Source organism: Marivirga tractuosa DSM 4126 (assembly GCF_000183425.1).
Taxonomy (GTDB): Bacteria; Bacteroidota; Bacteroidia; order Cytophagales; family Cyclobacteriaceae; genus Marivirga; species Marivirga tractuosa.
Genome location: NC_014759.1, coordinates 3,572,133 through 3,687,475 on the forward strand (window position 1 = coordinate 3,572,133; position 115,343 = coordinate 3,687,475).

Genomic DNA, 115,343 nt, shown 5'->3' on the forward strand with positions numbered 1-115,343 from the left:
TCCGGCACCTGAGTAAAATAGTCCAATATGAAAGACAAAGTTTTCTGTAGCTCCCCCTTCTGAATAAATACCAGCGTTTAAACGAGGCATAAAACCTAATTCAGGATAAATACTAGGGTCATTTATTTTAGTAAATTCCATACTGGGTGAATTCAAGCCTATTTGTAATCCTACTCGGGCTATTTTACCTCGGTCAATTCCACTTTGGTTTAACGCATCATCTTGTGCAAAGACTATATTGGAAATTGCTAAAAATAAAAGAGTGATTTGTAATTGTTTTTTCATCATTAATAGTTTAAAATTTTAGGGTTGCAAACCTAATTAATTAACTTCTTTCAGGAAAAAATAAACTATTATTTTCTTATTTGCCTACAAAAAAAGCTACATTTTTTAGAATGTAGCTTTTGTAGAAAAGTATATTGAGATGGTGTCTAAACCGTCATAATCTCTTTTTCCTTATGCTCTAGAATGTCATCAATTTTTTTAGTGAAATCATTAGTTAGGGACTGCACCTTATCTTCTCCTCTTTTGACATCATCTTCAGAGATACCTTCCTTTTGCAATTGCTTTAGTTGGTCATTTGCATCCTTTCTAGCATTACGAATAGAAATTTTTCCATCCTCAGCCTCATTTTTGGCTTGCTTAGTTAAGGAAATTCTTCTTTCTTCAGTTAAAGGTGGAATATTAATTCTAACAATTTCCCCATCATTTTGAGGAGTGAAACCTAAATCACTATTGATTATAGCACGTTCTATTTCACCAATGATGTTTTTCTCCCATGGTTTAATAATGATAGATCGTGCATCTGGTGTACTGATAGAAGCAACCTGGTTAATAGGAGTGTCATTACCATAATAATCTACCATTAAACCATCAAGCATTGCAGGGGAAGCTTTACCTGCTCTAATTTTCTGCAAATTACTTTTTGTGTGCTGAATGGCTTTTTCCATTAGCTCTTTTGCCTCATCCAATACTAAATCTATTTCTTCCATTGCTTTTTATTTTTCAGAATTTATCAATGTACCAACATTTTCACCATTTATCAGGTCGTATAAGTTGCCAGCTTTATTCATGTCAAATACAATAATAGGTAAATTGTTCTCTTGACAAAGTGTAAAGGCTGTCATATCCATAACATTTAATCCTTTTTCATATACTTCTTGGAAAGTAATATTAGAATATCTAGTGGCATCTGCGTTTTTCTCAGGGTCAGAAGTATAAACTCCATCCACTCTGGTTCCTTTTAAAACAACATCTGCTTCTATTTCAATAGCTCTTAAACTTGCCGTAGAATCTGTAGTGAAATAAGGATTTCCAATCCCTGCTCCAAAAATTACAACTCTGCCTTTTTCTAAATGGCGGATTGCTCGTCTTCTAATAAAGGGTTCGCAAACTTGCTCCATATTGATGCCTGACATTAAACGAGTGAACATTCCATGGTTTTCTAATACACCTTGAACAGCCATCCCATTAATAACGGTGGCAAGCATTCCCATATAATCACCTTGCACTCTATCAATACCAGCAGCTTCAGCTTGAATTCCTCTAAAAATATTTCCTCCGCCTATTACGATAGCCACTTCAACGCCTTGGTCGTGTATTCTTTTAATTTCCTTTGCATATTGAGCTAGCCGCTTGGGGTCAATACCGTAGCCTTCATCCCCCATAAGAGCCTCACCACTTAATTTCAATAGAATACGTTTGAATTTCATAAGTTAAATTGTTGCTGTCCCTTTAAAAGTCTAATTTATATATTTTAAAAACCAATTCTATTATCTAAACTATTAGAATTGAATGATCAATTGATTTTTCTCAACACTATCGCCTTTTTTGGCTTTAATCTCAGCAATGGTTCCATCACCTGCTGCTTTTATCACATTTTCCATTTTCATGGCTTCTAATATTAATAAAGGATCTCCTTTCTTTACCTCGTCTCCTGGTGATACCATTATATCTATAATTAAACCTGGCATTGGAGCCTTAACATCATTCATCTGATTTTGATCCAAATCACTGATGCCCATTTCCTCCAAAAGTAAATCCATCTTGTCTTTTAATTCCAATTCAATGATTTTACCGTTCAATTGTAATTTGAACGTCTTACTTTCGTAGTCGATCTCTACTAAATGGGCATTGAAAGTTTGGTCGTTATAAATAATATGGAAGGACTGTTGATCAGTTTTACTTATGTCCCAATCAACTTGCTTGTCGTCTATGAAAATGCTACCGTCTTTAGTGGATAGTCGATATTCTTTTTCCGATTGACTGAATTTTATTTCGTACATAATTAAAATTTAACACGAAGATAGGAACACATATTAAATTTTACACATTTCATTTTAAAATTAGTGGGTACTGCATGGATTTTTTTTCACCTTTGGTGCTGAGAATTATACTAAATGCTTTTGCTGACCAATCAATTCAATTGGTAGGCTTCTTTTTCAAAACATTTCTCAAAATAATTTTTCTTATAAAGAACTGATTTACAAGAGATAGCAAATGCATTAAAATTAAGATTAAAAAAAAGTAATCTTTTTTGTCAGTAAAGTTTGATAAAATATAAAATCCATATAATTTTGCACTTCCTAAAACGAAAGGGATTTAGGAAATGCTTATTGAAACCAATTGGGGGAATACCAAAGCGGCCAACTGGGACGGACTGTAAATCCGTTGTCTTTCGACTTCACAGGTTCGAATCCTGTTTCCCCCACTTTGTAATCCGCAGCTTTAGCTAGGGTTTACATTTTGAATAAAATAATTACTTTTTATTAAGTAGATATTTTATCAAACAAGCGAGAGTAGCTCAGTTGGTAGAGCGGCAGCCTTCCAAGCTGCAGGTCGCGAGTTCGAACCTCGTCTCTCGCTCTAATAATACAATAGGCATTTCGGTGTAAATTAAGGCAGAACGGAAACGTCACTGCCTTTGTTAGGATGTGCCTGTAAGGGCACTGAATGATTTTAAGCCGATGTAGCTCAGGGGTAGAGTGCTTCCTTGGTAAGGAAGAGGTCGGGGGTTCAAATCCCCTCGTTGGCTCAATCAGTGTTATTGAATAAATATATTATAAATTTTAACTAAACTGAGGATTTTTCAAATATGGCTAAAGAAACCTTTGACCGTTCGAAACCACACGTGAATATCGGAACTATCGGTCACGTGGATCATGGTAAAACTACATTAACTGCAGCAATCTGTAAAGTACTATCTGATAAAGGATTTGCTGATGCAAGAGATTTCTCTTCTATTGACAACGCTCCAGAAGAGAAAGAAAGAGGTATTACAATTAACTCATCTCACGTAGAGTACGCTACAGAAAACCGTCACTATGCGCACGTTGACTGTCCAGGTCACGCGGATTATGTGAAAAATATGGTTACTGGTGCTGCTCAAATGGATGGAGCTATTCTAGTAGTAGCTGCTACAGATGGTCCAATGCCACAAACTCGTGAGCACATCCTTTTAGCTCGTCAGGTAGGTGTTCCTGCTGTTGTTGCTTTCTTAAACAAAGTAGATTTAGTTGACGATGAGGAGTTATTAGAATTAGTTGAAATGGAAGTAAGAGAATTGCTTTCTTTCTACGAATTCCCAGGTGATGATCTTCCAGTTATCCAAGGTTCTGCTTTAGGTGCTTTAGAAGGTGATGCTAAATGGGTAGGAAAAATTGACGAGTTAATGCAAGCTGTTGATGACTACATTCCATTACCAGAAAGATTAACTGACAAAGATTTCTTAATGCCAGTTGAGGATGTATTCTCTATTACTGGTCGTGGTACTGTTGCTACAGGTAGAATCGAAAGAGGTGTAATCAACTCTGGTGATCCTGTTGATTTGATCGGTATGGGAGCTGAAAACTTAAAGTCTACTGTGACTGGTGTTGAGATGTTCCGTAAAATATTAGATAGAGGTGAAGCTGGTGATAACGTTGGTCTTTTGTTAAGAGGTATTGAAAAAGCTCAGATCAAAAGAGGTATGATTATCTGTAAGCCAGGTTCTGTAACTCCACACGCTCATTTCAAAGCTGAGGTTTACGTTCTATCAAAAGATGAAGGTGGTCGTCACACTCCATTCTTCAACAAATACCGTCCACAGTTCTACTTAAGAACTACTGACGTAACGGGTGAGATCAAACTTCCTGAAAACGTAGAAATGGTTATGCCAGGTGATAACGTTACAATCGAAGTTAACTTGATCAACAAAGTTGCTTGTGAAAAAGGTTTACGTTTCGCTATCCGTGAAGGTGGTAGAACAGTAGGTGCTGGTCAGGTAACTGAAATCTTAGACTAATACTTAAGATATAGTAATAAATTAAACAATGCGCTCTCGAATTTTTCGGAGCGCATTTGTTTCTTATAAAACTTTTATCTACCTTTGCAGACCATTTTGAGTTGCATTGGTAAATACGGGTGTAGCTCAATTGGTAGAGTAGTGGTCTCCAAAACCATTGGCTGGGGGTTCGAGTCCCTCCACCCGTGCAATTTTAACACATTAATAAGATGCAGAAATTAAGTTTATTCTTAAAAGAATCGTGGTCAGAAATGCGATACAAAGTAACTTGGCCTCCTTATAGTAAACTACAAAATAGTTCTATTTTGGTATTGGTTGGAGCTTTGATTTTTGCCCTTTTAATTGGTGTTATTGATTTGGCATTTGATAATGCGATGGAATGGTTTTATAATGCATTTTAGCATTTAAGATATAATTGAGATAATGTCAGAATTTAAATGGTACGTTTTAAGAGTAATTAGTGGTCAAGAGAAAAAGATTAAATCTTATCTTGAAAACGAAATTGCTCGACAAAAAATAGAAGATTTTATTCCTCAGATTCTTATTCCTACAGAAAAGGTGTATGAGATGAGGAATGGCAAAAAGCGTGTCAGGGAAAAGAATTTCTTTCCAGGATATGTTTTTGTATCAGCTGATATTTCTCACGGAGAAGCGCATCACGTAATCACTAGTATTCCTGGAGTAATTGGTTTTCTAGGTGGACAAGGTGATGAAAAAGAGCCGGTTCCTTTAAGACAAAATGAAGTGAACCGTATACTCGGAAAGGTTGATGAAACTGAAGAAATGGATGAGAAACTGAGCACTCCTTATATAGTAGGGGAATCAGTGAAAGTGATGGATGGACCATTCAGTGGGTTTACCGGATCCGTAGAGGAGGTTTTTGAAGAAAGAAAGAAGCTAAATGTTATGGTGAAAATCTTTGGACGAAATACTCCGGTGGAATTGAATTACATGCAAGTAGAAAAAACAGAATAGCAAGATGGCTAAGGAAATAAGTGGATATCTGAAATTACAGATTAAAGGAGGGGCAGCAAATCCGTCACCTCCCGTTGGTCCTGCATTAGGTAGTAAAGGACTTAACATAATGGAGTTCTGTAAGCAATTTAATGGAAGAACTCAAGATAAGGCTGGGCAAGTATTGCCAGTGGTAATTACAATTTACAAAGACAAGTCTTTTGATTTTGTAATTAAAACTCCTCCAGCTCCGGTACTTTTATTAGATGCTTCTAAAAAGAAAAAAGGTTCTGCTGAGCCAAACCGAGTTAAGGTTGGTTCTGTAACTTGGGATCAGGTGAAAGAAATCGCTGAAACCAAGATGACTGATTTGAATGCATTTAAAATTGAATCAGCCATGCGTCAAGTTGCAGGTACTGCAAGAAGTATGGGAATTAAAGTTACAGGAACTGCTCCTTGGAAATCTTAAAAAATAGGTAAAATGGCAAAGCTTACTAAAAATCAAAAAATTGCAGCTGAGAAAGTTGACACTACTAAAGTTTATGCTTTAGATGAAGCCTCTTCTCTAGTTAAAGAAATTACAACTACCAAGTTTGATGCTTCTGTTGACCTAGACATAAGATTAGGAGTTGACCCACGTAAAGCAGATCAGATGGTTAGAGGTGTAGTTGCACTTCCACATGGAACTGGTAAAGATGTTAAGGTTTTGGCTTTAGTTACTCCTGACAAAGAACAGGAAGCTAAAGATGCTGGAGCTGATTACGTTGGATTAGACGACTACATCAAGAAAATTGAAGGTGGTTGGACAGATATTGATATTATCGTAACCATGCCTACTGTTATGGCGAAAGTAGGTAGGTTAGGTAAAGTGTTAGGCCCAAGAGGTCTAATGCCGAATCCAAAATCAGGAACTGTTACGCTTGATGTTGGAAAGGCTGTCCAGGAAGTAAAATCAGGTAAAATTGATTTTAAAGTGGACAAGTTCGGGATTATTCATGCAAGTATTGGTAAAGCTTCCTTCTCGAAAGAGAAAATTACTGAAAACGCAAATGAATTAATTCAAACTTTAGCGAAGCTAAAACCAGCTTCTTCTAAAGGTACGTATTTCATGAGCATGACCATGTCATCTACGATGAGCAAGGGAATCTCAATTGATAAAAACTCTATAGCTGGAATTTAATATGAATAAAAAAGAAAAAGGACAACTTATAGAGGAACTTACAGAGAAATTCGCGGAATTCCCGCATTTTTATCTGGCTGATGGTTCAGGAATGACTGTTTCGCAAACTAATACTTTTCGTCAATTATGTTACGAAAAGGGGCTTGAGTATAAAGTAGTGAAAAACTCTTTGATACAAAAAGCATTAGAGAAGCAAGAAGGAGATTACTCTGAGATTTTTGGAGCATTAAAAGGTTTCTCAGGAATTCTATTTTCTCCTGAAGTAGGTAATGCGCCTGCCAAGGTTATTAAAGAATTTCATAAGAAAAATAGTACAGAAAAGCCTTTATTCAAAGCTGCTGCTATAGATACAGATATTTATGTAGGTGCAGAACACTTAACGCCATTAAGCGAGCTTAAATCTAAGAAAGATATGCTTGGCGATATAGTGGGTCTATTACAATCACCTGCGAAGAATGTTATTTCTGCTTTACAGAGTGGAGGACATACTGTTTCAGGATTAGTAAAAGCGCTTGAAGAAAGAGCACAATAATTAACAAATTACTAGAACAAAATCATTAAAATTTAAATAACACAATCATGGCTGATATCAAAGCAATTGGAGATCAATTAGTAGAATTAACAGTAAAAGAAGTTAATGAACTTGCTGATTACCTAAAAGAAACACACGGTATCGAACCTGCTGCAGCAGCAGCGCCTGTAATGGCAGCTGGTGGTGCTGGCGGAGGAGACGCAGCGGAAGAAAAAACATCTTTTGATGTTGTTTTAACTTCTGCAGGTGCTGCTAAATTACAAGTTGTTAAAGCTGTTAAAGAATTGACAGGTTTAGGCTTGAAAGAAGCAAAAGAATTAGTTGACGGTGCTCCTAAAGCAGTAAAAGAAGGAGTAGCTAAAGACGAAGCAGAGGCGCTTAAAAAGCAACTTGAAGAAGCTGGAGCAGAAGTTGAATTAAAGTAATAGGTTGATCCTGAAAGGGTTAACTGATTTCTGCCCAAGAAATTAGGCCTGGTCCCCGATAATGTTTTTTCATTATCGGGGTCAGGTCTTTTCCTGTTTGTACTAATTTATGAAGCAGGATAGTGCTATTAAGCACTTTTAAGAATTACAAAAACTTTAAATATTCAGAGCCTTGGCTAATATAAATCAATCTGAAAGAATCAATTTCTCGTCAATTAAAACAGTAATTGATTACCCTGATTTCCTTGATGTTCAACTCCAATCTTTCCAGGATTTTTTCCAATTGGAAACTCCCGCTGAAAAAAGAGCTGAAGAAGGAATTTTTAAAGTATTTCAAGAAAACTTTCCAATCTCTGACTCCAGAGAGAATTTCGTTTTGGAATTTGTTGACTATCTTGTAGATCCACCAAAATATGATATTGATGGATGTATTGATAGAGGGTTAACTTATTCTGTTCCTTTGAAAGCAAAACTACGTTTGATTTGCAATGATGAGGATAATGAAGACTTTGAAACCATTGAGCAAGAGGTGTTTTTAGGGAACATCCCCTACATGACCGAAAAAGGCTCATTTATCATTAATGGGGCTGAACGTGTAATTGTTTCGCAATTGCACAGATCTCCAGGTGTTTTCTTTGCTCAAAGTAAGCACACAAACGGAACGAAATTGTATTCAGCAAGAATTATTCCTTTCAAGGGTTCTTGGATTGAATTTGCTACCGATGTGAACAATGTCATGTATGCTTACATCGACAGAAAGAAAAAATTCCCGGTAACTACTTTGTTACGTGCCATCGGTTATGGTTCTGATAAAGACATTTTAGATCTCTTCAATCTTTCCGAAGAAGTTGATGGAACTAAAGCAGCATTGAAAAAAGTGATCGGAAGAAAGCTTGCAGCTAGAGTTCTTAAAACTTGGACGGAGGATTTCGTGGATGAAGATACTGGTGAAGTGGTATCTATCGACAGAAACGAAGTGCTTTTAGAAAGAGATTCTGTTATTGAAGAAGAAGATATAGACTTAATTATAGATGCAGGTGTTAAATCCATCATTCTTCACAGAACTGATGTGAATATCACTGATTACAGCATTGTATATAATACTCTACAAAAGGATAACTCTAACTCTGAAAAAGAAGCGGTAGAACAAATTTACCGTCAATTGAGAAATACAGAGGCTCCTGATGAAGCAACAGCAAGAGAAATTATTCAAAATCTTTTCTTCTCAGAGAAAAGATATGACTTAGGTGAAGTTGGTAGATATAGAATCAATAAAAAATTAGGTTTAGATATTGATGCTGAAACTAAGGTATTGACTAAAGTGGATATCATCCACATAGTGAAATACCTTATCGGTTTGATTAACTCCAAAGCTATTGTTGATGATATCGATCACTTAAGTAATAGAAGAGTTAGAACAGTAGGGGAGCAGTTATATGCTCAGTTTGGTGTTGGTTTAGCTAGAATGGCTAGAACAATCCGTGAAAGAATGAACGTTAGAGATAATGAGGACTTTAAGCCTGTTGATTTGATCAACGCTAGAACCTTGTCTTCAGTGATTAATTCATTCTTTGGAACGAACCAGCTATCTCAGTTTATGGATCAAACGAATCCTTTATCTGAGGTAACTCACAAAAGAAGAATGTCAGCCTTAGGGCCTGGTGGTCTTTCCAGAGAGCGTGCTGGTTTTGAGGTTCGTGATGTTCATTATACGCACTACGGTAGATTATGTACTATTGAAACTCCTGAAGGTCCAAACATTGGTTTGATATCTTCATTATGTGTTCACGCCAAAGTAAACGGTATGGGATTCATTGAAACTCCATACAGAAAAGTTGAAGGTGGTAAAGTGGACATGAGTGGTAATGTACTTTATCTTACTGCCGAAGAAGAAGATGATCATAACATTGCTCAGGCAAATGCCCCTATTGATGATTCAGGTAAGTATCTTAACGATAGAGTTAAAGCTAGATTTGAAGGTGATTTCCCAGTATTAGAGCCAAAAGAGCTTTCTTACATGGATATTGCACCTAACCAAATTGTATCGGTTGCAGCTTCAATGATTCCATTCTTGGAGCATGATGATGCAAACAGGGCATTGATGGGATCAAACATGCAGCGTCAAGCAGTTCCATTATTGAGACCTGAGGCACCTATTGTAGGTACAGGTCTTGAAGGAAGAGTTGCTAGAGACTCTAGATCAATGATTGTAGCAGAAAAGGATGGAGTTGTTGTTTTTGTAGATGCTACAAAAATTGTCGTGAAATACGACATGAATGAGGAAGAGGAATTAGTTTCTTTCGAAGATGATGAGAGGGTTTATGATCTAATCAAATTTAGAAGAACTAACCAAAATACAACGATTAACCTTAGACCACTTGTTTACAAAGGGGATAAAGTTAAGAAAGGTCAAATTCTTTGTGATGGTTATGCAACTGAAAAAGGTGAATTAGCTATCGGTCGTAACATGAAAGTGGCATTTATGCCATGGCAAGGTTATAACTTTGAGGATGCGATTGTAATCTCTGAAAGGGTTGTAAGAGAAGATATATTTACTTCTATTCACATTGAAGAATTTGAATTAGAAGTTAGAGATACTAAAAGAGGAGAGGAAGAATTAACTTCTGAAATACCAAATGTTAGTGAAGAGGCTGTTAAAAATCTTGATGAAAACGGTATCATCAGAACTGGTACCGAAATCAAAGAGGGTGACATCCTAATTGGTAAAATCACTCCTAAAGGTGAAACTGATCCAACTCCAGAAGAAAAGCTACTAAGAGCAATTTTCGGTGATAAAGCTGGTGACGTAAAAGATGCTTCAATGAAAGCTTCTCCATCTTTAAGAGGTGTTGTAATTGATACCAAGCTTTTTGCTAGACATAAAAAGGATAAAGACGGAAGAGCTGATGCTAAGAAAGAAGTAGAAGTATTAGCTAAAGAATATAGCCGTCAATTATTGAAATTAAGAAATCTTAAGATCGAAAAATTAGCTACTTTGCTAGAAGGTAAAACATGTCAAGGAATCAAACACAAGTTTGGTGACGAGATCATGAGCAAAGGAGTAAAATTCACTCAGAATAACATTGAAAAGAACTTATTCCCTGAGAAGAATATCTACAGAGATGAAAGTAACTACAATGTTCCAGAAGAAGTGAATTTGATTTCTGATTTGATTTTGGATAACTGGACGAATGATGAGAACACTAATAAACTTATAGTTGATCTAGTTAGAAATTATAATAAAAGAAGAAACGAAATAGCAGGTAAATTCAAGAGGGAAAGATTCACTATTGAGGTAGGGGATGAATTGCCAGCAGGTATCGTTCAATTGGCTAAAGTTTATGTTGCTAAGAAACGTAAATTGAAAGTTGGAGATAAAATGGCGGGTCGTCACGGAAACAAAGGTGTTGTAGCCAAAATAGTTCGTGATGAAGATATGCCATTCTTGGAAGATGGAACACCAGTTGATATCGTATTGAATCCATTAGGTGTACCTTCTAGGATGAACATCGGTCAGATTTATGAAACCGTATTAGGTTGGGCAGGATTAAAATTAGGCAGAAAGTATGCTACTCCAATTTTTGATGGGGCATCTTCTGATGAGGTTTCTGCTGAATTAGCGGAAGCTGGATTGCCTGAATTTGGTAGAACACACTTATATGACGGTTTAACTGGTGATATATTTGATCAGAAAGTTACTGTAGGAGTGATTTACATGCTGAAATTAGGTCACTTAATTGATGACAAGATGCATGCACGTTCTATTGGACCATACTCATTAATTACACAGCAACCATTGGGTGGTAAAGCTCAATTTGGTGGTCAGCGTTTTGGTGAGATGGAGGTTTGGGCATTGGAGGCCTTTGGTGCTTCTCATGTTCTGCAAGAGATTCTTACAATCAAATCAGATGATGTGATTGGTAGAGCTAAAGCCTATGAAGCGATAGTTAAAGGTGAAAATATGGGTAAACCAAATATTCCAGAGTCATTCAACGTATTGGTTCACGAATTAAGAGGTTTAGCGTTAGAAATCACTTTAGACTAATTTCAATTGTTTTATCGGGGCTTTAACCGGCCCCATTTAGATACATTTATTATGGCGTTCAAAAAAAATAAAAAAATCAACACTGACTTTTCTAAAATCACCATTAGTTTGGCTTCTCCAGAATCTATTTTGGAAAGCTCTCATGGTGAAGTCACTCAGCCTGAAACCATTAATTACCGAACTTATAAGCCGGAAATGGGTGGTTTATTCTGCGAAAGAATATTTGGGCCTGTTAAAGACTGGGAATGTCATTGTGGAAAATATAAAAGAATCAGATACAAAGGCATCATTTGCGATAGGTGCGGTGTTGAAGTAACTGAGAAAAAAGTTCGTAGAGAGAGAATGGGCCATATCGAATTGGTTGTGCCTGTAGCTCATATTTGGTATTTCAAGTCTTTACCGAACAAAATCGGATATCTTTTAGGCTTACCAACCAAAAAGCTTGATCAGATCATCTATTACGAAAGATATGTAGTAATCCAGCCAGGTACTAAAGAAGAAGACGGAATAGCGTACATGGATTTCCTAACGGAAGATGAGTATTTAGATATTTTGGATAAGCTTCCTGCAGAAAATCAGAAGTTAGACGATGACGATCCAAACAAATTCATCGCCAAAATGGGTGCTGAAGCGTTGGATATGTTATTAGCTAGAATCCAACTGGATGAACTTTCTTACGAATTAAGACATCAAGCGGCTACGGATACTTCTCAACAAAGAAAAGCAGAAGCTTTAAAAAGATTGAGAGTAGTAGAAGCTTTCCGTGATGCTAGAACAAGAATTGAAAACCGTCCGGAATGGATGATTATCAGAATGGTGCCAGTTATTCCACCGGAATTGAGACCTTTAGTGCCTCTTGATGGTGGTAGATTTGCTACTTCTGACTTAAATGATTTATATAGAAGAGTTATTATCAGAAACAATCGTTTGAAACGGTTGATCGATATCAAAGCTCCTGAAGTTATCCTTAGAAATGAGAAAAGGATGTTACAGGAAGCAGTTGATTCTTTGTTTGATAACTCTAGAAAAGTAAATGCAGTAAGATCTGATGGAAACAGAGCCCTGAAATCACTTTCAGATATGCTGAAAGGGAAACAAGGTAGATTCCGTCAAAACTTATTAGGTAAAAGGGTTGATTATTCTGGTCGTTCAGTAATTGTTGTAGGACCTGAATTGAAAATGCACGAATGTGGCTTGCCTAAGAATATGGCAGCTGAGCTTTTTAAACCTTTTATTATTAGAAAATTAATCGAAAGGGGAATTGTTAAAACTGTTAAGTCTGCTAAAAAGATTGTTGACAGAAAAGACCCTGTGGTTTGGGATATTTTGGAGAACGTAATGAAAGGACATCCTGTGTTATTAAACAGGGCTCCAACACTTCACCGTTTAGGTATCCAAGCTTTCCAACCAAAATTGATTGAAGGTAAAGCAATTCAGTTACACCCATTAGCGTGTACTGCTTTTAATGCCGATTTTGATGGTGACCAAATGGCGGTTCACGTTCCACTAGGGCATGAAGCGATATTGGAAGCTTCAACTTTAATGCTTTCTTCTCATAATATATTAAATCCGGCTAACGGAGCACCTATTACTGTACCTTCACAGGATATGGTTTTGGGTCTCTATTATGTTTCTAAAGGAAGAAAATCTACCAAAGAAGAACCAGTATTAGGTGAAGGTAAGAGATTTTACAGCTCAGAAGAAGTAATTATTGCTATCAATGAGAAGCAACTTTCTAAGCACGCCAATATTAAGTTAAGAACTAAGGTTCGTGATGCGGATGGTGAATTGGAAACAAAAATTATTGATACTGTAGCCGGACGAGTAATATTTAATGAAAGTGTGCCTGAAGAGGTGGGTTACATCGATCAATTATTAACTAAGAAGAATCTTCAAGGTATAATTGCCCACGTGTATAAGCTAGCAGGATCTGCTAAAACAGCTAATTTCTTAGATAACATCAAGGAATTAGGATTTCAGATGGCTTATAAAGGTGGTCTTTCAATGGGACTTGGCGATATTATGGTTCCTGAAGTTAAAGATACTTTAGTGGAGCAAGCTAAAGAAGAGGTTGATGCAGTTTGGAATAATTACTTGATGGGTCTTATCACTGATAATGAGCGTTATAATCAGGTAATTGATATTTGGACTAGAATCAACTCTCAATTGACTAATACCTTGATGCAACAATTAGAAGAGGATAATCAAGGTTTTAATTCTATCTATATGATGATGCACTCGGGAGCCCGTGGTTCAAGAGAGCAAATTCGTCAGCTGGGTGGTATGAGAGGGTTGATGGCTAAGCCACAGAAAAACCTTGCAGGCTCAGTAGGAGGTATTATTGAAAACCCAATTTTATCTAACTTCCGTGAAGGATTAGATGTTATTGAGTACTTTATCTCTACTCACGGTGCTAGAAAAGGTCTTGCCGATACTGCACTGAAAACTGCCGATGCGGGTTACTTAACCAGAAGACTTGTTGACGTTGCACAAGATGTTGTAGTAAACGATGTTGATTGTGGAACTTTGAGAGGATTGAATGTTTCAGCATTAAAAGATAATGATGAAATAGTAGAGTCATTAGCTGAGCGTATCCTGGGTAGAGTGAGTGTGCATGATGTGTATCATCCACAAACAGAAGAATTAATAGTTTCGTCAGGTGAAACAATCACTGATGAGATTTGTGATAAAATAGATGAAGCTTTAATAGAAGAAGTTGAAATCAGATCTGTATTAACTTGTGAAACTCGTCAAGGAGTGTGTAGCAAGTGTTATGGTAGAAACTTAGCAACCTCTAAGATTGCTCAAAAAGGTGATTCAGTTGGTGTAATTGCAGCACAGTCAATTGGTGAGCCAGGTACTCAGTTAACATTGAGAACCTTCCACGTTGGGGGTACGGCCTCTAACATTGCTGTTGAAGCTACAATTAAAGCTAAAACTGCTGGTATCGTAGAATTCGAAGATTTGAGAGCAATCCAATCTACCGATGATGAAGGTGAGTCAAGAACAGTTGTAATGGGAAGATCTGGTGAAATCAAGATCATCGATCCAAAAAGCAAAAAGGTATTGATGAGTAATCACGTTCCTTACAGTGCCACACTGAAAGTTAAAGAAGGAGAAAAAGTTGATAAAGATCAGGAATTATGTTTCTGGGATCCTTATAATGCTGTAATTCTCTCTGAATTTGAAGGAGTTACTGAATTCGAAAGTATTGAAGAAGGTGTTACTTACAAAGAAGAATCTGATGAACAAACAGGACACAGAGAGAAGGTTATTATCGATACAAAAGATAAGACCAAGAACCCTGCTGTTATTGTAAATACAAAAGGTCAAGATCCTAAAACTTATAATATTCCTGTAGGTGCTCACTTGTCAGTTGACGAAGGGGCTACCATCAAACCAGGACAGATTTTGGCTAAGATTCCTCGATCAACAAGTAAATCTAAAGATATTACAGGGGGTCTTCCTCGAGTAACGGAATTATTTGAAGCAAGAAATCCTTCAAATCCAGCAGTAGTATCTGAGATTGATGGTGTTGTGACTTTTGGAGGTATCAAGAGAGGTAACAGAGAGATTTTCATTGAATCTAAGGATGGTGTTAAGAAAAGATACTTAGTTTCTCTATCTAAGCACATTCTAGTTCAAGATAATGACTTTGTAAAAGCAGGTTATGCGCTATCTGATGGTGCTACTACGCCTTCTGATATCTTGTCTATTAAAGGGCCGACTGCTGTTCAGGAGTATATTGTAAATGAAATTCAGGAAGTTTATCGATTACAAGGTGTGAAGATCAATGATAAACACATCGAAGTTATCGTTAGACAAATGATGCAGAAGGTTCAAGTGTTAGAGTCTGGTGACACCACTTTCTTGCCCAACCAAGTTGTAGACCGCTTTGTATTCAGAGAGGAAAATGATAGAGTGTTGGATATGAAAGTTGTAACCGATGCGGGTGATTCACCTAACTTGAAACCAGGTCAAATCATTTCAGCTAGAAAGTTAAGAGATGAAAATTCTACTTTGAAAAGAAAAGACTTGAAGCTTGTGAAGACAAGAGATGCTGAGCCGGCCGTTTCTAAACCAACGTTGCAAGGTATTACGCAATCATCTTTAGGAACTGAAAGCTTTATTTCAGCTGCGTCATTCCAGGAGACTACAAAAGTGCTAAGCGAAGCCTCAATTAGAGGTAAAGCAGATCATTTGAATGGTCTTAAAGAAAATGTAATTGTTGGGCACTTAATCCCTGCAGGTACTGGATTGACTGACTGGAGTGAAATGATTGTTGGCTCTAAAGATGAGCTTGATAGCATGAAGGAAAGTAAAGTAAAAGAAGAAAAGACTGAAGCTTAATTCAGTCTTTTTTAAATTATAAATCCAATAATAATGGAGGAAAAAAAAGGTAATAAGAAACAACAAAACCAAATCAATATTGAACTGCCTGATGATGTAGCGGAAGGAGTTTATGCAAATTTGGCAATGGTTGCGCACTCAAACAGTGAATTTGTGATTGACTTCATCAGGTTGATGCCTGGTGTGCCAAAAGCAAAGGTGAAATCTAGAGTTGTAGTAACTCCAGAGCATGCCAAAAGGCTGTTGAATGCTTTAAAGGACAATATTAGTAAGTATGAAAATAATTTTGGTCCAATAAAGCAGTCCGAGGAATCGCCTAAATTCCCTATGAATTTTGGTTCAAATGTTGGAGAAGCTTAAGCTTATTCCTTATAAATTAGGACTTTGTGAAAATAATTAATCAGATGTGTTTGGATAATGCATCTGATTTTTTACCTTTGCAGTCCTAAAAATCTCAAGTAGTAATAGAAGATAAAGTTATAATAAATGCCTACTATACAACAATTAGTTAAAAAGGGTAGAAAGAAATTGACTTCAAAGTCAAAATCTCCTGCTTTGGATTCTTGCCCACAAAGAAGGGGTGTATGTACTCGTGTTTATACCACCACTCCAAAAAAGCCAAACTCAGCAATGAGAAAAGTGGCTAGGGTTAGGTTGACCAATCAAAAAGAAGTGAACGCTTATATCCCAGGTGAAGGTCACAACCTTCAAGAGCATTCTATAGTGTTAATCAGGGGTGGAAGAGTGAAAGATTTGCCTGGTGTGAGATATCACATCATTAGAGGCGCATTGGATACTGCCGGTGTAAATGGGCGTACTCAAAGAAGATCAAAATATGGAGCAAAAAGACCTAAGAAATAAAGAACGATGAGGAAAGCAAAACCTAAAAAACGATATATTCTTCCAGATCCTAAATTTGGAGATACCTTAGTTACAAAATTTGTTAACTATTTAATGGTAGACGGAAAGAAAAGTATTGCCTACAGCATTTTTTATGAAGCCTTAGAAATGGCAGAAGAAAAAACAAAGGAGAATGGATTAGAAGTTTGGAAAAAAGCTTTATCTAATATTTCTCCTGCAGTTGAGGTGAAAAGTAGAAGAGTTGGTGGGGCTACATTCCAAGTACCTCTTGAAGTTCGTCCTGAAAGAAAAGTATCTCTTGGGATTAAGTGGATGATTACTTTCGCAAGAAAAAGAGGTGAAAAAACCATGACAGAACGTTTAGCTGGTGAAATCATCGCTGCTTCCAAAGGTGAAGGAGCTGCTATCAAAAAGAAAGATGATACGCACCGTATGGCTGAAGCAAATAAAGCATTTTCTCATTTTAGATTTTAATAGCTAGTATAATGGCAAGAGATCTCAGACTAACACGTAATATAGGTATCGCAGCACATATCGATGCCGGAAAAACTACTACTACTGAAAGGATTTTATACTATACAGGTGTAAGTCACAAATTAGGTGAAGTTCATGATGGTGCGGCCACTATGGACTGGATGGAGCAGGAGCAAGAAAGAGGTATCACTATTACTTCAGCTGCTACTACTGTATTCTGGCCTTATAAAGATGAAGAATATCATATTAACATTATCGATACTCCAGGTCACGTTGATTTTACTGTTGAGGTAAATAGATCTTTAAGAGTTTTAGATGGTTTAGTTTTCTTATTTAGTGCGGTTGATGGTGTTGAACCTCAATCAGAAACTAACTGGAGACTAGCAGATAATTATAATGTTTCGAGAATCGGTTTCGTAAACAAAATGGACCGTGATGGCGCTGACTTCTTAAATGTTTGTCGTCAGGTGAAGGAAATGTTAGGTACTAAAGCAGTTCCATTACAACTACCTATTGGTGCAGAAGGTAACTTCAAAGGAGTTGTCGACCTTGTAGAGATGAAGGCAGCTGTATGGAATGAAGAAGATAACGGTATGACCTGGGAAGAGGTAGAAATACCTGCTGATATGCAAGATGAGGTGAACGAATATCGTGAGCACTTACTTGAATCAGTTGCAGAGTATGACGAATCCTTAATGGAAAAATACTTTGAAGATCCAGAATCTATAAGTAAAGATGAAGTGATCGCTGCTTTAAGAGCTGCTACATTAGATTTGGCTTTTGTGCCAATGCTTTGTGGCTCTGCCTTCAAGAATAAAGGTGTTCAAACTTTATTAAACTATGTAATGGAACTTTTACCTTCTCCATTGGATAGAGATAAAATTGTAGGAACTAATCCTGATAATGACGAGCCAACATCTAGAAAGCCAACTTCAGATGATCCATTTGCAGCATTAGCATTTAAAATTGCTACAGACCCATTTGTAGGGCGTCTATGTTTCGTAAGATCGTATTCTGGTACATTGGATTCTGGTTCGTATGTTTTTAATACGAGAACCAATAAAAAAGAAAGAATTTCTAGAATCTTTCAAATGCACGCTAACAAGCAAAACCAAATTGATACACTTCATGCTGGTGATATTGCTGCAGTTGTAGGATTTAAAGATATCAAAACGGGGGATACGCTTTGTAACGAGAAACATAAAATCGTTTTAGAATCAATGGTTTTCCCTGAGCCTGTTATCGGTTACGCTATTGAGCCAAAAACTCAAGCTGATGTTGATAAAATGGGGATGGCAATCGCTAAATTAGTGGAAGAAGATCCAACTCTGCAAGTGAATACTGATGAAGAAACTGGTCAAACAATCCTTAGAGGTATGGGAGAGTTGCACTTGGATATCATCATGGATCGTTTGAAAAGAGAATTTAAAGTTGATATTAATCAAGGTGCTCCACAGGTTGCATATAAAGAAGCTATCACTAATTTGGTAGATCACAAAGAGGTTTATAAGAAGCAATCTGGTGGTAAAGGTAAATTCGCTGATATCGTATTTAAGTTATCTCCAGCTGAACCAGATGAAAAAGGTGAAATCCAACCTGGTTTACAATTTGATAATAAAATTACTGGTGGGGTAATTCCTAAGGAATTTATTCCAGCAATTCAAAAAGGATTTACTGAGGCTATGTCAAATGGTCCTTTAGCTGGATACCCAATTGAAGCAATGAAAGTGGAATTGTACCATGGTAGTTTCCACGATGTCGATTCAGATGCTTTATCTTTTGAGTTGGCAGCAAGAATTGGTTTTAAAGAGGCTGCTAAAAAGGCGGGACCTCAATTGTTAGAGCCAGTTATGAAAGTAGAAGTACTTACTCCGGAAGAATATACCGGACCTGTTACAGGTGATTTAAATAAAAGAAGAGGCTTGATGAAGGGGATGGATCCTAAAGGCGCAGCGCAAGTAATTAGAGCTGACGTTCCATTGTCTGAATTATTTGGATATGTTACTGACTTAAGAACAATTAGTTCTGGTAGAGCAACTGCATCCTTAACTTTTTCACACTATGACCCAGTTCCTCGAAATATTGCGGATGAAGTAATTGCAAAATCTAAAGGGGAGACTGTTAAATAATTAGGAATCATGAATCAGAAAATAAGAATAAAGTTAAAATCATACGATCACAATTTGGTAGACAAGTCTTCTGAGAAAATTGTGAGAGCTGTAAAAACAACAGGTGCAGTAGTGAGTGGCCCAATTCCTTTGCCTACTGAGAAAGAAATTTTTACAGTATTGCGTTCTCCTCACGTGAACAAGAAATCTCGTGAGCAATATCAACTATGTACTTTTAAGAGACTAGTAGATATTTATTCGAATAGCGCTAAAACAGTTGATGCTTTAATGAAACTTGAGCTTCCAAGTGGAGTTGATGTTGAAATAAAAGTGTAATTGTAGAATATTTAAAATTTGGAAAACCAATGGTCTGGATATCATTGGTTTTTCTTTTTTAGAATTTTGTATTTTTTAATGTTGTAAGTTTTGTAGCTTATAATATTTTACTAACTTTGCAGTCCTTTCGGGAAAAGCTACGGTAAAACCCGTTAAAAGGTTGTTAATCAAATTAATAATGTCTGGAATAATAGGAAAGAAAATCGGAATGACTAGTATCTACGGTGTCGATGGACGAAATGTCGCATGCACGGTGATAGAAGCTGGTCCTTGTGTGGTTACACAAGTAAAAAAAGAGGAAACCGATGGTTATTCTGCTATTCAATTGGGCTATGAAGAGCGCAAGGAGAAGAATACACCAAAAGCATTGCAGGGGCATTTCAAAAATGCTCAAACAACGCCTAAGAAAAAACTAGCTGAGTTTCGTGAATACGAAGGTTATGACACGTTTGTAGACAAGTTCACACTTGGTCAAACAGTAACCATTGGTGATGTTTTTGAAGAAGGTGATTATGTAGATGTTGCAGGTTCTTCAAAAGGTAAAGGATTCCAAGGTGTTGTAAAGCGTCATGGTTTCGGTGGAGTTGGTCAAGCAACTCATGGTCAGCATAATAGACAGAGAGCGCCTGGTTCAATCGGTGGTGCTTCTTATCCGGCAAGAGTATTCCCGGGTATGCGTATGGCAGGTAGAACAGGAGGGGATAGAGTTAAAAACACTAATCTAAGAGTTTTAAAACTTATCCCTGAGAAAAACTTACTATTAGTGAGTGGATCAATACCAGGTGCTAAAAATTCATTTGTAATAATAGAGAAATAAAGATGGAGCTTTCAATTTTAAAACATACAGGCGAAGACACCGGAAGAAAAGTTTCTTTATCGGATGCCATCTTTGATATAGAGCCAAATGATCACGCTATTTATTTAGACGTGAAACAGAAAATGGCTAATGCGAGACAAGGAACGCATAAATCTAAAGAGAGAGCAGAAATTTCTGGTTCAACTAGAAAAATTAAAAAGCAAAAAGGTACTGGTACAGCTCGTGCTGGTAGTATCAAATCACCAATTTTTAAAGGTGGTGGTAGAGTTTTTGGTCCAAGACCGAAAGACTACAGCTTTAAATTAAATAAAAAGTTAAAAGCTGTAGCTAGAAAATCAGCTTTAACTTATAAAGCAAAGGATCAGATGATATCTGTATTAGAAGGGTTTACTTTTAATGAGGTCAAAACCAAAAACTATACAGATATGCTGAATAAATTGTCTTTGGATTCAAAAAAGACACTTTTAGTTCTTCCAGAAGTAGATAAGAATATTGTATTGTCTGGAAGAAATATCAAAAATACGCAAGTAACTACAGTAGATTCATTAAATACATATGATGTACTTCATGCTGACCAGTTACTTTTCGTTGAAGGTTCTTTAGAGAAAATTGAAAACTTATTTAAGTAAAAGATATGAGCGTTTTAATAAAACCACTTGTTACGGAAAAAGTCTCAGCCCTCAACGAAAAAGGTAAATATGGATTTGTTGTAGATATAAATGCTAACAAAATCCAGATTAAAGCTGAGGTTGAAAAAACGTACGGTGTAAATGTAGAGAGCATCAATACTATGAAGTATTTGGGTAAGCAGAAATCTCGTTACACTAAGTCTAGGATTCTTACTGGTAGAAAGCCTAGTTTCAAAAAAGCAATTGTAACTGTAGCAGAAGGAGAGGTAATCGATTTCTACAGCGAAATTTAATGATCTGAAAAATGGCAGTTAAAAAATTAAGACCAGTTACAGCTGGACAAAGATATAGGTTAGCACCGGTTTATACCGAGTTAAGTAAAGTGGCTCCTGAAAAGTCATTGCTTGCTCCAAGTAAGAAATCTGGTGGACGAAATAATTCTGGACGAATGACTATGCGCTACTTAGGTGGTGGTCATAAGCAAAGTTTAAGGATTGTAGACTTTAAAAGGAATAAATTTAACATCCCTGCTAAAGTAGCTACTTTAGAATACGATCCAGGAAGAACGGCTTTTATTGCGTTATTGCATTATGCTGATGGTGAGAAGAGATATATCTTAGCGCCAAACGGATTGAAAGTAGGAGAAACTATTATCTCGGGTAAGGATATTGCCCCTGAGGTAGGAAATGCATTACCATTGTCTAATATACCGTTAGGTACGATCATTCATAATATTGAGATCAAACCTGGTGCTGGTGGCGCTATGTCGAGAAGTGCAGGTTCATATGCACAATTATTGGCTAGAGATGGTAAGTATGCGACATTAAAATTACCTTCTGGTGAGATGAGATTAGTATTAGCAGCTTGTATGGCAACTGTTGGTACTGTTTCAAATGCCGATCACATGATTGTGAAATTAGGTAAGGCAGGTCGTAAACGTTGGTTAGGTCGTAGACCTAGAACAAGAGCGGTTGTTATGAACCCAGTTGATCATCCAATGGGTGGTGGTGAAGGTAAGTCTTCAGGAGGTCACCCAAGATCAAGAAAAGGTTTATTGGCTAAAGGTTTAAAAACCAGAACGCCTAAGAAATATTCCAATAAATTAATTATCGGTAAAAAGAAATAATAGATGGCTAGATCGTTAAAAAAAGGACCTTATATTGACTTTCGTCTTGAGAAGAAGGTTGATACTATGAATGACTCCGGTAAGAAATCGGTTATCAAAACATGGTCAAGAAGATCTATGATTTCTCCTGATTTTGTTGGTCATACTTTTGCAGTACATAATGGAAATAAATTTATTCCTGTTTATGTAACTGAAAACATGGTTGGACACAAACTAGGCGAGTTTTCTCCCACTAGAAACTTCAGGGGTCATATAAATAAAAAAGATAAAGGTAAGAGATAATGGAAGCAATAGCTAAATTAAATAACGTACCTACTTCTCCTCGAAAAATGAGGATGGTAGTGGATCTTATCAGAGGTGAAAAAGTTAACCGTGCTTTGAATATTCTTAAGTTTGAATCTAAGCATGGAGCAGCTAGAGTAGAAAAATTATTGCTTTCTGCAATTGCCAACTGGCAACAAGCAAATCCAGAACTAGATCTTGAAGATGCTGATTTATATGTTAAATCTGTACAGGTTGATGGTGGTAGGGTCTTGAAAAGACTTAGACCTGCTCCTCAGGGTAGAGCTCATAGAATTAGAAAAAGATCAAACCACGTAACTTTGATTGTTGACAGTGCTGCGGATAGAGCGGTATTGGCTGAAACTGATAACGCTGAAAATAAATAACAATGGGACAGAAAGTTAATCCAATAGGTTTTCGATTAGGTATCGTTCGCGGTTGGGAATCCAACTGGTACGGAGGAAAAGGTTTATCTTTTTCTGACAAGTTAATAGAAGATCAAAAAATCAGAGAATATATATTAGCTCGTATTCCAAAAGGTGGAATCTCTAAAATTGTTATCGAAAGAACTTTAAAAAGAATCACTTTAACTGTACACACTGCTAGACCAGGAGTTGTGATCGGTAAAGGTGGTAGTGAAGTTGATAAATTGAAAGAGGAGCTTAAGAAGTTGACCAATAAGGATGTTCAAATCAATATATTTGAAATTAAGCGTCCAGAGTTAGATGCCAAATTAATTGGTGAGTCTATCGGTCAGCAGTTAAAAGCTAGAATATCTTACAGAAGAGCAATGAAGCAAGCAATTGCTTCAGCTATGAGAGTAGGAGCGCAAGGTATAAAGATTAAAGTTTCAGGTCGTTTAGGCGGGGCTGAAATGGCACGTACCGAAATGTATAAAGAAGGTAGAATTCCTTTGCATACATTGAGGGCAGATATCGACTATGAAACAACTCCAGCACATACAATTTATGGAACAATTGGTGTGAAAGTGTGGGTTTTCAAAGGAGAGGTTTTCGGCAAGAGAGACTTGTCGCTTAATGTTGGGGCAGGCGCACCTGGTAATAAAGGTGGTGGCCCGGCTAATAATAGAAGAAGTGAACGTCCTAAAAGAAAGCGTAAATAGGCGCTTTCTTGGTAAAAGATTTTTAGAAAATGTTACAGCCAAAAAGAACAAAATTTAGGAAAAAGCAAAAGGGTAGAGTAAAAGGAATTGCTCAGAGAGGTCATAGAATTGCCTTCGGAAGTTTTGCTTTAAAGTCACTGGAGCCGGGTTGGATTACCAGTAGACAGATAGAGGCAGCAAGGATTGCCATGACTAGAGCAATGAAAAGACAGGGTCAAGTTTGGATTCGTATTTTTCCTGACAAACCGATTACCAAAAAGCCTGCTGAAGTTAGGATGGGTAAAGGTAAAGGTGCTCCAGAATATTGGGTAGCAACCGTTAAGCCTGGAACAATCATGTTTGAAGCTGGAGGTGTATCAATGGCGGATGCCAAAGAGGCACTAAGATTAGCTGCACAGAAATTGCCAGTGAAAACCAAGTTTTCAGTAAGAAGGGATTACTCAGAAAATATAGTATCATGAAAAACGCTGATATTAAAAAATTATCCATTGACGAGCTCAATGAGAATATAAAAGTTGAAGGACAAAAACTTCACAAGTTGAAGTTTGCACACGCAATCTCTCCAATAGAGAATCCTATGCAAATAAGAGATACTCGTAAGAATATTGCTCGTTTGCAGACTGAACTAAGAAGTAAAGTACTTGCTAAATAATTGCTAAGATGGAAAGAAACCTTAGAAAGGAAAGAGTAGGGTTAGTTGTAAGTAACAAAATGGACAAGTCCATTACCGTTTCTGTAGAAAGAAAGGTTAAACACCCTATGTATGGTAAATTCGTAAAGAAAAATACCAAATTCATGGCTCATGATGAGGCTAATGATTGTACAATTGGCGATACCGTCAGAATACAAGAAACTAGACCGATGAGCAAGAATAAAAAATGGAGATTAGTAGAAATCGTAGAAAGAGCTAAATAACCATGATACAACAAGAATCAAGATTAAGTGTTGCGGATAATAGTGGTGCCAAAGAGGTATTATGTATTCGCGTATTGGGCGGTACTAAGAAAAGGTATGCTTCCATTGGTGATAAAGTGATTGTAACTGTTAAGTCTGCTCTTTCTTCAAGTAACTTGAAAAAAGGTACCGTTTCTAGAGCTGTCATCGTACGCACTAAGAAAGAGGTGAGAAGAAAAGATGGTTCTTATATTCGTTTCGAAGATAATGCAGCTGTATTATTGAACCCTAATGATGAGCCAAGAGGTACTCGTATTTTCGGGCCTGTTGCTAGAGAATTGCGTGAAAAGCAATTCATGAAAATTGTTTCTTTAGCACCTGAAGTATTATAATATTATGGAAAGGAGAAAAAATAAACAACAGAAATTTCATATCCGAAAGGGTGATACTGTTAAAGTGATCGCTGGTAACGCCAAAGGTAAAACTGGAACGGTATTGGAAATGATAGGTGAGAAAGATAGAGCTATCGTAGAAGGAGCTAATATTGTAACAAAACATAAAAAGCCTTCTGCTAATAGTCCTCAAGGTGGTATCGATAAAGTTGAAGCACCAATTCACATCAGTAACTTGATGTTGGTTGATCCTGCAACGGGCGATGCAACGAGAACTGGGCGTAAGCTTGACGAAAACGGTAAATTGCAAAGATATTCAAAAAAAACGGGGGAGGTGATCAAAAATGGCTAATCCAAGAATAAAAGATTTATACCTGGGTGAAATAATTCCCGCTTTGAAAGAGAAATTTCAATATAGCTCTGCAATGGAAGTTCCTAAGCTCACAAAAATTGTGATCAACAAAGGAATTGGAGCAGCAACTGCTGATAAAAAATTAGTGGATATAGGAGTTGAGGAATTGACTATGATAACTGGTCAAAAAGCGGTTCCTACTTATGCTAAAAATTCTATTTCGAATTTTAAGTTAAGAGAAGGGATGCCTATTGGAGCTAAAGTTACACTAAGAGGTGAGAAAATGTACGAGTTTTTGGATAGATTATTATCTGTTTCTTTACCTCGTGTACGTGACTTTCAAGGTGTGAAAGATAAAGGCTTTGACGGAAGAGGTAATTATACCCTTGGTGTTAAAGAACAAATTATTTTTCCGGAAATAAGCATTGATAAAGTTTCAACTATTTCCGGTATGGATATTACTTTTGTAACCACTGCAAAAACGGACGAAGAGAGTTTTGAATTATTAAAAGCTTTCGGAATGCCATTTGCCAGTAAAAACAATAAATAATTATGGCTAGAAAAGCAGTAATTGCCAGAGAAAAGAAAAGAGAGAGATTAGTCGCTAAGTATGCAGCCAAAAGAGCTGAGTTAAAAGCAAATGGTGACTATGAGGCTTTAGATAAATTACCAAAAAATGCATCTCCAGTAAGATTACATAACAGATGTAAATTAACTGGTCGTCCTAAGGGATATATGCGAAAATTTGGAATATCAAGGGTAACCTTCCGTGAAATGGCTTCACAAGGTAAAATACCAGGGGTAACCAAAGCAAGTTGGTGATTTTTAATATTTTATTTTTATAAACAAATTAATTTCTTAACTTTGCACGCCTGTTTCGGCAGAGCAACTAGAAATTATAATTAATTAAGAGATGGTAACTGATCCAATAGCTGATTTTCTTACAAGGGTTCGTAATGCTATAAAAGCAAATCACCGAATCGTAGAAGTACCGGCATCAAACTTGAAAAAAAGTATGACCAAAGTACTTCATGAAAAAGGTTATATCCTGAATTATAAATTCGAGGAAGATAACGGACAAGGTAATATTAAGATTGCTTTGAAATATGATCCTGAAACAAAAACTCCAGCTATTTCTAACTTGGAGAGAGTTTCAAAACCAGGGTTGAGAAAATACTCTGATTCTGAAAACTTACCGAGAGTTTTAAATGGTTTAGGTGTTGCGATTATGTCAACTTCTAAGGGAGTTATCACTGATAAAGAAGCTAGAACGCTTAAAGTTGGTGGTGAAGTATTGTGCTACGTATATTAAAGAATAGAAATGTCACGAATAGGTAAAAGTCTTATAAAACTGCCTCAAGATGTAACACTTGAAATTGCTAAGGATAACTTAGTAACAGTAAAGGGTTCTAAAGGTACTTTAACGCAGCAAGTTGATACTGCTATTTCTGTTAAAAATACTGATGGAGTAGTGCAACTAGAAAGAGCTACAGAATCTAAAAGACATAAAGCAATGCACGGTTTGTACAGAGCTTTATTGAATAATATGGTTACTGGAGTATCTGAGGGCTACAAAAAACAATTAGAACTTGTAGGGGTAGGATATAAAGCTACTGTACAGGGTAATATATTGGAGTTAAACGTAGGTTATTCTCACAGTATATTTTTAGGTTTACCTGATGAGGTAAAAGCTTCTGCAGAAACGGTTAAAGGTCAAAATCCTATCGTTACTTTAGAAAGCTTTGATAAACAATTAATTGGTCAAGTAGCTGCAAAAATCAAGTCCTTACGTACTGTTGAACCGTACAAAGGAAAAGGAATTAGGTTTGTGGGTGAACAAGTTAGACGTAAAGCAGGTAAAACTGCCGCTAAATAATATTAAAAATGGCTATTAGTAAACAAGATAGACGAGCTCGAATAAAATTAGGAATTCGTAGAAAGATTTCCGGAACTGCTGAAACACCTCGTTTGACGGTATTTAAAAGTAACCGTGCCATTTACGCACAAGTAATCGATGATTTAAAAGGTCATACTTTAGTTGCTGCAAATTCTTTAGAATTAGGTGCTAAAAGTAATGCTGACATCGATACGGCATCAAAAGTTGGTGAAACACTGGCCGAAAGAGCTAAAGATGCAGGTATCAAATCAATTGTATTTGATAGAGGTGGTTATAGATTTCATGGAAGAGTAAAAGCATTGGCTGACGGTGCTCGTAAAGGTGGCTTAAAATTCTAAAAATATGTCTCAGAGTAATATAAAATCTGTTAGAGCAAGCGAAATCGAACTGAAAGAGAAGGTAGTAGCTATTAAAAGAGTTGCTAAGGTAGTGAAAGGTGGTAGAAGATTTAGCTTCTCTGCAATCGTAGTTGTGGGAGATGGTAATGGTGTTGTTGGTTATGGATTGGGTAAAGCCAATGAGGTAACTGATGCTATTACTAAAGGAATTGATGATGCTAAAAAGAATTTGGTGAAAGTGCCTATTCTTAAAGGTACTGTTCCTCACGAACAAATTGGTAAATATAGTGGTGGTTTCGTATTGGTGAAGCCTGCATCTCCAGGTACTGGGGTGATTGCAGGTGGTGCGATGCGTGCTGTTTTCGAAAGTGCTGGTGTTCACAACGTTTTAGCAAAATCTAAAGGTTCTTCAAATCCGCACAACGTGGTAAAAGCTACTTTTGATGCGCTACTTAAGTTAAGAGATCCTTATACAGTAGCAAAGGATAGAGGAATTGCACTTTCTAATGTATTTAATGGTTAATTACGATGGCTAAGAAAATTAAAGTAACACAAACAAGAAGTGTAATAGGAAGACCAAAAGACCAAAAGTTGACAATTCAAGCTTTAGGTTTAGGTAGAATTAATAAAACTGTGACTAAAGAATCAACTCCTCAAATAGAAGGTATGTTGAGAAAAGTAGATCACTTAGTTAATGTAACTGAAGGATAAGATGAAATTACATACATTAAAACCAGCAGAAGGTTCTATTAAAGATAGAAAGCGTATTGGTAGAGGACAGGGTTCTGGAGCTGCCGGTACTGCAGGAAGAGGTCATAAAGGAGCAAAATCAAGAAGTGGTTATTCTTCAAAACAGGGTTTTGAGGGTGGTCAAATGCCATTGCAAAGAAGAGTTCCAAAATTTGGTTTCAATAACATCAATAGAGTAAGCTACAAGGCGATCAATTTAAGTGATCTTCAAACGCTTCAAGAGAAGTATAGTGTGGATACTATTGATTTAGACTTATTGAAAAGCAAAGGACTTGTTGCTAAAAATGACTTGGTTAAAATTTTAGGAAACGGAACCTTAAAGGCTAAATTGAATGTTACAGCTAATGCATTTTCTAAAACTGCGTTAGAGGCAATCGAGAAAGCTGGAGGAACTGCATCAAAAATATAATATGAATCGTTTTTTTTCTACCATAAAGAATATTTTCTCTATAGAGGAGCTTAGAGATAGAATTTTAAATACCATTGGGTTTTTAATTATTTTCCGATTAGGCTCTTTTGTGGTTTTACCAGGAGTGGATCCTTCTAAATTGTCGGGAGATGCTCAAGGTATATTCGGTCTTTTAGATACCATCTTAGGTGGAGCATTTTCAAATGCATCCATCTTTGCGTTAGGTATAATGCCTTATATTTCTGCAAGTATTGTGATCCAGTTATTAACAGTAGCGGTTCCTTACTTTCAAAAAATGCAGAAGGAAGGGGAATCTGGTAGAAAAAAGATTACTCAAATAACTAGGGTGTTGACAATCGCTATCACCTTTGTTCAAGGTGTTAGTTATGTTGCTGGAACTATTCCAAGTGAGGCAATTATGATGAGTCAAACATTTTTTACCTTCACTTCAGTAATTGTCCTTACAGCTGGTACAATCTTTTGTATGTGGTTAGGAGAGAAAATTACTGATAAAGGTATTGGAAATGGTATTTCTATGTTGATTATGATAGGGATTATTTCTCGTTTCCCTGGTTCGATCGTGGCAGAAGCTATATCTCTAGGAATGAGTGGTTTATTGTTCTTTATTTTAGAGATAGTAGCCTTGTTCTTTGTAGTTATGGTTACTGTTATGTTGGTTCAGGCTACAAGAAGAATACCAGTTCAATATGCTAAGCAGGTTGTAGGCGGAAGAGTTTATGGTGGCCAACGCCAATATATCCCATTAAAGGTGAATGCATCAGGTGTAATGCCTATTATATTTGCCCAGTCACTAATGTTCTTACCTGCTCTATTAGCAAACTTATGGGCGGATGACAGTGATACTGCTGCTTATATTGGGAATGTTTTTTCTGACTTCCAAAGCTGGCAATATAATTTAACATTTGCTTTATTAATAATAGTATTTACTTTCTTATATACGGCTATTACGATTAATCCTAGTCAAATAGCAGATGATATGAAAAGAAATGGTGGTTTCGTTCCAGGTATTAAGCCAGGGAAAGAGACTTCGGATTTTATAGATAATATTTTAACTAAAATTACTTTGCCTGGGTCAATTTACTTAGCATTGATTGCAATATTACCTGCTTTTGTTGCTAGGGCTGGAGTTGGAACTCAATTCTCTCAATTTTTTGGTGGAACATCCCTAATCATTATGGTTGGTGTTATTTTGGATACCTTACAGCAAATTGAGAGTTATTTATTGATGCGTCATTATGAAGGAATGATGAAGTCAGGTAAGGTAAAAGGTAGTTCATCACAAAGAACAGCGGTAGCTTAATTAGTAATTATGGCAAAACAAAGTTCAATAGAGCAAGATGGAACAATAACAGAAGCATTATCAAATGCAATGTTTCGTGTTGAATTAAGTAATGGTCATGAGGTGATAGCTCATATTTCCGGAAAGATGAGAATGAATTATATTAAAATTCTTCCTGGGGATAAAGTGAAGTTGGAGATGTCTCCTTATGATTTAACAAAAGGTAGAATAGTATACAGGTACAAATAAAAAGATTATGAAAGTTAAAGCTTCAATCAAAAAGAGAAGTGTTGATTGTAAAGTAGTCCGAAGAAACGGTAAGCTTTATGTGATCAACAAGAAGAATCCACGTTTCAAACAAAGACAAGGGTAATTATGGCAAGAGTTTCCGGAGTAGATATTCCTGATAATAAAAGGGGAGTTATATCATTGACCTACATTTTTGGTCTTGGTAAAAGTTCATCAGCAAAGATTTTAGAAATGGCTGGTGTTGACGCTGATAAAAAAGTAAGTGATTGGACTGATGACGAAGCAAATAGCATTAGAACAGTCATTAGTGAAAACTTCAAAACAGAAGGTGTTTTAAAATCTGAGGTTCAAATGAGCATCAAAAGGTTATTAGATATCGGATGTTACAGAGGTTTACGTCACAGAAAGGGGCTTCCATTAAGAGGGCAGAGAACTAAAAATAACTCTCGTACTCGTAAGGGAAAAAGGAAGACTATTGCAAATAAAAAGAAAGCTACTAAGTAATCATTAGATCATGGCTCAAAAGAGAAAAGATAAAGCTAAAAAAAGAGTTGTTAATGTTGAAGCTATCGGACAGGCACACATCAGAGCTTCGTTCAATAACATCATCATTTCATTAACAAACTCAACAGGTCAAGTTATTTCCTGGGCATCTGCCGGAAAAATGGGGTTTAAGGGTTCTAAGAAGAACACTCCATACGCTGGACAAGTTGCAGCTCAAAATGCTGCACAGACTGCCTATGATTTAGGTCTTAGGAAAGTTGAAGTATATGTAAAAGGACCTGGCGCAGGAAGAGATTCTGCAATCAGAACTATACAGAATACAGGTATTGAAGTAACGGTGATTAAAGATGTTACTCCATTACCACATAATGGATGTCGTCCACCTAAAAGACGTAGGGTTTAATTCATCGCTTAAGTAATTAAAGAAAATGGCTAGATATAAAGGACCAAAATCCAAAATAGCAAGAAGGTTTAACGAACCAATTTTTGGTGCAAGTAAAGCATTATCCAAAAAAGCTTATCCTCCTGGGCAACATGGCAGAGGAAGACGTAGAAAACAGTCTGAATATGCTATACAGCTTATGGAAAAGCAAAAAGCTAAATACACTTACGGTGTTTTAGAGAAGCAATTTGCTAATTTATTTGATAAAGCTTCTAGAAAGAAAGGTATTACTGGTGAGGTATTACTTCAATTATTGGAAAGCAGATTGGATAACGTAGTTTTTAGATTAGGAATTGCTCCTACTAGAAGAGCTGCTAGACAATTGGTAGGTCACAAACATATTTTGGTAAATGGTGAGATTTTAAATATCCCATCTTACCAAGTAAAAGAAAGTGATGTGATTGGTGTAAGAGAAAAATCTAAATCTCTAGAGGCTATTACTGATAGTCTTTCATCAAATACAGCATCAAAGTATTCTTGGTTAGAATTTGATAAGTCTTCAATGTCAGGGAAATTTGTAAATATTCCTCAAAGAGAAGATATTCCAGAGAATATTAATGAGCAACTAATTGTCGAGTTGTACTCAAAATAAACAGTTAATTTAAAGAAATTTTATAATATGTCCATTTTAGCATTCCAAATGCCTGAAAAGGTTGCAATGGAGAAAGCAGACGATTTTCACGGGCTTTTTACATTCAAACCATTAGAAAAAGGATATGGTGTTACAGTAGGTAATGCCCTAAGAAGAATTTTGTTATCTTCACTTGAAGGTTATGCTATAACTGGGATAAAAATTCCTGGTGTATTGCATGAGTTTTCTGCAGTTGAAGGTGTTGTGGAAGATGTTTCTGAATTAATCTTGAATCTTAAAATGGTAAGATTTAAGAAGATTGCTGAGACTGCTGACAACAAAATTAATATTTCTCTAAAAAACACTAAGGAATTCAAGGCTGGTGACATTAATAAGTTCACAACCGCTTTTGAAATCTTAAACCCAGATTTGTTGATTTGCCACATGGATGAATCAATAAATTTTGAGATAGAATTAACTATCGAAAAGGGAAGAGGATATGTTTCTTCTGAAGAAAACACATTAGTTGATCAGGTTGCAGATTATATTGCCATTGATTCTATTTTTACTCCAATTAAAAACGTTAAATACAGCGTTGAAAATACAAGGGTAGAACAAAAGACTGACTATGAGCAATTAGTTTTAGACATTGAAACTGATGGTAGTATTCATCCTGAAGTGGCTTTAAAAGGTGCTGCTAATATTTTGATCAAACACTTTATGTTGTTTTCTGACCAAAATATGGTATTGGATGCTGGCGGATCTGATGAGCCAGAAGCTGTAGATGAGGAAATGTTGCATATGCGCAAATTGCTTAAAACAGCTTTAAATGACTTAGATCTTTCCGTAAGAGCATATAATTGCTTGAAAGCTGCTGATGTTAAAACTTTAGGTGATTTAGTTGCACTTGAAATTTCTGACATGATGAAATTTAGAAATTTCGGTAAGAAATCTTTAGCTGAATTGGAGCAATTAGTAGCTGATAAAGGTTTAACCTTTGGAATGGATTTATCCAAATACAAACTTGACGAAGAATAAGGACAATGAGACACGGTAAGAAATTTAATCATTTAAGTAGAACTGCTTCCCATAGAAATGCGATGTTATCTAACATGGCAGGTTCTTTAATCCTTTCTAAAAGGATTACAACTACTGTTGCCAAAGCAAAAGCACTTAGGAAGTATGTTGAGCCTTTATTGACAAAATCAAAAGAGGATACTACTCACAATAGAAGGATTGTTTTCTCTTCTTTAAAAAATAAAGAAGTACTTAAAGAGCTTTTTGACGAAGTAGCTACTAAAATCGCTAACAGACCAGGTGGTTACACTAGAATCATCAAATTGGGATCTAGGCTAGGAGATGATGCTGAAATGGCATTAATTGAGTTAGTGGATTACAATGAGATGTTATTAGGTGGAGGAGAAGATAAAAAAGAGAAGAAGACTACCAGAAGAAGCCGTAGAGGTGGTGGTTCTAAATCTGCTTCTACTAAATCTGACAGCTCTGCTAAAGAAGCAAAAGAGACTAAGGAAGAAGCACCTAAGAAGGAAGCTAAGAAAGAGGAATCTCCTAAGACTGAAGCTAAAGGAGCAGAGGCACCTAAAGCTGCAGCAAAAAAGGAAGAAGCTCCAAAAGCAGAGAAAAAAGAAACAAAATCTGATGATAAGTCAGATGAGAAAAAGGGAGATGAATAGTCTTTCTACAGATAGATTTAATAAAAGGGATTGGATATTTATTCAATCCCTTTTTTTTTATTTATTTTTGTCTCGATTTAATTATAGCTCCTTTTCATTTTCAATTTCAGAATAAGATCTGATGAAGTATAAAAACAAAAACAAAGCAATATTACTTTTAGAAGACGGAACTGTCTTCCATGGCAAATCAATCGGTTTTTCAGGTACCAAAGGTGGTGAAATCTGTTTCAATACAGGGATGACAGGTTATCAAGAAGTGTATACTGATCCTTCTTATTATGGACAGATCATGGTGAATACCAATGCACACATTGGGAACTATGGTGTTCACCCTGATGAGTCAGAATCTGACAGTCCAAAGGTGTTTGGTGTTGTGATCAATTCGTTTTCAGATGATTACAGTAGAGGTCAAGCCGTAGATAATCTCAATAATTATCTTGTTAAGCATGAAATACCTGGGATTTGTGATGTGGATACTAGAAAAATTGTAAGACATATTCGAAACAAAGGTGCAATGAATGCCATCATTTCTTCTGAAATATTAGATATTGATGAGCTGAAGAAGGAATTAGCAAAAGTTCCTTCCATGGAAGGTCTAGAGCTTTCTTCCTATGTCACTACCAAAGAGCCTTACGAAATGGGACAGGATGATGGCATAAAACTAGCAGTGATGGACTACGGTATCAAAAGCAGTATATTAAAGCAATTGATACAGCGTGGTTTTAGATGTAAAGTTTTTCCTTCCAGCGCTTCTTTTAAAGAAACAGAGGAATGGAATCCACAAGCATACTTTTTGTCTAATGGTCCTGGTGATCCGGGGGTGATGACAGATGCTATAAATAATAGCAAGCAAATAATTGAAAGTGACAAGCCTCTGTTTGGTATTTGCCTTGGTCATCAGTTAATTGCATTGGCAAATGGGATTAAGACCTTCAAAATGCATAATGGACATAGAGGTTTGAATCAGCCAGTGTTGAATACAGAATCTGGGAGAAGTGAGATTACTTCTCAAAATCATGGGTTTAGTATCGTAACTGAAGATGTTGAAAAATCATCCTTAGTTGTAGCTACTCATTTAAATTTAAATGATAATACGGTAGAAGGACTAAGAATGAAAGATAAGAAAGTGTTTTCAGTACAATACCATCCGGAATCATCTCCAGGTCCTCATGATTCCCGATATTTATTCGACCAATTTATTTCACTAATCAACTAATAAAACTATGAGTATAATAGAGAACATTCACGCAAGACAAATATTGGATTCCAGAGGGAATCCTACAGTAGAAGTAGAAGTTTTTACGGCCAACGGTGGTTTCGGTAGAGCTGCAGTTCCTTCTGGAGCAAGTACTGGAATTCACGAAGCTGTAGAATTAAGAGATAAGGATAAGTCCATTTTCATGGGAAAAGGGGTTTTGAAAGCTGTTGATAATGTAAATGGTGCCATTGCAGAAGAATTAATCGGTTTCTCTGTGTTTGAGCAAAATCTTATCGACAAAATCATGATCGAATTAGATGGAACTGATAACAAAGCTAAGTTAGGAGCTAATGCTATTTTAGGTGTTTCTATGGCATGTGCTAAAGCAGCAGCGCAACTTTCTGGTCAGTCACTATATAGATATATTGGTGGGGTAAATGCCAACACTTTGCCGGTTCCGATGATGAATATCTTGAATGGTGGTAGTCATGCGGATAATAAAATTGATTTTCAGGAATTTATGGTGATGCCGGTTAATGCAGAGTCATTTTCTGAGGCTCTAAGAATGGGAACTACAGTATTCCATCATTTGAAAGAAGTATTGAAAAGCAAAGGCTTGTCTACCAACGTGGGTGATGAAGGTGGATTTGCACCTAATATTGAATCCAATGATCAGGCTATCGAGGTGGTTTTAACCGCTATTGAAAAAGCAGGTTTCAAACCAGGTGAGGATATCTTCATTGCTTTAGATGCGGCAGCTTCTGAATTCTATGATGAAGGCAAAAAGAAATATGTGTTTGAAAGCACTGGTGAAGAATTGACTTCTGATGAAATGGTGGCTTATTGGAAGAGATGGACAGATAAATATCCGATTCTTTCAATTGAGGACGGAATGCAAGAAGATGATTGGGAAGGTTGGGAAAAACTTACTCGTGAAATCGGTAGAACTGTCCAGTTAGTAGGAGATGATCTTTTTGTTACTAATACAAAGAGATTACAAAGAGGTATTGATGAAAAGATCGGAAATTCGATTCTGATTAAAGTAAATCAAATTGGTACCTTAACTGAAACTATTAATGCTATTAGAATGGCGGATAAAGCTTCGTATAAGAATATTATATCTCACCGTTCCGGAGAAACAGAAGATACTTTTATCGCTGATTTAGCAGTAGCAATGGGCTCAGGTCAAATTAAGACTGGTTCTGCTTCTCGTTCTGATAGAATGGCGAAATACAATCAATTATTAAGAATTGAAGAAGAATTGGGTGAAATGGCATATTTCCCTGGTATTAACTTCTAATAATACCTAATTTAAGGAAAAGGCTATTGGTGTATTCACTAATAGCCTTTTTTATTTTTAACATAGAAATTCGGCTTTTTAGGCGAAATCATTTTTTTATATTACTTTTAATGTATCAATTTCAATGAGTTTCATGGATAGGGTTCCAAAAATATTTAAGAATTTTTACTTCATAGCAGGAGCTGTTTTTCTGATTTGGATGTTGTTCATCGATGGCAATGATTTGATTTCTCAATGGAGACTTTCTTCCAAGTACAATGATTTACTTAAGGAAAAGGAATATTATCAAGAGAAAATCAAGGAAGTGGAAATGGATCGGGAAGGATTGATGAGTGATGATGAACTATTGGAAAAATTTGCCAGAGAAAGATATTTAATGAAAAAAGAATCCGAAGATCTTTTCGTTATAGTTGAAAAAGAATAACATTGAAAAAGCTCACTTTAATTCTCTCTCTTTTCACCCTATTGGCTGTTTTTTCTTGCCAAAAGTCTATTGCCCAAAAATATGTAGACGAAAGCTCTAGCTTTATGGATAGGGTATATTTTGGTGGGAATTTTGGTCTTCAATTCGGGAATTTCACTCATATAGAGGCTTCACCCATTGCGGGTTATATGATTAATGATAAGCTTTCAGCTGGCGTGGGTGTAATCTATCAATATTTTAGAATTAGGGGTAATAGCCAGGTTGGTGATTATGAAACCAATATCTATGGTGGCAAATTATTCGGCAGGTATAACTTTTCTCAACAATTATTTGGCTATACTGAATATGAGAATATCAATCTGGATGTTATTTTTAATACCCCTAATGGATATGAGTTAGGAAGAGCTTGGGTACCGGCTTTATTCGTGGGTGGCGGCTATTTCCAACCTATTGGAAACAGGGCAGGCTTTACAGTAATGGCTTTATACAATCTGTTACATTATCCTGGCCGCTCTCCTTATAATTCCCCTTTTGTTCTTCGAGTAGGCTTTACTATTTAGGTTCTTTAAACCACGAAAGGTATCTAAAAGCTACTTTTACTTTAACCACTGAGTTGCACAGAGGCTTTCACAAAGAGCACAAAAATAAAGCATGTAAAGCTGATTATTTCTTTGCAATACAATGCTTTTATTGTACCATTTTTAAAGTTTCTGATTAGTGCTTAGAAATATTCTCTAGATGTTTTTGGAAAAGTTAAGTAAGCCACTGGGTAACATTGTGGTTTAACTATGTTTCTTCGTATGTCTACATTCATTAATAAATAGAGTATTATTAATTGAGCAATTTAGTAAGACAAAGACCCATCAACAGCTTTAGCTGTTACTTTGTGCCCTTTGTGAAATTCTTACAGACTCTTTGTGGTCAAACGAAAACAGCCTTTGGCTGCTCTATTTTGATTAACTAAAGTAATAATCGAAATTTAGTTCGAATTTATCCCCAATACTCTTTAAATCCTCAACCACTGCAGGTAATAATGGAATTCCATTAGCTTTTCTCTCTGTACTAATTTCCCGTTCTGGATCTCCAGGGATTAATACTTTGTCATTTTCACTAGTTGTTTCTGATTTTCGGAATGTATCAATCCAATTATCCATATGGGATTTGAAATCCTCCGCAGGACGGAAAGCATCAATTCGCATAGCGCCTAAGAAATGACCCAATCCTTCACCTACAGGGTTTTCCTTTAAAGGCAAAAAACTAACGAAGGGTGGAGCCCAAGGCCCATAATTTGCACCAGATAGTACTGCTGAGAAGATATCTACAATTGATCCTAGAATATAACCTTTGTGGCCTGAGTGCTCTCTGGAGCCTCCTAATGGTAACATGCTGCCCCCTTTTTTCAAAGCATCTACATCGGTTGTTCCTTTTCCATCCTTATCCTGCACCCAGCCCAAAGGAGCTTTTTCATTCTTCCTTTTTAGTACTTCTAATTTGCCATTGGCAACAGTAGTTGTAGCAAAATCGGCTACATAAGGGGGCTGATTTTTAGTGGGAATGGCTATAGAAATTGGATTAGTCCCCAATAATCTTTCCTTGGAAAATGTGGGAGATACCAATGGGCTTGCATTCGTCATCGACCAACCTATCATATCTTTTTCCAATGCCATCATACTGTGGTGACCTGCTATCCCATAATGATTAGAGTTTTTGACTGATACCCAACCAGTGCCCACCTTTTCTGCTTTTTCCATGGCAATTCTCATGGCAAAAGGGGCAACTACTAATCCTAATCCTTTATCTCCATCAATGACAGCTGTGCTGGGCGTTTCATGCACGATTTTAATAGCTGGTTTAGCGTTAATTCGATCCTCTTCCCATAATCTGATATAGCCATGTAGACGGGCTACTCCGTGAGAATCAACACCACGTAAGTCAGCATTCACTAGAACTTCTGCAGCCTCCTGAGCTTCATTTGCTGGACATCCCATTTGAACGAAGACATCTTTTACGAAATCTTGTAAAGCTTTGAATTCAAATAAACTCATCAGGATAATTTTATTTCATTTGATAAGATAGCATCCAATAGTCCTTCCTTTAAAGCATAGGTGGATACTTTAATATCAATAAATTCATTGTTTTCAATCAAGAACTGTATTAAACAAACGGCCACCACTATCATATCCACGCGCATTTCAATCATGCCCGGTATAGCCATTCTTTCTTCTTTGGTTTTATGGATGATTTCGTTGAAAATGTGATCGAAATCTTCTAAAGAAATTGAAAAAGAAACATCGTCTGGTTTCGCAATTCCTTTTTCTTCGTAGTTAATGTCTATTAGGGTATCAAAAGTACCAGAGGAGCCAATCAAATGATGTGGTTGATAAATATCCATTTTCACTTTAAGCTCTTCTAATTCCTTTCTTAGAAAGTCATCAAGTTTTTCAATGTCTTTTGGTAAAATAGGATCGTGTTTGTGGAATTTATCCAACAATCTTTGAGCACCGATTTCGAAACTTTGCATCCAGAAAACCTCAATATTATTGCAAATGATAAATTCAACGCTCCCACCCCCAATATCCATGATTAAGGCAGGTTCAGACCCTATTTCTAATGCTTTTTTAACTCCCATATGGATAAATTTGGCTTCATCCATTCCAGAAATAAGGTTAATGGAAATACCTGTTGCATCATAGATTTGCTTCATGACTTCCTCTCCATTTCCAGCATTTCGCATAGCAGAAGTAGCACTTGCAAATATCTGCTCCACCTGTTCTTCATTGATTTTATCTTTGAAATAGAGCATTGTTTTTACTGCACGCTCTTCAGCGGCTTTGCTAATATTTCCTTCACTTATTCCTCCTTCACCTAGCTTTACTGCTATTTTCTCTTTGTGAATAATTTTCTCTTCCCCATCTTTAACTTCTACAATAAGTAAGTGAAAAGTATTTGTGCCTAAGTCTATAATGGCTATTTTATCCATAGTTGTGTACCTGCCTAAAAACAATGCGCAATATACTATTTAGCGGGCAATTGGCAATTGTAATATTTGTTTCACTTATTAATTCTTGCAGTTTGTTATCAAAGCTTCCATAAGCTTTAATATTATTTTAACTTTGTCCAGTCTTTTTTAAGACGCTTTTAGCGATTATCATAAGGTGTATGCGTCAACTTTTAAATTTTCTATTTACAACTACGTTTTTTTTGTTGCTTTCCGGCTGTGCATACCAAGTGCTGAAGGTGGATAAGTTTTTGGCGAAAAATGACATGGCTAAGGCTAAAAAGCGAATTGATAAGGCATTGGAAAAAGCGCCAGATAACCCCGCCAATCAATTTATGCTGGCGAAATATTACAGCCATCCAGTTTGGTCTTTTGATGCAGTGGACTCAGCTCATCTTTACATTCAGTCAGTAAGCGATACTTTTCCTAAACTCAATGATGATATCTCCGAAAAATTAGCGAAAAGAGGTTTAGACAGTGCTGAAATAAGTAAGCAAGCTATAATAATTGATAGCTTGGCATTTGAAAAAGCTGCCTCCATCCATACGGAAGAGGCTTATAACCATTATCTCAATGATTACGAATATCTGGTTTTTGAGGATCGAGCTAAAGAATTTAGAAATCAGGTGGCTTACGAAGCTGCCATTGCCCAAAACACAACCTATGCTGTAAGTGAATTTTTTAAAAAGTACCCTGACGCACCACAAGCTCAGAAAGCTAGAAATGTTTTTGAAACCCTTTATTATGAAAAGAAGACGCAGAACCAGGAGTTAAATAGTTTTAAGGAATATTTGGAGGAGCGACCTCAAACAGAGTTTGCCGAGGAAGCGGCATTTAAGCTCCTAAATATCATCAGTGCGGGTGCCAATGCTCTGGATTATCAGCAATTTATTGAGCAATATGGAGCGTTTAAGGCTTCAAAAATTGCACAATCAATTCTTGATGGCTTGAATTATGAAGAAGTGCTGCCCGAGTTATTGACTCACAAGAAAGATAGTGTTTACTATTTTTTTAATTTGGATCATGAAAAATTACTCAGTTTTCAATTTGAAAAAGTAATTCCAGATTCGTGCTTTTTTATTAGAAAACCCTTCATTTTAAGCACTGAGAAGAATACTGATTATGCCTATTTAAAATCTGGAGAGAAATTAGGTGAATTTAAGATCAACTCCATTAAGTATTTATCAACTGGCTTCTTTAAAATTGATGATTTTGGACGTGAACAACATTTAATTCATTTTAGTCTGAATGAACAGCTTCAGCAAAAAGCGCTGGATTTTTACTCATTGGATAAATTTCATTTAGCAAAAAAGGAAGAGAATGGCTGGCAACTGATTTCTGTTTTGAATGAACCGATTTTAAAACAGCCTGTGGACAGTATTTGGAAAGAGGGTGAGCTTTTCTTTTTCAAAAGTGCAGATGATATGGCAGTAGCATCATCGCTTGATATTAAAAAAGCATCTAAAAATGATTTTAAGACATTAAGTTTTCTTTATGATGATTACGAATGGATAGATGAACAATATGTGAGATTGTATTCCAATGATTTTGAGACTATTTTGGACAGGCAGACGAATGTTGTTTTCCCTTTGGAGAAGGCGAAGTTTGAATACTTTGATGATTTTTGGGTTAAAGATAAGGATGGGGAAATTAAGGTTTTGGATCGAAATAGAAATTCCTTGTTTGAGGAGGATTTGGATGGTTTTCAATTTAAATCCGGGGTTTTAGCACTTCAAAAGGATAGTCTTTGGTCAGTATTTAATAATGGGATAAAAGGATTTCCTAAATTTCAATTTGATTCTGTTAGAATATTTAATGCGTGGTTGACTTACGTACTTCAAGATTCTACTGGCAATTTGCTTTTTCAATCAGGTAAGAAAGTTCGCTTAGAGGATGACGAATCATTCAGGATTTTGAAGAATTATAATGTTGCTTTTTCAGATTTGTCAGATCAAATACGATTTGTGGAAATTTCTAATCAGCAAGGATACTTTAAGCTATATAATGGCTTTGGAAGAATAATCAAAGAAGGGGAAAAGCTTGATATCAATATTTTAACCCCTCAATTAATTCAGCTTCACCAGAATAAAAGGAAGCAATTGATTGATTCTGCTGGCAAGGAAATCGACATCAAAAAAGCCGATGCTTTTGGAGCTTATCAAAATGGTTTAATTCCCATTTTGCAAGACAAAAAGTTTGGAGCACTGATAGTGGATAGCCTAGAAATTATTCCAACACATTCACAAAGCAAATTAGAGGTATTTCTGAAAGACTCCCTCTACATTTTCAAAGAGGATAATTTATTGGGAATTAGTGATGCTTCAGCAGAAATATTATTGGAAGCTGATTTTGAAAGTATAGATTTTTTCAATGATTCCACTGCCATAGTAGAAGAGGAAGGAGAAATAGGGGTATTGAACATTTACCAAAATGAATACCTACATGAAGATTTGGACACATGGGAAAAAGTGCTGTTCGGGGAAGAGCAATTTTACCTAGTCCGAAAAGAAGCAGGTTATGGCGTGCTCAATCAATTTGGTGAGGAAATCATTCCATTTATTTTCAATGAGCTTCAAGCACACAAAAGCAAAGGTAAACTGTATTGGCTAGCAGAGCGCAGACTTTCCGAAATTAATTACATAGTACTAGCTTATTTTGATAAAAATGGGGAAGTCCTTTTCAAAGAAGGCTTGAATTTTGATGATTATTTAGAAACTGCTTGTGATTAGCTCAGCCCCCTTTCCCCCAATGGGGGAACGCACGGAATGGCTATTGTTTTTTAATTTGTCAGAGTAGCTGCTTCATCTATCGGTCAGACGGTGGCTAACCGTCAGACCGAGGGATAACATTTATTTTTTCCCCCATTGGGAATTAACAGGGGCTTTTTTTAATCTGTGATGCTATCCACTTACCCCGTTGGGGGTTAGGGGGCTTTTAATCTGAAATTCCTATCATTAGTCAGTTCAAATTTTTAATTTGCAAAAAATTATAATTTAATTTCAATGAAGAGATATTTATTCGGAGCAGTGGCTCTAATGAGTTTATATGCTTGCCAACCGCTAGAGAAGCAAGATCAAAACCTGAAAAAGCCGAAATTGGTAGTGGGAATCGTAATTGATCAATTACGCCATGATTATTTCGAGCGTTATGCTGATAATTTTGGAGAAGATGGCTTTAAGAGGTTGATTTCTGAAGGTTTTTACAATCATAACACCCATTACAACTATATTCCAACTTTCACAGGGCCTGGCCATGCTTCAGTGTATACTGGGACTACTCCGGCAACGCACGGCATCATTGCCAATAATTGGTATGATAAAAACATCAAAACTTCAGTTTATTGTGCAGAGGATACTTCTGTTTATACCATTGGCTCAACTTCAGAGGCTGGTTTAATGTCTCCACACAGAATGTTGAGTTCTACCATCACGGATGAATTGGGCTTGGCTACCAATTTCAAATCAAAAGTTGTGGGTATTTCCATAAAAGATAGAGGGTCTATTTTACCCGCAGGACATAACCCGACTGGATCTTTCTGGTACGATAAAAGCAATGGACACTTCGTGAGCAGTAGCTATTATGATCATGAAGAATTACCTAGCTGGTTGCAAGATTTTAACAACCGTAATTTGGCAGATGAATACTTAAACCAAACCTGGGAGCTTTCAATGCCTTTAGAGGAATATACCCAATCCACTGCGGATGAAATGCCTTATGAAATGAAAGTAAGAGGTAAAGAGAAGTCGATTTTCCCTTATGATCTAAAAGCATTAAGAGCAGAAAATGGTAATTTTGGCTTATTACCCAATACGGCATATGGCAATACCATTTTAGCTGATTTGGCTATTGCCACAATGGAAGGTGAGCAAATGGGACAAGACAATATAACAGATTTCTTGGCATTAAGCTTTTCTTCTACAGATTATATAGGGCATGGATTTGGTCCGCGCTCAGTGGAAGTGCAAGATACTTATATCAAATTGGATCAAGAGATAGCTCGATTATTCAAGCATTTAGATGAAAAAGTGGGTAAAGGTAATTACTTGATTTTTGTGACTTCTGACCACGGTTGTGCAGAAGTTCCTGAGTATTTGCAAGCCAATAAAATTCCGGCTGATCATTACGATGGAAAAGCTTATGTGAAAAATATTAGCAATGCTTTAAATCAAAAATTTGGCGAAGGTGACTGGATAGAAGATTTTTCCAATGAGCAGTTTTTCTTAAACCATGATTTGATTGCCGAAAAAAATGTTGAGTTAGATGCTATCAGGAGGTTTATGGTCAATGAAGCCTTAAAACTAGAGGGAGTAGCAGAGGCATATTCAGCTAGCGACATGCAAAGCACGGAATTTACAGAACATAAAGCATCAGCATTGCAAATGGGCTATAATTTTAAGCGTTCTGGTGATGTTTTATTGATATTAGAACCTGGCTGGTTTTACCAAACCCGCTCTGCCACTACTCACGGAACTGGCTATGCCTACGATACCCATGTACCATTGATTTGGTATGGCTCCGGTATCAAAAGCGGAAGATCTTATAAGAGACAAAATATAGATGACATTGCCGTAACCTTGGCTCATATTTTAGGGACTAACCTGCCAAATGGCGCAACAGGGGAGCCTATTGAAGAGGTTTTGGAATAGATATTTTTAGATTTATCTGTAAAGTTAATCGTTTAATAAACCTTTAATTAGATACTTAAAGCCTTTTAGGATGGTCTTAACCTATACTGAAAGGCTTTTTTATGGATTAGTATTGCTGTAGGTGTTAGAGATATTGATATATAAAGGTGAAATAGCCATCCTGAGTTTCAGGAATCAAAAATACTAACTCAGGAAGCTGAAAAATAACCTAGGGAGCAATAATGTTTTGCAGGAAGTGTAAATAAGAATCAGGATGGAATATTATTTTGTTGAGAATGTGGATTTAAATGTGTGGGTGCCGTCCTGAAATAAATTGAAAGCTTTGACAAAAGCGGTTTTGTAGCAAATGCTTTTAAAAATATTAGAAATCCTTTAGATTGCCAGACATAATAGATATATAGTCACCAGGGGGTGACTATATTAATTTGTTAGCGGTAATTGAAGCTACGGTTAGAACTTCAAAGACACTTAAAAGCGGTGTATAGAATGCAATGGAAAAGCAATACAAAATTAAAGATATCTACGAAAACTACTTAAAACAGAAAGACCTAAGCCGTGTTTTCACAATAACATTCTTCATATATTTATTTCTTATCCTTTTAATCATATTGAGCGGTGATTTTTCATTGAAATTCTTCTTGTTTTCTTTAATTTATTTTGTGTTAGTAGGGATTGGCCTCCTTGGAAGATATTATACCATTTCCTCTCCAGATAATACAATAATACTCCTAAAGGAAAATCATATTATTCGCAAGGGTAAAGGATTAAGAACAGTTAAAATGAATTTTGAAGACATTGCAGACTTTAGACGAGTTAAATATGGCATTATTCTGTTCGATGATAAAATATCAAGTAAACTTAAGTACCATTTCTATGGTCACGCCATTACACAAGATTCTGGAATTCTATTCATTCCCGAAACTATTGAGGGCTATGAAGAGATTAAAGAATATATAATGAATAAGATTAATTAATTTTTCGTTAAATTGATAGAAAGCATCAGAAATACGAATACCGCTAACAATGTATAAAAACCCATTTGCTCACCACCTTGTAGCCACTTGTCTGCTAAATAGCCCGTAATTTATGCTTGCTTTTCATAGCTAGCAACCAAAGATAGTGCTTTGGTCAAGTGTAGTGCTTGATTATTCTAAGATTTTGCAATTAATGAAGTATATCAGTTTGTGGAGAAAGCATAAATTACTACTTTCAGTATTTCATAGCCTAGTATAGCAACGGGTTTTATACAGGCGTTAGCATTAATTTCCAGCAGAATTAAATCATCACTTTGGAATCAAAATTCAAAACAAACCTAATAATTCTATCTAAGAAAGGATCCAAATTAGGATGCTTTTTTGCCATTGTCATTTTCGTCCCTGGGATTATTGGAATAGTTTCCCAAAACTCATTGCTAATTTTATTAGGGTTCGCTGGGATATTATTAATTGTGCTTATTCAAATTATTACCAGAAATAAACATAGTACGACAAATAATATTCAAACATCCGAATTTATCGAGTTCGACCAAGCATCTTTAACAATTTATAAAAATCAGCAAGTCAATAGATTTAATTGGACAGACATGCATGATATAGTTATAAGGATTCACGATTTTAAAGGAGAGGTATCCAGAGCTTCAGGTGAAATTTTAAATACTAGTCATGGAACCTTAAACTACATTTCTTTCAATCTCATTTCTGAAGAACATAGATATCATTTTTATTTAAAAGATTCCCAGGATAAAGAAGCCTTAATCAATTTAATTGAAAACAGTTTGAGACCAATTCTTACACAATCTAAGAGATTAAAAACATTGAATATAAGAGCTACTGATAGCTTCTATAATTAATAATGCTAACATGATATAAAACCCATTTGCTTACCACCTTGTAGAGAATTGAGTGCTAAATAGCCCGTAATTTATGCTTGCTTTTCATAGCTGGCAACCAAAGATAGTGCGCTGGGCAAGTATGGCGCTTAATTATTCCAAGCTTTTGCAATTAATGAAGTGTATCAGTTTGTGGAGAAAGCATAAATTACTACTTTCAGTATTTCATAGCCTAGTATAGCAAACGGGTTTTATACAGGCGTTAGGTTTTATTTATGAGCCAGAAATTAGAGAAAAATATCACCAAAGTATTTCATGTGGCTTTATTAGCATCCTTCCTTACTATTGCTATTCCAATAGTTTTTGCTCTTATAACTAATTACAATCAACCAACTGTAATCATCTGGTACATCGGATACGCAAACCTTTTTGTTCTATGGCCATTGATTATACTATCTCTCATTGGATCGGTTATTCTAAACTTTAAATATCATGGCTTATCTAGAGGAACCGAGAAATCCTCAGTAAGAGTAATAACTGTGATTTTGGCAGTAGCGCTAGTTTACTTAGGAACTAATGAACTTAAATTCCAAAACAACCGATTGGACGTGACCTTTAAAAACAACACATCTAAAATTATTAAGCATATTAGGTTATTTGGCAGAGGCGCGCTCACTGAACTTGATTCATTAGCGCCCAATTCTGACACAACTGTAATTTTCAGAGGTAAATCAATTCTACGGAAGATTGATAACGACTATGAAAATGAAGTAACTCTTCTTTATTACACCGATTCAACACATTTCAGACAACCAATCCTTCAAGGTTTTGGAAGATGGAGAGTATTTAACGGACCCTTTCAACTTAACTTCTATGGTCCTGATTCTGTTGAATTAAATTACTTGGAAAAATGACAAAACCTAACATCCTGTATAAATCATGGCTGTTTGTAGGTTAATGTGACTTCAGCTCTTTGTAGAAAGCCCGGCAATCCGTAGGATTGCCTTATTGGTGAGACTTAATTTAATAAGCCAATCCTGCGGATTGCCTCGGTAGTTAACGCAAATTTTTATACTTTTAATCAGCCACGAATTTATACAGGTTGGTAAGCATGGGGGCGAACGAAGAAATAAGAAATTTCGTACCTTTGAATATGGAATGGAGAAAACACATAATAGCTGATGAAACTGTACTGCCTGGGAGGCCTACTGTAAAAGGAACTTGCATATCTGTTGAGCATACGCATTGGACTCCTTACTCAAGGATGGACAGAACAACGAATTCTTGAAAATGATCCTCGAATAAATCAAGAATCACTTCAAGCTGTTTTTTCTTACATTCAGGAATGCTTAAAGGACGGACTTTTATACATTAATTCTTAAATTCACCCAACTTGAAGTATCTAGCTAATGAGAATGTGCCATTCTCCAGTTTCACCCAGGCCTACTACAGTATTTCGATAGCGTCCATTTAAATCCTAATGATTCTTAGAAGGAAATATTTAACGAAAAAAGGGTAAAGAGCTTTTAAATATTAACTCGCTAATAAAGTTACACAATCTAGCCTCGTTACATAATATGCCGGCCAGTACTATAAAAAGAGAAAACACTATTCTCTTCTTGAGTTAATTTTCGTAGTTTGTAACATGAATTGGATTCCAACTATACCTTTCATTTGCCTACTTCTCTCAAGCTCTATTGCAGATGCACAGGAAAAAGAATTAGCGGTTGATCCTGATTTGGCCAAAAATGCGGAAAAATATGAGGTAAAATATAAAGCTTATAGGGTTGGAAGTATGCCTAGGTACCGATTTGGTTCTTTCAAAGTGGTAGCAGGAAAAGCAGGATGGACACAGACTTCACGGCTTTCTAAAATATGGAGTACCGAGGTCAAATTACTTAGTGAAAATAAATCTCATTTTAACCTAGTCAATGGCCAGGGAGACACCGCACGGGTAAGCACCTTTTTTTATGTTAGCACTCAATATGAGGAAAGTATAACGCTCTTTTCATCCTCTTTTATCAATTTAGCCATTGGTGAGGACGGAAATTTTAAAGAAGAGGCGCTTTTTACGGCAAGTATATCCTTGGATTCAGTTCATGATGAATGGTTATTACGCTTGAATGCTGTCGAAAATGAATCGCAGTATATAGAAACATACAGCCTACTAACGAATGGAGTCCGCAAAATAGTCTTAAAACACATTTATACTGATTTTAAAAAAGGTTTTTTCAATGCGCCTGCCCTTGGTTATGAATTTTGGGAAGCAGGTGAGGCTATAGGAGCAGTCAAGTATTTCCCTGGTAAGATGGGCTATAATGCAGTCTGGTTAAGGAAAAAAATATCTGAAGATGAGAAATTACTTTTGGCAGCTGCTGCTACAACGATTCTATTTTTGAAAAGTACGAATGATTGATACATCAAGAGGTAGCTATGTAGCATAAGTTCATTATTGAAAAATATGATGCTTTAAAGATTACGATGGCTCAAAGGAGCTTCTAAAAGTGCGGGATCTGCATGGGGAGATTATTAGGTTTATTTATCGAATTGCACTGCAAAAATCTCCTTCCTTTTTGACCCACAGCAACAAGTAATTATGTGTTTGCTCCAGACAATTCATCATTTCTTCGTTGGTGTTTTCATCAACCAGTAATCTTTATCCACTTTCACACTTCCTTCTGCTTCCGATTTAAAGGCTCAACATAGATGGGTAAGGTAAAGAGACATCGTTTACAAAAGTTAAAGGGACATGGTTTACACTTTTTAAGCAGTAATTTGATTTAAAAATCAGATTGTTATTCCTTGGAAGATCAACAAATACTGGGTAACTATCTTAAAGCATCGGATGAATCTCGTAAAGCTATTTACTCATAAACTTAAGAGCTAAACGGATAGGCTGTTAAAACCGAATGATTAACTAGCTATTGTTCAAATTATATTGACCTACAAATAATGCACTATTTCAAATAAAACGGAATTTAGAGTATATTCGCAATTAGTCAGAAAAGAACCAATGAACCACAACCTAGAATCTATCAAAAACAGCATTTACGATAAATGTGGTTTTCAACTTTCAGATTTTAAAACCGAGAAAGAAAGCGAAGATTATGACGCTTGTGGGTTTAAATTGAATGAGTTAAATGTTATCAGTAGAAGTGCAAAATTAACACCCAAGAAAGCAGGTCAATTTGTTACTTTTTGGAAGCGATGTGGGAATGGGCCTATAGAACCTTATCATGAAACTGATCCATTTGATTTACTCGTAGTGAATGTTAAGGCTGGAGATAACTCCGGACAATTTGTTTTTCCTAAATCAGTACTAATTGAAAAAGAGATAATTTCCTCAAGCAAAAAAGGAGGTAAAAGAGCGATTCGGGTTTATCCTATTTGGGATGTAGCTAAAAGTAAACAAGCTGAACGAACTCAAAAATGGCAACTTAAATATTTTTATGAAATTGGAGAGACAGCTGACATTGAAAAGGTCAAAGGCTTATATGGTTTAAAAAACTATATCAATTCTTAAGAATTCAACGTACTGAGGTCTAGATTTAAACCTTATCAAACTGAGCAAATACTAAGTTTAAGTTTTGATTACAAGCACTCAAAAAAACATCAACTAAATGAACCAAAAGAAAATTCTACTTATAAACGGGCACCCTGATGAGGAAAGCTTCAATTTTGGCTTGTCACAAGCGTATAAAACAGGTGTGGAAAGATCAGGTGCTGAACTTCGAGAAATTAAAATTAGAGAGTTAGATTTTAATCCTAATCTGAAATTTGGATACCGAAAAAGAACTGAGCTAGAACCCGATTTATTAGAAGCTCAAATCAACTTAAAATGGGCTGATCATATAGTCTGGGTTTATCCAGTCTGGTGGGGTTCAGTCCCTGCAATTATGAAGGGCTTTCTGGATCGTGTTTTGTTGCCAGGTTTTGCATTCAAAATTAGAGAAGACTCTCTGTGGTGGGATAAGTATTTAAAAGGAAAGACATCAAGATTGATTTGTACCATGGATCAACCAGCTTGGTATTATTCAATTTATAATGGGGCTCCAAGCCATAAGGCTATGAAAAAATTGACTATGGAATTTGTAGGTGTGAGGTCAGTGAAAATAACATCAATAGGGCCTATAAAACAATCTTCTGAAAAATTCAGAGCTAAATGGCTGAGGAAAGTGGAGCAATTAGGAGAGAAAAACAAATAGTTCTACGGGTTTAAAAGTGAGGCTTAGGAAACCTATTGATTATTTCAAGGCAATGCTAAAGTTCATCTGAGTATTTAACAATTAGAATAGCAAGAGACTTGGGTTTTAGTATGTTTTATAGCAAAAAGTCTGATTTTGCTTATCTATTCCAACTTGACACACTGAAAATGAAAATCTTATAAAGCATATTTTATCGGTTCAGATTTTCTCTTATTCTTCTAAAGTCTCCTTTCATTTTAGGCATTATATTAATGTTATAATTCCAGATTTTTTAGCTAAATTAATTTCGTAAACATAAAACTAGGACTATGAAATTAGGAGCATTTTCAGTGAGTTTAGCAGTTAAAGATATTAAATTATCGAAAGCATTTTATGAGAAATTAGGTTTCTCTGTATTGAGTGGGGATTTAGAGAAGAATTATCTTATCATGAAAAATGAGGATTCTTTAATTGGCTTGTTTCAAGGCATGTTTGAAAATAATATTTTGACCTTTAATCCTGGATGGGACACTAATGGTAACGAAATTGAAAGTTATGATGATGTAAGAACAATAGAGCAAGATTTAGAAAGTAAAGGAGTTCAGTTTGACCAGAAAACCGAAGCTGGTGAAAGCGGACCTGCTCATTTTGTTATTACTGATCCGGATGGAAATACGATTTTGGTGGATCAGCATATTTGATTTTAACCATGGCATAACATAATGTCTGTTCTATATTGATTTTCTATGCTGAAATTTTGGGATGTGCTGCGTTTAGATTTTTCCTTTGCATATATTTATTCATTAAAATAGTAATCCTAACAATCTTTAAACCATGAAAGCTAAATCTGCTGAAAATTCAAGAACAACCATCACGGAATTGATGATTCCTTCTTATGCCAATTTCGGAGGTAAAATTCATGGTGGTATCCTTCTTTCTTTAATGGATAAGGTTGCATATGCAACGGCTACCAAGCATAGTGGCGCTTATTGTGTGACAGTATCAGTTGATAATGTAGATTTCCTTCAGCCAGTGGAGGTAGGGGAATTAGTTTCGATGATGGCATCAGTAAATTATGTAGGTAATTCCAGTATGGTTATTGGTATTAAAGTGATAGCAGAAAATGTGAAAACTGGCTTGGTAAAGCACACCAATACCAGTTATTTTACTATGGTGGCTAAAAATGATGATGGCGGTCTAATGACTGTTCCCTCGCTAATTTTAAATACGAAAGATGATGTGAGGCGATTTGCAGAAGCCGTTAAAAGAAAACAATTAAGAAAGGGCTATCAAGAACAAATGGAAGCAGAAAAGTCAGCTTTCACTTTTGAAAAGCAAAAGGAATTAATTTCAAATCAGCGGTGCGAAGTTCATATTAAAGAAAAAAAGTAAGCCTTTTATATTTTGAAAAGCTTACTTTTTCAGATTTGCTTGTTTATGCTTGTTTCGATTTCAACCATTCTTTGGCTTCTTCAACGGTCTTAAATGTTGCCATTTCCAAATGTCCGCCTATGTTCATGTTTAATTCTTTGGCAGACATTTCTGAAAAAGTGTTTTGAGATACTACGTGAGCGTAATATTTAAGTCCGGCTTCAATAACTTTAGGAATCAATACTGATTCAATCCAATCCATCGCTTGAGTCCACGGACCTGTTGATTTACTGTCATCATTTAACAAATACGGACATTTTGTTTTTTTAACTAAATCAGTAAAATCTAGGCCCCAGCTTTTTATGGCGTCAACATTGGCATAACCTTCCCAATCGCAAAAAATCCAATTATTCTCTTCCTGATACTCTGTCTTACATATAACTCTGTCAAGGTTGTTTTTGGTATTAAATTTCATTTCAATAAAGTAGTTTTAAAGTTTAACATAGGTTTAATTTAATATTTAAAACAAATAAACTAAAATATTAAGAACCATAAAGTTTATATTTGATTCGTTTAATACATAAGTGGTAAATTTTTTCAATTCCAACTAATTAAGAAAATACATATGAGAAAGATAATTTTAATGATTTCGGCAGTTGTTATTGGATTGATATTCTACTCCTTGTTTGAAACCGAAAATATTAATTCACTGGAAGGTAATTTCAAGGAACTGGCCTTCGAAAGAAATAAAAATAACACAGGCCCAGTTCATCGAGTATATGTATATTCCATTGAAGATACTTTGTGGTCAGAAATGAAGAAGCATGCAGATTTATTACCTCATACCAAATATGGAACCACCGAGGTTTTCTATTTTTTGGAAAATAGTGTTTCAGATTTCCAACTTACCCTTAGCATAAAAGGAGTCAATCTGGAAGCCCATCCCTACTGCATAGCTTATGCTGTTAAAGATGGTCAATCTAGATTAAAGTTCGATCAGGATCCTTTCTAAAGTTATTTAGGGTTTCAATAGAACTTTCCAGGCTTCCATTACTTTGTTTTCTTCCAGTAATTGATGAGCTATTTTATGCAAATCATCTTTATCGTTTTTATCGCATGTAACAGAGATTAAAAGCCCTTCTAATTCTGAAGCTTCAGGAATTTTCTCTACATTACCTAATTTCCCTAAGTCATTCCCTGATAAGACGTCACTGTTTTTTATCTCTTCAGGCAAAGCATCCACTCCAATTCCAAGTTTTTGCAACGGTTTTTCTACTTCAAAAAGTGCTTTCTTAGAACGGCTATACCAATTCCCTCCTAATCTTCCTATAGGATCCAATTTGAAAGGATCAATTTTGCCATTTTCATCTAAAATTTCTTCATTGAGATGGATATGGATTACCTCACAGATCACGAGATTACCGGCCCCACCATCTTTTCCCGTTTCTATCACTTGCTTTACTTTACATTCAAAGGCAACAGGCGATTCAGCAACTCTAGGAGGCTTAACTTTAGTTGATTTAGCTTCTGTAAAACCTGCTTTCACAAATTCGTTAACCCCTTTATCATATTCAGTAGAAGCCAATGACATTTGTTCTACCATAGGGTAATTAGCAATATTGATCACTACTTCAGCCACCTCTTTCACATTTTCATAAGAATGTTTTGTGGTATTATCTCTGCCTCTTCTGGCTGGCGAGAAGATTAAAGTCGGTGGATTCGACCCAAAAACGTTAAAGAAACTAAATGGACTTAAATTTACTTTCCCTTCTTTGTCGATTGTGCTTGCAAAAGCGATAGGTCTAGGGGCGATAGCTCCTAATAATATGCCATGCAATTCCGGGGTTTTGATGGATTTCGGATCAAATTCTTTGTAACTCATACTCGAATTTTGCTAAAGTTTTCTGAATATTCAAATGTTTTATGATTAGTCGATCGCTCAAATTAACAAAACTAAGTTTTATTAAGCTTTATCCCATAATCCTTCTCTCCACTGCTATAAAATCAAAACATTTTTTCACCACAAAAGGAAACGAATACAAAAAGTAGCCAAAGGCTACTATCACTTTAACCACAAAACCTGTCCCGTACTGTTAAGTCGGGAGTCAAACTCAAATTAGTAAAAATTGGTCAACAGCTTTAGCTGTTACTTTGTGTACTTTGTGAAAATTCCAAGAGAATCATTGTGGTTAAATAAAAACAGCCTAAGGCTGTCCTTTGTGGTTAAAATTTAAAAGTTGATTACTTATTCCCGAAGGAAAAGGAGAATTGCTTAATCTCAAGAATTTTAGTTGTGCTCTTGAAGCCACATTTCGAGAACTAACAAGGCATAAATCATATAATCAGTATTCCTTTCCTGATATTTTACACCCTTCATCAACATCATGATTTCAGTATAATTAATATAGTTATAGATTTTAGCTTGAGGATTATAAAGCAAATCTTTCAATAGCTCTTTAAAATCATGTTTTAGCCAATTATCCAGTGGTGCTTCAAAAGAAGTCTTTGTTGCTTGTGTTACTGATGAAGGTAATTTATTGCTATAGATTGATTTTAGTAAATGTTTTCTGCTAAAGCCTGAAATTCTGAATGAGTCAGGTAACTGATTTGTGATTTCGAATAATTGATGATCTAAAAATGGCGATCGAGATTCTATCGAATAGGCCATACTTGCCCGATCCATTTTTGCTAAAATGCCCGAAAGCAAATTGAAATTTCTATCCCAATTCATTAATTGGTCAAGGCTTGAAATTTCGTGCTTAAAATGTTTTTTTAACAGATCTAAAGAGGAGGTCTTGGCTTCATTTGGGTCGTTCCAGAAAGATGAAATATCAGCGTCCTGAAACATATCAGTTGTGTATAATAAATATCGTTCAGAAGCGGGTAATGCTGAAATTCTCGAAATTCTATTTAGAAAGCCCAGTTTTGATCGCCTCTTTCCAATTGGAAGAAGAGATTGTAAATATTTTGTAAAGGCTAAATAGTGAATGTTTTTAGCGGTAAAATATCTTCTATAACCCCCGAAAAGTTCATCTCCTCCATCTCCATTGAGCATTACTTTAACATGCTGAGAAGCTGCTTCTGCTATTGCTAAATTGGGTAGAGCACTACTGTCAGCCAATGGTTGGTCAAAAGTCCTGATTGATTTTTCGAGTATTGATAAGGGACTTTTATCAATTTTTATCATCTGGTGGTTTAAGCCAAATTGGTTGGCTGTTTCTTTAGCGATTTTGCTTTCATTTTGCGTGGTTTGAAATGGATATTCCACCGTAAATGCCTGAAGGTTTTGCTCATGTTTAGAAGCTTCATAGGCAATTACTGAGCTGTCCCAACCTCCAGATAAAAACAAACCTTTTTTAACATCTGCCCTTAATCTTATTCTGACTGAATCTTCAATTGCAAGCTGTGTTTTTTTCTTTGCTTGGTCAAATGAGATATTCTCTTTTGGTAAATATTGATGTTGCCAATATGCTTCGGTAATTGCTTTTCCATTTTTATATTTTAAGTAATGAGCAGGAGGAAGGGCAAAAACATTTTTATAGATTGTTGAGGGCTCTGGAATATTGGAGAAACACAAATAATGAAATATCGCATTTTTGTTAATTATTGCTTTAATATCAATTAATTCCATTAAGCGTTTCAAACTCTTTAGCTCAGATGCAAAAAGCAGATAGTTTTCATCTTGGTAATAATATAAAGGCTTTTGGCCCATTCTGTCCCTAGCCAACAATACACTATCTTCCTTTTCATCGTAAAATGCAAAGGCAAACATTCCCCTCAACGATTCTAGTGCGCCCTGAACTCCAGCTTTTAAAATAAGTTGAAAAAGAATTTCAGTATCGGATTGAGAATTGAAATCAATTGAATTAGAAATTTCAGCATAATTGTAAATAGCGCCATTGAAAGCCAAGTAATGTCCTAGGTTATCGCTAAGAGGCTGTTGTCCACTTTCAAGTCCGATGATTTTTAATCTTTGAGTGCCGAGGTTTGCCCGAGCGGTTTTGATAGAGTGGCTTTCATCTGGTCCGCGGTGAAGCATTAAATTGAGGGCACTGTCAAATTTATCTTTTTCCAAAGCACCATTTTTTGACCAAACCCCAGCTATGCCACACATAATTAAATCATTTAGGATATTTTAATTTACCGAAAATTAAATAAAACTATTCACATCTGATTAAATTTTCACTCTATTCCACCCTTTGTTTTCTCGAATGTTTACAGTCATAAAAAATAATAAACTGATTAATGTCAGACATTGCAAATGTCGGACATTAATCAGTTGGGTTATCGCAAAATATCTAACTGTGTCAATAAAATGTCCGACATAGACTAACTTTATCAATAAATATTAATTTCTAAGACTAGAAAAAGCAGATTGCAAAAATGGCTGGTTTAGTAGAATGTCTGACATAGACTAACCTTCTTTGTGAAACTTTGAGTTTAACTTAGATAATCTCGTATGTTCAAGAATTATTAAAAATATAAGTATTTTTAATAAAGCAATTAGGCAAAGTGAGAGCAGTATTTGTGAACAAACAAGCTAAGAGCTATGTTCTCGCAAAGATATTCCTCACTTTGTTTTTACTCTTTTTAAATTCCGAACCAGAATCAAAAGAATTTCATCAATTGAAATATCTTGTATTAACACGAGACAGGAGCCAGAAGAGTATCTTATTGCTATTGTGGAACTAAACTTTAAAGCCATGAAAGTACTTAGACAATGCTGTGGAATCGATGTTTCAATGGATGCTCTGGATGTTGTTTTGATGACCCTCCAAGAGGATTTTGAATTAAAAATTGTATCAAGTGGTCAGTTTGCCAATACCAAAAAGGATATTAAGAAATTGATGAATTGGGTTAAAAGACATCAACTTAATGATCTTCCTCTTCAAGTAGTCATGGAAGCAACAGGTGTTTATCATGAGCAATTGGCTTACGCGCTTTACGATAATGGTTTTGAACTTGCCGTTGTTCTGCCCAACAAAGTAGCTAATTATGGCCGTAGCACTGATGTGAGACGCATAGACGATAAAATCAGTGCAAGGCACATCGCTGAATTTGGGTTATTAAAAAAGATAGACAACTGGACAAAACCAGATGCCTCTTTATTGAAATTAAAAGGTCTGAGCAGAGAACGAGAGCAATTACTCAATGAAAGAACCAGGGCCAAGAACCAACAACATGCCAAAGAACACATGGCAGAAGTCGATAAGTTTACATTAAAAAGAGCCAAGCAACACATTAAGTTCTTGGATAAGCTGATTGACCAAGTAGAAACTCAAATGAAAGACATAGTCGATCAAACCCCATGGTTAAAAAAGAAAATTAATTACATATGCTCCCTAAAAGGAGTTGGCTTTATTACAGCAACCATTGTAATAGCAGAAACAAATGGCTTTAACCTTATCAGAAACAGCCGTCAATTGGTATGTTATGCCGGTTATGACATCAACAACAAACAATCTGGAACATCGGTTAACACCAAAGCTAGAATTTCCCACAAAGGAAATAAACATATTAGAAAAGCACTCTACTTCCCAGCATTAACGGCAGTCCAACATGATGAGCCATTAAGTAATTTTTATAACCGTCTGTTCGACAGACAAAAGATTAAAATGAAAAGCTATGTGGCCGTGCAAAGAAAATTGCTGATACTGATCTATACACTATGGAAAAAAGAAGAAAGATATAATCCAGAATATTGCAAAGATAAATTTTTATTAGAGCAGCCCCAAGAGGCCGCCCTAACCGAGCTGGATCAAGTCCGCTCTTGATTTGTTTTCCTAATTGTAAATTTAATGAAAAATCATTTGGTTTTCAACACAGAATCTTTGTGGTTAAAAAAGCATAGCCTTTGGCTATCAAAATTTTCAGAATAAAAACCACTGATCTTTAGCGAATTCTTCTTTATAAATCTCATCATCAAAACGATAATATTGAGCTGGTTTATGCGATACACCAGTTTCCTTCTCATTCATCGGTACTAAGAATCGGTTTCTCAACATCCGTTTCCTAAAATTTCTTTTATCCAATTCTTGGCCAACTATTGCTTCATAAAGCGTTTGCAATTGTCTTAAAGTGAATTTTTCAGGCAATAAAGAAAATGCTATAATAGGCTCTCTTTTTATTTTTTCTCTCAGCATAGCCCAACCTGTGTTGGCAATTTCATTATGATCAAAACCTAGCTTTTGAGGCTTTTCTATAGGATGCCACAGTACTTCTTCAGCAAAAGAAGAAGGTCGGTAGTCAAAGTCTTCAGTTTTCACTAGTGAGTTATAGGCAACGGTGATAACCCTGGCTTCTGGATGTTCCCTTATAGATTTTATCCATTCCACATCCACAGGATCTGATGTCCTGTCCGGTGAGCCAAAAGTTTTAAACTGCTCTAGGTATAAATTTTCCATGCCCGTAAGTTCGTAAAGAACACGGGCAGCAGCTACGTCCAGATCTTCACCCTTTTGGACTAAATCTCCAGGTAATGCGTAAACATTTTCTCTTTCTTGCTTTCTCTTTATCAATAAAATATTGATCTTTTCATCATCAAAGCCAAAAATGACGCAATCAACTGAAATATGCGGATTGTAATGGAATTCTGACATTTTTCTATTCAATTAGTATTGCAAAGATAATAAAATACTATTGGGTAAGTGTACGTATTACACTATCTTTGGCGGGCTGAACAATTTTTTTAGATGAATAAGATAAATCGAATAGGTGTTTTTACCTCTGGGGGTGATGCTCCAGGAATGAATGCTGCCATACGTGCTGTAGTAAGAGCAGGTATTTATTATAATAAAGAAATAGTAGGGATATATCGCGGATATGAAGGGATGATAGAAGGTGATTTTGAAGAAATGGATGTTCGCTCTGTGGCAAATATTTTGCAAAGAGGGGGTACTATGCTGAAATCAGCACGATCAAAAGAATTCAGAACACCAGAGGGTAGGAAAAAGGCCTTCGAGCAATTGAAAAAAAGTAATATTGATGCCTTAATTGGAATTGGTGGCGATGGTTCTTTTACAGGAATGCATCATTTGTATTTGGAACATGGTATGCCATATATTTGTATTCCGGGCACCATTGATAATGATATTCCCGGAACCGATTATACCATTGGTTATGATACAGCTACCAATACTGCAGTGGAGGCAATAGATAAAATCCGAGATACTGCCTTGTCGCACAACCGTTTGTTTTTTATTGAAGTGATGGGTCGTGATTCTGGTTATATTGCCATTAGTAGTGGAATTGCAGGAGGTGCGGTTTCCATTATTATTCCCGAAGAGGAAACATCCATTGACGAACTAGTGGAGAAATTAAATAAGGGTGGTAAAAAGAACAAAACTTCTAGTCTGGTAATTGTGGCAGAAGGCGGTAAGTCAGGTTCAGCCATGGAAATTGCCGAAAAAGTCAAAGAAAAATCTTCTTATTTTGACACAAAAGTGACTATATTAGGTCATCTTCAAAGAGGAGGCACACCTACCTATTTTGACAGGTTGTTGGCAAGTAAAATGGGCGTTGCTGCAATTGAAGGTTTAGATCAAGGAAAAACAGATGCCATGGTTGGCATTCGACATCATGATATAATATTTAATAAATTTGATGACATTATGAATCAGCCTAAAGATATCCATAAGGACGATTTACGAATTGCTAAAATCTTATCAATATAAATTATGATACTAATAGGTACCAGCGGTTCCACAAAATGCGATTGGCAATTAGTTGATGCCAACAAAACTTTAGTTAGAAAAAGTACTAAAGGCATGAATCCTTTCTTTATGGACGATGTAGCCATCAGTGACATTGCAAAATCGCTAGGCTCCGATATTCTAGATCGTAAATCAGAAATAGAAGTTGTTTATTATTTTGGTGCAGGTTGTTCAAGCAAGCATTTTGCTTCAATGGTGGAAAGAGGCTTGTCCATGGTTTTCAATAAATCTCATCTATATGTTAAAGAAGATATAGTAGCAGCAGCTTTTGCAACTTTTAATGGTGAGCCTTCCATCACTGCTTTAATGGGAACAGGTTCAAACGCTTGTCATTTTGATGGAGATATTGTTCGTCAGGAAGTAAGTGGAATGGATTTTATTTTAGGTGATGAAGGCAGTAGGAGTCATTTTGGAAAAATGCTCCTAAGTAAGTTTTTAAAGAAACAATTGCCACCTGAAATTGCTCGAGATTTAGAACAAGAATTCCGAATTGATAAAGAAGAGATCTTGCTAAATGTTTACATAAAACCTTATGCAAATGTTTATTTGAGCAGTTTTAGTCAGTTTATTAAGGAGCGTATTGATCATCCCTATCTTAAAGCGATGGTTAAGCAAAGCATTACCGAATTTGTTGAAACTTATATCTGCAGTATAAAAAATTACGAAAACCTTCCTGTCCATTTTGTTGGTTCTGTTCCTCACTTCTTTGAAGAAGTAGTAAATGAGGTGCTGGAAGAACATCAATTGATTAAAGGCATATTCGTAGAAGAACCAATAGATTTATTGGTCAGTTATTTAATTAAGAAACATTATAAAAATTGATATTGCTAGCTTATGAAATAGGCAGGGCAATTTTTAAATATTTAGTAGTATGAAAGTTAGCATTGGGATTGACATAGGGGGCACTGGAACAAAATTTGGAATTGTATCTTTAGATGGTAAGGTTTTATATCAAGGTGCTATTCCAACCCAAACGGAAGCAGTTTTTGCTGATTATATTCATTTGCTTTCAGATGAAATCCGTAAAGGTTTAGACCCAGAAAAACATCAATTAATTGGAATAGGAGTGGGAGCTCCAAATGCTAATTACCACAAAGGAACCATTGAACATGCACCTAATTTAAGATGGAAGGGCATTTTACCTCTAGCAAAAACTTTGGAAGATGAATTTGATGTGCCAACCGTTGTCACCAACGATGCCAATGCTGCTGCTGTAGGGGAAATGATATTTGGTGGTGCTAAAGGCATGAAAGATTTTATTGTGATCACGCTTGGGACTGGCCTAGGAGCTGGAATTGTAAGCAATGGTCAGTTAGTGAATGGTGCTAATGGATTTGCAGGCGAGCTGGGGCATACTACAGTGACTTACGGAAATGGTCGGTTTTGTGGCTGTGGAAAGCGTGGCTGTTTAGAAACTTATGTTTCTGCTACTGGGATTAAGAGAACTATTTACAAGCTTTTAGCGGATTATACTGAAGATAGTGCACTGAGGTCGGTAAGTTTTGATGAACTGAGTCCAGAAATGATTACAAAATATGCATTAAAGGGCGATATTATTGCTAAGCAGGCTTTTGAGTATACAGGAAGGATTTTAGGTACCAAGTTGGCTGATACGGTAATACATACTGATCCAGAGGCAATATTTATTTTTGGTGGTTTGTCACAAGCAGGCGATTTGATTTTCAATCCAGTAAAAGAGCATTTGGAATTAAACCTAATGCCAGTTTTTAAAGGTAGGGTAAGGGTGATTTCTTCACAATTACAAAATCAGTCTGCCCCTATTATTGGTGCCAGCAGTTTGATAGTTGATAAGCTTAAGAAAGATGAAATCTCCCTAATGGAAGGTAAGTAGTTTTATTTAGCCTCTCTGTTGAGGTAGTAGTTTTTTAGATTAAATATTTCTTGGTATTTATCCTTGTTATGATTATCAGTATTAAAGTTTAGGGAGTTACCATCAATGATCTTGGGAACGATTTTTTCGTAAATTAATTCTTCAGGTAGTTCTTTCGTCTCAATTTTTTGTTTGTCTTCATTTTTATTCTTGAAAACTTTTTCAAATTCCAATGAATTTAACCAGATGTCAAAACTGCATTTAATATTTTCATGATCTGATTTTAATTGAGTTTTGATATGGTTTTGACTTATTTTGCCATTTAAATTAGGAGTAAATGGTTTATATTTTTCTTCCAAAGCGAACCTCTTACCTAAGTTGATGTTATTTTCATTCATCAAGTTCTTAATCATTTCGAAAAGACCTTGTTGTTTTAGGTCCAGCAGCATTGAGTTAAAAACTTTTAGCTTCTGCCAATCTTCTTTAGGAGTTCCAGTTAGTGCCTCAAATGCTAAAAGCACTCTCAATCTTCTGCAGATTTCTAGTTTTATTTCGTTAAACATTCCATCCAGCTCTTTCTGAAAAGCTTCTTCTTTTCCAGCTAACTGCTTATTCTGATTCAGAATGTCCATGATGGTTTGGAATTTTACCTTTCCGTAAAATTCACTTTGATTGATTTCAGCATTTTCAAATTGGTTCAAAAATGCAATTATATCGTTAGGATTATTAGCCAATTTGAAATGAAAATCAAAATATAAAACAGCGTCACTTCTTACTGAAGACATAAATATTACCACTTTAAAAAGTTCTTAGGTTTGGCTGAAATGATATTAAGATTTACAAATCTTTACTCCATTGTTAACTACGGTTATATGACTTTCAAGTTTTTTCTGCAATTATACATAACGTTAGCTAATTATTTTATCAACTTAACAAGTTTATTATGTATTTTTGCCGTTAAATGAATAGTAGTGAAAAATTAAGTCTTGCAATCGATCAATTAAGCGATGCAGGGTATTTTATTTGGGATGATTTTATTCCAAACGAAGATGTAAAAGAACTAGTCTCAATAGCTGACGAGGCTAGTAATACGGGGGATTTCAAAAAGGCAGGAATAGGAAAACAAGCATTATTCCAATTGGATAAAAGTATCAGGGGCGATTATATCCAATGGCTAGATAGAAATAATGAGAATGCAGTTGTGTTGAAACTACTGGATGAAATTGAACGGCTTAAAACGCGCTTGAACGAAACCTGTTATCTGGGTTTAAGAGACTTCGAAACCCATTTTGCAATATATCCAGAGAATACCTTTTATAAAAGGCATGTAGATCGCTTTCAGCAGAATGCACATCGGGTGATTTCATTTGTTTTGTACCTCAACAGAAATTGGCAAGAAGGAGATGGTGGGGAATTGGCAATTTATTTGGATGGTAAAACCGAAGTAATTCAACCGCTAGCAGGGCGTTTATTACTTTTTAGAAGTGAACTAGAGCATGAGGTTTTGATGTCTTACAAGAAGCGTTACAGCATAACTGGCTGGATGCTAGACAAAGACATGAGTTTAACTTTTCTGCCTTAAAACAGTTTATAAAATAACTTAAAATTTAATTGAAATGGGTTTGCATTTGTGCTTACCCATTTCTTATTATTGTTACAAAGTACTAAACCAAAATTTTACAAAATGTCATTTAAACCCACCAGCTCAAGGAAGCACTATCATCTTTTTGAAGAAGAGCAGATTGACCATATGTATTTTGATATTTCTCCGGCAGGAGAAATAGATGCAAACAAATATTCATTATACAATTTTACGGGCGACCCAAAGCTGGAATATGCCGAGTGGGACAGTCGAATGGATATGATGAACAGCTGGTTTTCTGATATGAAAGCAAATGAGCGTTTCTTATACGAGCGAGAATCAATTAATGGCTCCAAGGTGGTATCTAAAATAATTGATCCTGTCACAAAAGAAGTAAGGGAAATGCTCAATTTTGCTTCTAATGACTATTTGAATTTAACTCAAGATCCCAGGATATTAGAAAAAGTAACAGCAATTGCCCCTTACTACGGAGCGGGAGCTGGAGGTGTGCCGCTATTAAGTGGTTCGATGAATATTATTAAGCAACTGCAGGAAAAGATTGCGGAAATGAAAGGAATGGAACAGTCCATTGTCTACAGTTCTGGTTATGGGGCAAATATCGGTACTATTTCAGGGCTATTAGGGCATAGAGATGTGGCTATCTATGATATGTTTGCTCATGCAAGTCTTATAGACGGAAGTAAGGGTTCCAATAAAAAATTCTTTTCTCACAACGATCCTGCCTCATTGGAAAAGGTATTAAAAAACATTCAAAATAAGTACATCAACAAATTGGTGGTTGTGGATGGCGTATATTCAATGGATGGAGATATATGCAAGCTTCCTGAAATATTGGATATAGCTCACTACTATGGAGCATGGGTTTTGGTAGATGAAGCTCATGCAACAGGTGTTATTGGCAAAACAGGTAAAGGCACTTTAGAGTATTTTGGATTGGAAGGCAAGGTAGATATCATTACCGGAACATTGAGTAAAGCAGTGGGCTCTGTTGGTGGTTATGTTGCGGCCTCAAGCCGATTGATCAATTATTTAAAATATACTAGTAGATCCTATATGTTTTCAACTTCTCCTTTTATCGGGTCTGTGGTCTCTTCATTTGAAGCTTTGAATTTAATTTCAAGGCAAGAAGCAGGAATGGATAAGCTTTGGGAGAATATTCGCTACGTGAAAGACAGATTGTTGAAGGCTGGATTTAACATAGGAAATGCTGAAACAGCTATTTTTCCAATCATAATTGGCGATGATAATAAGGTGAAGGAAATGACCTACCGCTTACATCAAAAAAATATTTTTGTCAATCCTGTACCTTATCCGGCAGTTCCTCGAAAGCTGACTCGTGTGAGGATGACGGTTACAGCAGGCTTTTCCATGGAGCAATTAGACTATACCTTAAACCAAATTGAAGAGATTGGCAAGGATTTGAACATTATTTAGCTTAGGACAGCATAGCATTATACGTTTTAATGCTATGCTATTGTAATATCTTCGGCATCGAAAAGCTTATGCAGATTCTGTCTTCCTATCAGTCTGAAATTTGTGCAATTGTACGCTTTTAGATTTCGCAGATGTTCATAAACGTACAGTAGCTTTTTCATTTTTTATTAAAATCACCTTCTAAACCCAAAATTCACCATTTACAGAATATGGCACATTCCATGCATCGAGTGTTAGCATGAACGCATCTATTAACTAAAGAACAAGACATGCAAACGCTTAAGAACATGGAAACTATTTTAGCTCTATTTACTTTAACACTTTTTTTAACATCATTTGCTCAAGCGCAAAACGGAATGATAAAAGGTGAATTGAAAGACAATCAGAATGCACCACTACCTTATAGTAATGTGGCGGTTTATCAATCTTCGGATTCAAGTTTACTAACTGGAAGCATCACAGATGCAGAGGGTAAATTCAAAATCAATGTAAAATATGGTGATTACTATTTAAAGATTTCAGCAGTAGGTTTTAGAACCTATCTCTCTAAAAGCATAACCGTGAACAGCAATAATCCGACAGTAGATTTTAATACCATAAAATTGCAAGAAGACATACAAGTCATGGACGCAGTTGAAGTACAAGCTTTAAGACCTCAGGTAATAGTGGAGGCTGATAAAATGGTGGTTTCTGTAGAAGGAACTGCAATGGCTGCAGGAACATCAGCCTTTGAGGTCTTAGAGAAATCACCAGGGGTATTTATTGATCAAGATGGAAACATCCAATTAAACGGTCGGCAGGGAGTGCAGATTATGATTGATGGACGAAGATCATACTTATCAGCCACTGATTTGCAGAATATGCTTCAAGGAATGTCAGCAGATAACATTAAGAATATTGAAATCATCAATAATCCATCAGCAAAGTATGATGCAGAAGGAAATGCAGGGATAATTAATATCACTTTAAAGAAAAATAATATTCAGGGAATAAATGGAAATGTAAATGCTGGTTACCGTTATAATGAAGTTCATAATTATAATGCAGGTGTTCAATTAAATCATAAAAAAGGTGATTGGAATTCATTCTTAAATGCAGATTTTTCGCAGCGAGGTCGAATAAGAGATGCTGACTTCTATCGAGAAATAAACCAAACGGATGGAACAAAAACTATTTTTGACCAAGATGCAAAAGAGGTAGTATTGAGACAAGTGCCAGCAATTAGAATTGGTACAGATTACGATATTAATGAAATGCAATCAATTGGGGTAATGTTCAATTTATACGGACAAGATCGTGAGGGTGATTTTGACATAAATTCGGATCTCAATCAGTCAGGAGTAGATCAGTATGTGGAATCAGCCAATAATATGAGTACGCGATTCATGAATACTCAAGGAAACTTCCATTACACACAAAAGCTTGATACCAATGGAACGAAGTATTCGCTTGATTTTAATGTTGTAAAGCTGTTTAATACTGGAGGTGCAACTTTTACGAATTCCTATTATGTTGCGGGCACTGAGGAGCCTACATCGGTTGAAATGTTAGAAAATAATAACCCTTACAAATATGATATTTATTCTGGTCAATTTGACTATGAAGGTAAATTATGGGGGCAGAAAATTGAAAGTGGATTAAAGGCAAGTCAAGTAACTTCAGATAATGATCTTGAATTTTATATAGTTGAGGGTAGTGATAAGTCTTTGGATGATAACCGTTCCAACCATTTTATTTATACAGAACAGATTATGGCTGCATATACCAGTTTCTCGGGCCAATTATCTGAGAAGGTGTCTTATAAAGCAGGTTTAAGAGCAGAACAAACCTTCTCTTTAGGTAAATCTTTAACATTAGACACTGAGACAGAAAGGAATTATTTTAATCTATTTCCAAGCTTTTTCTTGCAGCATAATGTAGGTAAAAATTACCAAGTTAATTATAACTATAGCAGAAGAATTGATAGACCTAACTATGATAATTTGAATCCGTTTATTCTGTACTTAGATCCTTACACTTGGGCGCAGGGTAATCCTTATTTAAAACCGCAAATGACTCACTCTATGAGTATAACTCAAACGTTTATGCGGCAGTTTAATTTGGTATTAAATTATGGATACACCACAGACTTTATAGCCGAAATACCACTTCAAAATCCTGAAGATGGTACCACAGTATTCAAACAAAGTAATTTGGAAAGTCAAGAAAATTATTCTGCAACAGCTGTTATACCCTTTCAACCAGCAAAATGGTGGTCAATAAATGGAAATGTAACTGTATTTTATCAGGATTTTACAACTGAGGTGTTTAACAATCGAGTAGAAAATGAAGCTACTTCAGCTATGGTAAGAGCCAATAACACTTTCATGCTCCCTAAAGATTTTAGGGTAGAACTTAATGGAGACTATAGATCCAATACAGTTTGGGGCGTTTATGAAATCAAAGCACAATGGGGTTTAGATTTTGGCATCAAAAAAAGCTTTATGGATAAAAAGTTAGAAGCTTCTGTGAATTTTAATGATGTTTTTAGAACAAGAAGGTTTCAGGGATCTGCAAATATAAATGGAAATGTAAATGAACTCAGTCAATACTTCGGACAGCAAAGTGTCGGATTTTCATTAAGATATAGATTTAGTAAAGGAGAGGAATTCAAAGCCCGTCAACGAAATACCAATTTGGAAGAGTTGAATAGGGCAGGAGGATAATATCCAGTTTAGGTTAACAATAATTACTGGGTAACGGCAGTCTGTAAGGGCTGCCTTTTTTGTGTTTTAATTCTGAACAGAATTATTTTCTTTTTCGTAATGATAAACGGCACAATATATGTCGTAAAAAAGCATTAAATAATTATTTGATAAAGAGAAGAAATATGAACCAATATTTGAAAACTACACTAAGTGCATTCTCAGGAGCGATTTTGGGTGCTTTACTAATATTTTACCTAACTGATAGTAAGCAGGAGATGATAATGGAAGATTCTGCCATCTCAACTCCCGTAAGAAATGTAGTATTTGAAAAGCGCGAAGATAATAGCAAAGCAACAGGCTCAATACCTGAGGTTGATTTTGTGGAAGCTTCGAAAAATAGCCGTGAAAGTGTTGTTTATATCAAAACAGTTTCAGAAGCCTATGGAAGAAGTTCTTGGTTGGATTTATGGCTCGGTGGAGGAGGTAGTATGCAGCAAGTAGGCTCTGGTTCGGGTGTTATTTTTAGATCTGACGGATATATCATTACGAATAATCATGTAATTGAAGGAGCAGATGATATTGAAGTAGTGAGGAAAAAGAAAACCTACAAAGCAAGTTTAGTAGGAAGAGATCCTTCCACTGATTTAGCAGTATTGAAAATAGACGAAAAAAATCTACCAGCTATTGCCATAGGATCTTCTAAAGATTTGCAAGTAGGTTCTTGGGTGTTAGCTGTTGGGAATCCTTTTAACTTAACTTCAACAGTAACAGCTGGAATCGTCAGTGCTAAAGGTAGAGAATTGAATATTTTGAAAAGTAATTTCCCGATAGAATCTTTTATTCAAACCGATGCTGCTATCAACCCTGGGAATAGCGGTGGGGCATTAGTTAACCCTCAAGGGGAGCTAGTGGGGATTAATACAGCTATTCTATCAAGAACAGGTTCATATGCAGGTTATGGGTTTGCAGTACCAATTGATATAGCCAAAAAAATTGCTTCGGATATCATTGAATATGGAATGGTTCAAAAAGCTTTTCTGGGGGCAGAGGTTTCAAGTCTTAGTCCAGAAATAGCAGATAAATTGGAAACCGACAATTTAGATGGCGTAGTGGTAAGCTACATCCAAGAGAAAGGTGCTGCTGATAAAGTAAATCTTCAAAAAGGTGATATTATCCGTGAATTTAATGGGGAAGATATCAGTACTCATGCTGAATTTGAAGAAAAACTTAGCATGTTATCTCCTGGCGATAAATTGTATTTGACCGTGGAGCGTAAAGGTAAAAATCTTCAGAAAGAGTTGATTTTAACTAATAGCGAGAATACAACTGAATTATTGAAAAGGGATGTCTATTTCTCAAAGTCACTAGGAGCTGAATTTGAAAGTGTTCCGCTGGTTGAAAGAAATTTATTAGATATCAAAAGTGGGGTAAGAGTAGTGGATGTGAAAAACGGGTTTTTTAAACGACTCAATATTGATGAAGGCTTTATTATAACTGACATCAATGGAAATCAAGTAAACAGCCCAAAGGAATTATCTAATATTTTAGAATCAATAAAGGGCAAAGTAGTTGTGCGGGGTGTGAATAAAAAAGGAGTGAAAGGATATTACTCCTATTATTTTTAAGAAAGTATTAAACTAGTTTGGAAGGTATCAATTCTTTTGACTTGATGCCTTCTTAATTTTCAACCCCACTTTCGTGTCGCCTCAATTTGTTGCTTTGTGAGTTAGTAATAAATTCATCTCTACTAAAAATAGGGCGTTCATCAATCAAAAGATCCAAATCAGGCTGACCTGCATTCACCCATGCAGTGTACCAAAAATCCCCTACCATTTTGATGGAGTTTCTCATTCTTCTTTCTACTTGACCACTGAGCATTTTATGGTAGGCTTTGGAAAAATTTCTAGAATAAACTTTCACATTGACATTTCCTCTCAATTCAGAACTGTATTTTGTGTCGTCATCCATCTTTTTAGTTAATTTCTTTTCGAAGCTGAATACAGAATCTAGTGCTAAATGAGCTTCTTTCACCGCATCCCAAATTGCTATTTGTGTATTTTCAACATATTCTGCCTTGCCAACGAAAAAATCATAATCCTCCGAATAAAGCTCAGGAAGACGAGACTCCCAGAAGCCATGAATTCCATACTGATCAGTTAATTGTCCATTGTAATTTTCAGTAGTATGTAAAGGAACATTAGCATCGCCTATGTAATGCCCTAGGTCAGCGGAGTAGCGTAAAATATCTTCGGCATTGTTTTCCTTGAAAGCTTCTGTTAACTGATAGGTCACAAAATGGACGTGCCAAGGGACTATGCCATAAGCTTGTAATGTGTCTTCAGTATATTTTTCAATGGCATCATTCCAGTATCGAGGCATTTTATAAACCGCACTATCTCCATAAACATCTAAATCTATATAGTGCCTAGGAGCTTCGTAATCCACAGCATATCTTCTTTTATCTGGGTTTACTGCATTTTCTGTTATGTATTGAATATGATGTTTGTAAAATGTAGTCATTTCAGGAGGTAGTGTAAAAACTGCCAAGCGATTAATTTTTTGATGAGCAAAGAAACCCCAGCTTGGCTTTCTATTGAAGGTAAAAGAAGCTATAATTTGCACTAAAACAGCAGCTAGCAATATTAGGGGGGCTCGTTTCATTTGATGGTTTTGGCTAATTAAACTTCTAAAGTATAAATTGTAGTTGTAAAAACCATAGAACAGAATTCAATTCAATAGGTGAGTTTTCAATAATTAAGCGTATTTTTGTAAATCTTATTAAGTGAAAGCTTGCTGATTATTAATAATTAGCATTATTTTCAAAATAAATAATGATAAAAACGATTAGACTTTGTTTAGTAAAACAAATTCTTTTAAATTTGCAGTCCTTAAAAAGAAAGCAAGAATTTCAATAGACATAAATCAATATGGCAAATCACAAGTCAGCATTAAAAAGAATTCGCTCAAGTGCGGCAAGACGTTTGAGAAACAGATATCAGGCTAAAACTACGAGAACTTATATCCGTAGATTGAGAGCTACAGAAGACAAAGCGCAAGCTGAGGAATTGTTGAAAACTGTAACTTCAATGTTGGACAGATTGGCGAAAAAGAACATTATCCACAAGAAAAAAGCGGATAATAACAAATCTAAATTAGCAAAGCACGTAGCTAAATTAGCTTAAGAATTTTTAAGATTTTTATCTTAAGCCTCAACTCCATCAGTTGAGGCTTTTTTAGTTTGTGCTATTTTAATACTTTTGGGCTTGTTAGATGAACTATAAGATAAGACTGCAAGTGAAATTGTGTTCTTATTTTGCCTATTAGGTGAGTACTTGTAAAACACTAAGTATTCCATAATAGCTATGATAAGTTTCAACCTTAATCAACCCAAATGAAAAATGAACATTACGCTGCCGTTTCTAGTATAAAAAGCTGGGCAGAAGCCGACAGACCTAGAGAAAAATTGTTGAATCATGGGCGATCTGTTTTATCAGATGCAGAATTAATAGCGATCTTAATTGGTTCTGGCACTCAATCTTTATCAGCCATAGATGTAGGAAAAAATATTTTATCTGAGGTCAGTAATGATTTAAACCATCTGGCAAAATTCTCTGTAAAGGAATTAATGAAGTTCAGAGGAATAGGGCAGGCTAAAGCGGTTTCAATTATTGCCGCCTTAGAGCTTGGTAGAAGAAGGAAAGAGTCGGCTGTTCAGGAAAAGCCAAAGATAGTTGCTTCTCAAGATGCTTTTGATTTATTGAAATCTGTATTGCTTGATTTACATCACGAAGAATTTTGGGTGATCATGATGAATAGAGCAAATAGGGTAATTCGGATGAAGAGGATCAGCAGTGGAGGAATTTCGGGTACAGTGGCGGACGTAAAAATTATTTTTAAGGAGGCTATAGATCAAATGGCTTCCGCTTTGATATTGGCTCATAACCATCCTTCCGGAAATCGCAACCCTAGTGAGCAAGATGTTCGTTTAACCAGAAAAATGAAAGAAAGTGGTCAATTACTGGATATTCCAGTGTTGGATCATATTATCTTTGCAGAAGATAAATATTACAGCTTTGCAGATGAAGCAATGCTTTAAAATTGATGATTAGATTATGGATAATAACCCCGAATTAAGCGGAAAATATTTAGGGACAATAACCGAAGATTTTGTTGCCATTTCAGATACCCTGAAGGAGGCGTCTTATGCTGTGCGTAAGCGTGGCTTTTCAGAGTACCCAATATTCCCTATTTGTAAAACCGAACAACCAATAGGTCAGGTATTAATTGGAGCAGGTGAGCTAAACCTGACTTGGAATTATTTCATAACTTATTTGGATGAGTTCGTGCAAAGAAAGATAGTCGATGAAGACAAAGTGGAAGAATTTAAAGAAGCCTATAAAAATCCGGACGAATTTTGTTGCTTGTTTGTAATCGATACAGATATGACAAGTTTTGTTTATGTGCCTTATCCAGAGGATTGATTATCTCTTTTTTCTTGAATAAGGTTTAGAGCTGTTCTACTTAAGCTGTCATTCATTTTTCTAATAACAACATCCATTTGCTCAGCAGTTGCTTTTAATTTTTCAATCAGGTAGGAAGGGTCTTCATGTTTTTCGAAAAGGGTGGTTAGTCCCATCATGCTTGTTAATGGCCCTCGCAGTTCATGAGAAGTTTGAAATGCATAATCTGTAAAGTCATCTAATAACTTTTGTTGGTTCAGCTGTAGATTTTTCTTTTCTGTAATGTCATAGCTGATGGACATAAATTTATAAACTTCTCCTTTATGATTTTTTATTGGGCTGATCACGATATCTACCCAATAAAAGTCACCAGACTTTTTCTTGTTTTGTATATCTGCTCGCCATATCTTCCCTGTTTTTATTTTTTGCCACATATCATTCCATAATCCTGGACTGTGATAGCCTGATTCTAAAATCTCAATAGGTTGCCCAATTAGTTCATTTTTATTGTAACCGCTCACCCTGCAAAACTCGCTATTAACTTCTTGAATATCTCCATTTATACCGGTTATTGATACTAGTGCTGCTTTATCTAGTGCTTTTTCGAAGTTTTCGCGTTCTAATTCTGCTAATACTTTCTTATTTACGTTTATAGCATTTACTATTCGGCATTCTCGATCTTTGTAATATGATTTGTGGGAATAAATATTAACATAGAAGTAATGCCCAAATTTGTCTTGATGCAACCATTCACCGCTATCTGCGAATTCTTCATTTAAATCTTTTAAATGCAATTGTAATTTTGTCTTCTCAGATGCAGGTCTTAGATCATTTAAATGCAAGTAGCTCATTTCTTTAATGGAATAGCCGTATTGCGAGCTTGCGGCTTTATTAGCTAATAAGATAGATTGGCTTTTAATGTCAAAAATATACATAGGATTCGGATTGTCACGAAACAATCTTCTGAAATCGTTTTTAACAGATTCAATGGAATTGGTTTTTCTTTTTATTAAATAATATAAAAGAAATGTAGTGAGCACCACATAAAAGAAGCCTTTCCATTGGCTAAGTGTATTAATTGAATTTGTGCTTAATTGAAACTCATCACCCAAAAAGAAAAGTAACTCATCACTAAGCCCAATCCATATTATTCCTGCAAATAGATAAATTAGAGGAATGGTCCAATCTTTTTCTTCTAGTTTCATGTAGGGGTAGGGAATTTTTGCTGCTTAGGTTAATCTTTAATTTATTAAGGTATAAAAAATCAAGGTATTTTTATACATAAGTCTTAGTTTATTTAGGTAGAAAGTTTGATAACTAATCGAGTTAATTACAATATTAAGAAGTCGGTTTGCCATCTATGTTTTATCTTTGTGATAAATCAGATTAATTATGCCAAAACAAGCGAAAAATCCAAAAGATACTTACACCATCATGACCGAATTGGTATTGCCCAATGATACTAATCCGCTGAATAACCTTATGGGAGGTCGTTTGATGCATTGGATGGATATTGTTTCAGCCATTGCTGCTCAAAAGCACTGTAACAGGATAGTGGTTACGGCTTCTGTAGATAATATTTCTTTTCAGCATCCTATCGCTTTAGGAGATGTAGTGACCCTGGAAGCTAAGGTGACCAGAGCTTTTAGTTCTTCAGTTGAGGTTCATATTGTGGTAAAAGGAGAGAATATACCTTCTGGGAAAAAATACCCTTCCAATTCCGCATTCTTTACTTTCGTGGCGGTTGACCAATCGGGCAGACCAATTGATGTTCCTGAATTAATTCCTGAAACGGAGGAGGAACAAGAATTATTTGATGGAGCACTGCGAAGACGTCAGTTAAGACTAGTGCTAGGGAAAAGAATGAAACCAGAAGAAGCTACAGAATTGAAATCTATTTTTAAATTGGATGAATAATGGAAATAGAAAAAGACTACTTAGCTCAACTATTTAATGGTGATCAACTATACGTTTTCAAAGATGATAGCGATAAAGTAGTATATGCTGCGGAAACCGAAAGTCCTGCTTCAGACGAAGTTAAGGAGCCTCAAAGTGAAATTAAGTCACAACCCAAGGTTGAAGAGCCTAAGAAAGCACAAAAGGAAGTTGTTATTTTGGTGAATCAAAATTTAGGTAGTCATGAAAGAGATACACTTAATAAATTATTAAAAGCTATAAATATAGAAGAAGGTCAATATGAAATCATTCATGAGCACCCAGAGCAATTGAAAGCTATTCAGCATTTGAAGTTATTCCTTTCTTTTCATAACCAGTTTGTACAGTCCTCCGAATACTCAATTCTTAAAATAAATAAAGGCAATGCGATCTATGCACATGATCTTGCTGAACTTAATCAAGACACTACTAAAAAAGTTATGCTTTGGAACTTGCTTAAAACTATTGTTTAAGCGCACTGACTTTCAAACCCGACCTCGATATTTCATTAAACCTATTATTCCTTGACGGCAAAGTAGTCATCTAATTGCCTTGTATCTCATATCAGCATGATGATGTTGTTCAAAGCACGTTCATTTAGCGGAGTTAAGAACTGAGAAAATTGAGTGTTTCGTTTACAGCCTGTCGTACCCAATAGCAAGAATAACAATGAATCTGTAAATATTTTAAAAAAATTATTTTATAATTTGGTTTATAAAATAAACTAAATTATATTTGTAATGTCAACAAATTAGTGAACCATGAAAAGACAATATTTAATTGCGGTTTTGATTTGCTTTTCAGTGATGATTACTGAAAATGTGAGAGCACAAGGCGGATTCGGAGGAGTACATGTCGGATCAGAGTTTACCAATAGCGGGAATTTATTCTTGGTTGGTGGAGGCGGAGCTTGGGTAATCAATTCTAACTTTTACTTGGGTGGGGCTGGTTATGGCGGATCGAATACATTAGCTACAAGTAATGGAGAGCTGAGTTCGATTGGTTATGGAGGAATGATGTTTGGATACTTTAATGAAGTGAGAGAGTCTGTAAGAATTGGAGGGGATGTTTTGGCTGGTTCTGGTGATTATTCAATTGACGATTTGGAAGAAGGCTTCTTTTTTATTGAGCCTAATCTTAAATTTTGGTATTCAGTCAATAGTTATATGCATATTTCAGCTGGAGTGTATTATCGAATGGCTTTTCTCGATGCAGATGCTATTTTGAATCCGCAAGAGCTAAACAATTTTGGTATTAAATTAAGTTTAAACTTCGGGAGTCTATAAAGAATAATAGAAAATGGAACAAGATAAATTAAAAGTAGAGGAAAGTTTGAACATCATCTCAGAGATGATTAGTACAACTAAATATAACATTAGCCAAGATAAAGTCATCTATCTGATGTGGGGTTATGCTGTAGCTGTGTCATCGATGACTCATTATGTTTTGCAATATCAATTTGGTATTGAAATGGCTTGGTTAGTTTGGTTGACTATGCCAATTGCAGGAATAATCAACGGAATTTATTTTAGTCGTAAGAAAAAGAAAGCGAGAGTAGTTAGTTTTACAGATCGCGCTTTAGCCTCAGTTTGGAAAGCATTTATTGCAGCACTTTTTGTGTTTTTATTTGCCTCTCCGGCCTTAGGGTGGAATGGAATTTATCCTGTTTTGATGGTTTTATATGGTATTGGCACAGCTAGTACTGGTGGAATTATTAAATTTAAGGCTCTGAGTGTTGGTGGATATTTAAGTATGTTGGTTGGCTTTGCTGCTTTTTATTTTGGATTTGAAACACAGTTATTCCTACTGTCATTATCTGTAATTGTCAGTTTTATAATTCCAGGTCATTTGTTGCCTAAAAAGTTAAACGTATAAATCATGTTTGAACCATTAGATCCTTTATTACATTCGCAGTTACGCTTGGCTGTTATGAGTTTGTTAATGAATGTTGAAGAGGCGGACTTTAATTATATAAAGGAGAAAACAAGTGCCACTTCAGGAAATTTGAGCGTTCAGGTTAATAAATTGAAGGATGCTGGATATATAAAAGTTGAAAAGACTTTTAAGGATAATTATCCGCACACAAGTTGTAGAATAACAGATCAAGGCGTTGATGCATTTGAGACGTATTTAAACGCATTGCGGTCGTACATTAAACCGACAGATTGATCTTTTTAAATATTGAGACTTTATAGAGTCTTTTTTTTTATCTTAATGTAGTTTATAAAATAAAGTAGTTTATTATGAAAAAGTTTAGAATGTTTTTAGCAGTTGTTTTGATGATTGTAATCAATTCACAATTAAGTAAAGCGCAGAAAGCAGATAGTTTAATGTATAAAGCATATCTGTTGAGCAGTGAAAATTTATGGGAGTCGTCACTTAATCAATCTGATAAGGAGTGGTCACTACAGAAAGCAATAGCTTACTATGGGATTTTGAATAATACAATGGTTTCATCCAATGAGGAAAAGTTTGATGAATTTGTTGATCCCGCTTTAGAATACCTTGAAAGTCTAGAAGAGCAAGGAATTCATAAGGCAGAAGCGATGGCGCTTCGATCTTCCATCTATGGTTTTATCATGGCTTATTCTCCTTGGAAAGGCATGTACTATGGGCCTAAAAGCTCAAGTGCAATTGAAAGTGCTTTAGAGAAGAATAGTGATTCACCGATTGTTAATATGATTTCAGGAACTTCACTATTCTATACTCCGGAAACTTTTGGTGGTGATAAAGAAGCTGCAGTGAAGACTTTTGAAAAAGCAATAGCGCTATATGAAAAGGCAAATTATAGAGGATGGCTATACTTAAATACATTGGCTAGTTTAGGGAAGGCATACCAAGCTACTGGTCAAAATAATAGAGCTATTGAAGTGTACGAAAAGGCTCTAACTGTTGAGCCAAACTTTAAATGGGTATCCTCTCAACTATTGCCTGAAGCTAAAAGAAGTAAATAAGAGCTGTATTTTAATTGATCAAGAAAACAGTTTTCAATGATGAAGAAGTTATTGTGTTTAATAGGCTTGTTTTTTACCTTGAACAGTGTGTTGGGACAAATATCAATCTCTGGGAAGATCGTTTCAAATGATGAACCGCTTCCCGGAGCCCATATTTGGATGAAAAGCAATTATAACATTAATGCTGTGACGAATAGCAATGGCTACTTTAAAATAGCGGGTCTTAACATCGGTGATACCTTAGTTTGCAGTTTTATTGGATATAAAGAAAGGATACTTATTGTAGCTGAGCAGGATGATAATGTCCTGATTAATATGGAACCTTTTTCCCAACAGTTGGAAATTGTTGAGGTAAAGGCCAGCGTTTTAGGAGCTGAAAACTTTGCTTTCGAGAAATTGAAACCCTTGGATATCTATACAAATCCGAACTCTAAAGCAGATGCTTTGGTAGCTATTAATACACAGATGTCATCAACTACGAAAGATGAAAATGCGGCTGTAGCATTTAGGGGTGCTTCACCGCAACAAACCGGTTACTTCTTGAATGGGGTTCCTGTAAAGAATCCTGTTAAATATGCACAATTAACGAATACTGGAACACTTAGTATTTTCAATACCGATTTTCTAAAAAGTGCTACCGTTTTTCCAGGAAATCCACCGGTAGAATATGGTCAAGCTACCTCCGGTACTGTAGTGCTAGAACTAGCAGATCGATTTCCAGACTATTGGCAACATACGGCTAGTATATCTATGGCCAACCTAGGATATTCAGCTCGTGGAAAGCTTGGAGAAAAATCTAATTTAGGGGTTTTTGGAAATTATCAGTTTGATGAAATCTTAAAGGGAGTCAATACACGTAATTTTGAAGATATCAATAGTTTTAATGCCTACGAAGGCGGTGCGCTTTTCACCACCCATCAGTCATGGGGATCTCTTAAGATCTACCAGTATGGATTAGTTGATTCGTATAATTTCAATTTTGAACATCCCAGCTATCAAGATGGATTTTTACAAAATGCTGAACGAAGCATCACCACTGCTCAGTGGATACAGGATTTTGGGGCTTGGCAAGCCTCAGTGGTTGCAGGCAATTCATTTAGCCAAAACCACTATCATTTTGGTAATCTAGAATATAGTTTACAAAACAATGATCCCTATGCATCGGCAAATTTCACTTATAGTAAAGAGGGTGATGTATTTAAAACAGGCTATGCCTACTGGAACCAAAATAGTAGATTTCAGGGTAGGGTTCCCGCTTTTGCTTATGCGTTGGCACCTGAACACCCCTCAACTGCAATTGATTCAAAAGAACAGCTGCAAAGTCACGAGTATTATCTGTATGGCCGCAAAAAATGGGGTGAACATGCATTCGGTTTAGGAATGCGAACAGCTTATATTCCGAACAGTCGCCAGCAATTGTGGAGCTATCAGTTCAATTATTTATGGAAAATAAATAAAAGCCTGCAGTTGAAGTTAGGCCATGGACAATATTACCAAACGCGCATAGATACTGATCCTCAAGTAATAGAACAGGCTCAATCAAGTATTGATTTGGATTTCAAACAAAAGGGCTGGGCACTGCATCAAAGTTTTTTCCGAAATGACGGAGATAGCTCAATTGCCGGCAGCGAGAGTAGATTAAGTTTTTTCTGTAAACAGAAATTTCAGCTAGATCAATCAGCTTCATTTTATCATCAAAATAGCAACTGGGAATGGTTTACTCGTACTTTTTTAAAGTATATTCCTTACCCAGGATGGAATTTGAATGCTTCATTTCAAGCCTTCAGAGGAAATACTTTTCAATTAGTGAATGGTGCTCAATTTATTTCAAGCTTAGATGTATATGCACCTCATGCGCAATCATCGCCTAACTTCTTTAAGCCTTATACAAATTTCTCTATAGGAGCAAGCAAGTTGTTTCAATTGTCAAGTAAACTAAATGGTCTTGTCTTTATTAATATGGCCAATGTCTTTGATTTCAAAAATGAAAACTCGATCAGCTACAATTATGATTACAGTAACTATAATTCCAATTATCTTACCAGAAGGAGTTTATATGCTGGTATAATATTCAATATTGTGAATGATTAGTAACAGATAAAAAGTAATTGATAGTCAGTTAAACCGTATTAAGCATCAATTTTATAAAAATCAATTTAAATAAGTATTATGGAAAACAGAGATGAAGAATTATGGAAACTAGCTGAAGCTAGAGTTGGATTTAAACGACACCTAACAACTTACCTTTCGGTGAATATATTAGTTTGGTTGTTATGGTATTTTACAGGAAGTTTCGGGAGTAGTTATGGCGATTTCTTTCTTCCCTGGCCTGCATGGATGACATTGGGGTGGGGAATAGGTATAGTGTTACATTTCTTCGGAGTGTATGTTAACAATTCTTACAATTCTGTTGAACGAGAATACGAAAAATTAAAAGGAAAAAAATAGTTAAAATATCTATTGAATTTAGTCACAATAGCTTAATTTGAGTTTTACAACTTTTTGAGACACTGTGATATTACTTTTACATTTATTGATTATAAATTTTACTATAGGCTTTGATCAAGACGTCAAAGCCTATTCACATTTCCTTCAAAAAGGAGATTCTTCTCTAAGCGTTCAAGACTATTCCTCTGCAGTTCATTTTTATTCTAAAATTGAAGAGGGTTCCATTTCCTTTAAATCAGAAAAAGAGAAGCTTACTTATTTCTTAAACTTTTCTGATGCATTGTACACCATCGGAGATTATCCCGATGCCTTGGTGAAGTATGAAAAACTGAAAGCACTGGCAATACAAAATCAGAATAGAAATATTCAGGGTCAAGCTCATATCGGGATAGCCCATTCTCTGTGGAGAATGACAGATAATGTAAGATCAATTGAAGAGATTTTGACAGGGATCGAAATTTTTAAGGAACTTAAAGACACTTCAAACCTTATCACTGCATCAAATATTTTAGCTGGGATTTATGTTAGTCTTAATAAATTTGACGAAGCTAAGCAAATCTACCAGGAGATGCTGGAAAATGCGATTCGATCGAATGACTCAGCAAATATTGCTGGGAATTTTGAATATGTAGGAATAGTAGATTTCTTTCAAGGCGATTTCGAAAGTGCCATTCGCAACTATGAAAAATCCTTGCAGATTAACCAAAAACTGAATAACGCTTTTGGAACAGCTATAAATATATCCAATTTGGCTGAATCCTACCTGGAGCTTGGCCAATATGAAAAAGCAAAAGTATTACTGCATCAGTCAACTGACTTACAAGAAAAACATCAGTTTAAATCAGTTTTGATTTTCAGTTATTATACATTAGGAAAAGTTTACACAGAGCTTCAGGCCTTCGATAGCGGGATTTATTACTATGAAAATTCGCTTGAGATGATGGATGAAACATCAGAAATAAGAGATAGACAGGAGGTGTACAGATTAATTGCCGAAAATTATGCAAAACAGGGAGCATTTGAAACAGCTTACAAATACCACCAATTCCATAGTATTGCAAAAGACTCGCTAATTGCATCGGAGAGAAGCCGTGAACTTGAAGAGATAAAGACACGCTATGAAGTGGAAGATAAAATAAGAGAGAATAACAATTTGATAATTCAAAATTCAGAAAAGCAGAAGGAATTGGCTGCCCAAAAAGAACTGATCCAGTTGCAATATTTCATAGGAGCTTCAATTGCTATTTTCCTTATTATTTCTATTTTTTTAGCATATAAATTATATAAAGCCAGGCAAACGCTATTAAATGCCAATAAAAGTAAAGATAGACTATTTGGAATTATTGCTCATGATTTGAAAGGGCCTATCGGGAATATTGAAGCAATGCTAACATTGTTACAAAAAGAGGAGAGTGAAAGCAGAAAATCTCTTTATGTGGATTATTTAACCAAATCGGTGCAGAATTTATCATTACTAACTAGCCAATTGCTGTCGTGGACTTTTAGTCGGTCTGGTGATTTTGATTTTACATTCAAGAAGCTAAATATTCGCGAAATTGCAGGAAGAAGCATTGCGCTATTTGATTATCAGTTAGCAGGAAAGCGTATTAAAATTATTAATTCAATTGATAAAGACCTCGTGGTCTTAGCAGATGAAAACGCACTTTTAACAGTCTTTAGAAATATTCTTTCCAATTCAGTAAAGTTTACTGACAAGGGAGGTGAGATTAGACTAGATGCAGAAAAGCACAACTCTTTTGTTCAAGTTCGGATTCGAGATAACGGAGTGGGAATGTCGAAAATTGCAATCCAAAAGGTTTTAGAAGGTAAGCATGTGGTGAGTAGCTCAGGAACTGAAAATGAAAAAGGAAGTGGATTAGGCTTTTCTATAGTGATAGAATTTGTAAGGAAACTAAAAGGAAAAATTAATATTGACAGTGATGGAGAAAATGGAACAACTGTGATCATACAATTAAAAAAGGCGTGATTTAGAATTGGTAGTTTAAAATCATTTGAGAATGAAATATAGGCTCACTTAGAAACGAACCTTCAGTAATGCCATTAGAGTGAAAGTAGGAATTTAGAAGTCTTAATTTTAATGCTTTCCAATCACCTCTAAAATGAGTTTGTAGATCAATGCTAAACTGCGTTAGAGAATTCCCCTTTAAATCTGTTCCGAATCGGGTATGGATTCCATAGACCCCTATATTTAAAGCATTCCAGCCATCAAATGGTTGTAGGTCAATTTTGATTGCTTTGCTATTTATATTATCCAATCCTTCTATTCTATGGCGGCTAATAAATGTATAAAATGGTTCTGCTCCCCATTCTGCTGGAAACTTCAAAGCATCACCGGTTAAACTTAATGTTTGATTATAAGATAGCTGCCACTTATCATTGATCCATTTCAGATGCCCCGATAGAAGATGAGCTTGGTGGTTCAGGTTAAGATAATGGTTTTCTCCCAGTGAATGCTGGTAAAGATATTGAAAGCCCAGCTTCGTTTTAGTCCGATGGTATTCTATTTGATTGAAAGACAATAGACTCACCTTATCAATATAATATTGCCAGCTATGGAATCTAATGGTTTCATTAGGTATATAATGCCCTCCTAAAATGATAAGTCCTCTTGTTTTAATGCTTGCATCTTCATTTTCAGGATCTAGCAAGTGGTCATAAAGTCTAATGCTTTCATTGGTTGGAATCCATTCTGTTGTGGATCTTGGAGAAACTTTATTGAAAAATCCTCCATTTAATTCGAAGCGGTGACCCTCATTCCAATCCAACCAAATTCCCTGAAAAGCTGATGGTTTCATTCGGGAATCTTGTGGATTTACCAGCGGAGTATTTACCAGCATTTTTCCGATTTTAATGTAGGAATCTTTGTAGCGATATTTAATAAAAAGCTCTTCGAGTCGGTCTAAATCATGTTTATTATCCGGATTTTCCAAATCAAATAATTGGCGTTCCCATTTCGGGATGTAAGGAGTTTCAGGAGAATCACTCAAATCTGTTGATAAGATATTATAAGTATAAATCCCACCAATCCCCATTTGAAAACCATGCCAATAAGCACTATGGTAATAAATTCTCCCACCTAATCCGGAGGCAGCACTAAAAATTTCACTTTTTGGTCTATAGGTTTGAATCGAATTACTTCGGAACAATCCGCTTACATGTCCTTTTTTAAACCAGTCATGAAAACTATGCGCCTCATTAGGATTGAATGAACCATGTTTTACAGAATCTATAGACTCAAATTGTTGATGGTTATTCTGCGCCTTTAAGAATAGTGGAGACAAGAGCAGTACTATTATATATGAATAATATTTCATATAAAAGATTAAAAAAGAGGCTCGCTTAAATTTTAAGAGAGCCCCTGTTTTATAAATTAGTTACTAATTATTTTAAGGTAGTAGGACAAACATAATCCGTTCTCGGAATGTCAGTTTCAGTGATTGCTTTAAAGCCACCGGCTATATCTACCAAATTATGAATTCCTCTTGATTTCATAATGGACGCTGCAATTACAGAACGATATCCACCAGCGCAGTGCACATGATATGTTTGGTCTTTATCCAACTCATCAAAATTATCATTGATAAAATCTAATGGGAAATTTTGTGCATTTTCCACATGCTCTGATTGGAATTCCGTTGGCTTACGAACATCCAATACAGTTAAACCTCCAGATTTTAATTCAGTTGCAAATTCACTTGCAGGAATTGATTTGAGACTGTCAGTTTCTTTTCCTGCTGCTTTCCATGCACTAACTCCACCTTTCAAATACCCCAAAGTATTGTCATAACCAACCCTTGATAAACGCGTTACAATCTCTTCTTCACGTCCTTCTTCAGCAATGAAGATAATCGGTTGTTGTAAATCAGGAATTAAAGCGCCTACCCAAGGGGCGAAGCTTCCATCAATACCAATGAAAATTGAATTTGGAATATGTTCTTTTACAAACTCATTCTGATGACGAGTATCTAAAACTATTGCTCCTTCATGGTTTGCCATGGCTTCAAATGTCTCAACATCTAGCCCTACATTTCCTTTTTCTAAGATTTTGTCTAAACCTGATGTATCTGCAGATTTGTTCATAGCTACGTTCTGAGCAAAATATTGTGGAGGAGGTAATAAACCATCCGTAACTTCCGCAATGAATTCCTCTTTTGTCATATCCGCTCTCAAGGCATAATTATTTTTCTTTTGATTACCCAAAAGGTCAGTAGTTTCTTTACTCATGTTTTTACCACAAGCGGAACCAGCACCATGCGCAGGATATACCACTACATCATCAGGTAAAGTCATGATTTTGTTTCTCAAGCTATCGAAAAGCATTCCTGCTAAATCTTCTTGAGTAATTTTACCGGCTTTTTGTGCTAGATCGGGTCTTCCTACATCACCAATGAATAAGGTATCGCCACTGAAGATTGCTTTTTCATTTCCTTCTTTATCTAGTAATAAGTAAGTGGTACTTTCTAAAGTATGACCAGGCGTATGTAAAACTTTGATTTTGATATCTCCAATTTCAAAGATTTCACCGTCTGTAGCTTCGTGCATTTTAAAATCTGTTTTGGCACCTGGTCCATAAACGATGGTTGCTCCGGTTTTTTCTGCTAAATCAACATGACCGGAAACGAAATCTGCATGAAAGTGAGTTTCAAATATATATTTGATTTTAGCTCCGTCTTTTTCTGCTTTTTCAATATAAGGAGCAGATTCTCTCAAAGGATCTATGATAGCAGCTTCTCCGTTGCTCTCAATATAATATGCGCCTTGCGCCAAGCATCCTGTATAAATTTGTTCTATGTTCATAACTCTAAATAATTTTCTTTTTTTAAACTTCTGCAAATATACGGCAGTCTTAAAAAGTGGATTGTAACATCAGTTACTGATTGATTTAAAATGCCATTTAATCGGATTTATAAAGTCTTTTTTAAAGAATTTCTATATAATTTCTTCTTTGCTCTATTTTATCTTCCTTCTCCAATTTCTTAAGAAGCCTTGAAATTACAACTCTTGAAGTATTCAATTCATTTGCAATTTGCTGATGTGTTTTCTTAATTTCAAATGAACCGCTTGCAATTTTTTTATCCAGTAGATAATTATAGAGCCTTTCGTCCAAATTCATAAATACCATGCTGTCGATCGTATGCAATAATTCATCAAATCTGGTTTGATAGGAATTGAAAACAAATCTTCTAAAACTCGAATATTTTGTAATCCAATTATCCAGATTGGAAACCGGCATCATCCATAATTCCGAATCTTCTTCTGCTACCACATGAAACGAACTTCTTTTGCCTTCTAAGCAACAAGTGATGGACATGGCGCAGGTTTCTCCACCTTCCAAATAATAAAGAAATACTTCATTTCCATTGTCATCATTTCGCATCACTCTCAATAAACCTGACATCACCAAAGGCATTTCTTGCGCCTCATCATCTGGTGTGATGACCGTTTGCCCTGCTTTAGCTTTTTTCAAGCGACCTGATTTTAAAATTTCTTCTTTAAGTTCAGGCTCAAAAGGGGTTCTTTCTAATACTTCTTTTATTTTTTCGTTCATTCTTTATTCGTAATTAATATGTGAGCAAGAAGTTTTGGTGAAAACACCAAAACGGGAATATGTTGTAGAATTTTGGTTATTATAATTTAGCACCCACTTTTTAGGTGTTTTCACCTAAAAACCTCAATCCTAATTATCAAATCTAAAATCTTAATTATTGTTTATTCACAACAGTTTTCTATACAATTCAATAAATTCTCAATTTCTTTTTTGGCTGAGGAATAATAGATCTTGCGTCCATCTCTTCGTGAGCTTAAAACCCCAGCTTCCTTTAATGCCGCTAAATGATGAGATAAAAGCGATTGTTCACAGTTTTCCAACTTTTCACATATTTCATTCACAGTCATTTCACCATTATCCAGTAAGAGCTGAACAATCCTTAATCTATTATGATTGGCAACAGCTTTTAATACTTTTGCCATGGCGGCTAATTTTTTTTCGTTCTTTTGAACTTCCATAACATTCATATCGTAATATATGAAAATTTGTTTATATATTGATTTGAAGATTTTAAATATTCCGAAGGGAAACCTAAATGTCTGAACTAACTAAATCTAATACTATCAAAAAAACATTTCCAGTAACTGGCATGAGCTGTGCAGCTTGCGCTACAAGTGTTGGCTCCACATTGAAAAGTACAAAAGGAGTGACAGATGCTGATGTGAATTTCGCCACGCATACCGCCTGGGCAACTTTTGACCCTGATGAAGTTTCACTAGAAGATTTAAAAACTGCTTTGCAGGGTGTGGGCTATGATGCTATCATGGAAGAAGATAATGTAGCAGAGAGGCAGGAAGAGGAGCAAATGAAACAATTTCTTAAGATTAAGAAGAGTTTGATTGGATCAGCTATTTTATCTATTCCCGTTTTTGTCATCGGCATGTTTTTCATGTCCTGGGAAGTAGGGCATTATATTTCACTGCCTTTATCTGCCATCGTTTTATTCTATTTTGGGGGACATTTTTTCACTGGAGCCTGGAAGCAAGCTAAAAATGGTAAAGCCAATATGGATACACTGGTGGCGCTCAGTACTGGAATTGCCTTTGCTTTAAGTGTCTTTAATACTTTTTACCCTGAATTTTGGCTACAAAGAGGCTTGGATGCTCATGTTTATTATGAAGCAGCAGTAGTCATTATTACCTTTATTTCATTAGGGAAATTTCTAGAGGAGAAAGCCAAAACCAATACTTCCTCAGCTTTGAAGAAATTGATTGGCTTGCAACCTAAAACCCTGATCGTTTTAGTAAATGGCAAAGAAGAGGAAATTCCAATCAATGCTGTAAAAGAAGGATTTGAAATTTTGGTAAAGCCAGGTGATAAAATTCCGGTCGATGGCCAAGTGGTAAGTGGTGATTCTTATGTGAACGAAAGCATGATTACAGGAGAGCCCGTTCCAGTTCAGAAGATTGAAGGGGCAAAAGTTTTTGCGGGTACCATCAATCAAAAAGGAAGTTTTACTTTCAAAGCAGAGAAAGTAGGAGGGGATACTTTATTAGCTTCCATTATTGAGCGAGTAAAAGAAGCTCAGGGGAGTAAAGCCCCGGTTCAAAAATTGGTCGATAAAATTGCCGGAATATTTGTACCGGTCGTTATCGGGATTGCTATTTTAACTTTCATCCTTTGGCAGATTTTTGGAGGTGAAAATGCACTCACTCAAGGAATGCTTTCAGCTATTACCGTTTTGGTGATTGCATGTCCATGTGCTCTTGGTTTAGCAACTCCAACAGCTATTATGGTAGGCGTTGGAAAAGGAGCGGAAAATAATATGCTGATACGGGATGCAGAGAGTTTGGAAAAAGCCTATCAGGCAAATGCCATCATTTTAGATAAAACAGGAACCATTACGGAAGGAATGCCATCGGTAGTGAATCAAAAATGGTTTTCGGGTAATGAGCAACTACGATCGATTTTATATCAAATTGAAGCAAAAAGTGAGCATCCATTGGCTGAAGCAGTATTAAATCATTTTAAATCTGAAGATTTTTCTTCCTATAGTATTAATGCCTTTGAAAGCATTTCAGGTAGGGGAGTGAAAGCTAAATTGGGAGATCTCAGTTATTTTGTTGGGAATCATTCGCTCATGAGCGAGCAAAATATTGAAGCTAATGATGAGATATTAAAATTAGCAGATGAATGGGAATCTCAAGGTCAGACCGTTATTTATTTTGCAGATGAAAATCAAATTCTAGCATTAATTGGAATAGCTGATAAAATAAAAGTGAATGCAAAATTAAGTATTCAGCAATTGCGTGATAGGGGAATGGAAGTATATATGCTGACAGGAGATGCGGAGAAAACCGCTATAGCTGTAGCGGATGCTGTTGGAATTGAGCATGTGAAAGCACATTTAATGCCGGCCGATAAGTCTAATTTTGTGAAGGAATTGCAATCGAAAGGAAAAGTAGTGGCCATGGTAGGCGATGGCATCAATGATTCGGAAGCTTTAGCTCAGGCAGATGTTAGCATTGCTATGGGCAAAGGTTCTGATATTGCGATTGATGTTGCTAAAATGACTTTGATTGGCTCAGATTTGCAGAACCTTCCAAAAGCATTTCACTTATCTCAATTAACAATCAGAGGTATCAAGCAAAACTTATTCTGGGCATTTATCTATAACATAATCGGAATTCCTTTGGCAGCAGGTTTGCTTTATCCTTTCACTGGTTTTTTATTAAATCCTATGATAGCCGGAGCCGCGATGGCATTTAGTTCTGTTTCAGTGGTATTGAATAGCTTGAGGTTGAAGAGTATGAAGTTGTGATTTTAAAACTCCAACAATTTCTTCACTTGCTCTTCAAGCAATTGGCTGTAAAGTTTGTCTGTTACCTCTTCACCGTCAAAATTGCTTTCAATTCTTGCCAGTTTGGGCTTCAATGCCAAAACATTCATTCCTAAATAATTAAAGATGTCAGTCATATGGCTTAAGGCTAAACCAGCGCCTTGCATCCCTGAAGAAATTCCGACTAATGCGCACTTTTTGTTCTGGAAACTATTAGGGTATTCCATACCGTCAATAAATGCTTTGAGTACACCTGGAAACGAGCCATTATATTCCGGAATGATGAAGACATATTTGTCAGAGCCACGCACTTGCTCTAAAAATTTATTGAATTCAGGGTTTTTTCCATTGTTTTCATAAAGAGCCGTGTAGACAAAATCTTTTGGCAAATCAGCAAGATCAATGATATTGGATTCCACTTGATGTTGCGTTAATAAACTTTGATAAAGATGAGCAACTTTTGCGGAAACTGAATTTTGCCGGTTGGTTCCTGATATAATTGTAATCATTTCGATCGAATATTTAAAAACAAAAATAGGGACAATAAGTCCCTATTCAATAATTAATAAGAATGTTTTAAATTATAGTGATGATAAATTCACAGTCAATTCAAAATCATCATAAATCATTTTATCGCCTAAGCCATCAAAAAATGATCCAGAGCCATATTTAACTTGCCATTTCGTTCTGTCTAAAGCAAAAGAAGCTTTTGCATTAGCTTTTCCATTCTCTACTGAGATATTGGCAGGGAAAGTAATTTTGTTTGTAATTCCTTTAATAGTTAAATCACCTGCAATAAAATGTGTAGCATCAGTTGCTTCACTTTTATTGATTGATGTAATCACAAATTTCGCAGTTGGATATTTTTCAACGCTAAAGAAATCATCTGATCTCAAGTGACCCATTAGTTTGCCTTTATATTCTCCTTCTAGATCTAACACATCAATTGTAGTCATATCGATAACAAATGAACCCCCGGTCACTTGACCCTCTTCCATTTCTAATGCGCCTTCTTTAATATTAACAGTTCCGTTATGTTGGCCTGTAACTTTTTTTCCAACCCATGCAATTTGGCTTGAATTTGTGTCTACTTTTACTTCTTTTTGTAAAATGGTAAAAGCTGCAGCCATAATTAATGCTGCCATTCCGATAGATAAAATTTTTGTTTTCATAATTGTTAAGTGTATTTACATTAAATGTAGATACATATACTTTATAAATCAAGAAAGGTTTAAAATATTTCAAATAAATTTTTGATTGTATAGGTTCTTCAATCAAATTGGAGCAAAATTGTTTAATAAAATTATGAGCACAATAAAAGAAATAAAGGAAGCAACAGATTTTATAAAGAGTGAAATAGATTATAATCCAGAGGTGGGTATTATTCTAGGCACTGGATTGGGAGCTTTAGTGGAGGATATTAAAATAGAACACTCCATATCTTATAAGGACATTCCCAACTTCCCGGTTTCTACAGTAGAAACACACAGTGGGCACTTGATATTCGGTGAATTAAGCGGTAAAAAAGTAATAGCAATGAATGGACGTTTCCATTATTATGAAGGCTACAGCATGAATCAAGTAGTAATGCCAGTCAGAATCATGCATTTGCTAGGTATTCAATATTTATTCATTTCAAACGCTGCAGGAGGCTTAAACCCGAAACTGGAGTTAAGTGATTTGATGATTATCAATGATCATATCAATCTTTTTCCTGAAAATCCTCTAAGAGGTGACAATCTAGATGAATTTGGAGGAAGATTTCCTGATATGTACGATGCCTATGAGCTAAAACTGATTCAGCTAGCTAAGGAAGTGGCTAAGGATGAAAATATAGACATTAAAGAAGGTGTTTATGCTGGTGTTCAAGGGCCTAATCTGGAAACACCCGCAGAATATCGTTATTTAGACAAGATAGGAGCAGATGCAGTAGGGATGAGTACTATTCCTGAAAATATAGCCGCACGTCATATTCAAATACCCGTATTTGCCGTCTCGGTCATTACTGATTTATGCTATCCAGAGAAATTAAAACCAGCAGCTATCCCGGAAATAATAGGTGCTGCAATTAATGCAGAACCTAAAATGACTACTATTTTTAAAGGCTTACTAAAGAAATTATGATTTACACGGGCAGGTAATAGGTGTTTAACTTATAATAGCTTTCACAATCATTGTCAAAACAGGTTAATTGCTTCGTAATTTTGAAACCTATTTTTAAGCAAGCCCTAGATAGCTGTTGATATATTCAAAAATTGTAATGTTAAGTTATTGTTATCTTAAGTTTTACTTTGTTAATATATAATCACGGATTTTGGTCATAAAAAATAGCTTTGAATCTGTTTTATAGATTTTATTAATCATTTGTTAACACAGTATATATAAAGTTAATATAAGTTAGGCTTACTTTTGCGCAAACTTTTAGAATGAAATGCAAAAAATAAGCCTAACTTTTTTAATCTTCTTTTTGATTATTCAGTCATCTCAAGGTCAAATAGAAAAAATGCCTTATGATATCAATGGTAACACCTGGTTTGAGAATATCAAAATAGGCGGCTATGTTCAATCCAGGTATAATCGATTACTCGAAACCAATCCGAATTTGGATTGTAGTCAATGTGATAAAAGCTGGGGTGCTGGCAATGGGATTTCCCTTAGAAGGGTCAGGCTTAAATTCTCAGGTAATTTAGGCGATTATGTTTATTTCTACATTCAACCGGATTTCGCTAGTTCTGGAAGCGGAAGTGGTCAGCATTATGGACAATTGAGGGATGCTTATTTTGATGTTAGCTTGGATAAGGCACGTGAATTTCGCTTTAGGTTTGGACAAAGTAAAATTCCTTATGGATTTGAAAATATGCAATCCAGTCAAAATCGACTGCCATTGGATCGAAATGATGGGATTAATAGTTCCATTAAAAATGAAAGAGAGCTAAGTTTGTTATTTTATTGGGCGCCTCAAGAAACTAGAAAACTGTTCAGGGAATTAGTTGCAGAAGGATTGAAAGGGTCAGGAGATTATGGTGTAGTGGGATTCGGTGTTTTTAATGGCCAAACTGGTAATTCCCCTGAACTTAATGATGCCCTTCACATTGTAGGGAGAATTAGTTATCCTATGCAAATTGGCAATCAGATAATTGAACCGGGCATACAAGCTTATACGGGCCAATATCAAATGCCACGGTCTAATTTAAGTGATGGTGTAAATGTAAAAGAAAACTTGAACTATTTAGACCAAAGAGCTGCTGCTACTTTCGTTTTGTATCCACAGCCTTTCGGGATTCAGGCCGAATATAATTGGGGAACAGGTCCTGAATTTAATAAATACACCAATACAATTGAACAAACTAGTTTGGAAGGTGGGTATGCGACTTTGACCTATAAGATTTCCAAATTCAAACAATTATTCTATCCATTTATGAGGTATCATTATTATGACGGAGGCAAGAAGTTTGAACTTGATGCTAGAAGCTATAATGTAAACGAGTTAGAAATTGGGATGGAATGGAGACCTGTTAGGGCATTTGAACTCGTTGCTCATTATACCATATCCTCAAGAAGATACGAGGATTTCCAAAACCAAGACAATCTGCAAACAGGTAGATTGTTGAGATTGCAAGCCCAAGTAAACTTCTAACAATGCTTCAAGCCCCTTAATTATTTATCCTGAAACTATTTCCTGAGAGCTTCGCTTAAATAGACAATACCAAACACTGGGATTATGAAATTTGGCGATGTTAAAATTGAAGCTATCAAGGGAGATATTACAAAGCAAGATGATATTGAGGCGATTGTAAATGCTGCCAACGCACAATTGCAAATGGGCGGTGGAGTTGCTGGTGCAATACATGCAGCTGCCGGAAAGGAGTTGGCGGAAGAAACTAAATCTTTGGCTCCAGTGAGAGTAGGTGAAGCCGTTGTTTCTGGCGGACATAATTTACCTAATAAGTATATAATTCATACCTTGGGGCCTGTTTACGGCTTTAATCAACCTGAGGAGGAGTTCTTAGCTAATTGCTATAAGAATTCACTGTTAGTAGCAGAAGAAACTAATATTAAATCCATTGCATTTCCGGCAATTTCAACGGGAGCATTTGGTTACCCTTTTGAAGCGGCAACGGAAATTGCCTTGTCTACCGTTCGAGATTTTGCAAAAGAAGCTAAATCCATTCAACTTATTCGTTTTGTTCTATTTAGTGAAAAGGATTTTCAGCATTATCACGATAGGCTAAATTCAATCAAATAAATTCTTTATTCAGATTTTTATGAATTTTATTTCTGGCACTTACACAGATCAATATCAATTGACCATGGCGCAGGTTTATTTCCATAATGATGGAGAATATCAAGATGCTGTGTTTGACTATTTTTTTAGAAAATCGCCTTTTGATGGTGGTTACACTATTTTTGCAGGGCTTGAAAATTTAATTGATATACTTGAAGATCTTAGTTTTTCAAAGCAGGATATTGATTACTTAAGGACTCAGGGATTCGATCAAAAGTTTTTGCAATACCTGAAGGACTTTAAGTTTACAGGGAAGGTTTATAGTGTTAATGAAGGAGATATAGTTTTCCCATTAAGACCTGTAGTTAGAATTGAAGGCAATATAATCGAAGCTCAGATTATAGAGACTTTATTATTGAACATTCTCAACTTTCAATCATTAATTGCTACAAAGGCTTCAAGAATCAGATTAGTAGCGCCTCATCAATCCTTAATTGATTTTGGAATGCGTAGGGCTCAAGGATTGGGAAGCTACCATGCCAGCAGAGCTGCTATTATTGGTGGTTTTGATGCAAGCAGCCACGTGATGGCAGGAAGAGATTTTGGAATTCCAGTTTCAGGAACAATGGCGCATTCTTTCATTCAGAGTTATAATGATGAATTGACTGCCTTCAGGGCATTTGCCAAGTCGCGCCCTGATGATTGCGTTTTACTAGTTGATACTTACAATACTTTGAAGAGTGGTGTGCCCAATGCCATAAAAGTAGCTAAAGAAATGGAGGAAGAGGGGTATAAGTTGAATGGTGTCCGTCTTGATAGTGGAGATTTAGCCTATTTAGCTAAAAGAACTAGGGAAATTTTAGATCAGGAGGGCTTGGAATATGTGAAAATTGCAGCTTCAAATCAGTTGGATGAATTTGTCATCAAAAGCTTGCTAGAGCAAGGAGCTCCTATAGATGTAATGGGTATTGGTACTAGTTTGGTTACCGGAAACCCTGATGGAGCGTTAGACGGTGTCTATAAATTAGCATTTACGAAAGGAAAAGCTAGAATTAAATTATCTGAAAATAAAGCTAAGGTTACTTTACCAGGGAAAAAGCAAGTTTTTAGATTGAGAGATGATCAGCAACATTTAATTGGAGCAGATGTAGTAACGCTTGATGACGAAAATTTAGTAGATGAAATGTTCCATCCTTTTGAAACCGATAAGTCATTGAAATTTCCTGATTGCCAGCAGGAGCCGCTATTGAAGATGGTTATGAAAAATGGGAAAAGGCTCAATAAAGTAAAATCCTTACGAGAAATTCAAAAATACAGTAAAGAAAGGCTAGCTGAATTACCTCTTGAATTTAAAAGGTTTGATAATCCTCATATTTATAAAATAGGATTAAGTAAAAAGCTAACGGATTTAAGAAATAGATTAATTTCCGAAGAAAAAAGAAAGCAGTAATATGAAGACTTTGATTATTGTAGACCCACAATATGATTTTATGCCAGGAGGTGCATTAGAAGTTAAAAATGGTGATGAAATAGTTCCAGTCATAAATTCAATCTCTGATAAATTCGGCTTAGTTGTTGCGACACAGGATTGGCACCCCTCAGGCCATAGCAGTTTTGCTTCTAGCCATGAGGGAAAGAAGCCATTTGATAAGATTGAATGGAGGGGAATGGAGCAAATCTTATGGCCGGATCACTGCGTGCAGGGATCAAAAGGAGCAGCTTTTCATGCTGATTTGGAAACCAATAGGGTCGAAGCTATTTTCAGAAAAGGAATGGATCCTGAGATTGACAGCTATAGCGGGTTCTTTGACAATGGGCACGAAAAGAGTACTGGATTAAGTGGTTATCTGAAAGAGAAGAACGTTAGCGAACTGTATTTTGCCGGATTAGCTGCCGATATATGCGTTTATTTTACTTTAAAAGATGCACTGCAAGAAGGATTTAAGGTAAATTTAATTGAAGATGCAGTGCGCCCACTAAATGCAGATGATTTTGAAGGGCAGAAAAATGAATTGAAAACCAAAGGGGTTCAAATATTAAGTAGCAAAGATTTATAAAAATTAACCTATTAACCTCTGTTTAAGATAGTTATTGATGTCTAAAAGAGCATCTACTATGTTGTCTGCCATTTTCTGGCGCTGTCCTATAATTCTTTGGTTGATAAGTTTGCCTGAATCGCCATTAAAGGCAAACCGACCGATTGTTTTGTTGTTCTTCACTTCGTAAATCAATATTTCATAAATTGAAATATCGATTCCATTATGGTAACCTGTCCCCATTTTCCAACTTAAATCCCTTCTTTCTTTAATGGTGTGGTTTAATAAATCGACTAATGCATTTTTGCTTAAATTCATGATTGTCAATAAGTTGTTTCCCTCAACAATTTAAAGAAAAAATGGTCACTCTAAAAGTGAATTGTCAACATTAAATCAAAAAGTCAAAATTATAGTTTGATTTGCATTGAAGGTACAGCTTAATATATGGAGGATGATAAAAAATACAGAATAAATAGATTGCCGCTAATTTAGTTTAGCCAGCATAATCTCCTGTTTTTTGCCTGCACTCTTTCGCTTTTTTATTGGAGATTATTTTCCAAAAAGGATTTCTGAAAAATAGTGCAGTCTTAACAAAGAAATTATGCATATTTCTTTGAAACCCTGAATGGAATTTTTTGGCATTTTTAGGCATCACTATATACTCATATCCAAATCTTTGAGTAACCTTATCCATACAAGGATTACCATATAATACATTTTGTGTATCCTTAATGAAAATGCTTAGAAGTTTACGCCTAGGATTATTGTTTTCAGGCTCCAAATCAGGATCTTTCTTTATTTTCTCCGTTGAATTTTCCTTGTAGTCAATTTGACATAGACCTTCCAACGAAAATAGAAAACTGCTTAATATGAAAAAAAGAATGCATTTAATCATGGTACAAACATCTTAAAATAATTTAAAATGCCGATTTTTTTATTGATTTATTCGATTAAACGCCTGTTTTCTCTGAAATCATATAGGGTTAATTGCCTTAAATTGTAATAAGCTTGCCAAAAATTACCCAAGGAATTGATGTAATCTCTTTTTGCTTGGTCTTTTTCTGTAAGTGCAATGGACAAATCTGTAATACTTATTTTCCCTATTAAATAACGGTTTTTTGCAATATTATATCTTCTCTGGGAAATGTCATCTGCTTTTTGAGTGATGGCTACTTGATCTCTTAGCATTTCCAATGTTCTTACTTGAGTATAGACTTCTTGTTCAAAATTCACTCTTTCCTGCTCAACGGTATATTGAACTAGTTGATAATTTGCTTCAGCTGTTTTAACTCTAGACTTCTGTCTTCCCCAATCCACAATAGGAATAGAAAAACCTAATTGTACCCTTTGCTGATTTTCAGGCGTTTGGTAAATGGCTGGTAATTTTTCGGCTTGATTGGTTAATCCAAAACTTCCATAAAGATCCATATTTAATCCAGTCTCTCCTTGTGCCCTGTCCACTTCCTTATCAGCCTCCAGTAGCCTCCTTTTAAAACCAATTGCTTCTTGTCTATTGTTTAAAGCCTCTTGCAAAGCTATATCTGCGTCAATTTCAAATAAAGGAACATCTTCAGGAACCACCAAATTTAATTCATCATTGTTTTTTAAACCTAAAAAAGCTTTTAAGGCCAATTGGGTTGTTTCTAAATCTAATTTAGCTTGAGCAACTGCCTGTCGTGAATTCATTAAGCTTAATTCCAACTGCAATAATTCATTTTCAGGAATTTTGCCTAACTCATATCTTCCCTGCGCTATTTTGTAAATAGTGTCATTATTTCCCAGATTCTTTTGAGCTATTTCTAGGCTTACTTGCGCACTTAACAAATTGAAAAAACGAGTAGTCACATCTTTAGAAATTTGCTCAAACTCTTCTACAAACTCTCTTTTAGATTCTTCAAAGCGTAAGGGCTCAATTTTCTTGTCCCATTTTAATTCATTAAATCTAAATAATGGTTGAATAAATCCTACAGATAATGGATCACCACCATATCGAAAATTATTTCTTTCAAAATCATCAAATCGATTTACCGTTGAGTTTAGAAAAATAGTACCACCTGTTAGCCCAATTTGTTGTTCAAGATTTAGAGACACATCAGAATTGCTATTAAATACAGAGCGGTATTCTGTAGATCCATCTTCTTGGGTAATAGGAGTTACTGAACGATTGAAATTTGGTACAGTACCACTTAAGCTTAATTGAGGTACAAAATTGGATTTATATACCCTGTACTGCCAATATCGATTTTCCTTTATGGTTTCGGCTCTTTTATAAGCAGGTGATTGGGTTTTGGCAATTTGTATTACATCTTGTAATGTATAGGTTTTCTGAGCAAAGGAATGATGACCTATAAAAGAGAAACATGTAATAATTATAATAGTATAAAAGTACTTTCTATTCATATCTTAAAGAAGTTATAGGGTCTTGATTCGCAGCTCTTCTTGCAGGTGCTATTCCAAAGATTAAACCTACGGTTGCGGCAACGCCAAAAGAAATTACAATGGATATTCCACTCACGATGGTTGGGATTTCAGCAAATGAAGCCACCAAATAAGCAAAAATGATCCCCAGAATAACGCCTATGATGCCTCCGCTGATGCTAATCATAACTGCTTCCAACAAAAATTGTAAAACTACATCTGATTTTTTTGCGCCAAGTGAAAGTCGTAATCCAATTTCTTTTATTCGTTCCATTACGGATGCTAGCATGATGTTCATAATACCGATGCCGCCAACCAATAGCGAAATGCCTGCAATGGCTCCCAATACAATATTAAAGATGTTTTTAGTTTTTTGCTGTTGTTTAAGAAGCAATTCAGGTATGGTCACTTCAAAATCGACTTTATCATAATGCCTTCTTTTGAGCATGCGGGAAATGATTTCGGCTGTAGCTCCCATTTTATCGGATTCTTCTACTTGCACTGTTAATTTATCAATTTGATGATAATTACTGCTTACTTGATTTTGTGAGCTACCATTTTCCTCATTATTTCTCGCGTTCGCTTTTTTTAATTGAGTTTGTGTAAGCGCTGCTCTGTTGCGGTAATTCACTAAAACCGTTTGAACAGGAGTGTAGATGTCCATATTGAAATCCCTAAGCCCTAAGTTATCCAAGCTTTTTTGACTGTAAATTCGCTCCTTTAGAACCCCAATGACTTGCAGCCAATGTGGTCCGACCTTAATCATTTTTCCAATCGGGTTGGTGTTAGGGAAAAAGCGTGCTTTTACGGACTTACCTATGATGCAAACTCTGCTTCCTGTTTTTAAATGGTTATCAATAAACATTTCGCCTTCCTTCAGCTCAAATGCCGAGAGGTTGAAATAGGCAGGATCCACTCCCACCAACTTGGCAGATCTTCTGATGCCGTTTCGGATGACATAGGTTTCTAGAATGATTTCAGGACTGACTGCAGTAATTCCGGGGATTATTTCTTTAATACTTTCTGCATCTGCTAAACTTAATCCCGGACTAAACTTCTTTTTTTCTTTTTTTCCACTGCCTTGCTCTTGTAGATTTTCCTCAGTTTGCTCTACTATGGGCTCAATCACGATGTTGTTGACTCCTACTAATTTTATTTGATTGAGGATCTCTTGCTGAGCACCATTACCTATTGCTAGCATGGCAATTACAGCAGCCACTCCAAATATAATCCCCAATGCTGTTAAGAAGGATCGGGTTTTATTTGCTACAACAGCCTCAAAGGCAATTCCTAAATTCGCTAATATTTTTTCCTTCATTAATTTTTAGAAGCTTTTAATAGCGAAACATCTTTTTCCTCCATTCCTTCAGGTGCAATTAGATATACTTTTTCTCCAGCATCTATGCCTTCATTCACTATAACCTCATTGGCATTAGCTTTCCCTAATTCTACTTCTTGCTTTATAGTTTCTAGACCTGATTTCTTATAAACATAGGAAATGGAATCACCCTGGTTGAAAACGGATTCCAGTGGTATATAAGTAGCTTTTGGAATCATATCCGTAATAATTTCATTGGCGGTACTCATGGCTGGGCGCAAGGTGGTGTCTGTTTCATTAATTTCTACTTTGACTTCGAAAACCTTAGCATCAGAATTTGGCCTTTGTTCTCCCACATTGGCTACATATATTACTTCACCAGTTAGTTTCTTGTCAGGAAATGCATCAAGACCTATATTCACATGCTGACCCTTGGCAATTTTGCGAATGTCAACCTCGTTTACAAATGTGGTGGAAATCATAGTAGATAAATCAGGAAGTGTGGCCACCGTTGGATCCCAAGCACCAATTGAAGCCCCTTCAGATTTCTTGGATCCGTCATATTCTCGAACATAAATCACCATTCCATCTTCTGGCGCCATAATTCTAAACTTTTGTCTAAGTTCAAGTAAGAAATCTCTTTCATCTCTATCTTCTGATAGTTCTGCTGCAGCTTCTTGCATTTGAGCTACTGCTTTATCTTTCTTTAAAAGATAGTTTTCCTTTGCTTGCTTAAATGCTCTTTCCGCTTTACTTAAATCTATTTCTGCTTGTTTAATGGTGGCAGGAGGTTCAAATTGAGATTGTTCTAACACTAATTTCTTCTCCTCAACAGCGAACTCGAGATTGATTAATTCATCTCTTGATTGTCGAAGTGTCAGTGCAGTATCCAGTTTTGTTTGAGTATATTGAGATAAGCTTTGTTGATATTCGTTTTCTACGTTCCGCAATCTATCAGCCAGTTCAGAGGCATCTAAACTAGCAACAAAGTCACCTTTTTTAACAACTGTGCCTTCATCTACAAGTTTATCTATCTTTACATTCCACAACCTTGCCGCACGAAGACCAGATGGCCCAGTTATTTTGATTGAGTTTTTAGCCTCCAGTTCACCGGTTGTAGTAATGGCAATGACAAAATCTCCTGATTGAGCTTCGGTCATGATTTCAATAGTTTCAGTGGTGCCACCTCCCCTAAAGGTGAAAAAAGCTATTATAACTAGTATTATTGCAGAGCCTGCTATGATGAGTTTTTTATTCATTTTATTTTTTTAAGGACGTTCTTAAACGATGGTTTTGTAAAATTATTGATAATAAATTGAATTTTTGCCACCACTTATCAATTAATCAATCCTACTAGATAAATAGTTGTATTGTAAATATTTGATAGAAAGGCTTATATATTGGATGTTTGTTTCTTTAAAATAGTTGTATTGTTTTGAGTAAAAAATTCAACTTGTCCGTCTTCATTTGTGCCTGCTTGCTCAGGCAAGTCTCCATAGATTTAAATCTCTATTCTTAAGTTTCTTTTCAGAACCCGTCAGACCGTTAAAAGTAGACCTTTTACCATGCTTGAATAGCTAGAGGATTCATTCAATTTATTACCTTTGCAAACCAATACTAACTTATGAAAAAAATTATCAGTTTTATATTAAGAAATGTACCCCGTAAATACATTCAAAGAATAAGTGGTATCAGTTTAAAAATCATTGGTCTTTTTTATCGAGGAAATACTGTTTATTGCCCGATCAACGAGAAGGGATATAGAAAATTCTTACCATATGGTAGGGTCAATCCACGAGAAAATGCGCTTTGTCCAGATACGCTTTCACTAGAAAGACACCGCTTGATTTGGCTTTATTTGAAAGAGAAGACTAATTTCTTTGACAGTAAGCTGAAGGTTCTTCATGTAGCACCAGAGCAATGTTTTATGGATCGATTTGAAAAACTCCATGGTGAAGACTATATAACAGCCGATTTAGAATCCCCTTTGGCAAAAGTGAAGATGGATATTCATGATATCCCCTTTCCTGCAAATACATTTGATGTGGTTTTTTGCAATCATGTGATGGAGCATGTTGAAGATGATATAAAAGCTATGAGTGAACTACACCGAGTATTAAAACCTGGTGGCTGGGGCATTCTACAAATTCCTTTTTTTGAGCCTATTCCTGAAGCAACCTTTGAAGACAATAGCATTACAGATCCTAAAGAAAGAGAGAAAATATTTGGTCAAGATGATCATGTAAGGCTTTATGGAAAAGATTATCCCGATAGATTAAGAAAAGCAGGATTTGCAGTAACGGAAGATAATTATGTAAATGAACTTCCAGAATATAGAGTAGAAAAATATGCACTGCCTAAAGGGGAGATTATTTATAAGGTAGAAAAATAGATTAGAGAAGCCCCCAGCCAGGCTGGCAAGCTATCCTCAATTCTTCCACCAAAGAAAAAGGAGGTTGATAAATGGAGTTGTTTAAATGAAGGTTGTGCACTGAGCAACCTAAGAATTCTTCTTAATACTGTAAAACCCCGCTTATTTGTAGTAATATTTACGCCTTTCATCAATAAAAAAGTGTAATCGGAAAGATAATTTTATTTTTTCGCTATAAATTGTATTAATTTATTTAAAATTGTTGGTTGTACAGCTTAATCAGCTGTTATATTTCATTAATTTGATAGAAGATTTTAAAAACTATACTCTATGGAAATGTATTTACTCAAAAGAACCGCCTTAGTATTGTGCCTGCTAATAGGAATAAATTGGCAAGGAATGGCACAAAAAACCCAGATTTCAGGAACTGTCGTTGATGATGAATCCAAAGTCCCTCTAATTGGAGTGAATGTGGTTGTAAAAGGAAAAGTACTGGGAACCACTACTGATTTTGACGGTAACTTCGATTTTAGTGTTAATTTACCAACCCCTATTACCTTGCAATTTAGTATGGTGGGCTATAAAACTGTAGAATATACGATTGATGAAAGTAGTGACAATCCGGAGAGACAAACTGGCGGAAGCACTGGAATTAAGATAGCTCTAGAAGAAGAGCTCATCATGGGTCAGGAAGTAGTAGTTTCTGCATCAAGAGTGGAGGAAAGTATCTTGCAGTCTCCCGTATCCATAGAGAAAATGGATGTTTTAGCTATTCAGCAAACTCCCGCAGATAATTATTATAAATCTATTGGCTACTTGAAGGGAGTAGATGTTACCCAAAGTAGTATCAACTTCCAAATCGTAAATGCCAGAGGATTTAACTCAACTGGTAATACTCGTTTTGTGCAGTTAACAGATGGAATGGACACTCAGGCTCCTGCATTGAACTTCCCTATTGGTAATTTAAATGGACCTTCAGAATTGGATGTAGAGAGTGTGGAGTTTATTCCAGGTGCACAATCTGCACTTTACGGGCCAAATGCATTTAATGGAATTATGAGAGTTACTAGTAAATCTGCATTTGAATATCAGGGATTTAGTGCTTTTGCGAAGACAGGAGTTAATCACATTGGGGCAGATACTGGGGCTGGAGCACCAAGTACTCCTCAACCTATGTACGAGGCGTCAGTTCGTTATGCAAAATCGCTATTTAATGATCGTTTTGCATTTAAAGTGAATGCTAGTTATATGAAAGCAGAAGACTGGTATGCTACAGATTATTCGTCAGACAGAAATGCTGCATTGCAACCTGATGGATTTCCATTTAATCCTGGCTCAGATGCGCCAAATTTGATGGGTGATGAAGCTGCGGTAAATTTAGCTATTTTATCTCTTTCAGATGCTTGGGGGACTTTGGCTGGACAATTAAGTAATAACTCGCAAATTCAAAGAGATGATATAATTAGAAAAGGGGTTCCTGCAAATCAATTTGTTCAAAATGGATTTTTACCTAATCAGTTGGTTTCTGCCACACCTTTTGAAGAGCATCAATTAATTGACTATGGTGCTGAAAATCTTAAAGCTAATATTGGACTGTATTATAGATTGAATAATAATATAGAAGCGAGTTACTTATGGAATGCTGGTTATGGAACAAGTATCTATACCGGTGCTCAGCGTTATAGTTTAAAGAATTTTGGGATTCAGCAGCATAGACTTCAATTTGAAGGCACTAATTGGTTTGTGAGGGGGTATGCTACAATAGAGAATTCTGGTGATTCATATATTACAGAGTTTTATGCAAAACGTGTATTGGATCTTAGCGTTGCAAATAGTCCAGTTGGAGTTTTTACACAGGATGTGTCAGGTTGGTTAGGTACTTATGCTTATAATTATTTAGCTTATTTAGATGCTCAAGGTATTGATCCTAACACTAATTCGGTGGCCGATGTTAGTGCTCAAATGCAACAAGATGCATTTAGTTATGCACGAACCACTACGGAAGCTTTTTTTGATGTGGACTTTGATTCGGAAGAAGGGCAAGCTATTTTAAATGAAGCTGCAAACGGGACAGTACCAACTGGACCGAAGTTTAATGACCAATCAAGGATGTATCATGCAGAGGCACAATACGACTTTAGCGATAAAATCGAGTTTGTGGACCTACTAGTTGGTGGAAGTTTTAGACAGTATGATTTGAGGTCAAATGGAACTATATTTCCTGATAGTCCTGATAATCCAATTACTATTAATGAAATCGGTGGTTTTGCTCAAGCTTCTAAAAGGCTTTTGGATGATAAATTAAAATTGATCGGTTCAATCCGTGGAGATAAAAATGAGAACTTTGATGCTGTTTTTAGCCCAAGACTATCAGGAGTATTAACTTTCAATAAAACCCATAATATTAGAGCCTCATTCCAAACTGGTTTTAGAAATCCAACCACTCAAGGACAATTCATTAATTTAGATATTATTTCCAGTAGATTATTGGGTGGCTTGCCGGGTAATTTAGAGCAGTATGGAATAGGTACTGATCCAAATATCTATACTATTGAATCAGTTAATGGTTTCGCAGCGGATGTCTTTGCAGCTAGTCCAGATGAAAGAGCAGATCCAAACTTCATTCCTAATGCAGCGCAACAATTAGTAGCAGTGGAGGACTTCAAGCCAGTAGCCCCTGAACAAGTACAGTCTTTTGAAGTAGGTTATAAAAGTGTTATAGATAATAAGTTAATGATGGATTTTGTTGGTTATTATAATAACTATAATAGTTTTATTGTGCAGCAAAGGATGCGCAGAGCTGGATTAAATCCTGATGGCACTCCTAATCCTTTGACGCTATTGAATGGTACTGCTGACAATACTTTCCAAGTGTATACTAATGCAGATGAGCAAATAAGTGCTTATGGTTTTGCTGGAGAGCTAAATTATAGTTTACCAAAAAAGTACACCGTAGGAGTTAACTACAATTATAATAAATTAAATACTCAAAATGCGAGTGATGATTTTGTATTTGGATTTAACACGCCAGAACATAAGTTTAACTTAAAATTTGGTAACAGAAAATTAACTGATAAACTAGGGTTTAATGTGGTTTATAGATGGCAGTCAGAATTCTTCTGGGAATCTTCATTTGGGGATGGGATTATCCCAGCTTTTGGAACAGCAGATGCTCAGGTATCTTATAAGTTACCTTCAAAAATGATGTTAAAGCTGGGTGGTTCAAACTTATTGAATAATTACTACATACAAAGCTTTGGTGCACCTAGAATTGGCGCTATTTACTATGTGTCGATTACTTTCGATCAGTTGATGAATTAATTACGATAAAAAGCTCAATTAAAAAGGTGATCAATACGTTGATCACCTTTTTAATATCTGGTGCTAAAGAGTTAAAAATAAATAATCTGCTTTAATGATACTGATGCTGCTAGTTTTAAATTCCATTCAATTTCGGGAAGAATAGAATTAATGACTTATTTATACTTTATCACTCTTCGCAGCAATCTCTACCCAAGTTTAGATTAGTCTTAAAATAGAAAGCAGTCAAAGGATTCAAGCTAGAATTTTTTGATTTATCCTCCCCCTTCACACACACACACACATTTTATGTTATATGTGCTCATGTCGTCAAGTGCTTATACACTTTTATTGATTTAACCTTATTAAACCACCTGGTGCTTTGCTCTTTTCCTTTTGCTAAATATTCTACTAAACTATTTGGTGTGTCTTTTAGCGAATCGGGAGGATATTACGCATAATGTTTTATGTTTTTCCTTAAATGAAGAAAGGAAAAAATGGAGGTGGAGTTGCAAATGTTTTTTCTTAAAACAAACGCTCTTCAATCTTTAAGGATATCCATAATTGAAAATAGACTTTTTGTTAAAAAGTCAATGATTTGCATTATAGTTCCCAAATCGGTAATTACAATAAGGTTAACTTTCTAATATAAAAAAAGGCCATCTATCAAGATGGCCTTTAAGTTTGATTTTGAATTGTAAATTATTTATTCAATCCATATTTTGCATCAACAGCATATCTACCAGATGAAGCAGGTAGTAAAATACCTGCGATCGCATGTACCACACCGTTTTCTGATTCAATATTAACAATCTCTTCACCCGTGTCAGGATCAACTGCAAAAGTAGCTTCGGCTCCAGATTGTCCATTTGAATCCAAACCTCCAGAAGGCACAACGGTTATAGTACCTTGTGCTAGTGTACGGAAAGTTACTATATTGTCAGCATCAATATAAGTGAATTCTTCTCTTAATTCTTTTGATCCTATTACATGATTAGCAATAATACCATACCACTGTTGAGGTTCGAATGAATCTATAGTGATCTTGCCCATTTCAAATACTTGATTGGGTGGAGCCAAAACAGTGATTTGTGATAAGCCTTCAACTGAACCAGTTAAAATTTGAGTTAGTGGTGTCACGCCTTCAGTTTCAGCTGCATAAGTATCGGCCTTAGCAATAGCATCAGCCAAAACACTAAAATTAGCACTTAGTAAAATAGTTTGAGATACTTTGTTTAAGTTCGCACCGATAGTATTGCAAATCGATGTAGGAACTAAAATAGTCTCTACAACATGTACAACACCATTAGTAGCTAAAATCTCTTCGCCAACAAATTGGACGTCTGTATCAGAACATCCAGTAAAAATATTTCCCTCAGCATTAAAAGTGATATTTTCAGACTGAACAGTTGTTAACTCTGTTTCTTCACTGAAACTTTCTCTTCTCTCAACTGAATTAACAGCATGAAAACGTAAAACTGCAGCAATGACATCAGGTCTAATTTGTTCAAGACTTTCAACCCCTAATGCAATCTTTAATTTATCAAAGGCTGCATCATTTGGAGCAAATAGTGTTAAGTCATCTCCGCCTAAAGTAGCTGCCAGATCTGTATCTGCATTGACAAAAGCCTCTAGCTGAGTGTGAGAGTCACTTTCTGCTACAATTTCTAAAATAGAACTTTCTGGCTCTGGTTCTGGGTCTTCTTCTTCCTCTGGATCACATGCCGTAAACATAAAGGCCGACATTACAACGAACAGCATCGCTAAAAGCGAGCTTGTTGATTTTAAAAATAAATTTTTCTTCTTCATAATAGTTTTATTTGTTTAATAGTTGTGAAAATAGGTAAATAAACCACAATCATAAAATATTGTTACATTTTTTTGTTATGCATAACGAGTATTTTATAGAATATTTTACTTCCTATGTCTGAAAAGACACAATTTAATCTGTATTGGTTGTGAAACAGTGATATTTTTAAATTTCATGTTTTGCTAAACTAATTGATATCCATTGAAATAATCTTTGTTGCTTTTCATGCTTTTTAAATTTACTTTCAATCAAAATTTTAAAAAACGCATTATGAAAATAAAAGCTATACTATTATCGCTTGCGATCTTCAGTTTTATGGGTTGTCAAAACCAAAAAGAGACCGCTGACTTGATCATTAAAGGAGGTACCATCTATACTGTTAGTGATAATCAACCCACAGTGGAGGCAGTGGCAGTTAAGGACAACAAAATTATCTATGCCGGAAGCGCATCGGAGCTTGAGAAATATACTTCAGAAAATACCAAACAAATTGATTTGGCTGGAAAAACAATGACGCCTGGCTTTATCGAAGGCCATGGTCATTTTATGGGGCTGGGCTATAATGAATTAAATGTTGATTTGCTGCAGACTAAAAGTTTCGATGAAATCATTCAAAAAGTGAAAGAAGCAGTGGATGGAGCCGAGCCTGGTCAATGGATTACGGGTCGGGGATGGCATCAAAGCAAATGGAGTGAAATGCCCGAAAACACAATCAATGGTTTTCCTCTCCATCATGCAATTAGTGAAGTGTCGCCCAACAACCCTGTTTATTTGAGACATGCCAGTGGTCATGCTGGGATGGCAAATGAGAAAGCTATGCAAATTGCTGGGGTTTTGCCTTTATCAAAAGAAAGCATGGCAAATTTGGATGTGGAAGGCGGAGAAATATTCAGGGATGAGCAGGGTAATCCAACAGGGGTTTTCAATGAAAGGGCGATGACATTAATAACCAAACATATTCCTGAAAGCACCCCTGAGAAAGACCGAAAAGCTTTTGAATTAGCCGTGAAAGCCAGTCATAGAAATGGCATCACAAGTTTTCATGATGCAGGCATAGGAAGAGAAAATATTCAACTTTATCGTGACATGAAAGCGGAAGGAAAACTGGATGTTAGGATGTTTGCTATGCTAACAGGTTGGGATAAGGAGTTACTTAATGAATGGTATGAAAAAGGACCTGAAGTTGATAGTGCTCATCTTTTAACCATCCGCTCTATTAAATTAAATTGCGATGGTGCTTTAGGTTCGAGAGGAGCTTGGCTTTTGGAAGAATATACTGATCAGCCTGGTCATTTCGGACATGAGACTTTGCCTATGAGTTTTGTTTATACCACTTCGAATAAGGCATTGCAAACTGGTTTCCAAGTGTGTTCGCATGCAATAGGAGATAGAGCCAATCAGGAAATATTAGATAGATACGAAAAAGCAATGAATGAAAATGCGGCACTAACTGACAACCACAGGTTCAGAATTGAACACGCACAACATTTGCATCCTGATGATATCCCGAGATTTGCAGAGTTGGGTGTGATACCAGCAATGCAAGCCGTCCACATGTCATCTGATAGACCTTGGGCCATTGATAGATTGGGTGAAAAGAGAATAAAAGAAGGAGCGTATATGTGGCAAGCTTTACTGCAATCGGGTGTGCCGATTGTAAATGGAACTGATGTGCCGGTTGAGCCGATTGATCCTCTTGCTTCATTTTATGCTAGCGTGAGTCGTAAGACTCTAGAGGGAACTCCTGAAGGTGGTTATGAGCCAGAGCAAAAAATGACGAGAGCGCAAGCTTTAAAGTCTTATACTTTGGATGCTGCCTATGGCGCTTTTGAAGAAGATATTAAGGGTTCAATTGAAGTTGGGAAGTTAGCTGATTTCACCATTTTTGATCAAGATATTATGAGCATTCCAGAAGATGATATATTACAGACGAATGTTGCCATGACGATTTTTGACGGTAGAGTGGTTTATGAGAAATGAGAGTGAAGAATCAAGAACCTAGAGAATAGAGTCTAGAACCTAACCAAAAGTCATGTCAAGAATCAAGAGACTAGAATCGAGAATCAAGATAATAGATTTAGAGACCGAAGAAAATGAATTAACATTATATCTTGACACGGAATAGAACGAGTAGATAAATTAGCAATTTACTGGTATAAATTTAGGTTTGTAATTCCTGTGCCCCATGCTTGGTGGCACACCAACCATCTATAAAGAATTGAATACAAATATTTCAAAAAAAAAAAAGCCTTCGAAATTTCTTTCGAAGGCTTTAAGTCTTGAATCTTGAATCTTGACTCTAGATTCTCTTATCTATTATTCTCCCATAAAAGGATACTTGTAATCAGTAGGCGTTACGAATGTTTCTTTTACCATTCTAGCAGAGCACCAACGTAATAAGTTCAATTTAGAACCTGCTTTGTCATTTGTACCTGATTTTCTAGCCCCTCCAAAAGGATTTTGATTTACAACAGCCCCTGTTGGTTTATCATTTACATAGAAGTTACCAGCAGCTTGGCTTAAGCGCTTGGTTGCTCTTTCAATGATGTAACGGTCGTTACTGAAAATAGCTCCTGTTAATGCGTAAGGTGAAGTTTCATCCACTAATGTTAAGGTCTCTTCAAAATTCTCAGCTTCATACACATATATTGTCACTACTGGGCCAAAGATTTCTTCTTGCATAGTCACAAACTGAGGATCTTTAGTTACAATAACAGTTGGCTGAATGAAATAACCTTTAGAATCATCACATTCACCACCAGCAATTACTTCAGCAACATTACTTTCTTTTGCTTGATCAATATATCCTTTGATTTTATCAAATGCTTTTTTATCAATTACAGCATTGAAGAAGTTTTCAAAATCTTCAGGGCCGCCCATTTTGATATCTTTAACATCAGCAACGAGGTTTTCTTTAACCTCATCCCAAATATTATCAGCAATATAAACTCTTGAAGCAGCTGAACATTTCTGTCCCTGAAATTCAAAAGCCCCTCTAGTTATAGCAGTAGCTACTTGCTTAGGATCAGCTGTTTTATGTGCCACGATGAAATCTTTACCTCCAGTTTCACCTACGATTCTTGGATACGATTTATATTTCTCGATATTTTCCCCAATTAGTTTCCAAATATTTTGGAAAACGCCTGTACTTCCAGTGAAGTGAATACCAGCAAAATCAGGATGTTTGAAAATAATGTCTCCTGTAGTAGGACCATCTACAAATATCAAATTGATTACACCATCCGGCACACCAGCTTCTTTGAAAATTTCCATGACTACATTCGCAGCATAGATTTGAGAATAAGCAGGTTTCCAAACAACAGTATTTCCCATAAGGGCAGCACTTGAAGGTAAGTTTCCTGCGATAGCTGTAAAGTTGAATGGCGTTAGAGCAAATACAAAACCTTCTAATGGTCTGTATTCCATTCTATTCCAAACTCCATCAGGAGAGAAGGGCTGCTCTTCATAGATTTCGGTCATGTATTTTACATTGAACCTTAAGAAATCGGCTAACTCACAAGCTGAATCAATTTCAGCTTGAAAAGCATTTTTAGATTGCCCTAACATGGTAGCCGCATTAATTTTATCTCTATAAGGACCAGCAATCAAATCAGCAGCTTTCAAGAATACTGATGCTCTTTGTTGCCAATGCAGATCAGCCCACTCTTGCTTTGCAGCTAAAGCAGCTTTGATTGCTTGTTCAACATGACTACCATCACCTTCGTGAAACTGTCCTAATTTATGTTGATGATCATGTGGAGGATTTAAAGGAAGCGTTTTTCCTGTTCTAACCTCTTCAGCACCAATATACATCGGAACATCTACTTCTTGAGCTCTTAGCTCTTTAAGCTTCGCTTGCAATGAGGCTCTTTCTGGAGTTCCAGGTGCATAACTATTTACCGGTTCGTTTTTCGGAATAGGTACCTTATAAATTGCTGTTGGCATAATCTGTAATAATTTTACACTATGAAAAATAAAAATCTAAAATTAGGTAAATATTTCAGTTTGCCTTACCAAAAGCAATGAAATTTTACCTTCTCTTCTTGCTTACGATTTTTAAAAATTTTGTTTGGAATGTGTATGTTTTTCTAACAACTCAATTAAAAAGTACATAACTTTAAATCAATGAATTTGATTGACTTATGGGTATGAAAGCAAAAAAGGCAGCGGTTTTGATAACCGCTGCCTTTTTTGCCAATTAGGAGTTTATATTAATTTCCATCCCCAAAAATATCTTTCAATTTTCCCTTGGCTTTGTCTTTTAGTTTTTCTTTTTCCTCTTCTGCTTTCTTTTTAGCTTCTTCTTCCGCTTTTTTCTTCAATCTTTCAGCCTCGGCTTTTGCGCTATCTTTAGCCGCTTGTGTCTGCGCTTCGACTTCTGCTTTAAGCTTTTCTTTTTCTTCATCAATCCTATCGCCAACTTGTTCTTTAACAGATGCTGCTGCTGAACTGCCGCCTTCAGTGCTGGTCTTCCCTAATTTAACTTTTGGATCGTCATAAGTTCCGGTTATATTAAAATTAAGGTTTACCGAACTCCCTACTGCTTCTACCTTACTTCCTAATAAATTAGATATTGCAGAATTGGCAGCTTGACCCATGCTTCCGGTTGGTACATTTAGTTGCATATTATAAGCAATGTCTCCAGCTAAACCTGTGCTACCATCAACAGTGGCTTTATATTTCCCCATTTTTACATCAAAAGGTTTAACACTCAATCTGCCATCTTTAATTTCCGCCTGGACTTGCACATCATCGAGTATCACTTCATTTGTGTTGTCTAATTTTGAGAGCGAGGTGACACCATTGATCACTTTTGAATCTTTTACTGCCGCATCAGCAATCTTTATAAGTCCTCCACCAGAAATAGTGGCTAGGTCAGGCATCATTTCTTGTGTCAATAAACCTTGGATTTTGAAATCAGTACTGAATTTTCCTTGCATTTTTTCAGCAATTGGAACAAATTTCTGGACGGTCATTACATTTTTGAAAGTCTCAGGGATACTAAGCTTGGATATATCTAATTGGAAATCAAATTTAGGCTCGTATTCATCTTGACTATTGTACAAACCAGTCATTTTTATACTTCCTTCTAGCATATCTATCTTTAAAGGATCAAGAGTTAAGATTCCGTCTTTCACTTTAATTTGCCCCACAGCATTTTTCATTTCAAAATTATCGTATTTGATAGTTTGAACAGTAGCGTCAAATGTAAAGTCTATATTTTTTGGAATTACCACTACTTCCATGGCAGTAGTGTCTTCAGTGGTTTCAGCAACATCTTCTTCCGAAACTCCCATCATTTCATTGATATCCAAAAGAGAAGAGCTTAGTTTCATATTACCTCTTATTACTGCACTATCATCTACGGCATAGGCTATATAATTACTCAAGCTCCCAGTTAAAGTGAAATCACTTTTGCCATAATTTCCATTTAGCGTGGTAAGATTGATTGATTCTGGATTAAAATTCATGTCGGCATTGGAAATGCTGAAACCTGGTGCATCTTTTTCTGCATAAGAGAAGTTTTGCATTTTAAGATTTCCTGTGGTTTGTAATTTTCCATAATCCTCTTTTTCTACATCTGCATATGAACCTTTTGAATTAATATTGGCAGTGATGATTCCACCCATTTTGAAATCCTCTGAAGGTTCTATTTTAGATATGATATCCAAATTTAGGCCTCCTTGGACGCTTAAATTCCAAATAGGAGAATCAAAATTATTTACTACGGCCTGAGCAGTAAATCGGTCCTGATCAATTGTTAACCCAAAATTTTTCAATTCCAAAAGACCGTCTTTTAAATCACCTGATTCAGATTTTGCATGCATCTCCAAGCCTATTTTTTCGATCGGAAGCGGTACATCTGGAGCCTTTACAAACCCATCTCTAACGACTAGGTCTACAGCAAAGCCCGGCATTTTTGTATCGCTATAAATCCCCTTTATATATCCAGAGAAGTCAAATTCTCCGCTAGTTTCTAAATCATCAAACCCATCAGCATACATACCGGGCACCAAAGAAAGGACATTCTTAAATTCTGTATCAGTGGTAGCAAAATTGATGTCCATGTCATAATCATCTGTTGGCATGGCAAAATAGCCGTCAAAATTAAGATGAAAATCATTTAAAGTTGCTTTAGCATCCTTAAAAGTGAATTTCATATTATCCATATCCATCCCTAAAAATAAATCCGCTTTTAAGGTTTTGTGGGCCACATAAACATCGCCATCATAAGCGAAAGAGAAATCTTCAGCTGTAGTTTTGGTTTGCATATCGAAAACAGAAAGCGTGAAGTCCCCATTTCCTGTATGATCTACGCCCAAAAGGGAAATAGCCATGTCGTACATTTGATCATAATAGTTGATTCTACCGTTCTTAATTTCCCAGTGGTCGATCCCAAATTTGAATTCATCTTCTGAGCTTGTGTCTTCCACTGGTTCTTGCTCATCGGAAGGATAAGTAATGTCATAATTAGCTGAACCGTCTTTCAAAACCAAGATATTGATTAATGGCTCATCTAGCATTATTCCTTTTATGTTTAAAGGCTCACCTTTGAGAATGGCAACAATGTCCATTTCCACAGAAAAATCTTTAGCTGCAAACAATGTGTCTCCTTCAAAGGTCTCTTTTCCAGTTATAGAAAAATCACGCACCCCTAAAGTCAAATTAGGGAAGTTTGATAATAGCGAAATGCTGATTTTGGCTGGTTCAAAGTTTACTTTGGCATTGATAGATTTATCGATTTCTGTCTGCACCGTAGAGACTATTCTATCTTTAAAGAGAACCGGGACCAGAATAATGGTCAAAACAAAAAGTGCGATAATACTGCCTAGTACGATTAATAGCTTTTTCATAATTTAATCTTGATTTTATGCTAAGGTAAATTTATAAATATTTAACGATTGCTAAAGGATATAGTCTACATATCAAATTATTATTATTTATTTACTGCCAATAATCTTTTCTTAATACAATGAAGGGACGAGTTTAATCAACAATTGCTTGAGGATTGAGTTGATATCCAAAATGATTTTATGAAAAAGACGTTAAGATTAATATTGGGCGATCAGTTAAACTATAGACACTCGTGGTTTAATGAAGCGAGCGATGATGTGTTCTATATGATGATGGAAATGCGTCAAGAAACGGATTATGTCAGTCATCATATTCAAAAAGTGGTTGGCTTTTTTTCAGCTATGAGGGCTTTTAAAGACGACCTGGAAGAAAAAGGACATAATTTTTTTTATCTGAAAATAAATGATTCAGATAATGAGCAATCCTTAACAACAAATATCAAAAAACTCATCGAACAAAATGAAATTGAGCATTTTGAATACCTACTTCCCGATGAATATCGGTTGGATCAGCAGTTAAAAAATTTATGTGAAGAGATTTCTATTTCTACCAATTCTGTCGAAACCGAACATTTTTTAACTGAGAGAGATGATATTGCTGATTTTTTCAAAGGGAAGAAGCAGTTCTTAATGGAGAATTTTTATCGTAAAATGAGAAAAGATCATGATATCTTGATGGAGGGTACTGAACCCGTAGGAGGGAAGTGGAATTTTGATCATGACAATCGAAATAAATATAAAGGCGAAGTCCCAATTCCACCTGCATACAGCTATAAAAATGATGTAAAAGCGGTTATTTCAGATATTGAGAAAGCAGGAATTAAAACAATAGGGACTGTTGATGCCGAAAATTTTCACTGGCCCATCGATAGAAAACAAGCTTTACAATTTGCACGATACTTCTGCCGAGAGCTTCTTCCGTATTTTGGTACTTATCAAGATGCCATGCATAGCGAAGAACAGTTTTTGTTTCATTCCAGAATTTCATTTGCGCTTAATTCAAAATTAATCAGTCCTAAGGAGTTGGTAGATAAAATCATTGAGGCATGGGAAGAGAATCAAGACAAAATTAAGATTGCTCAAGTTGAAGGCTACATCAGGCAAGTGATTGGTTGGAGGGAATATATGCGTGGAATTTATTGGGCAAAAATGCCGGGTTATGCCGAAATGAATTTTTTCGAACATGATCGGAAACTACCTGATTTTTATTGGACAGGTAAAACCAAAATGAAGTGTATGGAGAAATCCATTAAGCAATCTTTAACAGAAGCTTATGCTCATCATATCCAACGATTGATGGTGACAGGTAATTTTGCTTTATTAAATATGACCGATCCAGATGAGGTGGATCAATGGTATTTGGGAATTTATATAGATGCGATTGAATGGGTAGAAATTACCAATACCAGAGGAATGAGCCAGTTTGCAGATGGGGGAATCGTTGGTTCCAAGCCTTATCTTTCAAGTGCTAATTATATGCATAAAATGAGTAATTATTGTTCGAATTGCTATTATGATCATAAAAAGAAAGTTGGGGAAAAAGCCTGCCCTTTTAATAGCCTTTACTGGAATTTTTATAACACTCACCGTGATAAGTTGGCGAAAAACCAACGCATTGCTATGATGTACAGAACATGGGACAAGAAATCTGATCAAGATAAAGAAGAGCTTTTGAAACAGGCAGATTATTATTTAGAGCATGTTAATGAGCTATAAGGATTTATTTTTATGTAATTATCTGTAATTCAATAAAGTAAATAACATTTTAGTAGATTTTATATTACCTATTTATTATATTTATTAATAAATTGTTAACTTAGTGTAATGTTAATTCGTTATATGTTAACATTTAGGTAACATTGAAATCAATTTTATTACCATATCGCAGTTATTTCAGAACAGTCCTTTGCGGATTGTTCATGATAATAGTGGGGCTTAATAATCCGTTAAGTGCTCAAAGTTTCAATCCAAAAAATGAAGAATTATTAAATGATATTGCATTTATAGCATCGATCGATCAGTTTGAAAATCATACTTCTTGGAACAGATTGGTCAAAAAATTGGAAAGAAAATCTGATGCAGATGCCGAATATTTTTTACAATATCTTTTTTATAAAACGCATCAAAAACTTTTAAAGGAATATAATAAAGGCACTACTTTCAGTAATTTATTACAAAGTGGAAGTTATGATTGTGTTTCTGCGAGTATTACCTATTCGATTTTGTTAAAATATTTTAATGTTGATCATAGAATAATTGAAACTGATTATCATGTTTTCATCATTGCTGAAATCGATGAAAAAGAATACATCTTAGAAACTACTGATCCAAGAAATGGATGGATTTCTGATGCAATAGAGATTCAGGAATTTAAGGATGATTTTCTTCCAGATAGTAGCAATACTGCACTGAAGCAAAATGAAGCCATCGGAGCTTTAGCCTATGGTCAGCCAAATTCTAAAACCATCTACAAAGAAATAAGCCTAAGACAATTAAGCGCATTGCAATTTTTCAATCAAGGCCTCATTGCAATACACAATCAAGATTACAAACTAGCTACAAGAAGGTTACAGCAAGCGTTAAATCTCTACAATTCTGAGCGGATCAATACTGTATTTAAAATTGTAGCTCCCTAAGATTTGTGTTTCATAGATTTATAAATAAACTACCATCCTCATTGCACACTATCAAGTCCCCGAGCTTATAGATATTATCCCTTCATTATTTTTTACATATTAATTATCAAAACTTAATCTTAAATTAAAGTCTTTGTGAATTAATGCAATAAATTTGCGGTATCATCTCAAATCATACAGAAAATGTCAAAATTTATTTTAGTACTTTCAGTCACTCTTTTCACATTATCTTCCCTTTTTGCTCAAGACCAAACCTTTGAATTTGATTCAAATGAAACATTGACTTTGGCTTTTGGATCATGTAATCGTCAAAACTTAGAACAGCCATTGTGGCAACCTATCATGAATCATAATCCAGATTTATTCATGTTTTTGGGAGATAATATTTATGGGGATACGGATGATATGAAGCTTTTGGAGGAAAAGTATGAAGTACAAAAGAATCAAGCTGACTATAAAGCATTGACAGAGCAAATGCCTGTAGTAGGCGTTTGGGATGATCATGATTATGGTAAAAATGACGCGGGCCAGGAGTATCCTTATAAAGAAGAAAGTCAGCAATTGTTCTTAGATTTCTTTGGAGTAGCGCAGGAAGATCCTAGGAGACAAAGGGAAGGAGTGTATTCTTCTTATGATTTGAAGTGGAAATCGCATACCGTAAAGGTGATATTATTAGATGCCCGATATCATAGAGGTGAGTTGGAACGAGTCAATAGAGTGTATCAAAAGAATAAAACGGGAAGTATTTTGGGTGAGAAACAATGGTCATGGTTAGAAAATGAACTATCAGATGAAGAGGTGTCTTTATACATTATTGCATGTGGAATTCAGTTTATTCCCGAAGATCATGATTATGAAAAATGGGCTAACTTTCCGCAAGAAAGACAGAAGTTATTTGATTTGATTCAGGCAAAGCAACCACGTGGAGCAATACTTTTAAGCGGAGATCGGCATATAGCTGAGATTTCGAGTTTACAAGTGGAGGAGTTGGATTATCCTTTGCTCGAAGTTACTTCTAGTGGTTTGACCCACGTGTGGGAAAATGCCCCACAAGAGCCTAATCAGCACCGAATTGGAAAGCTGGTCAATAAGCTTAATTATGGTTTACTTAAAATAGAGGAATCTGATAATGGCTTAAGAGTGACCTCTGAAATTAGAGGAAAAGATCAGGAATTGTTGCAGGTTTTTGGTATGGTGTATTGATTGCTAGATGTTAATACTAAAGCTGAATGTCACATTGTGATATAGTTTATCAATAGGAACCACTGGATTGGGATCATGCATGTTTTGATACAGTAAGGTTAGGCCTAAATATCGGGTCAATTTATAGGTTAGCCTTGAGCTACTACCACCTCTTGGATTATCGAAGAGATTTTCAATGTCATCTTGGTAATAGACACTTAAATCTAATAAGAACTTATCTGCTATTCTTTGTTTATAGCTAATATAGCTTCCCAACCTAACTAATTCAGTGGTAATCGGTGTTGCTGGATTAGGGATGTTTTCAGAATCTGGGACACCACGATAGTCCCATTGTTCATATTCATAGAATGGTCCAATTCCTGCAAAAATTCCTGTATTCTTTTTATAGATCACCCGCCATCTGAAATTTGCTCCTACAGCATATTTCCTATCTAATCCTCTCACTTCATTCCAGTGTGCTTGAAAATAGGGTTCTAAAGCAAAGGGAAGTGTATC

118 protein-coding genes and 4 tRNA genes (2 of these 122 cut by a window edge) are annotated in these 115,343 nt (G+C 35.7%); 94 read left to right on the forward strand and 28 right to left on the reverse strand.

Annotated elements, in window-relative coordinates; translation table 11 throughout:
- The 4 genes from FTRAC_RS15060 to FTRAC_RS15075 form a co-directional block, all read right to left on the reverse strand.
- Window positions 1–288, reverse strand: the beginning of a protein-coding gene (locus FTRAC_RS15060) for an outer membrane beta-barrel protein (protein WP_013455133.1). It extends 426 nt beyond the left edge of the window; the window shows 288 of its 714 coding nt (coding positions 1–288); it begins with the start codon at window positions 286–288; its stop codon lies off the left edge, out of view.
- A gap of 143 nt (window positions 289–431) precedes the next feature.
- Window positions 432–992: a ribosome recycling factor gene (frr, locus tag FTRAC_RS15065; RefSeq protein ID WP_013455134.1), complete on the reverse strand. Its 561-nt coding sequence runs from the start codon at window positions 990–992 to the stop codon at window positions 432–434.
- Window positions 993–998: 6 nt separating this feature from the next.
- Complete coding sequence (gene pyrH, locus FTRAC_RS15070; protein WP_013455135.1) at window positions 999–1,712, reverse strand: UMP kinase; 714 nt, start codon at window positions 1,710–1,712, stop codon at window positions 999–1,001.
- 72 nt (window positions 1,713–1,784) lie between these two features.
- Window positions 1,785–2,285 carry an acetyl-CoA carboxylase biotin carboxyl carrier protein subunit gene (locus tag FTRAC_RS15075; protein ID WP_013455136.1) on the reverse strand — a complete coding sequence of 167 codons (501 nt, stop codon included), beginning with the start codon at window positions 2,283–2,285 and terminating at the stop codon, window positions 1,785–1,787.
- A 342-nt stretch (window positions 2,286–2,627) separates the two neighbouring features.
- Here FTRAC_RS15075 and FTRAC_RS15080 point away from each other — a divergent pair.
- The 50 genes from FTRAC_RS15080 to FTRAC_RS15320 all read left to right on the forward strand — a co-directional run bounded on the left by FTRAC_RS15080 (window position 2,628) and on the right by FTRAC_RS15320 (window position 36,798).
- Window positions 2,628–2,710 (forward strand) — tRNA-Tyr (locus tag FTRAC_RS15080).
- An 82-nt stretch (window positions 2,711–2,792) separates the two neighbouring features.
- Window positions 2,793–2,865 (forward strand) — tRNA-Gly (locus tag FTRAC_RS15085).
- A gap of 97 nt (window positions 2,866–2,962) precedes the next feature.
- Window positions 2,963–3,034: transfer RNA gene (locus FTRAC_RS15090), tRNA-Thr, on the forward strand.
- A 60-nt stretch (window positions 3,035–3,094) separates the two neighbouring features.
- Window positions 3,095–4,282 carry an elongation factor Tu gene (gene tuf / locus FTRAC_RS15095; protein WP_013455137.1) on the forward strand — a complete coding sequence of 396 codons (1,188 nt, stop codon included), beginning with the start codon at window positions 3,095–3,097 and terminating at the stop codon, window positions 4,280–4,282.
- Window positions 4,283–4,397: 115 nt separating this feature from the next.
- Window positions 4,398–4,470 (forward strand) — tRNA-Trp (locus FTRAC_RS15100).
- Window positions 4,471–4,491: 21 nt separating this feature from the next.
- Window positions 4,492–4,683 carry a preprotein translocase subunit SecE gene (secE, locus tag FTRAC_RS15105; protein ID WP_013455138.1) on the forward strand — a complete coding sequence of 64 codons (192 nt, stop codon included), beginning with the start codon at window positions 4,492–4,494 and terminating at the stop codon, window positions 4,681–4,683.
- 22 nt (window positions 4,684–4,705) lie between these two features.
- On the forward strand, window positions 4,706–5,257 hold the full coding sequence (nusG, locus tag FTRAC_RS15110) for a transcription termination/antitermination protein NusG (protein ID WP_013455139.1): 552 nt from the start codon (window positions 4,706–4,708) through the stop codon (window positions 5,255–5,257).
- A 4-nt stretch (window positions 5,258–5,261) separates the two neighbouring features.
- A complete protein-coding gene (gene rplK, locus FTRAC_RS15115) occupies window positions 5,262–5,705 on the forward strand; it encodes a 50S ribosomal protein L11 (RefSeq protein ID WP_013455140.1) in 444 nt (147 codons plus the stop codon).
- A gap of 12 nt (window positions 5,706–5,717) precedes the next feature.
- Window positions 5,718–6,416: a 50S ribosomal protein L1 gene (gene rplA / locus FTRAC_RS15120; RefSeq protein ID WP_013455141.1), complete on the forward strand. Its 699-nt coding sequence runs from the start codon at window positions 5,718–5,720 to the stop codon at window positions 6,414–6,416.
- Window position 6,417: 1 nt separating this feature from the next.
- A complete protein-coding gene (gene rplJ / locus FTRAC_RS15125) occupies window positions 6,418–6,948 on the forward strand; it encodes a 50S ribosomal protein L10 (protein WP_013455142.1) in 531 nt (176 codons plus the stop codon).
- A 47-nt stretch (window positions 6,949–6,995) separates the two neighbouring features.
- The gene (gene rplL / locus FTRAC_RS15130) at window positions 6,996–7,373 is read left to right on the forward strand and encodes a 50S ribosomal protein L7/L12 (RefSeq protein WP_013455143.1); all 378 of its coding nucleotides are present in this window, start codon (window positions 6,996–6,998) and stop codon (window positions 7,371–7,373) included.
- A gap of 172 nt (window positions 7,374–7,545) precedes the next feature.
- Window positions 7,546–11,418, forward strand: a complete 3,873-nt coding sequence (gene rpoB / locus FTRAC_RS15135; protein ID WP_013455144.1) for a DNA-directed RNA polymerase subunit beta — start codon at window positions 7,546–7,548, stop codon at window positions 11,416–11,418.
- A gap of 51 nt (window positions 11,419–11,469) precedes the next feature.
- Window positions 11,470–15,768, forward strand: coding sequence for a DNA-directed RNA polymerase subunit beta' (gene rpoC / locus FTRAC_RS15140; protein WP_013455145.1), 4,299 nt, complete (start codon window positions 11,470–11,472; stop codon window positions 15,766–15,768).
- Window positions 15,769–15,801: 33 nt separating this feature from the next.
- Window positions 15,802–16,128 carry a DUF3467 domain-containing protein gene (locus FTRAC_RS15145; RefSeq protein WP_013455146.1) on the forward strand — a complete coding sequence of 109 codons (327 nt, stop codon included), beginning with the start codon at window positions 15,802–15,804 and terminating at the stop codon, window positions 16,126–16,128.
- Window positions 16,129–16,254: 126 nt separating this feature from the next.
- Entirely contained in the window at window positions 16,255–16,629 is a 375-nt protein-coding gene (rpsL, locus tag FTRAC_RS15150) for a 30S ribosomal protein S12 (protein WP_013455147.1), read from the forward strand.
- A 6-nt stretch (window positions 16,630–16,635) separates the two neighbouring features.
- Complete coding sequence (gene rpsG, locus FTRAC_RS15155) at window positions 16,636–17,103, forward strand: 30S ribosomal protein S7 (protein WP_013455148.1); 468 nt, start codon at window positions 16,636–16,638, stop codon at window positions 17,101–17,103.
- A gap of 11 nt (window positions 17,104–17,114) precedes the next feature.
- Window positions 17,115–19,232 (forward strand): elongation factor G, encoded by a 2,118-nt coding sequence (gene fusA, locus FTRAC_RS15160; RefSeq protein WP_013455149.1) that lies wholly within the window; start codon window positions 17,115–17,117, stop codon window positions 19,230–19,232.
- A 9-nt stretch (window positions 19,233–19,241) separates the two neighbouring features.
- Window positions 19,242–19,547 carry a 30S ribosomal protein S10 gene (gene rpsJ / locus FTRAC_RS15165; RefSeq protein WP_013455150.1) on the forward strand — a complete coding sequence of 102 codons (306 nt, stop codon included), beginning with the start codon at window positions 19,242–19,244 and terminating at the stop codon, window positions 19,545–19,547.
- 178 nt (window positions 19,548–19,725) lie between these two features.
- Window positions 19,726–20,364, forward strand: coding sequence for a 50S ribosomal protein L3 (gene rplC, locus FTRAC_RS15170; protein ID WP_013455151.1), 639 nt, complete (start codon window positions 19,726–19,728; stop codon window positions 20,362–20,364).
- A gap of 2 nt (window positions 20,365–20,366) precedes the next feature.
- A complete protein-coding gene (gene rplD / locus FTRAC_RS15175) occupies window positions 20,367–20,993 on the forward strand; it encodes a 50S ribosomal protein L4 (protein WP_013455152.1) in 627 nt (208 codons plus the stop codon).
- A 5-nt stretch (window positions 20,994–20,998) separates the two neighbouring features.
- A complete protein-coding gene (gene rplW, locus FTRAC_RS15180; protein ID WP_013455153.1) occupies window positions 20,999–21,286 on the forward strand; it encodes a 50S ribosomal protein L23 in 288 nt (95 codons plus the stop codon).
- Between the two features lie 11 nt (window positions 21,287–21,297).
- Window positions 21,298–22,119: a 50S ribosomal protein L2 gene (gene rplB, locus FTRAC_RS15185; RefSeq protein WP_013455154.1), complete on the forward strand. Its 822-nt coding sequence runs from the start codon at window positions 21,298–21,300 to the stop codon at window positions 22,117–22,119.
- Between the two features lie 3 nt (window positions 22,120–22,122).
- Window positions 22,123–22,401, forward strand: coding sequence for a 30S ribosomal protein S19 (rpsS, locus tag FTRAC_RS15190; protein ID WP_013455155.1), 279 nt, complete (start codon window positions 22,123–22,125; stop codon window positions 22,399–22,401).
- Entirely contained in the window at window positions 22,401–22,787 is a 387-nt protein-coding gene (rplV, locus tag FTRAC_RS15195) for a 50S ribosomal protein L22 (protein ID WP_013455156.1), read from the forward strand. The genes rpsS and rplV overlap by 1 nt, the downstream gene beginning before the upstream one ends.
- Window positions 22,788–22,789: 2 nt before the next feature.
- Window positions 22,790–23,524 carry a 30S ribosomal protein S3 gene (gene rpsC, locus FTRAC_RS15200; protein WP_013455157.1) on the forward strand — a complete coding sequence of 245 codons (735 nt, stop codon included), beginning with the start codon at window positions 22,790–22,792 and terminating at the stop codon, window positions 23,522–23,524.
- Between the two features lie 29 nt (window positions 23,525–23,553).
- Window positions 23,554–23,985 carry a 50S ribosomal protein L16 gene (gene rplP / locus FTRAC_RS15205; protein ID WP_013455158.1) on the forward strand — a complete coding sequence of 144 codons (432 nt, stop codon included), beginning with the start codon at window positions 23,554–23,556 and terminating at the stop codon, window positions 23,983–23,985.
- The gene (rpmC, locus tag FTRAC_RS15210) at window positions 23,982–24,176 is read left to right on the forward strand and encodes a 50S ribosomal protein L29 (protein WP_013455159.1); all 195 of its coding nucleotides are present in this window, start codon (window positions 23,982–23,984) and stop codon (window positions 24,174–24,176) included. The genes rplP and rpmC overlap by 4 nt, the downstream gene beginning before the upstream one ends.
- Before the next feature lie 8 nt (window positions 24,177–24,184).
- Window positions 24,185–24,439, forward strand: a complete 255-nt coding sequence (gene rpsQ / locus FTRAC_RS15215) for a 30S ribosomal protein S17 (protein WP_013455160.1) — start codon at window positions 24,185–24,187, stop codon at window positions 24,437–24,439.
- 2 nt (window positions 24,440–24,441) lie between these two features.
- The gene (gene rplN, locus FTRAC_RS15220) at window positions 24,442–24,810 is read left to right on the forward strand and encodes a 50S ribosomal protein L14 (RefSeq protein WP_013455161.1); all 369 of its coding nucleotides are present in this window, start codon (window positions 24,442–24,444) and stop codon (window positions 24,808–24,810) included.
- Between the two features lie 4 nt (window positions 24,811–24,814).
- A complete protein-coding gene (gene rplX / locus FTRAC_RS15225) occupies window positions 24,815–25,162 on the forward strand; it encodes a 50S ribosomal protein L24 (protein WP_013455162.1) in 348 nt (115 codons plus the stop codon).
- Window positions 25,155–25,712 (forward strand): 50S ribosomal protein L5, encoded by a 558-nt coding sequence (gene rplE / locus FTRAC_RS15230; protein ID WP_013455163.1) that lies wholly within the window; start codon window positions 25,155–25,157, stop codon window positions 25,710–25,712. The genes rplX and rplE overlap by 8 nt, the downstream gene beginning before the upstream one ends.
- Before the next feature lie 2 nt (window positions 25,713–25,714).
- The gene (gene rpsN, locus FTRAC_RS15235; RefSeq protein ID WP_013455164.1) at window positions 25,715–25,984 is read left to right on the forward strand and encodes a 30S ribosomal protein S14; all 270 of its coding nucleotides are present in this window, start codon (window positions 25,715–25,717) and stop codon (window positions 25,982–25,984) included.
- 91 nt (window positions 25,985–26,075) lie between these two features.
- Window positions 26,076–26,474: a 30S ribosomal protein S8 gene (gene rpsH, locus FTRAC_RS15240; protein ID WP_013455165.1), complete on the forward strand. Its 399-nt coding sequence runs from the start codon at window positions 26,076–26,078 to the stop codon at window positions 26,472–26,474.
- A 9-nt stretch (window positions 26,475–26,483) separates the two neighbouring features.
- Complete coding sequence (gene rplF, locus FTRAC_RS15245) at window positions 26,484–27,038, forward strand: 50S ribosomal protein L6 (protein ID WP_013455166.1); 555 nt, start codon at window positions 26,484–26,486, stop codon at window positions 27,036–27,038.
- Window positions 27,039–27,046: 8 nt separating this feature from the next.
- Window positions 27,047–27,397, forward strand: coding sequence for a 50S ribosomal protein L18 (gene rplR / locus FTRAC_RS15250; RefSeq protein ID WP_013455167.1), 351 nt, complete (start codon window positions 27,047–27,049; stop codon window positions 27,395–27,397).
- A gap of 4 nt (window positions 27,398–27,401) precedes the next feature.
- Window positions 27,402–27,920, forward strand: coding sequence for a 30S ribosomal protein S5 (rpsE, locus tag FTRAC_RS15255; RefSeq protein WP_013455168.1), 519 nt, complete (start codon window positions 27,402–27,404; stop codon window positions 27,918–27,920).
- Window positions 27,921–27,925: 5 nt separating this feature from the next.
- Window positions 27,926–28,108, forward strand: coding sequence for a 50S ribosomal protein L30 (gene rpmD, locus FTRAC_RS15260; protein ID WP_013455169.1), 183 nt, complete (start codon window positions 27,926–27,928; stop codon window positions 28,106–28,108).
- 1 nt (window position 28,109) lies between these two features.
- Complete coding sequence (rplO, locus tag FTRAC_RS15265) at window positions 28,110–28,556, forward strand: 50S ribosomal protein L15 (protein WP_013455170.1); 447 nt, start codon at window positions 28,110–28,112, stop codon at window positions 28,554–28,556.
- 1 nt (window position 28,557) lies between these two features.
- Window positions 28,558–29,877 carry a preprotein translocase subunit SecY gene (gene secY, locus FTRAC_RS15270; RefSeq protein ID WP_013455171.1) on the forward strand — a complete coding sequence of 440 codons (1,320 nt, stop codon included), beginning with the start codon at window positions 28,558–28,560 and terminating at the stop codon, window positions 29,875–29,877.
- 9 nt (window positions 29,878–29,886) lie between these two features.
- Entirely contained in the window at window positions 29,887–30,105 is a 219-nt protein-coding gene (infA, locus tag FTRAC_RS15275) for a translation initiation factor IF-1 (protein WP_013455172.1), read from the forward strand.
- A gap of 7 nt (window positions 30,106–30,112) precedes the next feature.
- Entirely contained in the window at window positions 30,113–30,229 is a 117-nt protein-coding gene (ykgO, locus tag FTRAC_RS19630; protein WP_013455173.1) for a type B 50S ribosomal protein L36, read from the forward strand.
- Window positions 30,230–30,231: 2 nt separating this feature from the next.
- Window positions 30,232–30,609: a 30S ribosomal protein S13 gene (gene rpsM, locus FTRAC_RS15280; RefSeq protein ID WP_013455174.1), complete on the forward strand. Its 378-nt coding sequence runs from the start codon at window positions 30,232–30,234 to the stop codon at window positions 30,607–30,609.
- A 10-nt stretch (window positions 30,610–30,619) separates the two neighbouring features.
- On the forward strand, window positions 30,620–31,012 hold the full coding sequence (gene rpsK, locus FTRAC_RS15285) for a 30S ribosomal protein S11 (protein ID WP_013455175.1): 393 nt from the start codon (window positions 30,620–30,622) through the stop codon (window positions 31,010–31,012).
- 25 nt (window positions 31,013–31,037) lie between these two features.
- A complete protein-coding gene (gene rpsD, locus FTRAC_RS15290) occupies window positions 31,038–31,643 on the forward strand; it encodes a 30S ribosomal protein S4 (RefSeq protein WP_013455176.1) in 606 nt (201 codons plus the stop codon).
- Between the two features lie 27 nt (window positions 31,644–31,670).
- On the forward strand, window positions 31,671–32,660 hold the full coding sequence (locus FTRAC_RS15295) for a DNA-directed RNA polymerase subunit alpha (RefSeq protein ID WP_013455177.1): 990 nt from the start codon (window positions 31,671–31,673) through the stop codon (window positions 32,658–32,660).
- Between the two features lie 5 nt (window positions 32,661–32,665).
- The gene (gene rplQ, locus FTRAC_RS15300; RefSeq protein WP_013455178.1) at window positions 32,666–33,316 is read left to right on the forward strand and encodes a 50S ribosomal protein L17; all 651 of its coding nucleotides are present in this window, start codon (window positions 32,666–32,668) and stop codon (window positions 33,314–33,316) included.
- A gap of 121 nt (window positions 33,317–33,437) precedes the next feature.
- Window positions 33,438–34,532 carry a glutamine-hydrolyzing carbamoyl-phosphate synthase small subunit gene (gene carA / locus FTRAC_RS15305; protein ID WP_013455179.1) on the forward strand — a complete coding sequence of 365 codons (1,095 nt, stop codon included), beginning with the start codon at window positions 33,438–33,440 and terminating at the stop codon, window positions 34,530–34,532.
- A gap of 7 nt (window positions 34,533–34,539) precedes the next feature.
- Window positions 34,540–35,814, forward strand: coding sequence for a phosphopyruvate hydratase (gene eno, locus FTRAC_RS15310; RefSeq protein ID WP_013455180.1), 1,275 nt, complete (start codon window positions 34,540–34,542; stop codon window positions 35,812–35,814).
- Window positions 35,815–35,938: 124 nt separating this feature from the next.
- Complete coding sequence (locus FTRAC_RS15315) at window positions 35,939–36,238, forward strand: FtsB family cell division protein (RefSeq protein WP_013455181.1); 300 nt, start codon at window positions 35,939–35,941, stop codon at window positions 36,236–36,238.
- Between the two features lie 2 nt (window positions 36,239–36,240).
- Window positions 36,241–36,798 carry a hypothetical protein gene (locus FTRAC_RS15320; protein ID WP_013455182.1) on the forward strand — a complete coding sequence of 186 codons (558 nt, stop codon included), beginning with the start codon at window positions 36,241–36,243 and terminating at the stop codon, window positions 36,796–36,798.
- A gap of 396 nt (window positions 36,799–37,194) precedes the next feature.
- On the opposite strand, the gene FTRAC_RS15325 is transcribed toward FTRAC_RS15320, so the two are convergent.
- Entirely contained in the window at window positions 37,195–38,283 is a 1,089-nt protein-coding gene (locus FTRAC_RS15325) for an Ldh family oxidoreductase (RefSeq protein WP_013455183.1), read from the reverse strand.
- Window positions 38,283–39,218, reverse strand: coding sequence for a Ppx/GppA phosphatase family protein (locus FTRAC_RS15330; protein ID WP_041649903.1), 936 nt, complete (start codon window positions 39,216–39,218; stop codon window positions 38,283–38,285). Before FTRAC_RS15330 ends, FTRAC_RS15325 begins: the two co-directional genes overlap by 1 nt.
- Window positions 39,219–39,502: 284 nt before the next feature.
- Between FTRAC_RS15330 and FTRAC_RS15335 the strand changes: the two genes are divergently transcribed.
- The 11 genes from FTRAC_RS15335 to FTRAC_RS15385 all read left to right on the forward strand — a co-directional run bounded on the left by FTRAC_RS15335 (window position 39,503) and on the right by FTRAC_RS15385 (window position 51,286).
- A complete protein-coding gene (locus tag FTRAC_RS15335) occupies window positions 39,503–41,965 on the forward strand; it encodes a WG repeat-containing protein (RefSeq protein WP_148230094.1) in 2,463 nt (820 codons plus the stop codon).
- A gap of 273 nt (window positions 41,966–42,238) precedes the next feature.
- Window positions 42,239–43,882, forward strand: coding sequence for an alkaline phosphatase PafA (pafA, locus tag FTRAC_RS15340; RefSeq protein ID WP_013455186.1), 1,644 nt, complete (start codon window positions 42,239–42,241; stop codon window positions 43,880–43,882).
- 491 nt (window positions 43,883–44,373) lie between these two features.
- Window positions 44,374–44,856 (forward strand): hypothetical protein, encoded by a 483-nt coding sequence (locus FTRAC_RS15345; protein ID WP_013455187.1) that lies wholly within the window; start codon window positions 44,374–44,376, stop codon window positions 44,854–44,856.
- A 314-nt stretch (window positions 44,857–45,170) separates the two neighbouring features.
- Complete coding sequence (locus FTRAC_RS15350; RefSeq protein WP_013455188.1) at window positions 45,171–45,731, forward strand: hypothetical protein; 561 nt, start codon at window positions 45,171–45,173, stop codon at window positions 45,729–45,731.
- 254 nt (window positions 45,732–45,985) lie between these two features.
- On the forward strand, window positions 45,986–46,624 hold the full coding sequence (locus FTRAC_RS15355) for a hypothetical protein (protein ID WP_013455189.1): 639 nt from the start codon (window positions 45,986–45,988) through the stop codon (window positions 46,622–46,624).
- 197 nt (window positions 46,625–46,821) lie between these two features.
- Window positions 46,822–46,998: a DUF433 domain-containing protein gene (locus FTRAC_RS20030; protein ID WP_245545981.1), complete on the forward strand. Its 177-nt coding sequence runs from the start codon at window positions 46,822–46,824 to the stop codon at window positions 46,996–46,998.
- Window positions 46,999–47,355: 357 nt separating this feature from the next.
- Window positions 47,356–48,126 carry a hypothetical protein gene (locus FTRAC_RS15365; protein ID WP_013455190.1) on the forward strand — a complete coding sequence of 257 codons (771 nt, stop codon included), beginning with the start codon at window positions 47,356–47,358 and terminating at the stop codon, window positions 48,124–48,126.
- 597 nt (window positions 48,127–48,723) lie between these two features.
- Window positions 48,724–49,233 carry a MepB family protein gene (locus tag FTRAC_RS15370; RefSeq protein ID WP_013455191.1) on the forward strand — a complete coding sequence of 170 codons (510 nt, stop codon included), beginning with the start codon at window positions 48,724–48,726 and terminating at the stop codon, window positions 49,231–49,233.
- A 97-nt stretch (window positions 49,234–49,330) separates the two neighbouring features.
- A complete protein-coding gene (locus tag FTRAC_RS15375) occupies window positions 49,331–49,915 on the forward strand; it encodes an NAD(P)H-dependent oxidoreductase (RefSeq protein ID WP_013455192.1) in 585 nt (194 codons plus the stop codon).
- Between the two features lie 308 nt (window positions 49,916–50,223).
- Entirely contained in the window at window positions 50,224–50,595 is a 372-nt protein-coding gene (locus tag FTRAC_RS15380) for a VOC family protein (protein WP_013455193.1), read from the forward strand.
- A gap of 133 nt (window positions 50,596–50,728) precedes the next feature.
- Window positions 50,729–51,286, forward strand: a complete 558-nt coding sequence (locus FTRAC_RS15385; protein WP_013455194.1) for an acyl-CoA thioesterase — start codon at window positions 50,729–50,731, stop codon at window positions 51,284–51,286.
- Between the two features lie 43 nt (window positions 51,287–51,329).
- Here FTRAC_RS15385 and FTRAC_RS19430 read toward each other — a convergent pair whose 3' ends face one another.
- Complete coding sequence (locus FTRAC_RS19430) at window positions 51,330–51,740, reverse strand: hypothetical protein (RefSeq protein WP_013455195.1); 411 nt, start codon at window positions 51,738–51,740, stop codon at window positions 51,330–51,332.
- A gap of 150 nt (window positions 51,741–51,890) precedes the next feature.
- On the opposite strand from FTRAC_RS19430, the gene FTRAC_RS15395 reads away from it, so the two are divergent.
- Window positions 51,891–52,277, forward strand: a complete 387-nt coding sequence (locus tag FTRAC_RS15395; RefSeq protein WP_013455196.1) for a hypothetical protein — start codon at window positions 51,891–51,893, stop codon at window positions 52,275–52,277.
- A gap of 6 nt (window positions 52,278–52,283) precedes the next feature.
- On the opposite strand, the gene FTRAC_RS15400 is transcribed toward FTRAC_RS15395, so the two are convergent.
- A complete protein-coding gene (locus FTRAC_RS15400; protein WP_013455197.1) occupies window positions 52,284–53,147 on the reverse strand; it encodes a flavin reductase family protein in 864 nt (287 codons plus the stop codon).
- 405 nt (window positions 53,148–53,552) lie between these two features.
- Window positions 53,553–55,379 (reverse strand): asparagine synthase (glutamine-hydrolyzing), encoded by a 1,827-nt coding sequence (gene asnB / locus FTRAC_RS15405; RefSeq protein WP_013455198.1) that lies wholly within the window; start codon window positions 55,377–55,379, stop codon window positions 53,553–53,555.
- Window positions 55,380–55,968: 589 nt separating this feature from the next.
- Here asnB and FTRAC_RS15410 point away from each other — a divergent pair.
- Window positions 55,969–57,039, forward strand: coding sequence for an IS110 family RNA-guided transposase (locus FTRAC_RS15410; protein ID WP_013452716.1), 1,071 nt, complete (start codon window positions 55,969–55,971; stop codon window positions 57,037–57,039).
- 96 nt (window positions 57,040–57,135) lie between these two features.
- Here the strand turns inward: FTRAC_RS15410 and FTRAC_RS15415 are convergent, their stop codons facing one another.
- Window positions 57,136–57,864, reverse strand: a complete 729-nt coding sequence (locus FTRAC_RS15415) for an NUDIX hydrolase (RefSeq protein ID WP_013455199.1) — start codon at window positions 57,862–57,864, stop codon at window positions 57,136–57,138.
- 93 nt (window positions 57,865–57,957) lie between these two features.
- Here FTRAC_RS15415 and pfkA point away from each other — a divergent pair, with 93 nt between their 5' ends.
- From pfkA to FTRAC_RS15430, 3 genes are read left to right on the forward strand one after another with little or no spacing between them, the layout of a single operon-like run.
- Window positions 57,958–58,938, forward strand: coding sequence for a 6-phosphofructokinase (gene pfkA / locus FTRAC_RS15420; RefSeq protein WP_013455200.1), 981 nt, complete (start codon window positions 57,958–57,960; stop codon window positions 58,936–58,938).
- A 3-nt stretch (window positions 58,939–58,941) separates the two neighbouring features.
- Window positions 58,942–59,799 (forward strand): N-acetylglucosamine kinase, encoded by an 858-nt coding sequence (locus tag FTRAC_RS15425; protein ID WP_013455201.1) that lies wholly within the window; start codon window positions 58,942–58,944, stop codon window positions 59,797–59,799.
- Window positions 59,800–59,848: 49 nt separating this feature from the next.
- Window positions 59,849–60,829, forward strand: coding sequence for an ROK family protein (locus FTRAC_RS15430; protein WP_013455202.1), 981 nt, complete (start codon window positions 59,849–59,851; stop codon window positions 60,827–60,829).
- Between the two features lie 2 nt (window positions 60,830–60,831).
- Here FTRAC_RS15430 and FTRAC_RS15435 read toward each other — a convergent pair whose 3' ends face one another.
- The gene (locus FTRAC_RS15435; RefSeq protein ID WP_013455203.1) at window positions 60,832–61,593 is read right to left on the reverse strand and encodes a hypothetical protein; all 762 of its coding nucleotides are present in this window, start codon (window positions 61,591–61,593) and stop codon (window positions 60,832–60,834) included.
- A gap of 176 nt (window positions 61,594–61,769) precedes the next feature.
- On the opposite strand from FTRAC_RS15435, the gene FTRAC_RS15440 reads away from it, so the two are divergent.
- The 4 genes from FTRAC_RS15440 to FTRAC_RS15455 all read left to right on the forward strand — a co-directional run bounded on the left by FTRAC_RS15440 (window position 61,770) and on the right by FTRAC_RS15455 (window position 68,157).
- The gene (locus tag FTRAC_RS15440; protein WP_013455204.1) at window positions 61,770–62,390 is read left to right on the forward strand and encodes a 2OG-Fe(II) oxygenase; all 621 of its coding nucleotides are present in this window, start codon (window positions 61,770–61,772) and stop codon (window positions 62,388–62,390) included.
- 102 nt (window positions 62,391–62,492) lie between these two features.
- Complete coding sequence (locus tag FTRAC_RS15445; RefSeq protein ID WP_013455205.1) at window positions 62,493–63,845, forward strand: aminotransferase class I/II-fold pyridoxal phosphate-dependent enzyme; 1,353 nt, start codon at window positions 62,493–62,495, stop codon at window positions 63,843–63,845.
- A 269-nt stretch (window positions 63,846–64,114) separates the two neighbouring features.
- Window positions 64,115–66,550 (forward strand): outer membrane beta-barrel family protein, encoded by a 2,436-nt coding sequence (locus FTRAC_RS15450; RefSeq protein WP_013455206.1) that lies wholly within the window; start codon window positions 64,115–64,117, stop codon window positions 66,548–66,550.
- A 164-nt stretch (window positions 66,551–66,714) separates the two neighbouring features.
- Window positions 66,715–68,157 carry a S1C family serine protease gene (locus tag FTRAC_RS15455; RefSeq protein ID WP_013455207.1) on the forward strand — a complete coding sequence of 481 codons (1,443 nt, stop codon included), beginning with the start codon at window positions 66,715–66,717 and terminating at the stop codon, window positions 68,155–68,157.
- Window positions 68,158–68,209: 52 nt separating this feature from the next.
- Here FTRAC_RS15455 and FTRAC_RS15460 read toward each other — a convergent pair whose 3' ends face one another.
- Window positions 68,210–69,193: a zinc dependent phospholipase C family protein gene (locus FTRAC_RS15460; protein WP_013455208.1), complete on the reverse strand. Its 984-nt coding sequence runs from the start codon at window positions 69,191–69,193 to the stop codon at window positions 68,210–68,212.
- 266 nt (window positions 69,194–69,459) lie between these two features.
- Between FTRAC_RS15460 and rpsT the strand changes: the two genes are divergently transcribed.
- The 3 genes from rpsT to FTRAC_RS15475 all read left to right on the forward strand — a co-directional run bounded on the left by rpsT (window position 69,460) and on the right by FTRAC_RS15475 (window position 71,013).
- Window positions 69,460–69,714: a 30S ribosomal protein S20 gene (gene rpsT, locus FTRAC_RS15465; protein WP_013455209.1), complete on the forward strand. Its 255-nt coding sequence runs from the start codon at window positions 69,460–69,462 to the stop codon at window positions 69,712–69,714.
- A 209-nt stretch (window positions 69,715–69,923) separates the two neighbouring features.
- A complete protein-coding gene (radC, locus tag FTRAC_RS15470) occupies window positions 69,924–70,628 on the forward strand; it encodes a RadC family protein (RefSeq protein WP_013455210.1) in 705 nt (234 codons plus the stop codon).
- A 16-nt stretch (window positions 70,629–70,644) separates the two neighbouring features.
- The gene (locus FTRAC_RS15475) at window positions 70,645–71,013 is read left to right on the forward strand and encodes a hypothetical protein (RefSeq protein ID WP_013455211.1); all 369 of its coding nucleotides are present in this window, start codon (window positions 70,645–70,647) and stop codon (window positions 71,011–71,013) included.
- Here FTRAC_RS15475 and FTRAC_RS15480 read toward each other — a convergent pair.
- A complete protein-coding gene (locus FTRAC_RS15480; protein ID WP_013455212.1) occupies window positions 70,998–72,197 on the reverse strand; it encodes a PAS domain S-box protein in 1,200 nt (399 codons plus the stop codon). The genes FTRAC_RS15475 and FTRAC_RS15480 overlap by 16 nt on opposite strands.
- Before the next feature lie 187 nt (window positions 72,198–72,384).
- Here FTRAC_RS15480 and FTRAC_RS15485 point away from each other — a divergent pair, with 187 nt between their 5' ends.
- The 9 genes from FTRAC_RS15485 (at window position 72,385) to FTRAC_RS15525 (ending at window position 80,316) form a co-directional block, all read left to right on the forward strand.
- Window positions 72,385–72,909, forward strand: coding sequence for an acyl-CoA thioesterase (locus FTRAC_RS15485; RefSeq protein ID WP_013455213.1), 525 nt, complete (start codon window positions 72,385–72,387; stop codon window positions 72,907–72,909).
- Window positions 72,909–73,400: a DNA polymerase III subunit psi gene (locus tag FTRAC_RS15490; protein WP_013455214.1), complete on the forward strand. Its 492-nt coding sequence runs from the start codon at window positions 72,909–72,911 to the stop codon at window positions 73,398–73,400. Before FTRAC_RS15485 ends, FTRAC_RS15490 begins: the two co-directional genes overlap by 1 nt.
- A gap of 288 nt (window positions 73,401–73,688) precedes the next feature.
- Window positions 73,689–74,213: a hypothetical protein gene (locus FTRAC_RS15495; protein ID WP_013455215.1), complete on the forward strand. Its 525-nt coding sequence runs from the start codon at window positions 73,689–73,691 to the stop codon at window positions 74,211–74,213.
- 13 nt (window positions 74,214–74,226) lie between these two features.
- Window positions 74,227–74,802 carry a hypothetical protein gene (locus tag FTRAC_RS15500; RefSeq protein WP_013455216.1) on the forward strand — a complete coding sequence of 192 codons (576 nt, stop codon included), beginning with the start codon at window positions 74,227–74,229 and terminating at the stop codon, window positions 74,800–74,802.
- 3 nt (window positions 74,803–74,805) lie between these two features.
- Window positions 74,806–75,096 (forward strand): winged helix-turn-helix domain-containing protein, encoded by a 291-nt coding sequence (locus tag FTRAC_RS15505; RefSeq protein WP_013455217.1) that lies wholly within the window; start codon window positions 74,806–74,808, stop codon window positions 75,094–75,096.
- A gap of 74 nt (window positions 75,097–75,170) precedes the next feature.
- A complete protein-coding gene (locus FTRAC_RS15510) occupies window positions 75,171–75,881 on the forward strand; it encodes a tetratricopeptide repeat protein (RefSeq protein ID WP_013455218.1) in 711 nt (236 codons plus the stop codon).
- Window positions 75,882–75,917: 36 nt separating this feature from the next.
- Entirely contained in the window at window positions 75,918–77,972 is a 2,055-nt protein-coding gene (locus FTRAC_RS15515) for a TonB-dependent receptor (protein ID WP_041649909.1), read from the forward strand.
- A 78-nt stretch (window positions 77,973–78,050) separates the two neighbouring features.
- Window positions 78,051–78,329, forward strand: coding sequence for a 2TM domain-containing protein (locus tag FTRAC_RS15520; RefSeq protein WP_013455220.1), 279 nt, complete (start codon window positions 78,051–78,053; stop codon window positions 78,327–78,329).
- Between the two features lie 85 nt (window positions 78,330–78,414).
- Entirely contained in the window at window positions 78,415–80,316 is a 1,902-nt protein-coding gene (locus FTRAC_RS15525) for a tetratricopeptide repeat-containing sensor histidine kinase (RefSeq protein ID WP_041649910.1), read from the forward strand.
- 1 nt (window position 80,317) lies between these two features.
- On the opposite strand, the gene FTRAC_RS15530 is transcribed toward FTRAC_RS15525, so the two are convergent.
- The 4 genes from FTRAC_RS15530 to FTRAC_RS15545 form a co-directional block, all read right to left on the reverse strand.
- Window positions 80,318–81,664 carry an OprD family outer membrane porin gene (locus FTRAC_RS15530; RefSeq protein WP_041649912.1) on the reverse strand — a complete coding sequence of 449 codons (1,347 nt, stop codon included), beginning with the start codon at window positions 81,662–81,664 and terminating at the stop codon, window positions 80,318–80,320.
- A 67-nt stretch (window positions 81,665–81,731) separates the two neighbouring features.
- Window positions 81,732–83,147 (reverse strand): MBL fold metallo-hydrolase, encoded by a 1,416-nt coding sequence (locus tag FTRAC_RS15535; protein WP_013455223.1) that lies wholly within the window; start codon window positions 83,145–83,147, stop codon window positions 81,732–81,734.
- Between the two features lie 121 nt (window positions 83,148–83,268).
- A complete protein-coding gene (locus FTRAC_RS15540; RefSeq protein ID WP_013455224.1) occupies window positions 83,269–83,898 on the reverse strand; it encodes a Crp/Fnr family transcriptional regulator in 630 nt (209 codons plus the stop codon).
- 161 nt (window positions 83,899–84,059) lie between these two features.
- Complete coding sequence (locus tag FTRAC_RS15545) at window positions 84,060–84,320, reverse strand: ArsR/SmtB family transcription factor (RefSeq protein WP_185094413.1); 261 nt, start codon at window positions 84,318–84,320, stop codon at window positions 84,060–84,062.
- 113 nt (window positions 84,321–84,433) lie between these two features.
- Between FTRAC_RS15545 and FTRAC_RS15550 the strand changes: the two genes are divergently transcribed.
- Window positions 84,434–86,659 (forward strand): heavy metal translocating P-type ATPase, encoded by a 2,226-nt coding sequence (locus FTRAC_RS15550; RefSeq protein ID WP_013455226.1) that lies wholly within the window; start codon window positions 84,434–84,436, stop codon window positions 86,657–86,659.
- Between the two features lie 2 nt (window positions 86,660–86,661).
- On the opposite strand, the gene FTRAC_RS15555 is transcribed toward FTRAC_RS15550, so the two are convergent.
- Complete coding sequence (locus FTRAC_RS15555; RefSeq protein WP_013455227.1) at window positions 86,662–87,186, reverse strand: NADPH-dependent FMN reductase; 525 nt, start codon at window positions 87,184–87,186, stop codon at window positions 86,662–86,664.
- 72 nt (window positions 87,187–87,258) lie between these two features.
- Window positions 87,259–87,849: a YceI family protein gene (locus FTRAC_RS15560; RefSeq protein ID WP_013455228.1), complete on the reverse strand. Its 591-nt coding sequence runs from the start codon at window positions 87,847–87,849 to the stop codon at window positions 87,259–87,261.
- Window positions 87,850–87,982: 133 nt separating this feature from the next.
- Between FTRAC_RS15560 and FTRAC_RS15565 the strand changes: the two genes are divergently transcribed.
- From FTRAC_RS15565 to pncA, 5 genes are all read left to right on the forward strand, one after another.
- Entirely contained in the window at window positions 87,983–88,801 is an 819-nt protein-coding gene (locus FTRAC_RS15565) for a purine-nucleoside phosphorylase (RefSeq protein ID WP_013455229.1), read from the forward strand.
- A gap of 307 nt (window positions 88,802–89,108) precedes the next feature.
- Window positions 89,109–90,314, forward strand: coding sequence for a porin (locus tag FTRAC_RS15570; protein WP_013455230.1), 1,206 nt, complete (start codon window positions 89,109–89,111; stop codon window positions 90,312–90,314).
- Window positions 90,315–90,398: 84 nt separating this feature from the next.
- On the forward strand, window positions 90,399–90,923 hold the full coding sequence (locus FTRAC_RS15575) for a macro domain-containing protein (RefSeq protein WP_013455231.1): 525 nt from the start codon (window positions 90,399–90,401) through the stop codon (window positions 90,921–90,923).
- Window positions 90,924–90,942: 19 nt separating this feature from the next.
- The gene (locus FTRAC_RS15580; RefSeq protein ID WP_013455232.1) at window positions 90,943–92,352 is read left to right on the forward strand and encodes a nicotinate phosphoribosyltransferase; all 1,410 of its coding nucleotides are present in this window, start codon (window positions 90,943–90,945) and stop codon (window positions 92,350–92,352) included.
- Window position 92,353: 1 nt separating this feature from the next.
- Window positions 92,354–92,959, forward strand: coding sequence for a bifunctional nicotinamidase/pyrazinamidase (gene pncA / locus FTRAC_RS15585; RefSeq protein WP_013455233.1), 606 nt, complete (start codon window positions 92,354–92,356; stop codon window positions 92,957–92,959).
- A gap of 3 nt (window positions 92,960–92,962) precedes the next feature.
- On the opposite strand, the gene FTRAC_RS15590 is transcribed toward pncA, so the two are convergent.
- The 5 genes from FTRAC_RS15590 to FTRAC_RS15610 form a co-directional block, all read right to left on the reverse strand.
- Complete coding sequence (locus tag FTRAC_RS15590; RefSeq protein WP_013455234.1) at window positions 92,963–93,256, reverse strand: hypothetical protein; 294 nt, start codon at window positions 93,254–93,256, stop codon at window positions 92,963–92,965.
- Between the two features lie 175 nt (window positions 93,257–93,431).
- Window positions 93,432–93,833 carry a hypothetical protein gene (locus tag FTRAC_RS15595; RefSeq protein WP_013455235.1) on the reverse strand — a complete coding sequence of 134 codons (402 nt, stop codon included), beginning with the start codon at window positions 93,831–93,833 and terminating at the stop codon, window positions 93,432–93,434.
- A 47-nt stretch (window positions 93,834–93,880) separates the two neighbouring features.
- Window positions 93,881–95,338 carry a TolC family protein gene (locus tag FTRAC_RS15600; protein ID WP_013455236.1) on the reverse strand — a complete coding sequence of 486 codons (1,458 nt, stop codon included), beginning with the start codon at window positions 95,336–95,338 and terminating at the stop codon, window positions 93,881–93,883.
- Complete coding sequence (locus FTRAC_RS15605; RefSeq protein WP_013455237.1) at window positions 95,331–96,674, reverse strand: ABC transporter permease; 1,344 nt, start codon at window positions 96,672–96,674, stop codon at window positions 95,331–95,333. Before FTRAC_RS15605 ends, FTRAC_RS15600 begins: the two co-directional genes overlap by 8 nt.
- Window positions 96,674–97,933 (reverse strand): efflux RND transporter periplasmic adaptor subunit, encoded by a 1,260-nt coding sequence (locus FTRAC_RS15610; protein ID WP_013455238.1) that lies wholly within the window; start codon window positions 97,931–97,933, stop codon window positions 96,674–96,676. Before FTRAC_RS15610 ends, FTRAC_RS15605 begins: the two co-directional genes overlap by 1 nt.
- A 365-nt stretch (window positions 97,934–98,298) precedes the next feature.
- Between FTRAC_RS15610 and FTRAC_RS15615 the strand changes: the two genes are divergently transcribed.
- On the forward strand, window positions 98,299–99,066 hold the full coding sequence (locus FTRAC_RS15615; RefSeq protein ID WP_013455239.1) for a class I SAM-dependent methyltransferase: 768 nt from the start codon (window positions 98,299–98,301) through the stop codon (window positions 99,064–99,066).
- A gap of 378 nt (window positions 99,067–99,444) precedes the next feature.
- A complete protein-coding gene (locus FTRAC_RS15625; RefSeq protein WP_245545982.1) occupies window positions 99,445–102,366 on the forward strand; it encodes a TonB-dependent receptor in 2,922 nt (973 codons plus the stop codon).
- A gap of 681 nt (window positions 102,367–103,047) precedes the next feature.
- On the opposite strand, the gene FTRAC_RS15630 is transcribed toward FTRAC_RS15625, so the two are convergent.
- Window positions 103,048–104,154, reverse strand: coding sequence for a fasciclin domain-containing protein (locus tag FTRAC_RS15630; protein WP_013455241.1), 1,107 nt, complete (start codon window positions 104,152–104,154; stop codon window positions 103,048–103,050).
- A 271-nt stretch (window positions 104,155–104,425) separates the two neighbouring features.
- Here FTRAC_RS15630 and FTRAC_RS15635 point away from each other — a divergent pair, with 271 nt between their 5' ends.
- Window positions 104,426–106,135, forward strand: coding sequence for an amidohydrolase (locus FTRAC_RS15635; RefSeq protein WP_013455242.1), 1,710 nt, complete (start codon window positions 104,426–104,428; stop codon window positions 106,133–106,135).
- A 336-nt stretch (window positions 106,136–106,471) separates the two neighbouring features.
- On the opposite strand, the gene pruA is transcribed toward FTRAC_RS15635, so the two are convergent.
- Together pruA and FTRAC_RS15645 are read right to left on the reverse strand one after the other, a co-directional pair.
- Window positions 106,472–108,100: an L-glutamate gamma-semialdehyde dehydrogenase gene (pruA, locus tag FTRAC_RS15640; RefSeq protein ID WP_013455243.1), complete on the reverse strand. Its 1,629-nt coding sequence runs from the start codon at window positions 108,098–108,100 to the stop codon at window positions 106,472–106,474.
- 266 nt (window positions 108,101–108,366) lie between these two features.
- Complete coding sequence (locus FTRAC_RS15645) at window positions 108,367–111,009, reverse strand: AsmA family protein (protein ID WP_013455244.1); 2,643 nt, start codon at window positions 111,007–111,009, stop codon at window positions 108,367–108,369.
- A gap of 180 nt (window positions 111,010–111,189) precedes the next feature.
- Between FTRAC_RS15645 and FTRAC_RS15650 the strand changes: the two genes are divergently transcribed.
- The 3 genes from FTRAC_RS15650 to FTRAC_RS15660 all read left to right on the forward strand — a co-directional run bounded on the left by FTRAC_RS15650 (window position 111,190) and on the right by FTRAC_RS15660 (window position 114,848).
- The gene (locus FTRAC_RS15650; RefSeq protein ID WP_013455245.1) at window positions 111,190–112,725 is read left to right on the forward strand and encodes a cryptochrome/photolyase family protein; all 1,536 of its coding nucleotides are present in this window, start codon (window positions 111,190–111,192) and stop codon (window positions 112,723–112,725) included.
- Window positions 112,726–112,868: 143 nt separating this feature from the next.
- Window positions 112,869–113,645 carry a hypothetical protein gene (locus FTRAC_RS15655; protein ID WP_148230096.1) on the forward strand — a complete coding sequence of 259 codons (777 nt, stop codon included), beginning with the start codon at window positions 112,869–112,871 and terminating at the stop codon, window positions 113,643–113,645.
- A gap of 183 nt (window positions 113,646–113,828) precedes the next feature.
- Window positions 113,829–114,848, forward strand: a complete 1,020-nt coding sequence (locus FTRAC_RS15660) for an alkaline phosphatase D family protein (RefSeq protein WP_013455247.1) — start codon at window positions 113,829–113,831, stop codon at window positions 114,846–114,848.
- Between the two features lie 3 nt (window positions 114,849–114,851).
- On the opposite strand, the gene FTRAC_RS15665 is transcribed toward FTRAC_RS15660, so the two are convergent.
- A protein-coding gene (locus tag FTRAC_RS15665) for a DUF481 domain-containing protein (RefSeq protein WP_013455248.1) crosses the window boundary here: on the reverse strand, window positions 114,852–115,343 show its 3' portion. Its footprint extends 306 nt past the window's final position; only the last 492 of its 798 coding nucleotides appear in the window; its start codon lies off the right edge, out of view — the gene reads right to left on this strand; its stop codon occupies window positions 114,852–114,854.

Bases quoted from the DNA above. Each gene is read 5' to 3' on its own strand.
- rplJ (WP_013455142.1), top strand. From the start codon at position 6,418: ATGAATAAAAAAGAAAAAGGACAACTTATAGAGGAACTTACAGAGAAA.
- FTRAC_RS15600 (WP_013455236.1), bottom strand. From the start codon at position 95,338: ATGAATAGAAAGTACTTTTATACTATTATAATTATTACATGTTTCTCT.
- eno (WP_013455180.1), top strand. From the start codon at position 34,540: ATGAGTATAATAGAGAACATTCACGCAAGACAAATATTGGATTCCAGA.
- rplL (WP_013455143.1), top strand. From the start codon at position 6,996: ATGGCTGATATCAAAGCAATTGGAGATCAATTAGTAGAATTAACAGTA.
- FTRAC_RS15545 (WP_185094413.1), bottom strand. From the start codon at position 84,320: ATGGCAAAAGTATTAAAAGCTGTTGCCAATCATAATAGATTAAGGATT.
- rplD (WP_013455152.1), top strand. From the start codon at position 20,367: ATGGAGCTTTCAATTTTAAAACATACAGGCGAAGACACCGGAAGAAAA.
- rplF (WP_013455166.1), top strand. From the start codon at position 26,484: ATGTCACGAATAGGTAAAAGTCTTATAAAACTGCCTCAAGATGTAACA.
- rplX (WP_013455162.1), top strand. From the start codon at position 24,815: ATGGAAAGGAGAAAAAATAAACAACAGAAATTTCATATCCGAAAGGGT.
- rplW (WP_013455153.1), top strand. From the start codon at position 20,999: ATGAGCGTTTTAATAAAACCACTTGTTACGGAAAAAGTCTCAGCCCTC.
- rpsJ (WP_013455150.1), top strand. From the start codon at position 19,242: ATGAATCAGAAAATAAGAATAAAGTTAAAATCATACGATCACAATTTG.
- rpsC (WP_013455157.1), top strand. From the start codon at position 22,790: ATGGGACAGAAAGTTAATCCAATAGGTTTTCGATTAGGTATCGTTCGC.
- FTRAC_RS15570 (WP_013455230.1), top strand. From the start codon at position 89,109: ATGCAAAAAATAAGCCTAACTTTTTTAATCTTCTTTTTGATTATTCAG.
- FTRAC_RS15475 (WP_013455211.1), top strand. From the start codon at position 70,645: ATGGATAATAACCCCGAATTAAGCGGAAAATATTTAGGGACAATAACC.
- FTRAC_RS15605 (WP_013455237.1), bottom strand. From the start codon at position 96,674: ATGAAGGAAAAAATATTAGCGAATTTAGGAATTGCCTTTGAGGCTGTT.
- pncA (WP_013455233.1), top strand. From the start codon at position 92,354: ATGAAGACTTTGATTATTGTAGACCCACAATATGATTTTATGCCAGGA.
- rpsD (WP_013455176.1), top strand. From the start codon at position 31,038: ATGGCTAGATATAAAGGACCAAAATCCAAAATAGCAAGAAGGTTTAAC.
- FTRAC_RS20030 (WP_245545981.1), top strand. From the start codon at position 46,822: ATGGGGGCGAACGAAGAAATAAGAAATTTCGTACCTTTGAATATGGAA.
- FTRAC_RS15645 (WP_013455244.1), bottom strand. From the start codon at position 111,009: ATGAAAAAGCTATTAATCGTACTAGGCAGTATTATCGCACTTTTTGTT.
- pruA (WP_013455243.1), bottom strand. From the start codon at position 108,100: ATGCCAACAGCAATTTATAAGGTACCTATTCCGAAAAACGAACCGGTA.
- FTRAC_RS15425 (WP_013455201.1), top strand. From the start codon at position 58,942: ATGATACTAATAGGTACCAGCGGTTCCACAAAATGCGATTGGCAATTA.
- FTRAC_RS15630 (WP_013455241.1), bottom strand. From the start codon at position 104,154: ATGAAGAAGAAAAATTTATTTTTAAAATCAACAAGCTCGCTTTTAGCG.
- FTRAC_RS15535 (WP_013455223.1), bottom strand. From the start codon at position 83,147: ATGAACATAGAACAAATTTATACAGGATGCTTGGCGCAAGGCGCATAT.
- rplO (WP_013455170.1), top strand. From the start codon at position 28,110: ATGAAATTACATACATTAAAACCAGCAGAAGGTTCTATTAAAGATAGA.
- rpsH (WP_013455165.1), top strand. From the start codon at position 26,076: ATGGTAACTGATCCAATAGCTGATTTTCTTACAAGGGTTCGTAATGCT.
- FTRAC_RS15365 (WP_013455190.1), top strand. From the start codon at position 47,356: ATGAATTGGATTCCAACTATACCTTTCATTTGCCTACTTCTCTCAAGC.
- rplK (WP_013455140.1), top strand. From the start codon at position 5,262: ATGGCTAAGGAAATAAGTGGATATCTGAAATTACAGATTAAAGGAGGG.
- ykgO (WP_013455173.1), top strand. From the start codon at position 30,113: ATGAAAGTTAAAGCTTCAATCAAAAAGAGAAGTGTTGATTGTAAAGTA.
- FTRAC_RS15625 (WP_245545982.1), top strand. From the start codon at position 99,445: ATGGCACAAAAAACCCAGATTTCAGGAACTGTCGTTGATGATGAATCC.
- FTRAC_RS15660 (WP_013455247.1), top strand. From the start codon at position 113,829: ATGTCAAAATTTATTTTAGTACTTTCAGTCACTCTTTTCACATTATCT.
- FTRAC_RS15610 (WP_013455238.1), bottom strand. From the start codon at position 97,933: ATGAATAAAAAACTCATCATAGCAGGCTCTGCAATAATACTAGTTATA.
- pafA (WP_013455186.1), top strand. From the start codon at position 42,239: ATGAAGAGATATTTATTCGGAGCAGTGGCTCTAATGAGTTTATATGCT.
- rplV (WP_013455156.1), top strand. From the start codon at position 22,401: ATGGAAGCAATAGCTAAATTAAATAACGTACCTACTTCTCCTCGAAAA.
- FTRAC_RS15335 (WP_148230094.1), top strand. From the start codon at position 39,503: ATGGCTAAGGCTAAAAAGCGAATTGATAAGGCATTGGAAAAAGCGCCA.
- tuf (WP_013455137.1), top strand. From the start codon at position 3,095: ATGGCTAAAGAAACCTTTGACCGTTCGAAACCACACGTGAATATCGGA.
- FTRAC_RS15485 (WP_013455213.1), top strand. From the start codon at position 72,385: ATGCCAAAACAAGCGAAAAATCCAAAAGATACTTACACCATCATGACC.
- rpmC (WP_013455159.1), top strand. From the start codon at position 23,982: ATGAAAAACGCTGATATTAAAAAATTATCCATTGACGAGCTCAATGAG.
- rplC (WP_013455151.1), top strand. From the start codon at position 19,726: ATGTCTGGAATAATAGGAAAGAAAATCGGAATGACTAGTATCTACGGT.
- FTRAC_RS15460 (WP_013455208.1), bottom strand. From the start codon at position 69,193: ATGAAACGAGCCCCCCTAATATTGCTAGCTGCTGTTTTAGTGCAAATT.
- FTRAC_RS15315 (WP_013455181.1), top strand. From the start codon at position 35,939: ATGAGTTTCATGGATAGGGTTCCAAAAATATTTAAGAATTTTTACTTC.
- FTRAC_RS15495 (WP_013455215.1), top strand. From the start codon at position 73,689: ATGAAAAGACAATATTTAATTGCGGTTTTGATTTGCTTTTCAGTGATG.
- FTRAC_RS15595 (WP_013455235.1), bottom strand. From the start codon at position 93,833: ATGATTAAATGCATTCTTTTTTTCATATTAAGCAGTTTTCTATTTTCG.
- FTRAC_RS15575 (WP_013455231.1), top strand. From the start codon at position 90,399: ATGAAATTTGGCGATGTTAAAATTGAAGCTATCAAGGGAGATATTACA.
- FTRAC_RS15560 (WP_013455228.1), bottom strand. From the start codon at position 87,849: ATGAAAACAAAAATTTTATCTATCGGAATGGCAGCATTAATTATGGCT.
- FTRAC_RS15435 (WP_013455203.1), bottom strand. From the start codon at position 61,593: ATGTCTTCAGTAAGAAGTGACGCTGTTTTATATTTTGATTTTCATTTC.
- rplQ (WP_013455178.1), top strand. From the start codon at position 32,666: ATGAGACACGGTAAGAAATTTAATCATTTAAGTAGAACTGCTTCCCAT.
- FTRAC_RS15330 (WP_041649903.1), bottom strand. From the start codon at position 39,218: ATGGATAAAATAGCCATTATAGACTTAGGCACAAATACTTTTCACTTA.
- rplP (WP_013455158.1), top strand. From the start codon at position 23,554: ATGTTACAGCCAAAAAGAACAAAATTTAGGAAAAAGCAAAAGGGTAGA.
- rpsL (WP_013455147.1), top strand. From the start codon at position 16,255: ATGCCTACTATACAACAATTAGTTAAAAAGGGTAGAAAGAAATTGACT.
- FTRAC_RS15500 (WP_013455216.1), top strand. From the start codon at position 74,227: ATGGAACAAGATAAATTAAAAGTAGAGGAAAGTTTGAACATCATCTCA.
- frr (WP_013455134.1), bottom strand. From the start codon at position 992: ATGGAAGAAATAGATTTAGTATTGGATGAGGCAAAAGAGCTAATGGAA.
- rpsS (WP_013455155.1), top strand. From the start codon at position 22,123: ATGGCTAGATCGTTAAAAAAAGGACCTTATATTGACTTTCGTCTTGAG.
- rpsE (WP_013455168.1), top strand. From the start codon at position 27,402: ATGTCTCAGAGTAATATAAAATCTGTTAGAGCAAGCGAAATCGAACTG.
- FTRAC_RS15515 (WP_041649909.1), top strand. From the start codon at position 75,918: ATGATGAAGAAGTTATTGTGTTTAATAGGCTTGTTTTTTACCTTGAAC.
- radC (WP_013455210.1), top strand. From the start codon at position 69,924: ATGAAAAATGAACATTACGCTGCCGTTTCTAGTATAAAAAGCTGGGCA.
- FTRAC_RS15345 (WP_013455187.1), top strand. From the start codon at position 44,374: ATGGAAAAGCAATACAAAATTAAAGATATCTACGAAAACTACTTAAAA.
- rpsM (WP_013455174.1), top strand. From the start codon at position 30,232: ATGGCAAGAGTTTCCGGAGTAGATATTCCTGATAATAAAAGGGGAGTT.
- rpsQ (WP_013455160.1), top strand. From the start codon at position 24,185: ATGGAAAGAAACCTTAGAAAGGAAAGAGTAGGGTTAGTTGTAAGTAAC.
- FTRAC_RS15540 (WP_013455224.1), bottom strand. From the start codon at position 83,898: ATGAACGAAAAAATAAAAGAAGTATTAGAAAGAACCCCTTTTGAGCCT.
- rpsG (WP_013455148.1), top strand. From the start codon at position 16,636: ATGAGGAAAGCAAAACCTAAAAAACGATATATTCTTCCAGATCCTAAA.
- FTRAC_RS15505 (WP_013455217.1), top strand. From the start codon at position 74,806: ATGTTTGAACCATTAGATCCTTTATTACATTCGCAGTTACGCTTGGCT.
- fusA (WP_013455149.1), top strand. From the start codon at position 17,115: ATGGCAAGAGATCTCAGACTAACACGTAATATAGGTATCGCAGCACAT.
- FTRAC_RS15550 (WP_013455226.1), top strand. From the start codon at position 84,434: ATGTCTGAACTAACTAAATCTAATACTATCAAAAAAACATTTCCAGTA.
- FTRAC_RS15590 (WP_013455234.1), bottom strand. From the start codon at position 93,256: ATGAATTTAAGCAAAAATGCATTAGTCGATTTATTAAACCACACCATT.
- FTRAC_RS15430 (WP_013455202.1), top strand. From the start codon at position 59,849: ATGAAAGTTAGCATTGGGATTGACATAGGGGGCACTGGAACAAAATTT.
- rpsT (WP_013455209.1), top strand. From the start codon at position 69,460: ATGGCAAATCACAAGTCAGCATTAAAAAGAATTCGCTCAAGTGCGGCA.
- FTRAC_RS15615 (WP_013455239.1), top strand. From the start codon at position 98,299: ATGAAAAAAATTATCAGTTTTATATTAAGAAATGTACCCCGTAAATAC.
- FTRAC_RS15490 (WP_013455214.1), top strand. From the start codon at position 72,909: ATGGAAATAGAAAAAGACTACTTAGCTCAACTATTTAATGGTGATCAA.
- infA (WP_013455172.1), top strand. From the start codon at position 29,887: ATGGCAAAACAAAGTTCAATAGAGCAAGATGGAACAATAACAGAAGCA.
- pfkA (WP_013455200.1), top strand. From the start codon at position 57,958: ATGAATAAGATAAATCGAATAGGTGTTTTTACCTCTGGGGGTGATGCT.
- FTRAC_RS15565 (WP_013455229.1), top strand. From the start codon at position 87,983: ATGAGCACAATAAAAGAAATAAAGGAAGCAACAGATTTTATAAAGAGT.
- carA (WP_013455179.1), top strand. From the start codon at position 33,438: ATGAAGTATAAAAACAAAAACAAAGCAATATTACTTTTAGAAGACGGA.
- FTRAC_RS15520 (WP_013455220.1), top strand. From the start codon at position 78,051: ATGGAAAACAGAGATGAAGAATTATGGAAACTAGCTGAAGCTAGAGTT.
- rplB (WP_013455154.1), top strand. From the start codon at position 21,298: ATGGCAGTTAAAAAATTAAGACCAGTTACAGCTGGACAAAGATATAGG.
- rplA (WP_013455141.1), top strand. From the start codon at position 5,718: ATGGCAAAGCTTACTAAAAATCAAAAAATTGCAGCTGAGAAAGTTGAC.
- FTRAC_RS15555 (WP_013455227.1), bottom strand. From the start codon at position 87,186: ATGATTACAATTATATCAGGAACCAACCGGCAAAATTCAGTTTCCGCA.
- rpsK (WP_013455175.1), top strand. From the start codon at position 30,620: ATGGCTCAAAAGAGAAAAGATAAAGCTAAAAAAAGAGTTGTTAATGTT.
- rplE (WP_013455163.1), top strand. From the start codon at position 25,155: ATGGCTAATCCAAGAATAAAAGATTTATACCTGGGTGAAATAATTCCC.
- FTRAC_RS15355 (WP_013455189.1), top strand. From the start codon at position 45,986: ATGAGCCAGAAATTAGAGAAAAATATCACCAAAGTATTTCATGTGGCT.
- FTRAC_RS15380 (WP_013455193.1), top strand. From the start codon at position 50,224: ATGAAATTAGGAGCATTTTCAGTGAGTTTAGCAGTTAAAGATATTAAA.
- rplR (WP_013455167.1), top strand. From the start codon at position 27,047: ATGGCTATTAGTAAACAAGATAGACGAGCTCGAATAAAATTAGGAATT.
- secE (WP_013455138.1), top strand. From the start codon at position 4,492: ATGCAGAAATTAAGTTTATTCTTAAAAGAATCGTGGTCAGAAATGCGA.
- nusG (WP_013455139.1), top strand. From the start codon at position 4,706: ATGTCAGAATTTAAATGGTACGTTTTAAGAGTAATTAGTGGTCAAGAG.
- FTRAC_RS15415 (WP_013455199.1), bottom strand. From the start codon at position 57,864: ATGTCAGAATTCCATTACAATCCGCATATTTCAGTTGATTGCGTCATT.
- FTRAC_RS15580 (WP_013455232.1), top strand. From the start codon at position 90,943: ATGAATTTTATTTCTGGCACTTACACAGATCAATATCAATTGACCATG.
- FTRAC_RS15445 (WP_013455205.1), top strand. From the start codon at position 62,493: ATGTCATTTAAACCCACCAGCTCAAGGAAGCACTATCATCTTTTTGAA.
- FTRAC_RS15480 (WP_013455212.1), bottom strand. From the start codon at position 72,197: ATGAAACTAGAAGAAAAAGATTGGACCATTCCTCTAATTTATCTATTT.
- FTRAC_RS15375 (WP_013455192.1), top strand. From the start codon at position 49,331: ATGAACCAAAAGAAAATTCTACTTATAAACGGGCACCCTGATGAGGAA.
- FTRAC_RS15325 (WP_013455183.1), bottom strand. From the start codon at position 38,283: ATGAGTTTATTTGAATTCAAAGCTTTACAAGATTTCGTAAAAGATGTC.
- rpsN (WP_013455164.1), top strand. From the start codon at position 25,715: ATGGCTAGAAAAGCAGTAATTGCCAGAGAAAAGAAAAGAGAGAGATTA.
- FTRAC_RS15370 (WP_013455191.1), top strand. From the start codon at position 48,724: ATGAACCACAACCTAGAATCTATCAAAAACAGCATTTACGATAAATGT.
- rpmD (WP_013455169.1), top strand. From the start codon at position 27,926: ATGGCTAAGAAAATTAAAGTAACACAAACAAGAAGTGTAATAGGAAGA.
- FTRAC_RS15510 (WP_013455218.1), top strand. From the start codon at position 75,171: ATGAAAAAGTTTAGAATGTTTTTAGCAGTTGTTTTGATGATTGTAATC.
- FTRAC_RS15145 (WP_013455146.1), top strand. From the start codon at position 15,802: ATGGAGGAAAAAAAAGGTAATAAGAAACAACAAAACCAAATCAATATT.
- FTRAC_RS15450 (WP_013455206.1), top strand. From the start codon at position 64,115: ATGCAAACGCTTAAGAACATGGAAACTATTTTAGCTCTATTTACTTTA.
- FTRAC_RS15650 (WP_013455245.1), top strand. From the start codon at position 111,190: ATGAAAAAGACGTTAAGATTAATATTGGGCGATCAGTTAAACTATAGA.
- rpoC (WP_013455145.1), top strand. From the start codon at position 11,470: ATGGCGTTCAAAAAAAATAAAAAAATCAACACTGACTTTTCTAAAATC.
- FTRAC_RS15410 (WP_013452716.1), top strand. From the start codon at position 55,969: ATGAAAGTACTTAGACAATGCTGTGGAATCGATGTTTCAATGGATGCT.
- FTRAC_RS15295 (WP_013455177.1), top strand. From the start codon at position 31,671: ATGTCCATTTTAGCATTCCAAATGCCTGAAAAGGTTGCAATGGAGAAA.
- FTRAC_RS15395 (WP_013455196.1), top strand. From the start codon at position 51,891: ATGAGAAAGATAATTTTAATGATTTCGGCAGTTGTTATTGGATTGATA.
- FTRAC_RS15440 (WP_013455204.1), top strand. From the start codon at position 61,770: ATGAATAGTAGTGAAAAATTAAGTCTTGCAATCGATCAATTAAGCGAT.
- FTRAC_RS15530 (WP_041649912.1), bottom strand. From the start codon at position 81,664: ATGAAATATTATTCATATATAATAGTACTGCTCTTGTCTCCACTATTC.
- FTRAC_RS15400 (WP_013455197.1), bottom strand. From the start codon at position 53,147: ATGAGTTACAAAGAATTTGATCCGAAATCCATCAAAACCCCGGAATTG.
- asnB (WP_013455198.1), bottom strand. From the start codon at position 55,379: ATGTGTGGCATAGCTGGGGTTTGGTCAAAAAATGGTGCTTTGGAAAAA.
- secY (WP_013455171.1), top strand. From the start codon at position 28,558: ATGAATCGTTTTTTTTCTACCATAAAGAATATTTTCTCTATAGAGGAG.
- FTRAC_RS15455 (WP_013455207.1), top strand. From the start codon at position 66,715: ATGAACCAATATTTGAAAACTACACTAAGTGCATTCTCAGGAGCGATT.
- rplN (WP_013455161.1), top strand. From the start codon at position 24,442: ATGATACAACAAGAATCAAGATTAAGTGTTGCGGATAATAGTGGTGCC.
- FTRAC_RS15635 (WP_013455242.1), top strand. From the start codon at position 104,426: ATGAAAATAAAAGCTATACTATTATCGCTTGCGATCTTCAGTTTTATG.
- pyrH (WP_013455135.1), bottom strand. From the start codon at position 1,712: ATGAAATTCAAACGTATTCTATTGAAATTAAGTGGTGAGGCTCTTATG.
- FTRAC_RS15075 (WP_013455136.1), bottom strand. From the start codon at position 2,285: ATGTACGAAATAAAATTCAGTCAATCGGAAAAAGAATATCGACTATCC.
- FTRAC_RS19430 (WP_013455195.1), bottom strand. From the start codon at position 51,740: ATGAAATTTAATACCAAAAACAACCTTGACAGAGTTATATGTAAGACA.
- FTRAC_RS15385 (WP_013455194.1), top strand. From the start codon at position 50,729: ATGAAAGCTAAATCTGCTGAAAATTCAAGAACAACCATCACGGAATTG.